Raw genomic sequence first — 81,971 nt, forward strand, 5'->3', positions numbered from 1 at the left:
AAGAGCCCCCCTCACCCTAACCCTCTCCCGGAGGGAGAGGGGACTGACCGAGTTGGTTTTCCGAGCTACACCGACCTGAAAGTCTTCAGTCGAACTCAGTTTTGAACACCTTGGAGATCTGCTCCCTTTCCCCCTCGCCCCCTTGGGGGAGAGGGCTGGGGTGAGGGGGTAAGCTCTTGATCTTCAGCAATCCCGAGTCAAACCCGAAACTGATCCATCAAACTCTGCTGCTGATTCGCCAGGCTATTGAGCGACTGACTCACCCGCGCCGATTCATTCGCCTGTCCCGAGAGCGACTCCGTCACATCACGAATCGTCGCCACGTTGTTGTTGATCTCCTCGGCCACCGCGCTCTGCTCTTCGGCAGCGCTGGCGATCTGCAGGTTCATGTCGCTGATCACCGTCACCGCATCGCCGATCTGGCGCAGCGCGGTCACGGCCTGGCCGACCTGTTCGACGCTGCCCTGGGCCTGACGATGGCTGTTGCCCATCGAGCCGACCACGTCCTGGGTGCCGTTCTGCAATTGCTCGATCACCTGACGGGTTTCTTCCACCGATTCCTGAGTGCGGCGGGCGAGGTTGCGCACTTCGTCGGCGACCACTGCAAAACCGCGTCCGGCTTCACCGGCGCGGGCGGCTTCGATGGCGGCGTTCAGGGCCAGCAGGTTGGTCTGTTCGGCGATGGCGCGGATGGTTTCCAGCACGGTGCCGATTTTCTCGCTGTTGGCGGCCAGGCCTTCGACCTGCACCATCGCTGCGCTCATGTCGGCGGCGAGGGTGTCGATGCTGGCGGTGGTGCGGTCGATCACGGTCAGGCCCTGACGGGTGGCGCGGTCGGCATCCTTGGCGGCTTCGGCGGCTTGCGCGGCGCTGCGGGCCACGTCCTGGGCGGTGGCGCTCATTTCGTGGGACGCGGTGGCGACCTGATCGACCTGACGGTATTGCTGCTCCATGCCGGCGCTGGTCTGAGTGGCGATGGCCGAAGACTGATCGGCAGTGTTGCGCGCGTCCTGCACCGAGCGTTTCACCTCGGCGATGATCGGTTGCAGCTTGTCGAGGAAGCGGTTGAACCAGCCAGCCAGTTGACCGAGCTCGTCCTTCTTGTCGTAGGCCAGACGGCGGGTCAGGTCGCCTTCGCCGCTGGCGATGTCTTCCAGCATATGGGCCACGCCGAGGATCGGTTTGGTCACGCTGCGGGCCATCAGCCACACCAGCAGCAGGCCGATCAGCGCGGCGAGCACGCCCAGGCTCAGTTCGATGAGGGTGCCCGAGGTGTTGCTGGCATCCAGTTGCTGCTTGAGCGCTTCGGCGCGGCTGACCAGCACTTTCTCCGGCACATCGAGCAGCACGCCCCACGACGGGCCGCCGGGAATCGGCTGGAACGGCGACAGCACTTTCAGTTGCGCATTGCTGTGCAGGCTGCTGACGGCGTTGCTCGAGGCGAGCAGGCGCAGCAGCTCGGCGCCGCTGGTGGTGTCCACGGCATCCAGGCGCTGGCTGAGTTTATTGGCGTCCGGGCTGTAACCGGCGAGCAGGCCGGCGGGGCTGACGATGCTCACGGCGGTCTGGCCGTCGTAGAGCTTTTTGCTGGCGCTCTGGCTGATCGCTTGCAGGCTGTTGAGGTTGATGTCGACCGACAGCGAGGCGATGACTTTGCCGTTGACCATCAGCGGGAACACGATGCTGGTCATCAGCACCTTTTGCCCGTCGATCACATAGAAGTAGGGTTCGATCACGCACGGCTTGAGCGTGGTGCGCGGGCAGGTGAACCAGGCGTTGGCGGCCTGGCCGCTGGGGCCGGTGCTGGTGTCGGTCATGTCGCTTTCCGGCAGGGCCATCGAGGTCACCTTGCCCGGGGTCGGCTGCGACCAGTACAGGGCGAAGCGGCCCTTGTCGTTGCTGCCCAGTTCAGCCTGACCGGCAAACAGTTCGTCCTTGCCGTCCAGCGCGTTGGCTTCGAACACCAGCGACAGGCCGAGCAGATCCGGATTGGCCTGCAGCGCCGATTTCACCTGACGAGTCATGTCTTCGCGCAGGTCGAAGGCATCGAGGAAGCGCTTCTCGGCCTGTTCGCGCAGGAACAGCACCTGACGCGAGAAACCGTGGCCATATTGATAGGCGTCCATGAACTGCTGGCGAATGCCCGCTGCTTGGACTTCGCCCTGGGATTCAATGCGGGCCTGGGCCGACTCGGTGAGCATTTCCATGCTCGAAGCTTTCACCAGTTCGGAACTGTGCTCCATGCGATACAGCGAAAGACCCACCAACAGGGTCACGATACCGGCCAGGCAGAGCCCGGCGAGCAGGGTGATTTTCCATTGGATGGAAAGTTGTCTGAGTGACATGGAAACGTCCTTATTCGATAAATATCTGAGACTTTGCACTGTAACGGCCGCGTTTCGGCTTTCTTTATGGCGTAAATGCAATAGGGCGAATTGACGCATGTTGTGGCGGATATGCCCTGTTCAGCGGATTGATCATGGAAAGTTACACAGTGTTGCGACCAGTCGCTTTGACACTGCGCCCGCGCTGCGGCACAGTGCGCGCCCTTCTAATAAGACCCTCTATGCAAATCCGCTGGCGACCCTCGTGGCTTGTCGGCCGGACTCATCCTGTCTGGCGGTGAATGGCTTTACCGTCGTGTTTTCGAGGTAGTGAAATGAATGCAGTGATTGCTGCGGTCGGCGTCATGCTGATCCTCAGCCTGTCCCGGGTGCATGTGGTGATCGCGTTGATCGTCGGTGCGCTGGTCGGTGGCCTGACCGGTGGTCTGGGCATCGACGCCACGCTCAAGGCCTTCAACAGTGGCCTGGGTGGCGGGGCGACGGTGGCGTTGTCCTACGCGTTGCTCGGCGCTTTCGCCGTGGCGATTGCCAAGTCCGGTCTGGCCCACGCGCTGGCCGACAAGGCTCTGGCGATGGTCGACCGCCAGCATGCGACCGGTGGCGGCAGCGTCAAATGGATGCTGATCGGCCTGCTGTGGGTGGTGGCGATCGCGTCGCAGAACATCCTGCCGATTCACATTGCGTTCATTCCGCTGCTGGTGCCGCCGCTTCTCTATGTACTGACCAAGCTGCAACTGGACCGTCGGCTGATCGCCTGCGTCATGACCTTCGGCCTGATTACGCCGTACATGTTCTTGCCGGTGGGCTTCGGCAATATTTTCCTAAACGAGATCCTGCTGGCCAACGTTGCCCGCAGTGGCGTTGACATCAGCGGTATCAACGTCACCCATGCCATGGGGATTCCGGCGCTGGGCATGCTGGTGGGGCTGGGCATCGCCTTTATCAGTTACCGCAAGAAGCGCGTATACGACCTGGGAAAAATCGAGCAGGTCGAGCAGGTGGCAGTGCAGTACAACCCCCGCAGTCTGTTGATCGCCGGTGTCGCCATTGCCGCAGCCTTCATTATTCAGTTGCTGCTGGATTCGATGATTATCGGGGCGCTGGCCGGTTTCCTGATCTTCTCGGCGTCGGGCATCGTCAAATGGCGCGAGACGGACGACCTGTTCACCGAAGGCATGAAGATGATGGCGATGATTGGGTTCATCATGATCGCCGCTTCCGGATTCGCCGAAGTGATGAAGGCCACCGGCGAGGTACAGACGCTGGTCGAGTCGTCGGCGTCGTGGATCAACCACAGCAAAGGCATCGGGGCCTTGCTGATGCTGCTGGTCGGGCTGCTGGTGACGATGGGCATCGGCTCGTCGTTTTCCACGGTGCCGATTCTGGCGGCGATTTTCGTGCCGCTGTGCGTGCAACTGGGCTTCAGCCCGATTGCCATTGTCTGCATCGTCGGCACGGCCGGTGCCTTGGGCGATGCCGGTTCGCCCGCGTCAGACTCGACCCTCGGCCCGACCTCCGGGCTGAACATCGACGGCCAGCATCACCACATCTGGGACACCGTGGTTCCGACCTTCCTGCACTACAACCTGCCGCTGCTGGCGTTTGGCTGGGTGGCTGCGATGGTCCTCTGACGTGATCGTTTGATCGTTCCCACGCTCTACGTGGGAATGCCTCTTGTGACGCTCTGCGTCACGCTTTGGGACGCGGAGCGTCCCGGGCTGCATTCCCACGCGGAGCGTGGGAACGATCTGCATCGGGGGGTCGAACTCAGGTCTAAGCTCAACTTTTGGTTTCGCGTGCCGTTAAAGCCTTTAACCACGCCAATAAAACCAAAAGAGTGAGCCCCCATGCGCCTGAGTCTCAAGGCTAAAGTCCTGTCCCTTGCCGTCCTTCCGGTGCTGCTCTTTGCGCTGGTGATCAGCCTGACCACGCTGTTCATCCTTCAGGAACAGGCGCGCAATGAAGTCCAGCAGACCCGCGAACGCCTGCTCGGTGACGCCAAAGCCACGCTGGCCAGTTACGTCGCCGTGGCCATGACCACCATCAAACCGTTGTACGACGCCGCCGCTCCCGGTGACGCCGAGGCGCGGGCGCAGGTGATCAAGCTGCTGTCGAGCATCAAGTACGGCAAGGACGGCTACTTCTTCGGCTACGACTCCGAGACCGTGCGCCTGTTCAAGGCCAACGACCCCGAAGGCGTGGGCAAAAGCTTCAAGGACAACCGCGACCCGAACGGCGTCTATGTCAACCGCGACCTGGTGAAAGTCGCGAAGGACGGCACTCACTACCTGCAATACAGCTCGCCGCTGCCGGGCAACGCGCAAGTGCTGGTGCCGAAACTTGGCTACACCGAATATCTGGCGAAGTGGGACATGGCGGTCGGTACGTCGGTCAACCTCGACGGCATCGAAGCGCAAGTGGCGGTGGTCGAGGCCAAGGTGCAGGAACGCATGCAGGGCGTGGTCTTGAGCATCGTCGGTGTGGCAGTGGTGGTGCTGCTGGTGATCGCGGCGGCGGGGATGCTGCTGGCCAACACCATTCTGCGACCGCTGACCCTGATGAAAGCCAACCTCGATGACATCGCGGCGGGCGAGGGTGACCTGACCCGGCGCCTGACCATCACCAGCCAGGACGAACTCGGCGAACTGGCCGGCTCGTTCAACCGTTTCGTCGACAAGATCCACGGCCTGGTGCGGCAGATCACCGAGATGACGTCGCAACTGACTGGCTTGGTGACGCAAGTGTCGGATCAGGCCCAGCGCTCCGATCAGGCCATGGAACGTCAGCGTCACGAAACCGATCAGGTCGCCACGGCGATCAACGAGATGTCCGCCGCCGCCCAGGAAGTCGCCAAGAGCGCGCAGAACGCCGCCGTCGCCGCGCAGCAGACCGACGAAGAGGGCCAGACCGCCAAGCGCGTGGTGGCCGGCAGCATCAAGCAGATTCATGCGCTGGTGGACGACATCCGCAGCAGCGGCGTGTCCCTCGACAGCCTGCAGCAGGACGTGTCGTCGATTGTCGGCGTGCTCGGGGTCATCCGTTCGATTGCCGAACAGACCAACCTGCTGGCGCTCAACGCCGCGATCGAAGCAGCCCGGGCCGGTGAGGCCGGGCGCGGTTTTGCGGTGGTGGCGGACGAGGTGCGGGCGCTGGCGTCGCGCACGCAGATCAGTACGCAGGAAATTCAGGGCATGATCGACCGCTTGCAGGCGGGTACGCAGTCGGCGGTGGAAGCGATGCGCCGTTCCAGCGAGGCGGGTGACGGTACTTCGGCTCAAGCCAATCAGGCGGGGGCGTCGCTGGATGCGATGGCGGATCTGATTGCGACCATCAACTCGATGAACGCGCAGATTGCCAGTGCCGCTGAAGAGCAGACGGCTGTGGCGGAAGAGATCAACCGCAGCGTGCACCAGATTGCGGTGGCGGTGGATAACGTGGCGGATGAGACACAGTTGGGGGCGCAGACCTCGCGCAGTCTCGCGGAGTTGGGGCAGCGGCTTGGGAAGTTGGTGGGGCAGTTCCGGATCTGACCCCCAAAGGCCCCCTCACCCTAACCCTCTCCCGGAGGGAGAGGGGACTGACCGCAGTGTCTTGCGTCATACATCGACCTGAAAAATCGTGTCGATTATGGATTCACAGCCGATCGCTCATGTCGGCGTATCTCTCGAATATCCCCCGTTCGGTTCCCTCTCCCTCCGGGAGAGGGCTAGGGTGAGGGCCGGCTTTTGACTTTGGCGAGCTCAGGGCCTGTCCCAGTAGGGGACTTCGCCAAAGCACTCGATAAAAAAGTCGATGACCGTCCGCACCTTCACCGACAACCGCCGGCTCCCCGGCCACAGCACCGAAATCTGCTGCGGCTCGACACTGTTCGACACCTGATAATCCCCCAACACCGGCACCAGCGTGCCCTCGCGCACCGCCTCGCCGATCAGCCATGACGGAAACATCACCAGCCCCAGCCCTTGCACAGCGGCCTGGGTCAACGTGTCCGCATGGTTGCCGGTGATCGGACCCTTGACTGCATACGGCGTCCACTCGCCCTGATCCTGCCGGAAGAACCAGCGCTGCAGGCCGGTCGCGCCCTTGTAGGCCAGGCACTGGTGGCGGGCGAGGTCTTCGGGATGCTGTGGCGTGCCGAAGCGCTTGAGATACGCGGGACTTGCCGCGACCTGAAACCGGTGCGGCGCGAGGATCCGCGCCTGCATGCTTGAGTCGTGCAGCGGGCCGATGCGGAACAGCAGGTCGGCGCCTTCCTGTAGCGGATCGATATAGTGGTCGGTCTGCTGGATGTCCAGTTGCAGCTTCGGATAGCGCTCACACAAATGGCCGAGCCATGGCGTCAGATGACGTTGGCCGAACACTACCGGGGCGTTGATCCGCACCAGGCCGGTCGGTTCGCTTTGCTGTTCCTGCAACGCCTGTTCGGCCTCTTCCAGTTGCACCAGTACCAGCCGCGCGTGGTGGCCGAGCATGCGCCCGGCTTCGGTCGGCGTGACCGCTCGGGTGTGGCGGTAGAGCAGCTGCTGGTTCAGCGCTTGCTCCATCAACTGGATCTGCCGGGAAATCGAGGAGGGCGCCACGCCCTCGCGGCGGGCGACTTCGGAAAAACTGCCGTGGTCGAGCACCGCCACAAACAGCCTTAGCGCCTTGAATCCCAGTTCGTTGAGCCCGTGCATGGTCTGTCCTGCTGTGCGATTTGCGCAAAAGTGTTGTCCGGATGCTCCCATTTATCGCACAGCTGCGCCAGCCGATAATCCGCGCCATCGTTTCCTTCAGAGGTTTTTCAGATGCAGTCGTTTGATGAAGTGAGTGCCGCGCCGGCGCCGGTAGCGCGGCCCGGTTTGCGTTTGTTGCTGTTGCCGCTGGTGATTCTGGCTGGCATGGGTTTGTCGGTGGAGGCGGGGTTGCTGGGGCCGTTGGGTGAGCAGGTCGGGCATTTGTGGGCGACCTTGAGCATCTTCGGGGTGGGCTCGGCGATTCTGTTTTTGTTGTTGCTGTTTGCGGGGCCGCAGAAGGGGCCGGCGCTGACCGATCTGCCGCGCTGGCAGTTGATCGGCGGGTTTCTGGGGCCGATGTATGTGGTGGTGTTGACGCTGGCGACGCCGCATATCGGGATTGCGATGACGATGATTGCGATTTTGTCGGGGCAGGTTGGCAAGAGTGTGTTGATTGACCATTTCGGGTGGTTTGGGGCTACGCGCAAGAAGGTCAATGCTGAGCGGTGGCTGGCGTTGGGGTTGATTGTGGCGGCTTTGGTTTTGATTGCGCGGGGGTGAGTGATGAGTCTGGTTATTTTGTTGGCGGTGGTGGTGTTGGCCGGTGCGGTGTTGAGTGTGCAGGCGGCGATCAATGGGCGGTTGGGGGAGACCGTTGGGGTGTTGCGCAGCAGTTTGTTGACGTTTGTCGTCGGCGCCGTTTCTACGGGGTTGTTGATTTTGTTTTTTGAGCCTGCTCAGGCGGTGAGTTTGCTGGAGGTGCCGAAGTGGCAGTTGAGCGGGGCGCTGTTTGGGGTGGTTTATATGATGGTGATGGTGGGGGCGGTGCCTCGGGTGGGGACGGCTGTGGCGACGGTGGCGGTGATTGTCGGGCAGTTGGGGATGGGGATGTTGATTGATAATTTTGGGTGGTTGGGGAATCCGGCGATTGAGCTGTCTTCTAGTCGAGTTTTGGCGATGGTTTGTCTCGGGTTGGCGCTGGTTTTCATGTATCGCAGTAGCGTGCGGCAGGCTGATTGATTGAGTGAATATCCGTTTCTTCGGGGGTGGCTGCTTATGGTTCCGCCCTTACGGCGGGTCACTTTTTCCAAACGCCGAAAAAGTAACCAAAAAGGCTTTACCCTGACGTACGGCCCTCGCTGTGGCTCGGGTTCCTTCGCTCCGGGATTGATCCGGGGGCATCGCCTACGGTTTGCTTCGCTGCACCTCCTCTCGATGCATGCGGCTGCGCCGCACGGTCGCTGCGCTCCCACCCCCGGATCAATCCCTCCACTCAGCCTGCCGACGGGCGTTGCGATCAAAAGCGGTACTCGAGCTAACGCTCATCGTGTTGAGTGGTGGAGGGGTAGGGGGACTAGGTGGTTAGGTGCTTTTCACCTTCTACACTGGTAGCACGGCTTGTTCTTTCGGCCTCAGACAACCACCACCGAAGGAGTCTGTTCCATGGCAGATAGAAAATGCGATTGTCCGGGATGTCGTTGCACGATCAAGGAGGGTGAGCATTCTTATGTGGCGCACGGGAAGCATTATTGCTGTGAGGCCTGTGCGCATCATCACAAGAGTGGTGAGGAGTGTTCTGGTAAGGGGTGTCAGTGTGCGCATCCCAAGTAATCTCGGGTATTGAAAAAAGTGGAGCCTAGTCGGGCTCCACTTCCAGTTTCAGGCTGTCATCGTCCAGGCGTTCGGTGTGGCGGACGTTGCCTTGCAGGCGGCGGCCTTCGACGTTGACGACGATGGTTTTGGCCTTTTCGAGGTCTTCCGGCAAGGGGGCCGGGACGCGCAGGGCGAAGCGGTAGGGGTCGTTTTCGACGGGTTCCAGGCCAACCGGGCAGTCGACGCTTTTGGTGATGCGGCCAAAGAGGGTGTCCAGGCCGTAGTCCAGGTGCGCGGGGCTGTTGATGGTTGTCATGTGTAATCCCCCGAAATAGTCCCCGCCTGCGCGCAAGCTTAGCTGGCCGGTCGCCATGTGACGTTTTCCACGCCGAATTTTTCTGCCATCGGCTTGCTGGTCTTTTGCACTTTCTCCCGGCCGAAACGCGGGATGCGGCCGACCCCTGCGTCGCAGCTTGCCCAGTGCCACGCCTCGGTGTTGTCCATTTTGTCCGAGCGGATAATGAACGACTTTGGCGCGCCGTGAAGGGTGTAATCGATGACGTACAGTTTTGCGTTGTTCATAAAGCCCATCTTCCTCCCTGTGGTAATAGAAGGATCGCTGGGCTCCGGAAAAATTCACTCGGATTGTCCGATGGTATCTATCAATGGCAAGGGACGAGGCGCACTGGTTACCATGGCGCTCTCACCAACCCCGATGAATGCTCGCCATGGCCCTCGCTGCACCCCCCGATCTGAGTGATACCGATGTGCCGGTGCAACCGCTGGCGCGTACGTATCCGCGTGGTCTGTTCATCGAGCCGCATGAGCATGTCTGGGGGCAGTTGCTGTATGCGATGAGCGGGGTGATGTGGGTCGAGACGCCCCACGAGGCGCTGGTGGTGCCGCCGCAGCGGGCGGTGTGGTTGCCGCCGGGGGTGCCGCACGGGATTCGGGTGGTGTCGGATTTGCAGATGCGCAATATCTACCTGCGCCCGGCGTTGGCGGCAACGCTGGATGAGACGGTGCAGGTGATCGAGGTCGGCGGGCTGCTGCGCGAGTTGATTGTCGGTCTGGTGGCGCAGGGCGACAGCGGTGATGCCGAGTATTACGAGGCATTGGTCGGGCTGGCGCTGCTGGAGCTGAAACGTGCAAGGCGTTCACAGCTGAAGATCCCGCTGCCGGACGATGCCGACCGGCGGCTGATGAGCCTGTGTCAGGCGGTGATGGCCGCGCCGTCGCTGGACATTCCTTTTGAGCAACATGCCGAAAACGCCGGGGCCAGCGTGCGCACCCTGGCGCGGTTGTTCAAGGAAGGGTTGGGCATGGGCTTCGCCGAGTGGCGGCGGCAGGTGCAGTTGGCGACGGCAGTGGCGGAGTTGATCCAGGGTGTGCCGGTCAGCGCGATTGCCCGTGAGCTGGGTTATTCGCCGAGCAGTTTCAGCGACATGTTCCGCCGGGAGCTGGGTGTCGCCCCTTCGCAATTCGATAGCGGGCCGCTTGCCGGCTGATTTGGCCGAAATTCAGAAGTCCTTGGCCGATGCCGGTCGCAGCCTTTCCCTAGACTTTGCCCATTCCCTTTGTGTGGCGGAGTGATCCCATGAATTACCTGATTTCACTGGGCGTCGGTCTGGGTGTCGGCCTGCTGTATGGCGCGCTGGATGTCCGTTCTCCGGCGCCGCCGACCATTGCGCTGGTGGGCCTGCTGGGCATGCTGGCGGGCGAGCAGTTGTGGCCGATGGGCCGGCAACTGGTCAGTGGCTGGCTGTCCTGAATCCTGTCTTTTTCCTTCGGTGGAGATTTCCATGAAAGCACTGCAATTCGATAAAACCGGCGACCTGTCGTCCCTGCGCTTCGTCGAGGTGCCGACGCCGGTGCCGGACGCTGACGAGGTGCTGGTGCAGATCAGGGCTGCCGGCCTCAATCCCAGCGACGTCAAGAACGTGCTCGGGCGTTTCCCGTACACCACGCTGCCGCGTATTCCCGGTCGGGACTTTGCCGGTGTGGTGGTCGAAGGGCCGCAAGGGTTGATCGGTCAGGAGGTCTGGGGCACCGGGCGTGAGCTGGGTTTTTTCGCCGATGGCTCCCACGCACAGTTCGTCAAACTGCCGGCCAATGGCGTGGCGCACAAGCCTTCGCATTTGAGTTTCACCCAGGCCGCCAGCCTCGGCGTGCCGTACACCACGGCGTGGGATGCGCTGGAGCGCAGTCTGGTCAGTGCCGAAACCCGTTTGCTGGTGATTGGCGGCGGGGCGGTGGCGACGGCGGCACTGGCGCTGGCCAAGGTGCGCGGCGCGCAGTTGCTGGCGGCGGCGCGGCGGCCGGAGCAGGTCAAGGACTTGCAGGCGCAGGGTTATCAGACGATTCAGCTGGATAAACCCGAGGATCTGGGTGCGCAGGTCAACGCCGTGTATCGCGGTGGTGCCGATGTGATCTTCGACACCACCGGGTTCTGGCTGCCAGCGTCGGTGCCGGCGTTGGCACCGTTCGGGCGGATCGCGATCATCGCTGCGCCAGTCGATGGGCATGTGCAGTTGCCGGCGCTGGCGCTGTATCGCAAGGGCGGTTCGGTGGTCGGCATCAACTCGTTGCTGTATGGCGTTGAGGCCTGCGCGGCGATGCTGGAACAGTTTGGCCGGTTCTTCGACGAAGACCTGCTGCCACTGCCGCAAGGGCTGGTGGAAGCCCCGCTGGCCGAAGGGCTGGCGCGGTATGCCGATGTGAATCAGGGCAGTGGCGACAAGGTCATCCTGATTCCCTGAGCGACACCAATGCATTAGATCGTTCCCACGCAGAGCGTGGGAACGATCAGTCGATCAATCGATCAGGCTGCAGCGGACGCCTCAGTCTTCACTTCCAGATTATCCAGCACCCGATTCACCGCCAGCTCACCCAGCATGATCAGTTGCGCAATCCCCAACAGCACATGCCGCTGCGGGCCATCCACCAGCCCGGCGAAGTCATTGGCCATCACCTTGGCCGAGGTCAGAGTTTCGCAGGCGTCGGCCAGCAGTTCTTCGTTGTCGATGCCGGGGGCGATGAGGTAGCGGGTGTTGTGTTTGAGCAGGGGTTTTCGGGGGAGCAGTGGATTGAGATAGTGATCGAGGGCGCGTTCGGCGGCTTCGTGGAATTTCTTGGAGTCGAGGGTTTCGTAGGGCGAGGTGGGGTCGGTTTCGGGTGGATTGGGTGTGGGTTTGATCATGGTGAAGCTCCTATAAGAGTGGAGCCGCCCGGAGCTGTCGCTAAACAGGAAGGTGGCGGCTGTACGCAGGTTAGCGAACCGGTTATAGGCACCCGGCAGACCCGAGGGTCTCCCGCATACAGCCACCATAGCGGAGTTGCAGACGATGAGCCTGCGACAAAGCATGGAGCGCTGATGCACCTATTTATGATTCGAGTCGCTAAACCCGATCGCTGTTTTTCAGCGACCGCCAAACAATAGAACCCGCCCCCAAGGCGCACAAGCCGGCGGATTCTGGCGGATGCGTAGGCAAAGGCGCAAGGTCGCGTGGCTTTGAGGACATAATCTTCAACACTCTTCAACACTGCGTTGATTTGTGCCCGAAACGACAAAACTCGCCGTCCCGATCAAACGGGGCGGCGGGTTTGTATACCTGATGCGCTGTATTGTTCTGTAGGCGTCAACGCGAGCAGTCTCGCCAGTATGTTCAGCCTTGAAAGGGGCGGGATCAGAACTGATACCCGACCCCCGCGTAATACCCCCAGCCATTGGAACGTGCACGGAAATTACCGTCGCCGAAGTTCAGCTCGCTGCCGTCCTCCCAGTTGCCGCCGTTGTGGAAGTAACGGCCGACCAAAGTGAAGCGCAAGTGGGTGAACGAGTACAGCAACACGTTGGTCGCCACCGTGGCATTGGCGGTGCGCGCCGGGTTGTCCTTGTGGATGTCCGAGCCGAAATCGAAGTTGGTGAAGCCGATGTAGGTCAGCGAGGCGCCGTTGCTGAATTTGTCGATCGGCACGATGTACTTGAGTTGCGCGCGGTAGCCGTCCCACGAATATTCGTTGCTGGCCCCGTAGTTTTCCCACTGGTAGCGCCCGTACAGGTTGGCCGACAGATTGACCCGTGAATGGGTGTCGATGTCGGTGCCGAAGCCGCTGTACAGCGTGTTGGCGCGGTTCTCTTTGCGGCTGCCGTGGTCGTAGATCCAGTCGAACGCCACGTACCATTCCTTGAACGGCCCGATGGCCAGGCTGCGGCCGGCGAGGTAGTCGATGGAGATGCGCGGCTCGTGCTCCATGAACACCGGCGAGCCGTGATCCCACACGCCTTTGTCGTGGCTGTTGCCGATGTTGAAGATCTTCGGAATGTCGATGTAGCCGTACAGTTCGAACGGCCCCTTGCGCCCGAAGTACTCGTATTCCAGGTAGATGTCGTCGGCCGGTTGCGGGCCGAAGCTGATGTCCTTGCTGCCGATCAGCATCAGGTCCTGGTTGTACCAGTCCGACAGGTACGCGCCTTTTTTCGGCGGGCTGGCTTCGGGGCTGAGGGCTTCGCCCTGGGCGGATTCATCGGGCAGGGCGGTTTGCGCCATCGCGGAGTGACTGAGAACTCCGGTAACGCCGGCCAGTAGCAGGGAAACAGCAAAGGTGCGCACACCGCGACGACGGTGGCAGGAGAAAACGTGCATTCAAAGTCCTTTTTGCGGATCAAGGCCCGGAACCATGGGGCCTGTACGGTTTTGTAACGAAAAGGCAGTCAACAGCGACTCGCAAACGTTTGCACAAGCCGTACCAGTTTCTCAAGTGGCTGAAAAATCGATTGATTCGCGGGTTTACCTGGCGGCTAGGTCAACTCCCCTCAAAAGCGTCTGAAATAGCCCTCAAGTCCTTGCTCAGAACGGCGGGAAGTATCGACGCGGGGCCTTATCGCACAAAAGTATTAACACTATTTAACCGGTGCCCCATCGCAGGGCATCAACTAGCGTGTGTCTGGAATGGGACGGTTTATCTGATGACCGTCATACGCTTGATACGCGTGTTGGATCTTGCCGCAGTTGCACGCCTTCAAGGACGAAATCGGCCACGAAAGGAGTAACCCGTGGAAGCAAGGTTTGGTGTCGCCCTCGTTTCGCGTTTTTCCCCACTGTCCCTTGCTGTGCATCTGAGCGTCGCCGGACTCTTGTTCGGTGGTGTCAGCGAGCAGGCGTTCGCCACCTGCTCGGCGGCGGGCTCCACGATTACCTGTTCGGGCGTCCCGACCCTGCCGCTGTTTCTCAATGACTACAGCAGTGCCACCAGCGGCCTGACGGTCAACGTCAACTCGGGCGCGCAGATGAATGCGACGCTGGGCGGCAAGGTCATCAACCTGACCGGGGCCAATATCACCCTGAACAACTCCGGCACCGTCGACCCGGCCTTGCTGGGCCTGGTGTCGATCCTCAGTGGCGGTGCATTCATCGGCACGGGCGCGACCAGCACGGTCAGCGTGGTCAACAATGCCAGCGGGATCATGCGTGGCACGGGGATGTTGCTCGGCCTCAACCTCACCAGCATTGACGGCCTGGCTATCGGCGTGAACAACGCGGCGGCGGGTACCACGACCATTACCAACAACGGCACCATTACGTCCACAGGGCTGTCGGTCGGCGGCATCACCCTGGCCGATACCCCGGTGGTCGGGGTGTATGGCGGCTCGCAAGTCAACATGACCAACAGTGCCAGCGGCACGATCAACGGCCGGATTGCGTTCGAGACGTCGGCAGCAGGCAACACCTTCACCAACGCCGGTAACATCACCGGCGGTGTGTCGATGGGCGCGGGCAGCACCAACACCTTCTACGCGATCACCGGTTCCAGCGTTAACGTCGGTGACGGTGTGCAAGTGTCCGTCGGCCTCGGTGGCCTGGTCGGCATCAACCTGACCTTCGCCCCGACCGGCACCATCGATGGCGGCGCGGGGGGCACCAACACGCTGATCCTGCAAAACCCGATCGGCGTCGGTGGTGGCGTCACCGGGACCGGCACTGCGTCCAGCGCGACCTACGTCAACTTCAACAACCTGACCCTCAACAGCGGCACCTGGACCTTGCAGGGGCCGTTGGTCAGCGGGGCGACCACACTCAATGGCGGTGTCGCGCAGTTCAACGACAACGCCGCGTTCGGCAGCGGTGTGCTGACGTCCAACGGCGGGATCCTCCAGGCCAGCAACGCGGGACTGTCGCTGGCCAACCAGATCAATCTGGGCGCGAGCGGCCTGACCCTGCAGGGCATCAACGGCACGACCCTCAACGGCGTGATTTCCGGTACTGGCGGCCTGACCAAGATCGGCAGCGGTCAGCTCAACCTCAACGGCATCAACACTTACACCGGCAACACTGTGCTCAACGGCGGCACAGTGCTAGTGGGTAATAACTCGGCATTCAGCACTGGCGGCATTACGGTCGGCGGCGCTTCGAGCATCTCGGCAACGACGCCGATTTCGCTGGCCAACGCGATCACGCTCAACAGCACCCTGACCGCAACCGGCACCGGAGCGCTGACCCTGGGCGGGGTGATCAGCGGTACCAGCAACCTGACCAAGACCGGCAGCGGCAGCCTGACCCTCAACGGCATCAACACCTACACCGGGAACACCAGCCTCAACGCCGGCACCTTGCGCGTCGGCAACAACAACGCCTTGGGCACCGGTGTCCTCAACACCAGCAACGGTACCAGTCTCGACAGCACCGGCAACGTGACGCTGGCCAACAACGTCGGCATCACCGGTGCGTTGAACGTGCTCGGCAGCAATGCCCTGACCCTGGCCGGCGTCGTGTCCGGCACCGGGGCGATCACCAAGAGCGGCAGCGCCAGCCTGACCCTGACCGGCAACAACACCAACAGCGGCACCACCGCGCTCAATGGTGGCAGCTTGCTCGTCGGCAGCAACACCGCCCTCGGCACGGGCGCGTTGAACGCAGCGGCCGGCACTACGCTGGATGCGACCACCGCCGTGACCCTGGCCAACGCGGTGGCGCTGGCGGCGGATCTGACCATCGGTGGTACTCAGGCACTGGGCTTGAGCGGGGTCATCAGCGGCGCCGGCAACCTGATCAAGAACGGCACCGCAAACCTGACCCTCAGCGGCAACAACACCTTCTCCGGCGGCACGGCACTGAATGCCGGGACGCTGATCGTCGGCTCCAACACCGCGCTGGGCACCGGCGCGCTGACCACTGCGGCGGGCACCACCCTCGATGCCAGCACCGCCGTGGCGCTGAGCAACGCGGTCGCCCTCGGCGGTAACCTGAACATTGGTGGCAGCGCCAACCTGACCCTCGGCGGCGTGGTCAGCGGCAGCGGCGGGCTGACCAAGAACGGCGCGGCGAACCTGATTCTCAACGGCACCAACACGTTTCTCGGTGCTATTGCGTTGAACGCAGGCACCATTACGGCGGGCGCCAACGCTGCGCTCGGCAGTGGCAATATCACTGTCGGCGGCGCGGCGACTCTCGACAGCAATACCGCGGTGACGCTGAACAACAACGTCATTCTCAACAACAATCTGGGGATCGGCGGCAGCAATGCACTGACCCTTGGCGGGGTGATCAGCGGCGCCAGTCAATTGATCAAGAACGGCACGGCCAACCTGACCCTCAACGGCGCCAACACCTTCACCGGCGGCACTGCACTCAACGCCGGCAGCCTGACCGTCGGCAACGGCGCGGCACTCGGCACCGGCACGCTGACCGTGGGCGGGTCGGGCGGCACGCTCAACAGCAGCGCCAACGTGACGCTGAACAACGCCATTGCCCTGAACGCCAACCTCACCACCGGTGGCGCTAACCCGCTGACCCTCGGCGGCGTGATCAGCGGCGGCAGCAACCTGATCAAGGCCGGTGCTTCGACCCTGACCCTGACCGGCAACAACACCTTCACCGGCGCTACGTCGCTGAACGCCGGGACGTTGGTCGTCGGCTCCAACACTGCCCTCGGCACTGGCGTACTCAACGCCGCCAACGGCACCACACTGGATGCCAGCACGGCGGCGAGCCTGGCCAACAACGTCAACCTTGGCGGTAACGTGACCATTGGTGGCAGCAACGCGCTGACCCTCGCGGGCGTGGTCTCCGGTGTCGGCGGCCTGACCAAAAGCGGCCCGGCCGATCTGATCCTCAACGGCGCCAACACCTACTTCGGCAACACCGCGCTGAACGTTGGCAAACTGATCGTCGGCAGCAATACCGCACTGGGCAGCGGTGCACTGAACGCAGCGGCCGGCACCACGCTGGATACCAACACCGCCGTCACTCTGGGCAATCAGGTCAATCTCGCCGGTGCGCTAAATGTGGGCGGCAGCGCGGACCTGACCCTCACCGGAACCGTCGCCGGTGCCGGCAGTCTGGTGAAAAACGGCGCGGCCAATCTGAATCTCAATGGCACCAACACCTACGCCGGCGGCACCACACTGAATGCTGGCACCCTGACCGTTGGCAACAGCTCGGCGCTCGGCACCGGTGCGTTGACGGTCGGCGGGGCGGCAACCCTCGACAGCAGTTCGCCGCTGGTCAGCTTGGCCAATGCGGTCGTGCTGAATGCGGCGCTGAGCGTCGGCGGCACGCAGAACCTGACCCTCGGCGGCGTGCTCAGTGGCACCGGCCAACTGGTCAAGAACGGCAGCGCCAACCTGACCGTAAACGGCACCAACACCTTCAGCGGCGGCACCACCCTCAACGCCGGCACCCTGACCCTCGGCGCGCCCGGCGCATTGGGCAGCGGCACGCTCACCGTCGGTGGCGCCGCGACGCTGGACAACAGCAGCGCTTTCACCCTCGGCAACAACATCACCCTCGATGCCGGGCTGACCCTGGCCGGCAACAACGGCCTGACCCTCAGCGGCGTGATCGACGGCGCCGGCAGCCTGACCAAAACCGGTCTGGACGACCTGGCCCTCAGCGGCAACAACACCTTTACCGGCGCGCTGAACATTGCTGCCGGCAGCGTCACCACCCTGAGCAGCGGGGCGCTGGGCAACACCTCCGGCGCCAACGTCAGCGCCGGCGCCAGTCTCAACCTCGGCAGCAACGCCAGCCTCAATGGCCTGAGCGGCAGCGGCAGCGTGCAGATCGGCGGCGGCAACACATTGACCGTGGGCGGGGTCAGCAGCACCAGCACCTTCGACGGCGACCTCAGCGGCAACGGCGGCCTGACCAAGGTCGGCACCGGCACCCTGAACCTGACCGGGATCAACGGCATCGTCGGCAACACCGCCGTCAACGGCGGCACCCTGAACCTCAGCGGTTCGCTGGCCAGTGCCCAGGTCAACGTCAATACCGGCGCCACCCTCACTGGTAACGGTTCGGCGCTCGGCGCGATGACCATCAACAGCGGCGGTCACCTGGCCCTGTCGTCGGGTAATACACTCTCGGCCGGATCATTGACGCTCGCAGCCGGCAGCAATGTCGATGCGGCGCTGGGGACGCCATCGACCACGTCACTGATGAACGTCGGCGGCAATCTCACCCTCGACGGTAATCTCAACGTCACCGATGCCGGTGGTTTCGGCGTCGGTGTGTATCGTCTGTTCAACTACACCGGTGCCCTGACCAATCTGGGCCTGGACGTTGCCAGCGTGCCGGTCGGTTATGGGCTGGGCGATCTGGTGGTGCAGACCGGGGTCGCCAATCAGATCAACATTCAGGTTTCGGCGCCGAATTCGGACATTCGTTACTGGGACGGCAGCCAGACCATCGCCAACGGTACTGTCGATGGCGGCAGCGGTACCTGGAACGGCGCCGGCACCAACTGGACCGACGCCAATGGTCTGGTCAATCAGACCTGGGCCGGCGACTTCGCGGTGTTCCAGGGCACGGCCGGCACGGTATCGGTCAATGGCACGCAACTGTTCACCGGCATGCAGTTCCTCACCGATGGCTATAACGTGGTCAACGGCACCTCGGGACTGCTGACCGCCGTCAACGGTGCCGGCGGCACCACGGCGATGCGCGTTGATCCCGGCGTGACCGCCACGGTCGGCGTGAACATCAACGGCAGCGGCATTCTCAATAAACTCGACAGCGGCACCCTGGTGCTCAATGGCGCCAACAGCTACACCGGCGGCACGCAACTCGATGGCGGCAAAATCGTGGTCGGCAACAACACCGCGCTGGGCAGCGGTGCGTTGATCGCCAACGCCGGCACGCAACTGGACAGCAACACCGCCGTGACCCTGGCCAACGCAACCACGCTCAACGGCAACCTGACGATCCTTGGCAGCAACGCGCTGACCCTCAACGGTGTGATCAACGGTACCGGCGGGCTGATCAAGAATGGCGCGGCCAACCTGACCCTTGGCGGCAACAACGCCTTCCTCGGGCCAGTGGCTTTGAACGCGGGCGGTCTGATTCTGGCGTCGAACAGCGCGCTGGGCTCGGCCACCCTGAACGCGGCGAACGGCACTACCCTGGATGCCAGCAGTGCTGTCACGGCGGGTAACGCGATCAACCTGGCGGGCAACCTCGGTATCGTCGGCAGCAACGATCTGACACTCAGCGGTGCGATCAACGGCGCCGGCAGCCTGACCAAGAACGGCGCGGCCAACCTGATCCTGAGCGGGGCCAACAACTTCCTCGGCGGCGTCACCCTCAACGCCGGCACCCTGACCGCCGGCAGCAACGGCGCTCTCGGTCTGGGCAACCTGACCGTGGCGGGCGCCTCGGCGCTGGACAGCAACACCTCGGTGTCGCTGGGCAACAACGTGGTGCTCAACGCCAACCTGACCAATACCGGCAACAGCGACGTAGCGCTCAGCGGTGTGGTCAGCGGCACTGGCGGTCTGATCAAGAACGGCGCCTCCAATCTGACCCTCAACGGCATCAACACCTATAGCGGCGGCACCACGCTGAACGCCGGCACCGTGACCCTCGGCACCTCGGCAGGCATGGGTTCCGGCGCGGTGACCGTGGCGGGCGCTTCGACCCTCGACACCACGGCGCCGCTGGTGCTGGCCAACAACCTCAACGTCAATGCCAACCTGAGCGTGGCCGGCAACAACAACCTGACCCTCGGAGGCGTGATCGCCGGGGCCGGCACCCTGACCAAGAACGGTCTGGCCGACCTGACGCTGTCCGGCAACAACACCTTCAGCGGCACCTTTGATGTGCAATCCGGCAGCCTGACCGCCCTGGGCAACTCGGCACTGGGCAGCAATGCCGGAGTCAATCTTGGCGCTGCGGCGACCCTCAATCTCGGCGGCTCCGGCAGCCTCGCCAGCCTGACCGGCAGCGGCACCGCGCTGATCGGCGGCGGCAACACGCTGAGCATCGGCGGCAACAACGCCAGCAGCATTTTTGACGGTGTGCTCACCGGTACCGGCGAGTTGAGCAAACTCGGCACCGGCACGCTGACCCTGACCGGCCTCAACAGCCTGACCGGCAACACCACGGTCAACGCCGGCACCTTGAACGTCAGCGGCTCGCTGGACAGCACCAGTGTGCTGGTCAACAGCGGCGGCACCCTGACCGGTGGCGGCTCGCTCGGCGGGGCGGTGACTGTGGCGGACGGCGGTCATTTGGCCGGCGCCACCGGCAGCACGCTGTCGGTGAATTCGCTGGTGTTCAACGCCAACTCCAACTTCGATGTCGGCCTCGGTACACCGGTCTCCGGTGGCGGCAACGCACTGGTCAACGTCGGCGGCAACCTGACCCTCGACGGCACCCTCAACGTCAGCGACATCGGCGGTTTCGGCAGCGGCGTGTACCGGTTGATCAACTACACCGGCGGCCTGACCGACAACGGCATGCTGATCGGCACCGTGCCGGGCAGCGTCACCCCGGGCGACCTGACCCTGCAAACCGCGCTGGCCAACCAGATCAACCTGCTGGTCACCGCACCGGGCGTTACCGTGCAGTTCTGGGACGGCAACCAACTGGTCGCCAACGGTTCGGTGGATGGCGGCAGCGGCACCTGGGGCACCGGCACCACCAACTGGACCGACGTCAACGGCACCACCAATCAGGCCTGGACCAACAACTTCGCGGTGTTCCAGGGCACGGCGGGCACCGTCACGGTGAACGGCGCGCAAACCATCACCGGCATGCAGTTCGTCACCGATGGCTACAGCCTGCAGAACGGCACGGCCGGTTCGCTGAATCTGGTCAACGGGTCGCTGGGCAATGCCACCGTGCGGGTCGATCCGAACGTCACCGCCACCGTGGGCGTGGCGCTCAACGGCGCCGGCACACTGGGCAAATACGACACCGGCACCCTGGTGCTCAACGCCGCCAACGGCTACACCGGCGGCACCGCGCTCAATGGCGGCAAAATCGTGGTCGGCAACAACTCAGCCCTCGGCACCGGCGTGTTGACCGCCGCCAACGGCACGGCGCTGGACAGCAACGCAGCGGTCAGTCTGGCCAACGCCGTGGTGCTCAACGGCGGACTCACCGTCGCCGGCTCCAACGCATTGACCCTCGACGGTGTCGTCAGCGGCAGCGGCAGTCTGATCAAGACCGGCGCCTCAAGCCTGACTCTCAACGGCAGCAACACTTACAGCGGCGGTACTCAACTGTCCGGCGGCTCGCTGATCCTGGGCAACAACAGCGCGATCAGCAGCGGCGCCCTCAGCGTGCTGGGTAATGGCACCCTCGACAGCACCTCTGCGCTGCAACTGGCCAACGCCATCAACCTGGGTGCGGAATTGACCCTGGCCGGCAACCAGAACACCACGCTGATCGGTGCAATCACCGGCAGCGGCAGTCTGGTGAAAAACGGCAGTGGCGACCTCGTCCTTAGCGGTGCCAATACCTACAGCGGCGGTACGACGCTGAACGGCGGCAGCACCCGTGGCGACACCAGCAGCCTGCAAGGCGCCATCGCCAACAACGCGACGCTGACCTTCGAGCAGAACAGCGACGGCAGCTACACCGGCAACCTGACGGGCGTCGGCACACTCAACAAAACCGGTACCGGCGCCTTGCTGCTGACCGGCAACAACACCTTTACCGGCAACACCGCGGTGCAGGCCGGTTCGCTGAACGTCAACGGTGTGTTCAACAGTGCCAGCGTCAACGTTGCCAGTGGGGCGGCGATCGGCGGCAGCGGCGTGTTCGCAGGCGCCGTGCAACTGGCCAACGGTGCGACGCTGACGGGCGGCGGCGCTGCAACGCCGTTGTCGGTCGGTTCGCTGGCGTTGTCGTCGGGCACCAACCTGGACTTCACCCTCGGCTCGGCCGCCAGTTCCACCACAGTGGTCAACGTCGCCGGCAACCTGACCCTCGACGGCACGCTGAATATCAGCAATGCCGGCGGCTTCGGCACCGGGGTCTATCAACTGTTCAGCTACGGCGGCAGCCTGACAGACAACGGTCTGGTCTACGGCAGCCTGCCGGTGTCGGCGGCCAACCTGACCCTGCAGACCGCGCTGGCCAATCAGGTCAACCTGCTGGTGCAGAACACCCCGGGTGAAGTGCAGTTCTGGAACGGCGGCACCACCAACCCGGACGGCAGCATCGGTGGCGGTAGCGGTGTGTGGGGGCCGGGCACCAACTGGACCGATCCGAGCGGTACTCAGGCGTTGGCGTCGAACGGTCAGTTCGCCGTGTTCGGCGGGCAGAGCGGCACGGTCACCGTGCAAGGCAACCAGAACTTCACCGGGTTGCAATTCCTCTCCAGCGGCTACAGCCTGGTTCCAGGTGCTGGCGGTACGCTGACACCGGTCAACGGCCCGGGCGGCAGCCTCGCGCCGGTGCGGGTGAATGCCGGTGGCAGCGCGGAAATTTCCGCACCGCTGGTGGGCAGTGGCGGTATCGAGAAACTGGATTCCGGCACTCTGGTCCTCAGCGGCGCCAACACCTACAGCGGCGGGACCACGGTCAGCGGCGGTACGCTGATCGGTAATACCACCAGCCTGCAGGGCAACATCCTCAACAACGCCTCGCTGGTGTTCCAGCAGAACGCCAACGGCCAGTTCAACGGACGCCTCAGCGGTGTCGGCGCCCTGGCCAAACGCGGTGCCGCGCGCTTGCTGCTGACCGGTGATCAACCCTTCAGCGGCACCGTGGCGGTGGATCAGGGCGTGCTGCAAGTCGGCAGCCGTGCGGCGCGGGCGTCCCTCGCCGGCCAGGTCACCGTGGCCAATGGCGCGGGCCTGAGCGGTAATGGTAGCGTCGGGTCGGTGGTCAACCATGGCGTGGTGGCTTCCGGTGGCGAGGACGGCACCTTGAGTGTCGCCGGCAACCTGACCAACGCCGCCGACGGTGTGCTGGCCCTGACTGTCAGCTCGCCGACCGCCACTCCGCTGGCCGTCGGTGGTACCGCGACTCTGAGCGGTGGTCTGCAGGTCAACAGCCTGGCACCGTTCACCGGCAATACCGTGTACTCGCTGATCACCGCCGGTGGCGGGGTGACCGGCACCTTCAGCGCCGCCGACCTGCCGCAATACGCGTTCCTCAATACTGCGCTGGTGTACGACGCTAACGCGGTGAACCTGGTGGTCAGCCGCAACGGCAACTCGTTCGTCGACGTTGCCGCCACCCGCAACCAGCGCAATACCGCTTCGGCGTTGATGCGCAACGGTGCGGCGGGCAGCGCGTTGCAGGCCGAAATCATCAACCTCAGCGTGGCGGGCGCACGTAACGCCTTCGACAGCCTGTCGGGGGAGATCCATGCCAGCACTGCCAGCGCAATCCTCGAGGATTCGCGCTACGTGCGGGACGCGGTGAACGACCGTATGCGCCAGCCGTCGTGCAGCGCGCCGGACGATCCACGTCGCGCCCTGGCTCCTAGCGAAAACCAGCTGAGCAGCAACGGCTGTCACGGCGAAATGGTCGGCTGGGCCCGCGCACTCGGCGCCTGGGGCGAGTCGGATGGCGACAGCAACAGTGCGAAGCTGGATCGCAACCTGAGCGGCTTCATGCTCGGCACCGACAAACAGATCGACGACCAATGGCGCGTCGGCATGGCCGCCGGTTACACCCGCAGCGATCTGGATGCTCATGATCGTCGCTCGAATGCCACGGTCGAGAGCTACCACCTGGCGGCGTACCTCAACTCGCAATTCGATGCCCTGGCAGTGCGCCTTGGCGCGGCGTACAGCTGGCACGATATCGAAACCAAGCGCGACGTCAGCGTCGGCGCCTACAATGATCGGTTGAAGGCCAATTACGACGCGCGCAGCGCCCAGGTGTTCGGTGAAGTCGGTTATGCCATCGAAGCGGCCGGGATTGCCCTGGAACCGTTCGCCGGCCTGGCGTACGTCAACTACGACAGCGACAAGGCCAAGGAGAAAGGCGGAGTAGGGCGTCTACGCGCCGAGTCCGATCAGGACATCACCTTCTCGACCCTGGGCGTGCGCGCCGGCAAGGTCATCACCCTGGCCAACGGCGGGCAGTTCACCCCGCGCGCGGCCCTCGGCTGGCGGCATGCCTTCGGCGACACCAAACCTGACGCCGACCTGACCTTCATCGACGGCGGCGCCTCGTTCAACACCCAGGGCGTGCCGATTGCCAAGGACAGCGCGGTGGTCGAAGCCGGCGTGGACTTCCAGATCAGCCCGACCGGCAAACTCGGTATCGGTTATTCGGGACAGCTGTCGAACGAGAGCAACGACCATGCGATGACCATCAGCTTCAGCCTCGGGTTCTGATTCAGGAGCGAAGCACTTCAGCCGCCCGTAAGGGCGGCTTTTTTTTGCCCGCCGACCCCTCTGCTAAAATCCCTCCCACTGCCTCCCGGAGACTGCCCCATGACCGAGCCAATCCGTCTGACCCAATACAGCCACGGCGCCGGCTGTGGCTGCAAGATTTCGCCCAAGGTGCTGGAGGTGATTCTGGCCGGCAGCGGGGCGCAGAACCTTGATCCGAAACTGTGGGTCGGCAACGCGTCGCGCGATGATGCGGCGGTGTATGAGATCGATGCCGAGCGGGGGGTGGTGTCGACCACGGATTTCTTCATGCCGATCGTCGACGACCCGTTCGACTTCGGTCGCATCGCCGCCACCAACGCCATCAGTGACATCTACGCCATGGGCGGCGATCCGTTGATGGCGATTGCGATCCTCGGCTGGCCGGTCAACGTGCTGGCGCCGGAAGTGGCGCGAGACGTGATTCGCGGCGGACGTGCGGTGTGCGATGCGGCGGGGATTCCGCTGGCCGGCGGGCATTCGATCGATGCACCGGAGCCGATCTTCGGTCTGGCCGTCACCGGGCTGGTGGAAAAGCGCTTCATCAAACGCAACGACACCGCCACCGCCGGTTGCCTGCTGTACCTGACCAAACCGTTGGGCATCGGCATCCTCACCACCGCCGAGAAGAAGGGCAAGCTGCGCCCCGACGACATCGGCGTGGCCCGGGACTGGATGTGTACGCTGAACAAGCCCGGCAGCCGTTTCGGCAAACTGGCCGGGGTCACTGCCATGACCGACGTCACCGGCTTCGGGCTGCTCGGGCATCTGGTGGAAATGGCCGACGGCAGTCACCTGACGGCGCGCATTTTTTATGACCGGGTACCGCGTCTGGCGAGTGTCGAGTATTACCTCGAGCAGGGCTGCGTACCGGGCGGCACCCTGCGTAATTTCGACAGTTATTCGGGCCGCGTCGGGCGGGTGCAGGAATTGCACAAGCGGGTGCTGTGCGACCCGCAGACCAGCGGCGGATTGCTGGTGGCCGTGACCCCCGAAGGCAATGCCGAATTCCTCGCCGTCGCTGCCGAACTCGGCCTCGCGCTTGAGCCGATCGGTGAGTTGATCGGGCGACAGAGCCACGCGGTCGAGGTGAATTGATGTCCATCGACGTCACCGACTACCGCGACATCTTCCTCAACGACCGGCCGCTGATGGACGCCCGTGCGCCGGTCGAGTTTCACAAGGGCGCGTTTCCCGGGGCGCTCAATCTGCCGCTGATGAACGACATCGAGCGGCAGCGGGTCGGCACTTGCTACAAGCATCACGGTCAGCAGGCCGCCATCGAGCTGGGCCATCAATTGGTGTCCGGCGCGGTCAAGGCCGAGCGTCTGCAAGCGTGGGCGGAATTTGCCCAGGCGCATCCCGACGGGTTTCTTTATTGCTTTCGTGGCGGCCTGCGCTCGCAGATCGTCCAGCAGTGGCTCAAGACAGAAGCCGGCATCGATTACCCGCGTATCGGCGGTGGCTACAAGGCGCTGCGGGGTTTTCTGATCGACACGCTCGAATCCGCCCAGGCCGACTGTGATTTCGTGTTGCTGGGCGGCATGACCGGCACCGGCAAGACCGAAGTGCTGGTGCAACTGCGCAACAGTGTGGATCTGGAAGGCCATGCCAATCACCGGGGCTCGAGTTTCGGCAAGCGCGCCACCGGTCAGCCGTCGAACATCGATTTCGAGAACCGGTTGGCCATCGACTTCCTGAAAAAACGTGCGGCCGGCATCGATCAGTTTGTGTTGGAGGATGAGAGCCGGGTGGTGGGCAGCTGCGCGCTGCCGCTGTCGCTGTATCAGGGCATGCAGCAATACCCGATGGTCTGGCTGGAAGATCGTTTCGAGCAGCGCGTCGAGCGGATCCTGCGCGATTACGTGGTGGATTTGTCCGCCGAATTTCAGGCAGTGCATGGGGACGAGGGGTTCGGGCGGTTTTCCGAGCGCTTGCTGGATAGCCTCGACAACGTGCACAAGCGCCTGGGCGGCGAACGGCATCGACGGATGCGGGTGTTGATGGAAGAGGCGCTGGCGGAGCAGAGCCGCAGCGGGGCGGTGGAATTGCACCGCGCGTGGATCGAAGGTTTGCTGCGCGAGTATTACGACCCGATGTATGTGTTCCAGCGCGAGAAGAAGGGCGGGCGGATCGAGTTTGCCGGGGAGCGGCAGGCCGTTATCGAGTACTTGCGTCAACGCGATAAACCCAAGGCCTGACGGGGCCCGAGCGGGCCCCGGGCAAACTCAGGTCGGACAGCTTTCCTGGCCGTTATCCAGCCCCTGTTTGTAGCTGTGGCTCTGCAGGCTGGCCTTGCCGTTGTGCCAGGTCAGGGTCAGCACGTACAGCGAGTCGTAATCGCTGGATTCCCAATCTTCGGTGATCTTCTGCTTCTCGCCGACGGCCTTGCCCGCGACCTTGTTGATCAGCTCCGGCAGGTAGCCGTGGGACCACGCGGTGTAAATGGTCGAGTTGTGGTACTTGTCGTCGGTCAGTTCCCGGGCCAGGTCGCTGGTGTCGTTGGCCGAGAACTCGATGTTCACCGGCAGGCCGAGCTTGATCGCCGCCGGGCTGATGGTCATCAGCGGGCGGATGTAGCTGTAGGAGTTGTCCAGTTCGCCTTCCTCGACATTGCGCGTCGGGTTGGCGGCGAACACATAGTCGGCCTTGCCGAATTTTTCCGGCAGCAGGGTCGACAGGTCGATGGCCCGGTTCAGACCCTGGCAGTTGAGCTGACCGAGACCGCCGGCCGGTTTCTCCGCGTGGCGCAGGAACACCAGGGTCTGGGTGCCATCCACTGGCTGCGCACGGCTTTCGCTGGCTTCCAGCGACAGGAACAGCGCGCTGACCGCCAGCAGGGTGGGCAGGGCCACATACGCGCGATGTTTGAAGCGTTTGGCGACTTTCATCAAGTTCGTCATGGGATAAGGATTCTTCAGTCTGTTCGGTTAAGGCTGACAAACCTCTGCCCCGGTGCAGGCGCGCCGGGTGTTTTCCCTGTCATCAATGGCTTGCTTGGAGCCCCCTGAGGCCCGTTTGGTTCGATCCGCGTGTGTGCGCCGCACTTTACCGTTCAGCCTGTGCGGTTGGAGGGAAGGTTAACCACAGGATGTTGCGGATTTAAGTAAGCCAGCGGGCGAGGGCGTAAAGAACCCGAGCCAGAGCGCTGATCGTGGATTATGCTCAGGCCTTTCATTTTGTGACTGGATGCTACACATGACCGATCTGTCCGCGTTCCCGATCACCCAGAAATGGCCGGCGCAGTACCCTGACTGGATTCAGCTCTATTCCCTGCCGACCCCCAACGGCGTCAAGGTCTCGATCATGCTCGAAGAGATCGGCCTGCCGTACGAGCCGCACCGCGTGGGCTTCGACACCAATGACCAGATGTCTCCGGAATTCCTCTCTCTGAACCCGAACAACAAGATCCCGGCGATCCTCGACCCCCACGGTCCCGAGGACAAACCGCTGCCGTTGTTCGAATCCGGCGCGATCCTGATCTACCTCGCCGACAAGAGCGGCCAGTTGCTGGCCCAGGAAGGCGCGCTGCGCTACGAAACCATCCAGTGGCTGATGTTCCAGATGGGCGGCATCGGCCCGATGTTCGGCCAGCTCGGTTTCTTCAACAAATTCGCCGGCAAGGACTACGAAGACAAGCGTCCCCGTGACCGCTACGTCGAAGAAAGCCGCCGCCTGCTCAGCGTCCTCAACACCCGCCTGGAAGGCCGCGACTGGATCATGGGCGAGCGCTACACCATCGCCGACATCGCCACGTTCCCGTGGGTGCGCAACCTGATCGGTTTCTACGAAGCCGGCGATCTGGTCGGCATCAACAACTTCCCGAACGTCACCCGGGTGCTGGAGCGCTTCCTGGCGCGGCCGGCCGTTGTGCGCGGCCTGACCATTCCTTCCTGACCCTGTTGCAGCCGGGTGCGCAGATTGTTGCGTGCCCGGTAACGCACTGTTGATTGATCCAGGTTTGTACCCCGTCCCCCGCAAGGCATAAGCTTCGCCCCCTACGACTTTCGTCTCATCCGCTGTTTTCAGGAAAGGCCCCATGTCCAGTCAGTTCCCCGAAGCACGTCCACGCCGTCTGCGCCGCAATGCGAGCCTGCGCAGCCTGTTCCAGGAAACCGAGTTTTCCCTCAACGATCTGGTGCTGCCGATCTTCGTCGAAGAAGAGATCGACGACTTCGTGCCGATCAAGAGCATGCCCGGCGTGATGCGTATTCCCGAGCGCAAACTGGCCGGCGAAATCGAGCGTTACGCCCGGGCCGGGATCAAGTCGGTGATGACGTTTGGCGTGTCTCATCACCTGGACGCCAACGGCAGCGACACCTGGCGTGAGAACGGTCTGGTGTCGCGCATGTCGCGGATCGCCAAGGACGCCGTGCCGGAAATGATCGTGATGTCCGACACCTGCTTCTGCGAGTACACCGATCACGGCCATTGCGGCGTGATGCACAACCATGAAGTGGACAACGACCAGACCCTGATCAACCTCGGCAAGCAAGCGGTAGCGGCAGCCCGTGCCGGTGCCGACGTGATCGCGCCGTCGGCGGCGATGGATGGCCAGGTGCGGGCGATTCGCCGGGCACTGGACGACGCCGGCTTCACGCAGATTCCGATCATGGCCTACTCGACCAAATTCGCCTCGGCGCTCTACGGCCCGTTCCGCGAGGCCGGCGGCAGCGCGCTGAAGGGCGATCGCAAAAGCTATCAGATGAACCCGATGAACCGCCGCGAAGCCCTGCGCGAATCGTTGCTTGACGAGCAGGAAGGCGCCGACGCGCTGATGGTCAAACCGGCCGGCGCGTACCTGGACATCATCCGCGACATCCGCGAAGCCTCGAACCTGCCGCTGGCGGCGTATCAGGTCAGCGGCGAGTACGCGATGATCAAGTTCGGCGCCCAGGCCGGGGCCATCGACGAAGATCGCGTGGTGCGCGAAAGCCTCGGTGCGATCAAGCGCGCGGGCGCGGATCTGATCTTCACCTACTTTGCGATGGACCTGGCCCTGGCCGGGATCTGATCCTTCAGGGACAACTGAAAAACGGCCGGATCCCGTGATCACGGAAATACCGTTCGATCACCTTCGGATCCGCGCTGTTGTCGGCAATCGCCACGTAGGTATCCGGGCGCAGCAGGTAAAAGCCGTTGCGCCCCAAGCCCGCCGTTTCAAATGCCGGGCGCCAGTCGAACACGTGCAGCGGCAAGTGATGTTCATTGCACCAGGCGATCATCTCGTCGCTGGTGTCGCCGTACACATGCACCTGCCAGCACGGGTGGCGCAACGGCTCGTAATTGTCCCCCTCGCCATCATGGGCCCACGGCAAGCGGTCACCGCCGTGGACATGCCCGGCCACGCCTTCACTCAACGTCATGCCCCGATAGTTGACGGTGATTTGCGACACCGTGCGAAACAGGAATTCGCGGCTGGTCTCGAACGAGGCCATTTTCGGAATCAGGAACGGTGCCAGTCGCGTGCGCAACAGATCGGCCATGCGGCCTTCGGCGGTGACGAAGCTGAAAACTTTGTCGGTGGTCGACACCAGTCGCCGGGCGAAGGCGATGCGTTCGGTTTCGTAGCTGTCGAGCAGTTTGGGCGTGGCCGCGCCGCCGAGCACTGCCGCGAGTTTCCACGCCAGATTGATCGCATCGCCGATGCCGGTGTTCATGCCCTGACCGCCGGCCGGGCTGTGCACATGCGCCGCGTCGCCGAGCAGAAACGCCCGGCCCTTGCGAAAGTGATCCGCCACCCGATGATGCACTCGGTAGGTGGAGAACCAGTTGACGTCCTCGATGTGCACGTTCAGATGTTCGATAGCGCGATTGCTGACATCGGAAAATTCCAGGGTTTCGGCACGCTCCGCACGCTCGTCGCGCACGGTGCCAATCAACCGCGCGCGGCCTTCGCCGGCCAGCGGGAACACCGCCAGAAAATCCGCTTCATCCAGATCCAGATGCAACTCGCCATTGAGCGCCGGACCGCTGGCCCGCACATCCGCGACATAGAAAATCTGCTGATAGGTACCGCCGGGAAAACCGGTGTCGAGGGTTTTGCGCACGACCGAACGGGCGCCGTCACACCCGGCCAGATAGCAGGCCTGGCAGATTTCCTGCTCGCCATCCGGCAGGCGCAAATGCGCGGTGAGGCCGTCGCCGTTTTCCGTGAAACTCTCCAGCGTCGTGTTGCGCTCGACGGTCACGTCGTAGTCTTCGAGGCGGTCGATCAACAGCCGCTCGTGTTCGTCCTGCGGGTACATTTCCAGAAAGGCATAGGGCGTCAGGCCTTCACCGATCCGGTTCAGCGGCAGCTGCGCCACGGGTTTGCCCTTGACCCAGAAATTCGCCGCCGCCACCCGGTGGCCATTGCGTACCACCGCATCGGCCAGATCCAGTTGCCGGTACAGCTCAAGGGTGCGCGCCTGCACCGCCAGCGCCCGCGACGTGGTACCCGGCGCGGAAGCCTTGTCGATGATGCGCGCGCGCACGCCCAGTTTGCTCAGCCACAGGGCCAGCACCAGTCCGGTGGGGCCTGCGCCGATGATCAGAACATCACTGCGGTTCATGGTCTGTCCTCCTCGCGTGTCCTGACCTGTGGCTTGCCACTGAGTGTGCAGCAGCAAGTATGGATCAGACGGCGAGGGCGGCCAGTCGGCCTGCCAGACGGGGCGATGGAACAGCGCCGCCGGCCCGCAGTCCTATCCTGCACCCTGCGATTGAGCGTAGGGTTAACCCGGCTCAACGGACTGGATGAAGCGTTATGCACACCCCTCGATTATTCGTCAGCCTCGCCGCGCTACTGGTACTGGCCGGTTGCGCCGGTCAACGCAGCGAAGAACCGGTGCCGCGCCCGCCCGCCGAGGTCAAGGCGCAGATCGTGCGCCTGCTGCCGGCAAAAACCGTCGACCGCCAGGGCTGGGCCACCGATATCTACGCCGCGTTCGCCGCCCAGGGCATCAGCCCGACCACGCAGAATCTGTGTTCGGTGCTGGCCGTCGCCGAGCAGGAATCCACTTTTCAGGTCGATCCGCCGGTGCCCGGTCTGGGCAAGATTGCCCGTGACGAAATTGACCGCCGCGCTGCCAAGGTGCATATCCCGAGCCTGTTGGTCAGCGGCGCCTTGCAGGTGCGTTCGCCCAACGGCAAGACCTACAGCGAACGCCTGAGCGCCGCCCGCAGCGAAAAGGAATTGAGCGCGATTTTCGATGACTTCATCGGTTCGGTGCCGATGGGCCGTACGCTGTTCAGCGGTTTCAACCCGGTGCACACCGGCGGGCCGATGCAGGTCAGCATCGAATTCGCCGAGCAGCACGCCAAGGATTATCCGTACCCGGTGGATGGCACCATTCGCCGCGAGGTATTCAGCCGTCGCGGCGGGATGTATTTCGGCATCGCCCATTTGCTCGGTTATCCGGTGAGTTACCGCGAGCCGTTGTACCGCTTCGCCGACTTCAATGCCGGCTGGTACGCCAGTCGCAACGCGGCGTTTCAGAACGCGGTCAGCCGGGCGTCGGGCATTCCGCTGGCGCTGGATGGCGACCTGATCCGCCCGGGCGCGATCATGCCGGGCAGTACCGAACTGGCGGTGCGCACCCTCGGCAAATCCCTGGGCATGCGCAATCCGGTGATCCGCGATCAACTGGAGAAGGGCGATAGCCTGGCCTTCGAGGAGACCAAACTGTATCAACGGGTCTTCGAGCTGGCGGAGCGTGCGGAAGGCAAGTCACTGCCACGTGCGGTGCTGCCGGGCATCGTGCTGCAGAGCCCGAAGATCACCCGCAAACTGACCACGGCGTGGTTTGCCAAACGGGTCGACGAGCGTTATCGGCGCTGCATGGCCAAGGGCTGAGGACGATCAAAAGGGAATAAAAAAACCCGGCTGACGGGAGCCGGGTTTTTTCTGGGTTGTTGCGATCAAGCCATTCATTCAGGCAACGCGGCGTTCGATCAGACGATCCGAACCACCTTCGGCAACGCGGCGTTCGATCAGACGATCCGAACCACCTTCGGCGACGCGACGTTCGATCAGACGATCCGAGCCACCTTCGGCAACGCGACGTTCGATCAGACGATCCGAACCACCTTCGGCAACGCGACGTTCGATCAGACGATCCGAACCGCCTTCGGCGATCATGGTGTGGGCCGGTTTGGCGGCAAATGCGTTGAAGGCCAGAACCGAGAGGGCAATGCTGAGGATGACTTGGCGTTTCATGATGGTGTGCTCCGGGGGTGTTGTTTGTTTGGTATGGAGCCGATGTTACGCCCGGGATTTTTTAAGAGAACTTCATTGACGTGATGGTGAACATCGACGCCGATGATGGTTTGTCACAGCACCTTCACTGCGCGGCCGATTGCCTGGATCGGCCCGGTAGGTTTGCCGATCGGCGAACCGGTGGCGCCTTCCAGCGTCAGCTCGAACAACTGGTTCGGTTGCAGCGGCGGCAGCTTGTCCAGCGGGATCGACAGCGCCTGGCCCGGTTTGACCAGCCCCAGCGACACCGGACCCTGCCAGCCATCGGCCTTGGTCCAGAACTCCAGCGCTTTGTCGGCCGGCACCTCGACCACGCCCAGCGGAATCAACTGGATCTCCCGTGGACTGCTGGCCTGTATCACCCAGCCCGGCGCCTTGTCCTGCGGGGCGACCAGCACCACCAGAAAGCTCGGTTTCGGTGTGGTCTGGGTCAACAGGATCGAACCCAGCAACAAAGTCGCGGCCAACCCGGCAGCGCTCAATCCGCGCCACAGCGACAGGCGGTTCCACCAGGAAATCTCGGGCGCCACTTTGTGGGTGAGTTGCCCGACACTGCGTTCGATGCGTTGCCACAGCTGCGACGAGGGCTGATGCGCCGGGGCGAGGTCGGTCAACTCCAGCAAGCGCCGCTCCCAGGCATCCACCGCCGCTTGCAGCTCGGGCTCGTTGGGCAAGCGCCGTTGCACCTCGGCGCGCGCTTCGGCCGAGAGGGTGCCAAGCACGTATTCGCTGGCCAGTTCATCGCGTTCCTGCGCCGATTCGGTGGTCATCCCATGCACTCCCGCAACGCATTGAGGCTGCGCTTGATCCAGGCTTTGACGGTGCCCAGCGGCGTGTCGAGGCGTTGGGCGATCTGTGCGTGGCTGTAACCGTCGACGTAGGCGTGAAGGATGCAGCGGCGGCGTTGCGGTTCCAGTTGATGCAGGCAGCGATGGATGCGGGTCGATTGCGCCAGCGCATCGAAGTCGTCATCAATCGCCGGAGATTCGTTGCTGTCGTTCAACGGCGTTTCCCGGTCGTGATTGCGCAACACATTCAACGCCAGATGCCGGGTCACGCTGAACATCCAGCCTCGGGCCGAACCGCGCGCCGGATCGAACCCCGCCGCGCCGGCCCAGATCTTGATGAATGCGTCGTGAACGATGTCTTCGGCCAGCGCCGTGTCGCGCACCAGACGTCGGGCCACACCGAGCAGCCGCGGGCTTTCCTGCACATACAATTCGCGCAGGGCCCCGCGCTCGCCGCGGGCACAGGCGGCGAGGCGGGCTTCGTAATCGAACGCGGTTTCGGGTAATGGCATGTCCTGCAATCTAGCAAGCATCGAGCAAACGTCCAGTCAGGCTCAGTTCGCGGCCCAGAAAATGTAGTCGGCCTGGTACTTCACCACTTCCTGTTTGCCCTTGTTCGCCGCCGTGCATTCGCTGCCCGGCGCCACGCCGCCCTTGAGCGCGACGCGCTGGATGTAGCTCACGCCGCTCATCGCGCCTTTGCCCTCGGCGGGGTTGGCCTTGACCAATTGATAGGGCAGGTTGCCCGGGCTCGACGGCGCGACGGCCAATTGCGTGCCGGTGACTTTCGAGCCGTCCTTTGCCTGCCAGGTGGCGGGCGGGCCGAAGTAGGTGCCGACCTGTTTGCCGCTGCGATCGTTGAGCACCGCTTTGGGGCCGACGAACACCCACTCGGTCTGGCCGGCGGCATTGGCCTTGTCCCGGCATTCGTAGGTGATCTCGCCGACCCCGGTGGTTTCCATCGCGATCTTGTGACCGTCCGGCACCTTGATCGCATCGGGATAACTGCTTTGGGCAAAGCTTGTCGAGGCGACGGCGAGCAAACCGGTGAAGCCGATCAGTTGGGTGATGTTCATCAGTGTTTCTCCGAAAAAGGGTAAACCGCTGACAGCCGAAAGGGGGCTGTTACAGGGACTACCCGTGACGGAGGCGTTTGGATGCAGTGGCCGGAAAATAAATCTGAAAGCACTGAAGGTCAGATTGCTGGAACCCGCTCACCCCCGGTTTTTGCCAATGCCAGGCCGGAGGCTTTCAGCAGTTCCTGGGTATAGACATGCTGCGGCGCCGCAAAAATCTGGCGCGACGCTCCCTGTTCCACCACCTTGCCGTCCTTGATCACCATCAAATCGTGCGCCAGTGCATGCACCACCGCCAGGTCATGGCTGATGAACAGGTACGTCAAGCCATGGCGGATCTGCAACTGCCGCAATAATTCCACCACCTGTTTCTGCACCGTGCGGTCCAGCGCCGAGGTCGGTTCGTCGAGCAGAATCAGCGCCGGTTCCAGCACCAGCGCCCGGGCGATGGAAATGCGCTGGCGCTGGCCACCGGAAAACTCGTGGGGATAGCGATGGCGGCTCTGCGGATCGAGGCCGACTTCCTCCAGCACGCGGATCACCGCCGCTTCGCGTTCTTCGGCCGTGCCGATGCCGTGGGTCAGCAGGCCTTCGGCGATGATCTGCTGCACCGACATCCGAGGGCTGAGGCTGCCGAACGGGTCCTGGAACACCACCTGGATCTGCCGGCGCAAGGGGCGCATCAGACGCTGATTGAGCAGGCTCAATTGCTTGTTGCCGAAGCGAATATCGCCCTCGGATTCCACCAGCCGCAGAATCGCCTGGCCCAGCGTCGACTTGCCCGAGCCGGACTCGCCGACAATGCCCAGAGTCTTGCCCCGTTGCAGCCGGAAACTCACGCCGTCCACGGCCTTGATGTATTCCTGGGTGCGGCTGAACAACGCCTTGGGCAGCGGGAACCAGACTTTCAGATCATCCACCTCCAGCAGATTGTGATCGTAGCGACTCGGCACCGGTGCGCCGGACGGTTCCGCCTCGATCAGCAGGCGGCTGTAAGGATGCTGCGGGGCGCGGAACAGCGTTGCGCAGTCGGCTTGTTCGACGATTTCCCCGTGGCGCATCACGCACACCCGTTGGGCGATGCGTCTCACCAGATTGAGGTCGTGACTGATCAGCAGCAGCGACATGCCGAGGCGTTGCTGCAACTCGATCAGCAGCTCGAGAATCTTCTGCTGCACGGTCACGTCCAGCGCCGTGGTCGGTTCGTCGGCGATCAGCAATTGCGGCTCGTTGGCCAGCGCCATGGCGATCATCACCCGTTGCCGCTGGCCACCGGAGAGCTGGTGCGGATAGGCCTTCAAGCGCTGCAACGGCTGGCGAATGCCCACCAATTCCAGCAGCTCCAGCGTGCGCTGGCGTGCGGCGCGACCCTTGAGCCCCTTGTGGATCTCCAGCACTTCGCTGATCTGCTTTTCCACCGTGTGCAGCGGGTTCAGCGAGGTCATCGGCTCCTGGAAAATCATCGCGATGCGGTTGCCGCGCAAGCCGCGCATCTGCTGCTCGCTGGCATGCAGCAAGTCCACGCCGTTGTAGCGGATGCTGCCCGTGCTGCTGACCGTTTTGCCCGGCAGCAAACGCAGAATCGAGTGGGCCGTCACCGACTTGCCCGAGCCGGATTCGCCGACCAGTGCCAGGCACTCGCCACGGCGGATGTCGAGGTTCACGCCGTGCACCACTTCGTGCCCGGCGAAGGCGACGCGCAGGTCGCGGATTTCAATCAGGTTGTCGGTCATTTCAGCTCCGGGGATCAGGATCGCGGATCGAACGCGTCACGGCAGGCTTCGCCGATAAACACCAGCAGGGACAGAATCAGCGCCAGGGCAAAAAACGCCGTCAGCCCCAACCACGGCGCTTGCAGATTGCGCTTGGCCTGGCCGATCAGTTCGCCCAGCGATGCGGTGCCGGCGGGCATGCCGAAGCCGAGAAAATCCAGCGCGGTGAGGGTGGCGATGGCGCCGGTCAGAATGAACGGCAGGTAGGTCAGGGTGGAGGTCATGGCGTTGGGCAGAATGTGCCGGCGCATCAGCTCGCTGTCCGTCAGGCCCAGCGCCCGCGCGGCCTTGACGTATTCCAGGCTGCGCCCGCGCAGGAACTCGGCGCGCACCACATCCACCAGTGCCAGCCAGGAAAACAGCGCCATGATCCCCAGCAGCCACCAGAAACTCGGCGAGACGAAACCCGACAAAATGATCAGCAGGTACAGCACCGGCAATCCCGACCAGATCTCCAGCACCCGCTGCCCGAGCAAGTCGACCCAGCCGCCGTAATAACCCTGCAACGCCCCGGCGACGATGCCGATCAGCGCACTGACGGCGGTGAGAATCAGCGCAAACAGGATCGAAATCCGCGTGCCGAAAATCACCCGCGCCAACACGTCCCGGGCCTGATCGTCGGTGCCCAGCCAGTTGCTGGAGGACGGCGGACTCGGCGCCGGTTCAGTTAGGTCGTAATTGACCGTGTCGTAGCTGAACGGGATCGGCGGGAACAGCATCCAGCCGCCCTGATCCTCGATCAGTTTGTGTACGTAATTGCTCGCGTAATCCGGCTGGAACGGCAGTTCCCCGCCGAAATCGGTTTCCAGATAATCGCTGAGGATCGGGAAGTAGAAGGCATGGTGGTAGCGGATCACCAGCGGCTTGTCGTTGGCGATCAGTTCGCCGCCGAGGCAGATCAGGCACAGCCCGATGAACAGCCACAGCGACCAGCGCCCGCGACGGTTGGCCTTGAATTGGGCGATGCGCCGCCGGCCCAGAGGGGAGAGTGTGAACATCAGGCAGTCCTCGCCGAGAAGTCGATGCGCGGGTCGAGCAGGGTGTAGCAGAGGTCGCCGATCAGCTTGATCAACAGGCCGAACAGGGTGAACAGGAACAGCGTGCCGAACACCACCGGGTAGTCCCGCGACACCGCCGCTTCGTAGCTCATGCGCCCGAGGCCGTCGAGGTTGAAGATGGTTTCGATCAGCAGGGAGCCGGCGAAAAACACCTCGATCAACGCCGACGGCACACCGGCGACCACCAGCAGCATCGCGTTGCGAAACACATGGCCGTAGAGCACGCGTCTTTCGGTCAGGCCCTTGGCGCGCGCGGTGATCACATACTGGCGGCTGATCTCGTTGAGGAAGCTGTTCTTGGTCAGGATCGTCAGCGTCGCAAAACCGCCGATCACCAGCGCCGTCACCGGCAACACCAGGTGCCAGAGGTAGTCGCCGACCTTGCCCCACAGGCTCAGGCTGTCGAAATTGTCCGAAACCAGCCCCTGCACCGGAAACCAGTTGACGTAGCTGCCCCCGGCGAACACCACGATCAACAGGATCGCGAACAGAAACGCCGGCATCGCGTAACCGACGATGATCGCCGTGCTGCTCCAGACATCGAATGCGCTGCCGTTTTTGATCGCCTTGCGAATGCCCAGCGGGATCGAAATCAGGTAGGTGATCAAGGTCGCCCACAGGCCGAGGGACAGCGACACCGGCAGCTTCTGCACGATCAGATCCGTCACTTTCGCACCGCGAAAGAAACTGCTGCCCAGGTCCAGTTGCGCGTAGTTTTTCAGCATCAGCCACAGGCGTTCGTGCATCGGTTTGTCGAAGCCGTAGTGGTGCTTGATCTCTTCGATCAGCGCCGGGTCCAGGCCTCGGCTGCTGCGCCCGGCACCGCCGATGGCGGTTACCTCGCTGGCGCCGCCCATGCTGTGCCCGCCGAAGCCTTGCAGGCGGGCGATGGCCTGTTCCACCGGGCCGCCGGGCGCGGCCTGCACGATGACGAAGTTGACCACCAGAATGCACAGCAGCGTCGGAATGATCAGCAACAGACGTCGACTCAGATAACGCCACATGTCACTGGCCCCCCGCGAGCTGGCGCAGGGCGCTCATCTGCTGATTGGTCAGCGGCTTGGCCGAGACCTCCCACCAGGTATCGAGGCCTTCGCTGTAAATCGGCTGCACCGACGGCATGCCGAAGCGGTTCTGAAACACCGTCGGCGTGCCTTTGGAGTAGTAGTTGGGAATCATGTAGTCACCCCATTGCAGCACCCGGTCTAGGGCGCGGGCGTAACGCACCATGGCGTCGCGGGTATTGGCCTGGACCAGGCCGTCGATCAGCCGGTCCACCGCCGGGTCCGCCAGCACCATCGAATTGGAACTGCCGACCTGCGTGGCGCTCTGCGAGGCATACAGGCTGTACAACTCGCGGCCCGGCGAGACGATCGGATCGCCGCTGCGCGGGAAACTGGTGACGATCATGTCGTAGTCCCGGGCGTTGAGCCGGTTGATGTATTGCGCCGAATCGATGCGCCGCAGATTGAGGGTGATGCCGATCTGCGCCAGGGTGCGTTTGTACGGCAGCAGCATGCGGTCGAAACCGCCCTGGCCGTCGAGGAAGGTGAATTCGAATGGCTCGCCGGCGGCGTTCACCAGCCGATTGTTTTTCGGTGTCCATCCGGCCTCGGCCAACAGCTTCAGGGCCTGCAGTTGCTTGTCGCGGATGTAGCCGCTGCCATCGGTTTTCGGCGCCTGATAGACCCGGCTGAAGACCTCGTCCGGGATCTGTCCGCGCAGCGGTTCGAGGATTGCCAGCTCGCCGGCGTCGGGCAGGGCGGTGGCGGCCATTTCACTCTTCGGCCAGTAGCTGTTCTGGCGCACGTAGAAGCCGCGCATCATCTGCTTGTTGGTCCACTCGAAATCCCACAACAGGCTCAGCGCCTGACGCACGCGGCGATCCTTGAACAACGGGTTCTGCAGGTTGAACACGAAACCCTGAGCGCTGGTCGGTTTGTCCGGGGCGAGAATCGCCTGTTGCAGGCGACCGTCACGCAGGGCCGGGCTGTCGTAGCCGACCACGTAACCGGACGAGGAAAACTCGCGGTTGTAGTCGAACGCCCCGGCCTGCAGCAGTTGTCGGGCGACGTCGGTGTCGCCATAGAAATTCACGGTCAGGCTGTCGAAGTTGTACATCCCGCGACTGACCGGCAGGTCTTTGCCCCACCACTGCGGGTCACGCTGGAAACTGATGCTGCGTCCCGCATCGACCTTGCTCACCCGATAAGGGCCGCTGCCCAATGGTGGTTCGAAACCGCCGCCGTTGGCGAAGTCGCGGGTTTTCCACCAGTGCTCGGGCACCGGTCGCAGCGACGCCAGATCCAGCGCCAGGGTGCGGTTGAGGTTGTTCTTGAAAGTGAAGCGAATCTGCCGCGGGCCTTCGATCAGCACGTTCTGCACGTCGGCGTATTGCTGGCGATAACTCAGGCTGCCCTTGGTCATCAACAGTTCGAAGGTGTAGCGCACGTCCTCGGCGGTGATCGGCGTGCCATCGGCGAAACGCGCCTCGGGATTCAGGTTGAAACGCACCCACAGACCGCCGGGATCGCGCTCCATGGATTGCGCCACCAGACCGTAGACGGTGTAGGGCTCGTCCAGCGAACGGAACCCCAGCGGCGAATATACCCAGTCGTTGACCTGCACCACGGAAATGCCCTGATCGGCATACGGGGTGATGTAGTTGTACTGACCGATCTCCATCGAAGCGCGGCTGAGCGAGCCACCCTTGGGGGCATCGGGATTGACGAAATCGAAGTGCTGGAAACCGGCGGGGTATTTCGGCGCCTCGCCGTACACCGTCATCGCGTAGCTGCCGCCGGCCAGCGCAGATGACGCGTTGCACAGCAGCGCGCTGCCGAGCAGCAGGCCGGCCATGTTGCGCATGAATGTCATGAAGTCGTTCCTCTGAGCCGGAAAAACCCGAAGCGGCGGCAGGCCGCTGCGGGATGCGAATTCGCAAGGGGAAGGGGCCGGCCGGAGTCTTGCGCGGCCCCGACCGGGACTCAGAAGTGGTACGTCATGCGCGCAAACAGCGTGCGGCCCAGCGGATCGGTGTAGCGCGGGTCATAACCGCTCTGGAAGTTGTAGGCCTGGTTGGAGAACGGCGGATCGCGGTCGAACAGGTTCTTCACCCCGGCATCGACGTCCAGCACCTTGTCGAAGGTGTAGCCGGCCGACAGGTCCCACACCGAATACGACGCGACCCGCGCGTTGGTCTCGCGGTCGTAGTCGTTGTAGCCGGTGGTGAAGCGGTTGGTCAGCGCCGCGCGGGCTGCACCGAAGGTCCAGGAACCGGTCAGGTTGTGTTTCCAGCGGGCAATCACACCGTCGCCCTTGAAGTCGCCGACCTTGTCGGTGAACGGGCCCTTGATGGTGCTCTGGAAGTCGTACTCGTCGACATAGGTGCCTTGCAGGCCCAGGCCGAATTGACCGTACGGCGTGTTGGGGAAGCGATAGTCCAGCGACACATCGACGCCGTTGGTTTCGACGATGCCGAGGTTGGCGTTGCCGGTGACGATGTAATTGAGCGTGCCGTCGGCGTTGCGCACGAAGCGGTCAGGGTAGCTGCCGGCCTGATCGAACACGGTGGATTCCGGGAACGGCTGGATCTGGTTGGAGATGTGAATCCACCAGAAATCCAGTCCCACGGACAGATTGCTGACCGGCTGATAGACAAAGCCCAGCGTGACGTTGCGCGCCTTCTCCGGGGCCAGGTCTTCGTTGCCGCCGATCTGGTTGAGGAACTGCTGACCGCAATCGCGCCCGCCGTTGCCGCCCGGTTGCACCACGCCGCCGGTACACAGCACCGGGTCGTTGTAGTAGCCCTGGGTGAAGGTGATGCTGCGCGGCGAATACAACTCATACAGCGACGGTGCGCGGAAGCCTTCGCTGTAGGCGCCGCGCACCACCAGCTCCTTGAGCGGCTGATAACGGAACGAATATTTCGGGTTGGTGGTGCTGCCGAAGTCGCTGTATTTGTCGTGACGCACAGCGGCGGACAGTTCCAGGCTGTCGAGCACCGGTACGTTGATTTCCGCGTAGGCGGCTTTCACGCTGCGGTCGCCCTCGACGCTGCCGGCCGGGTCGATGCCCAGGCTCTGGATGTCGCCGGCAAAGGCTTCGAAGTCCTGGTGGAATTTCTCTTTGCGGTACTCGCCGCCCAAGGCCAGGCCGGACGGACCGGCACCAAACCAGTCACCGATTTCGCGGCTGATCCGCCCGTCGAAACCGGCGACCCGACCGACCGCCGTGGAATAGGCGCCGTGGTACGCGGCCTGGTCGATGTATTGCTGACCGGCGCTGGTCTGCGGGCCGAACGGGTTGAGCAGGCCGCTGGCCAGACCGTCGATCATCGCCTGATCGCTGACGTAGCCGCTGGTAACGCTGGAGACGATCTTGTTCTGGTTGTACGAGGCGCCGACGTTGTAGTCCCAGCCGCCAACCAGACCGTCGAAGCTCAGCAAAAAGCGCTGGCTGGTGTTCTGGTCTTTCGATTCACGCGGGCCGGCGGCGGTTTCGCGCCAGTTCACGTCCACCGGTTGCGTCGGGTCGAGGGCGAAACCGGTGGGCGCCGGGGTGATGCCGTTGCCGGGGTAGTAGGGCGAGGACGAATCCAGGCTCAGGCCGGTCAATGGCGCTGGGCCAATAGCGGTGGCGTTGTTGTTGCGCGACCAGAAGTATTCGAGGTTGACGTTGTGGTCGTCGGCCAGTTTGCCGGTGGTCTTGCCGAAGAACGACGTTTTCTCGGTCTGCGGCACCAGGTCGATGTATTCGCGGGTGCTGAAGCGGCAGAGGCCGTCGCGGGCCACCAGGTTGGGGCCGTTGCAATTGCTGTTGGCCAGCGGGTTGGTGGCGTTGCCGTTCTGGCTGTAGTTGCCGGGGAACGCAGTGCCGGAGGTCTGGTCCAGGCCACGGCCGGGCACATAGTCGCGGGCGAAGGAGCGGTCGTTGGCGTCGAGGTTCTGCTGCTTGTTGTAGTTGAACACGCCGAGCACGTTGAAGCGGTCCTGCTCCAGATCGCCGTAGCCCCAACTGGCGCTCATGTCCTTGGTCGCACCGCCGCCACTGTGGGTCGGGGTTTCGCCGCCGAGGGTGAGTTGGCCGTCGGTCATGGATTTCTTGGTGATGAAGTTGATCACGCCGCCGATGGCGTCGGTACCGTACAGGGCCGAGGCGCCGTCGCGCAGCACTTCCACGCGCTCGATCGCGGCAAACGGGATCATGTTCAGATCCACCGCGCCGCCGGCTGAGTTGGTGCCCGACAGGGCGTTGTTGGCCAGTCGGCGACCGTTGAGCAGCACCAGCGTTTTGTTCGCGCCGATGCCGCGCATGTCGGCGAACGATGCACCGCCGGTGGCCGCGCCGACCGAGCCTGCACTGTTGTTGATCGACTGGCTGCCGGTGATGCGCTGCACCAGTTCGGCGGTGGTGGTCACGCCCTGTTTGCGCAGTTCATCGGCCTTGAGCACGGTGATCGGCACCGCCGTTTCCGCGTCGACCCGACGGATCGCCGAACCGGTCACTTCGACTCGTTGCAGTTGCGTGGTCGGCGCGACCACCGCAGCGGCGGCCGGGACGCTGTTGTCGTCCTCGGCAGCCTGAACCCCGGCGCCCATCCCCATGGCCACCAGGTACAACGGAACGAAACGGTGGCGGGAAATCGTCGCCACCAAGGGTTTGAGCGTGAAGCGTGGAGTGTTCATCAGCATGGTTGTTTCCGACTTTGTTAGACGTTTATCGAAATGGCCTTGCGAGCCCTCTTTGCACGGAGCACGGTGGTGCCGCGCCGCGAAAACCACTTTCTTCAAGCAAGCCGATCCCCTCCGAAGACGCGCTGCGTTTTTTCGGTCGGCCGATTGCGACGGGATTCAACGAACGGTGTCGGGCGCGTCCCTCACTGCGCGCCCGGCACCGCCGTCAGCGGGTGGTCATCACCGATATCTTGGTGATGCCCGAGCGCTCGATGGACGCCATGGCTTTGGCGACCTGGCCGTAATTCACGGCGGAGTCGGCCTGCAGCTGCACGCGTACGTCGGCATCTTTGGCCTTGACCTCCTTGAGGCTGGCCTCCAGTGATTCCGGCGCCAGCTCGGTCTTGGCCAGGAAGAACTTGCCGTCCTGATCGACGCTGACCACCACCGGATCCTTCTTTTCGGCGGGAGCGACGGCGTCGGTTTTTGGCAGGTTGACCTTGATCGCGTTGGTCATCAGCGGCGCGGTGACGATGAACACCACCAGCAGCACGAGCATCACGTCCACCAGCGGCGTGACGTTCATTTCGCTGAGCACTTCATCGCTGTCTTGAGTGGAAAAGGACATCAGCTGGCCTCCCGCACGGCGGCCGTGGTTTTGGCGATGGCCTGGCGGCTGATGGAGAAAGCGCTGCGCGAGGCGAGGGCGTCGAAGTCATGGGCGAAGTCATCCATGTCCGCCGAGGCCAGTTTCAGGCGTCGCAGGAAGAAGTTGTAAATCAGCACTGCCGGCACCGCGACGGCAATCCCCACGCCGGTGGCGATCAGCGCGTGGCCGATCGGCCCGGCCACGGTTTCCAGGCTGGCCGACCCGCTGGCGCCGATGCTTTGCAGGGCTTCCATGATTCCCCACACGGTGCCGAACAGACCAATGAACGGCGCGGTGCTGCCGATGCTGGCGAGGATCGCCTGGCCGTTTTCCAGCGAGCGGCGTTCCTTCTGGATCTGCTGGCGCAGGTTGCGCTCCAGTCGGTCAGAACGGTTGATGGTGTGCGCCAGTTGCTGGGTGGTGCGCGGGGATTCTTCCACCAGAAGGGCTTCAAAACCGCTGCTGGCGATTCGCGCCAGTGAGCCCGGGTATTGGCTGGCGTGTTCGGCGGCGGTCAGCAGATCCGGCGCACCCCAGAAGGCTTTGCTGAACTGCCGGTTCTGGGTTTTCTGGCGCAAGTATTGCGCCGACTTGACCAGCAGGATCGCCCAGCTGACCACGGAAAACAGCACCAGCCCCCAGAGCACGCCGGGGACAATCATCGAAGACAGAGAATCGTTCATGGCTACACCTCGCTTGCGTTAATCGATTGTGAGTTCGGTTGTCGCGCCGTCATTGCGGCAATTTGAAATCGATGGTCTGGGTGGCGAAGCCGTCTATCGGTGTGTCGCCGCGCTTGGCCGGGATGAACTTCCAGGCCTTCACCGCCGCGACCGCCGCGTCATCCAGTTGCGGCTTGCCGCTGGATTTGGTCACCGTCACCGAACCGGCGCGACCGTTGGCCAGCACCTGAATCCGCAGCACCACGCTGCCTTCCCAGTTGCGCCGCAGGGCCAGCGACGGGTATTCCGGCGGCGGGTTGCCGAGGCTGGCGAGGCCGGAAATCGCCGCTGACTCTTTCACTGGCCCCGGTGCCGCAGCAGGTGCCGGCGGCGCGCTCGGGGTGGCCGGGGCGGCAGGCGCTGCCGGTTGCGCAGGGGCGGGCGGCGCTTTCGGCGGCTCGGCCTTTTTCACCGGTTTGGGTTTCTCGACCGGTTTCGGTTTTTCGATCGGCTTGGGTTTCTCCACCGGTTTGGGCGGGGGCTTGACCGCGTCCTCGTCTTCCACCGGTTGTTCCGGTTCGGGCGGTGGCGGTGGTGGGGGCGGCGGCTCCGGTGTCGGCGGGGCTGGCGGTGTCGGGCTGGTGAGCTCGACGGTCATTTCCGGAATTTCCGGTGGCGTGGGCAGCGGCTCGGCCCGCGCCTGCTGGAAAAACCACCAGGCGCCGCCGTGTATCAACGCCGACACCGCCACCAGCAACAGCATCTGTTGTTTGTTCAGGCCGCCGGGCTGCGAAGTGTTGGCCTTAAACACGGGCCGGCCCGCAACCGACGGGAGCGGCGCTTCCCGCAAGGGCCCCGGCGGACTTCTGTGCTTTACCGCATCGTTCATTAAAGCTCCCTCGGGTGGATGAAGGGCAATAAGGTGCCGTTCGAACAACACAGCGTTGTTCGAGTGATTGGTCGCAACTTTCATACAGGTGTGCAGAAGCCGATAGTTGAACTATCTATTGAACAGGGCTTGTGCAGCTTATTGCTTCAGTAACGTCGACTTCGATGGTTCATTGATCCGGTCCGTGGCTGTTCTTTTATAAGTGAGTGTGCAATTGAGTGGCGAACATCGTTCTTGCCCTCATGGTTGATGCAATAGCAACCGCTGTGCCAAACAGTAAACAAATGTGTAGCGGTTATTTCACGGATGATACGTATGTCGCATTTATATAAGTTTCATCAGGCACGCCGGTTTTCATGGGCGCATAACCTCCCGACGGCCCTGTTTGCAGGGCTTTTTCAAAGGCGAGACAGGCCTGGCGCGGTATCGCGCTGTTCAGCGAGATAGAGCGGCTGTTCTCGTGTCGGCCAGGACGCGTGATGGTGCGTGGCGGACTGATTTGGTGCGGGTCAGTGTTTTAGCGGGTCACAGGCGCTGTTCCTTGTTTTTGTCTAAATGAAGTCGGGCTCGGTGTAATGATTGAAAGTACAGTTTTGGTGCGCTTTGGACATTAACTTCGAACAGCAAAAGTTGTACGGATGTGCTGCCCGAAAGTTATTGTCGAACAATCTGTTCTGGCATTCATTAATTCGGCGCGCACGCAATGACTGCTTGCGTGCTATTTAAAAAATAAATAGTGCAATTGTTCAGGTAATAAAAGGAATGCACGGACTGTTCGGCGGGCGAACGCGACGCAGGTAAACGGGCATGGAGAGAAGAGTGTGGCGCAGCAGATGAAGATTCACGCGGTGAACTCCTTGTTGCCAGCTCGGATACGCGAACTTTTGGTTCGGTATCGCACCTTACAAGAACGCGGATAGCGTTCGCTGATTGCTCTTGGTGCGGGATGGGCACCGCCAGCGCTGTTTTGCGAGATCAGGGATTCGCAAGCTGGCGATGAATGCGCAATCCGTGCCAAATTCGATACAACAGCTATAAATAGAGCCAGGCAGGACGCCTTTCGCAGTGGAGGAGGGGTTATGTATCAGCTCTACGGACATCGCAACTCAGGGGCAGCGGCCATCGAGGCGGCGCTCGAGCTGTGCCAGGTGGCTTACCGCTTCATTGATATCGAGGCCAGTGCGGAAGCGGCGCAGGAGCTGGCGCGGCTCAATCCGCTCAAACAGATCCCGACTCTGCAACTGCCGGACGGCAGTGTCATCACCGAAAGTGCGGCAATTCTGATTCATCTGGGGCAACGCTTTGCGCAATCCGGCCTGCTGCCGGCCAACGGCGCTGACCGCGATCAGGCGATTCGGGGCCTGGTGTACATCGTCAGCAATTGCTATGCGGCCATCGGGATTATTGATTACCCGGAACGCTGGCTGGTGATGCCGGACGAGGCCTCGCGGCAGAATTTGATGGCGGGGGCGCGGGAACGACTGCACTGGAGCTGGGAGGTGTTTGCCGATCAGTTCTCGGCCGAGCTGTACCTGGACGATGAAACACCGGGCGCACTGGATGTGCTGGCGGCGGTGGTCACGCGCTGGGCCGGTGCCCGCGAACACCTGCGCCAGGCCCGACCCGGTTTCCATGCGTGGCTGCAGCGCATCGACCGACACCCGGTGCTGGCGCCGGTCTTTGCGCGGCATTGGCCCGGCTGATCACTCCCCGCGAATGTACTGCTCCAGCTGTTTGATCAGCTCGGCCTGTTCGGCAATCGCTTCCTTGACCAGGTCGCCGATCGACAGCAGGCCGATCAGCTTGCCGTTCTCCACCACCGGCAAGTGACGCAGGCGTTTGTCGGACATGATGCCCAGGCAAGTGTCGACGGTCTGGTGGGTGTCCACCGTGATCACGTTCGCCACCATGATGTCGCGCACCGGCGTGCCCACCGAGGAGCGCCCGTGCAGCACCAGTTTGCGCGCGTAATCGCGCTCGCTGATGATGCCCACCACTTTGTCGTCTTCCACCACGAGCAAGGCGCCGACGTTCTTCTCGGCCATTTTCATCAGCGCTTCGAGCACCATGTGATCGGGTTTGATCTGGTGCACTTCCTGATTTTTCGGATCTTTGAGCTTGAGCAGCTGGGCGACGGTTTTCATGGCGGTTACTCAGGTGTTGTCGTTGTTCTCCAAGCATCGTAGACGCAGGCGCGCAGGGCAAGGCCGCAAAACGGCAGATAACACGCAAAAAACGTCATTTGACCGGGTTTTTCATGGCGAGGCCTTTGTCACGGGTGGCGGCAATGCCGCGTAGAATGCCCGTCTGAATCAATTCTTGAGGTCGCAGTGGTGGATTTACAGCAGGGCTTCGTCCTGACCCGGCATTGGCGCGACACCCCGGCCGGCACCGAAGTCGAGTTCTGGCTGGCGACCGACGCCGGGCCGCGCCGTGTGCGCCTGCCGCATCAGCCGTCGGTGGCGTTCATCCCGGCGGCGCAGCGCGAGCAGGCCGAACGGGTGCTGGCGGACGAAAAGAACGTCGAGCTGCGCCCCCTGGCCTTGCAGGATTTCGAGCATCGCCCGGTGCTCGGTCTGTATTGCCAGCAGCACGGTCAGTTGATGCGTCTGGAGACCGCGCTCAACCGCCACAGTGTCGATGTCTTCGAAGCCGACGTGCGACCACCCGAGCGCTACCTGATGGAGCGTTTCATCACCGCACCGGTCTGGTTCAGCGGCACGCCCGATGCCGACGGTGTGCTGCTCGACGCCCACCTCAAGCCAGCGCCCGACTATCGTCCGCAACTGCGGCTGGTCTCGCTGGACATCGAAACCACCGAGCAGGGCGAGCTGTATTCCATCGCGCTGGAAGGCTGCGGCGAACGGCAGGTGTACATGCTCGGCGCACCAAACGGCGATGACAGCCTTGTCGACTTCGACCTCGAGTACTGTGAATCGCGCACCCTGATCCTCAAGAAGCTTAATGACTGGTTTGCCCGCCACGACCCCGACGCCATCATCGGCTGGAATCTTGTGCAGTTCGACCTGCGCATCCTTCACGAACACGCCCGGCGTCTCGGCGTGCCGCTCAAGCTCGGGCGTGGCGGCGAGGAAATGCAGTGGCGCGAACACGGCAGCCGCAATCACTACTTCGCTGCAGCGGCGGGACGGTTGATCATCGACGGCATCGAATCCCTGCGTTCGGCGACCTGGAGCTTTCCCTCGTTCAGCCTGGAAAACGTCGCCCAGACTTTGCTTGGCGAAGGCAAATCCATCGACAATCCGTACCAGCGCATGGACGAGATCAACCGCATGTTCGCCGAGGACAAACCGGCGCTCGCCAAGTACAACCTCAAGGACTGCGAGCTGGTCACGCGGATCTTCGCCAAGACCGAACTGCTGAAATTTTTGCTCGAGCGCGCCAGCGTCACCGGCCTGCCGGCGGATCGCAGCGGCGGCTCGGTGGCGGCGTTCACGCATTTGTACATGCCGCTGATGCACCGCCAGGGTTTTGTGGCGCCGAACCTCGGCACCAATCCACCGCAGGCCAGTCCCGGCGGGTTTGTCATGGACTCGCAACCGGGGCTGTACGAATCGGTGCTGGTGCTCGACTACAAGAGCCTTTATCCGTCGATCATCCGTACCTTTCTGATCGACCCGGTGGGCTTGATCGAAGGCTTGCAGCATCCTGACGACAGCGACTCGGTGGCAGGTTTTCGCGGCGCTCGTTTCTCTCGCACCCGGCATTGCCTGCCGTCCATCGTCGCCCGGGTCGCCGAGGGTCGCGAGACCGCCAAGCGCGAACACAACGCGCCGTTGTCCCAGGCGCTGAAGATCATCATGAACGCCTTCTACGGTGTGCTCGGTTCCAGCGGTTGCCGGTTTTTCGATACGCGGCTGGCTTCATCGATCACCCTGCGCGGCCACGAAATCATGCTGCGCACCCGACAGCTGATCGAGGCTCAGGGGCATGCGGTGATTTATGGCGATACCGACTCGACCTTCGTCTGGCTGCGTCGCCCCCACGGTCAGGAAGAAGCGGCGACCATTGGCCGGGCGCTGGTTGCGCACGTCAACGACTGGTGGCGCGAGCATGTGCGTGAGCAATACGGACTGGAAAGCGTCCTCGAATTGCAGTTCGAAACCCACTACAAGCGCTTCCTGATGCCGACCATCCGTGGCGCGGAAGAGGGCAGCAAAAAGCGCTACGCCGGTCTGGTGACCCGCGCCGACGGCAGCGAAGAAATGGTCTACAAAGGCCTGGAAACCGTGCGCACCGACTGGTCTCTGCTGGCCCGGCAATTTCAGCAGGAACTGTACGAGCGGATCTTCCAGCGCAAGCCGTATCAGGATTACGTGCGCGAGTACGTGCGCAAGACGTTGGCCGGCGCGTTCGACGAACGACTGGTTTACCGCAAGCGCCTGCGCCGCACCCTCGACGACTACGAACGCAACGTGCCGCCCCACGTGCGCGCCGCACGGCTGGCGGACGATTACAACGCGCAGCACGGTCGCCCGCGCCAGTACCAGAACGGCGGCTGGATCAGCTACGTCATCACCCTGGCCGGGCCCGAACCGCTGGAAGTGCGCCGCGCGGCCATCGACTACGACCACTACATCACCCGCCAGCTGCAACCGGTGGCGGATGCGATCCTGCCGTTTGTCGACGACGATTTCTCAACCCTGATCGGGGGACAACTGGGCCTGTTTTGAGTCCAGCAGTTGCAGGGTCCATTCGTCCTGAATGCCGTGGAAGTAACGCTCCAGCGCCTGATGCCAGAGGCTGTCGTCGTCGGCGAACTGGGCGAACAGGGTCATCGATGAGTGGAATTTCAGGTCGTCCGGATGGCCGAAGATCTCGGCAATCGAACGCTGCCGCACATTCAGTACAAGCTGCGCACACGTGCGCAGCCGGGCGCCGAGCAGCTCATGGGCCAGATAGGCCTTGGCCTCACCGGCCGAGCCGATGGCGAACCGCCGCGACATCTCGCTGCCCCCGAGCCCGGCGAACTGGGGGAACACAAACCACATCCAGTGGCTGCGCTTGTGGCCCTCGCCGAGCTCGCGCTGGACCCGTTCGAACACCGGATCCTGAGCGAGCACGAAGCGTTGCAGGTTGAATGGATCGTCCTGATCAGTGCTTCTCATGGCGAAGCCCTCTGTCAGTCGGCGGTGGCTCAGACCATGGCCAGCCGCTGCTTGCGTTGTGGCGCGTGAAACGCCTGGTCCAGCGCCGCCAGATCCCCGGCATCAAGTTGAAGCTGCGCCGCTTGTGCATTGAGCTGCACGTGTTCCGGGCGCACGGCCTTGGGAATCGCAATCACCCCATCCTGACGCAGAATCCACGCCAGCGAAACCTGTGCCGGGGTCACGCCGTGACGAGCGGCAATCTGTTTCAGCACCGGCTCGGCAAGCATGGCGCCGCCCTGGCCGATCGGGCAGTACGCCATTAGCGGCATGCGCTGTTGCTGGCACCACGGCAGCAGGTCGAATTCGATGCCGCGTTCTTCCAGGTTGTACAGCACCTGATTGGTCGCGCAGACCGAACTCGACAGTTCCTCAAGATCATCGACATCGAAGTTCGACACGCCCCAGCGACCGATCTTGCCGTCCTCGCGCAGACGCTCGAAGGCTTCGACGGTTTCTTCCAGCGGATACTGGCCGCGCCAATGCAGCAAATAGAGGTCGATGTAATCGGTGTCGAGCCGGCGCAGACTGCGCTCGCAAGCCTGGGGAATGCCTTTGCGGCTGGCGTTGTGCGGGTAGACCTTGCTCACCAGAAACACTTGATCGCGCAGGCCGGCGATGGCTTCGCCGACCACGCTTTCGGCACCGCCCTCGGCGTACATTTCGGCGGTGTCGATCAGGGTCATGCCCAGCTCGATGCCGCTGCGCAGGGCCGCGACTTCACGCTTGTGCGCCGAGCGGTCTTCGCCCATGCGCCAGGTGCCCTGGCCAATCACCGGAACCTGCACGCCAGCCAATTCGAGGGTACGCATTCAAACCTCCTTTCTGAAACGGTCGATACCTTGGGTGGGCAGCAGGATAGCCCACGGGTTCCGTCCGGTTCCAGAAAGGAGGCCAGGTGCTTACTTGGCGGAGAACTTCAACACCACACTCTGGGTGTAGGTCTGGCCGGGATCGAGGCGGGTACTCGGGAAGTTCGGCTGGTTCGGCGAATCCGGATAGTGCTGAGTCTCCAGGGTGAACGCGCCCCAGTGCGGATAGACCTTGCCACCTTTGCCCTTGACCGTGCCGTCGAGGAAGTTGCTGGTGTAGAACTGCACGCCCGGTTCGTTGGTGAACAGCTGCAAGTGGCGACCGGATTGTGGGTCGCTGACTTCGGCGGCGAGTTTATTGACGTCACCCTTGGTGTCCAGCGCCCAGTTGAAATCGAAACCGCCCTGTTTTTCTTCGGCGAATTTCAACTGCGGATGGTCGGCCTTGATGTGCTGGCCGATGGCGGTCGGTTTGGTGAAGTCCATCGGTGTGCCGGCCACGGGCGCCAGTTCGCCGGTCGGGATCAGCTTGGCGGTGACCGGGGTGTAGTGACTGGCGTGCAGGGTGGCGACTTGCTTGAGGATGTCGCCATTGCCGGCGCCGGCAAGGTTGAAGTAGCTGTGGTTGGTCAGGTTGAGCACAGTGGGTTTGTCGGTGCTGGCCTTGTAGTCGATGCGCAGCTCGTTGCTGTCGGTGAGGCTGTAGGTCACTTCAGTGGTGAGGTTGCCGGGAAAACCCATTTCGCCATCCGCCGACAGGTAGGTCAGGGTCACGCCGACCGAATCCTTGTCCTTGGTTTCCTTCGCCTTCCAGACCTTTTTGTCGAAGCCCTGAGTGCCGCCATGCAAGGCGTTGGTCTTGTCGTTCTGCGGCACTTGATAGCGCTTGCCGTCGAGTTCGAAGGCGCCGTCGGCCAGGCGATTGCCGAAGCGGCCGATGGTCGCGCCGAAGTACGCGGTGCCTTTCTGGTAACCCTGCACATCGTCGAAACCGAGGACGATGTCGTCGAGCTTGCCGTGTTTGTCCGGCACCTGCAGCGCCTGCAAGGTCGCGCCGTAGGTGATGACGGTGGCTTGCATGCCGTGGCTGTTGCGCAGGATGTATTGTTCGACCGGCGTGCCGTCATTGGTTTTGCCGAAGGCTTTGTGTTCGCTGGACAGACCGGCGGCCTGGGCGGTGAGGGTGGCGATCATCAGGGACAGTCCGAGGCCGCAGAGTGAGTGTCGGGATTGAAGCATAGGTTGACCTTCCTTTTTGTTGTTGTTTTGAAAATCTTTAAATAGTCATGCTAATTAATGGATGAATGGGAATTTATAGCGGATTAAACGATTAATGCAAAAATAAAGTCGGACTTAATGCCTTAAGCAGTTAGCGCCGAAGGTCGGGAATCCACGCCGGCACTGCACTTTTGCGAAATCCCCGGCTCTATCCATGGCCAAGGTGCGGTGACTTCCGCCGCACAGGAACGTGTCCGTCAAAGAATTCATGCCGAGAGTTTTGCACCCCATCACTGCATTCATTCATCGCCCGTGCCTGCTGCTGGCCTGCCTGTCGACGCTGTTGCTCGGCGCTTGCAGCCATCAGGATGGCAACGATTTCATCACCCAGATGCGCGAGGGCAGGCCTCAGGAATTCCTCCAGACCAGCGTCGACCGCATGGCTACGCTGGCGATGCGCGACAACCTCGACAGCCTCTATCGCTTGATGGGCAAGTTGTACCTGCGCAACCCGGACGAGCTGCGCAAATCCGGCTTCCTCGACATCCGCACGGCGGTCAAGCAGGTGCGGCTGGCCATTGAGCAGCAACAACCGCTGCCGACCCTCGGCGGCAAAAAAGACCTGGCGGCGCTGAGCTATGCCATGAGCCCGGAGTTTCTCGGTGACCGGGTCGGCGCATTCATCTATGCGATCGGCAGCATGCTGGTCACCGCTCACGGCAATCGCACCGAGTTTTACATGACCGATGCGATCAACCCGACCTTCGTCAACAACGCCGCGCGCAACATCGAAAAAGCCACGTGGATCCTCGCCCAGCGGCAGAACAAAGAAGGCCAGCCGCTGCTGTTTTCCAACGAAATTTCCGAGGAGGGCAGCAACCTGAGTTTCGCCACGGAGTTCGGCAAAGTCGTGGCGCGTCTGGATCTGCTGACCCAAATGCTCGACGAGCGCTACCGGCGCATTGGCCTGAATTATGCCCAGAGCCTGCTGTTTTTGAATTTTTTGCCAGTGCAGTGAGCCAAGTCGGTTAGAGTGGCGGACGATCGTGTTTGTATACAATCTGTCGTCCGATTTGACTCAAAGGGAGCTGCACCTGTCATGACCGACCCCGCAAGCGCCGATTACACGAGCCTGGAACGTGCCACCCGCACCGACAAAATGCCTTACGCCGCGTTGCTGGCGTTTGCCATGACCGGCTTCATCGCCATCCTCACCGAAACCCTGCCGGCCGGTCTGTTGCCACAGATCGGCGCCGGTCTGAACGTCAGCGAAGTGCTGGCCGGGCAACTGGTGACGCTGTATGCGCTGGGCTCGATTGTCGCGGCGATTCCGCTGACGGTCGCCACCCGAGGTTGGGGGCGCAAACGGGTGCTGTTGATGACGGTCGGCGGATTTCTGCTGTTCAACACCATCACCACGTTTTCCAGTCATTACGGACTGACCCTGGCGTCGCGGTTTCTGGCCGGGATGGCGGCGGGGCTGTCGTGGGGGATCATGGCCGGCTACGCGCGCGGGATCGTGCCGGTGCATCAGCAGGGTCGGGCGCTGGCGATTGCCATGCTCGGCACCCCGGTGGCGTTGTCGCTGGGCACGCCGGCCGGTACCTGGCTGGGCAATGTGATCGGCTGGCGCGCCTCGTTCGGGATCATGTCGGCGCTGGCGCTGGTGTTGGCGGCGTGGATCGTCATCGCGGTGCCGGATCGCCCGGGTCAGGCCCGCGCCGAGCGTTTGCCGTTGATGCAGTCGCTGCGCTTGCCCGGCGTGCGCCCGGTGCTGTTCGTGGTGCTGACCTGGATGCTTGGCCACAATATTCTCTACACCTACATCGCGCCGTTCCTGACGCAGGCCGGTCTCGGCGAGCGGGTCGATCTGGTACTGCTGGTCTTCGGTCTGTGCTCGCTGCTGGGGATCTGGATTATCGGCCTGCTGGTGGATCGCTGGCTGCGCGGGCTGGCGCTGATCAGCCTCGCGGTGTTTGCCGTGACCGCACTGGTGCTGGCACTGGTCGCGCCGTCGCCTTGGCTGATTTATGCATGCATGGCGGTGTGGGGCCTGTCGTTCGGTGGCTCGGCGACGTTGCTGCTGACGGCTGCAGCGGACTCCGCCGGAGAACATGTGGATGTGGTGCAAGCGATGCTCACCACTTCGTGGAACGTGGCGATTGCCGGCGGCGGATTGTTCGGTGGTTTGCTGCTGGACCGGGCAGGGGCGATGTCGTTTCCGTGGGCGTTGCTGATCCTGTCGCTGATCGCACTGGCCACGGTCTGGCTGAACAGCACTCACAGTTTCAAACCGGGCCGACGACAGCACTGATGCTGAAGAAATGGCATAACGATAGATCCTATCGATATAGGGCGTTATAAGAAAACTGGTTATCCTGCGGGCCGGATTTTTCCTGTGGTTTGTCTGGACGTCTTAATGGAATTGGCAAATTTCGGCCTGGTGATTGCCGGGCTGGTCGTGGGGTTCATCGTCGGTATGACCGGTGTCGGCGGCGGTTCGTTGATGACGCCGATCCTGCTGTGGTTCGGTATCAATCCGGCCACGGCGGTGGGCACGGATCTGCTGTACGCAGCCATCACCAAATCCAGCGGCGTGCTGGTCCACAGGAAGAACAAGAACATCGACTGGGCCATCACCGGCTGGCTGACCCTGGGCAGTGTCCCGGCGGTGGCGATGACCTTGTGGTTCCTCAGCACCCTGCACACCGCACCGGACGCGATGAACGCCATCATCAAGCAAGCGCTCGGTTTTGTGCTGTTCGCCACGGCGCTGGCGATTCTGTTCAAGAAGCGCCTGCTGGAATTCGCCCACAAACGTGCCGGCGGCAACTACAACCCGAGCGGCGCGCGCCTGAATGTCATGACCGTGATCACCGGTCTGATCCTCGGCACCATGGTTGCCCTGACCTCCATCGGCGCCGGCGCCCTCGGCACCGTCGCGCTGTTCATCCTTTATCCGTTGCTGCCGACCCGCCGCCTGGTCGGCACCGAAATCGCCCACGCCGTACCGCTGACCCTGGTCGCCGGCCTCGGCCACGCGAGCATGGGCAACATGGACTGGGGCGTGCTGGGCTTTCTGCTGGTCGGCTCGCTGCCGGGCATCTGGCTCGGCAGCCACCTGACCGGCCGGGTCTCCGATGAACTGCTGCGCCCGTGCCTGGCGACGATGCTGGTGTTGATCGGTTACAAGCTGGCGTTCTGATCGGCAGGCAGCCATGAGCGAAACCACATTCCATTGCAATGGCCGACTCGCCATCACGGTCGAGCCCCGGGAAATGCGCATGAGCCACTGGCTCTACGCACCGCGGGTGGTCGATCAGCAACGCCAACACACGCTGCTGGACCTGAGCGATAGCCAGTGGGACCTGATTTCCACTACTAATGAAACCGCTGGTGGTATTGATCTCCTGCTGCGCAAATATCCGGGCGACAAGCCAACTGTGACCTTGAGCGTCAGCCTTGATGACGGAATACTTTGCCTTGACGGCCGATGCGTTGATCCATCGGGGCTGGAAGCGGCGCTCGATTTGGCGCTGAACTAAGTGCTTATTGGCCGAGCGAGCGCTTCATCACCGTCACCGGCAACCCGTCATATTCCATCTCTTCCAGCACCTCCCAACCCAGCCGCGCATACAGCGATTGCGCTGCATCGGTGTACAGGTACAACTGCGGCACACCCAGTGCGGCGGCCTCTTCGACGATGCGGTTGACCAGTTGCGAGGCGATCCCACGGCCACGCTGTTCGGCCTTCACGTAGACCCCGGCCTGCCACGGCGTCAATTGCGGACGGGCATCCATGTCGCTGTCGATCAGCAGCGCACCGCCGAGCAGTTTTCCGTCTTCGATCGCCACCACCACGCTGGGGATCGCGCCTTTACCGCAGGCGGCGCGCATGCGTTCGGTGCGGCTGGCGAGGGTGTCTTCGGGTTTGTACTGGCCCCATTCCTTGAAGTTGAGTTCGGCCAGTTCCTCGATCAGTTGCGGGTGATGGCAGAGGTAGTCGATGTGCATGTGCGTTGAACTCCATTTCACAGGTTGAACAGCCACCCTAATGCGGTCATAAAAGGTAATCAAATGCGCGAGAGGATCGCGCGTATCCGGTTGCGCAAAATCGGTGCTGACCTAAGCTTTGGGCAAGGCGAAACACTTTTGCCGGGCACCCCCCGGAACAATCGCCGCGATGCGCAATCATTAGAGCGTGGATATCAAAAGGAGATGCGCATGCTCATCAGGTCACTGACCCTGACACTCTTGCTGGCGATTGCCGGCCCCCTGTTCGCCGCCGACGGCGATTCCCCTCTGGACGTCGACAAGGGCATCAACCGCCCGGTGATCGTGATCGCTTCCAGTACGGTCGATTCTTATTGGGTCAGCCTGAAAAAAGCGCTGGACGACCCGGCCAACAAACAAGGCATCGCCGACCGCAAGATCAAGGTTTATACCATCCTGAGCATGAGTGGTCAGGTCGATGGCAAAAGTCTGGAGCAGCAGCAAACCATGGCGTTGCTGCGCTCGCTGAAGCTGGGCGCCGGGGCGTATCCGAAAGTCTTCCTGGTGGGCAAGGATGGAGAGACCAAACTGACGGCTTCGGGGGATGAAGCGGCGGCGGTCGATTTGAAGAAGATTTTCGACACCATTGATGCGCTGCCTGCCGCCGAGAAAGAAACTACTTCCACCGTGGTGACGGCCCCGGCTGCTGCAGAACCGGCGCCGGCCAAAGGCGCGAAAGGAACTAAACCGGCGAAGCCGACCAAACCGGCCAAGCCGCCGGAAATGCCAGATGACTGATTGAGGTTGGCTCTGAATAAAAATGGCGAACGTTATAAAGCGTTCGCCATTTTTTTTGCCCGCCGGAATGACCCCGATGCTTTGAATATCAGGGCAGGAGCTGACGGATGACATTGACCAGAACCGGAGAAAAAGCCGCGAGCTGGCCATTCTTGGGAGTCAACATGTCATCAAGGAGAATGCCCAGTAGCTCTTCATCTTCAAGGTCATCGGGTTGCATGCCTCCTGTAAAGATCAGATGATCAACCAGCTGTTTCCGCGCCCCTATGAGTCCGCGATTGCTTTCTTCGGTATGACCGAGATTCAAAATTTCCAGAGCTGAATTTGCGCGGTCAGTTTTGCCGGTCACTCTACCGGACAGATAAAACTTCAATTCCGCCTCGCATTCCTCCATCAAAGGCGTCAGATCTAGTGGGCGGGTGCCTCGATGATGTCCACATTGATTCTGGCGCTGGCAACTGGCGACGATGTTGGTGAACTCCAATGTGCGATTGGGGGCTTTATCTTGGGCTTCAACGTGCTCGTTATGTGAGTTGTCGCCTGCAATGGTTTGGCAGCAATAGGCGCAAAGGCTGAACTGTTCCGCTATACAGGCCGTGCGCACGCTCACACGTTCTTCGCTGGGCAGGTCCCGGTAACGCGATGTGGTGTTGGCTCGCTTCCACCTGATGAGTTGGTCCGGCTCGGGTCCCTTAGTGATCTTACGCACGGCGCAACTCCAGCTTGCGCAGCAACAGCGCTGCTTTCGCCAGTTCGATATGACCGTCTGGAAGTTCTTCTGCCAGTTCGGCGAATAGCTTCTGTGCGGTTTCCAGATCACCGTCCTGCAAGCGTTCGAGCAGTGCGTTCAAGCGTTTTTGAACGTCGCTGTTGCGGATATCGGTGTCCATGACTTCCAGCAGCACCTGATTGGCATCGAGTCCGTACAGGCCGTTGTGTTCGTGGAGTTCTCCGTCATTGAGCACGTAAACCAGCACATCCTTGGCGTCGCTGATGACCAGTGGCGAGTGAGTGGTCAGCACGAACTGGCAGTTGGGGAAGGTTTCGCTCAGTTGGCGGATCAGACTGCGCTGCCATTTCGGGTGCAAGTGCAGATCCACTTCGTCGATCAGCACAATTCCGTCGCCGTGGAGTGGGTTGTCCAGGGACTGGTTCATCATTGCCAGGCGGCGGGCGATATCGCCGACCAGCGCCATCATCGACTTTTCACCTTGGGAGAGCTGGGCGACGTTGAGGGTGACGCCGTCCTTGTCGATGGCCATGTGCAGGCGTGGTTTTCGTTGCACGCGCAGGTTGGTGAAGCCGGGCATGAAAGCGGCGATGGCTGAGCGGACGGCTGTTAGTTGACGGTCGCGGGAGGAGGCTTTCAGTTTGGACAGGGTTTGCCAGACCTCGCTGTTCGGGCCAAATTTTTCTGAAATTTCAGCCAGCGCCGAATCGGAAATGCCGGTTTCGTTTTCGCTGTCTTCGCGCTCGCGGAACCACTCGAAGAAGCGGCGAAAGTCGACACCTCGGTTTAGTGCGTTGTCGTAGCCGTCTAGTTGGTCAAAGGTGTGTTTGGTTTTTATTTTTAGCGGGATTTCTAGAACCGAGCGTTCTACTGGATAGTAGGCAACTAACGGTAACGATGCCCTTTCATTAGTGGTTAGTTGATTGCGGTAATGATCTGCCAGTAGGCTCGCTTCCAGCAGTGAGCTATGAAGATTAGCTTTTCGTCCACGACGAACACGTACAAGGCCCCAAATGAACAGAGAGGCTTCAGAATCAGCATTAGGAAGTTTTGTGCGCGGATGAGAAGTATCGGCAATCTGAATGAGGACAATGCTGCCATTGGTACCCATCCGAATGTCTTCGTCGGAAATGTGGTTTCCGTTGCCTTTCTCATTACGAATTCTGGCGATAAACCAACTTAAAGAAGTAGCTAGTGACTTCAGCAGGGTGGTTTTTCCGGCGCCGTTGTTTCCTACGAGGACCGTGACATTTGATGGGTGCGCGTTCGTTGGTGCTAGCTGAATCTCCAACTCGGCAAACCTGCCGATATTTTCGATAAAAAATTTGTTAATTTCCATTACAACGCCCTTCGAGGGTCAGTCGGTTTAAAAGCTTTGGCGCGCATTATGTCATCCCCGGCCACGGATTGATTCGATGGAGTGTAGATACTCCATCTCACCCGGTCACTCATGAAAATAGTTGCCGCATATTCCAGCTTGATGAGCTGCGCAACACCCTTCAATCCCGTCGGACATTTCCTTCAAAACGCGGCGGCGTTGGTGAACTGGTGGCTTGAGTCGTACGCCGATAACCTCATTGGGCCGCTGCAAAATCAGCGGTCGGATGTGGAAGTCCGGTTTTCAGACTCATTCACCAAGCACCGTAAAGCGCATGGCGACATCTTTTATGTCAACATCGCGGCCTTATGGTGGCTGTACGCGGGAGCGCTTTCGAGTGCACCGGGTTCGGGTGATTGGCTCGGTCTTCCACACCTGCGTACAGCTGCCACCCTCATGTGGAAGTGAGATGGGTAGCGTTTTTTACAATCCCATCGGAGTTACACCCGTGAAGAAAACGGATTTCGAATCACCTGACATTTCCACCGAATCAACCAAACCCCGCTACATCCCTATCACCGGCATCGACTGCCACTTCCCCTGCCTCCTGATCGACCGCGAAGCCCCGGTAGATGTACTCCACGGCACCGCCGCCTACCGCTTGCGCAGCGTGACCCAGTTGCTGGAAACACTTTCGTTAGGCGACGGCATTGGCCATGACGCCTTGCTGCTGCAGGACTTCGCCCGGGTATTGGCAATCCCTCTACGCGACAGCTGCGACCTGATGGATGTGCTGGGCTGGAAGCTACAGGCGTAGTTTCAAACCCTCAAACCAAAACGGGCGACCTTCTCAGGTCGCCCGTTTTTTTATGGCGTGATTACCGGGTCAATTCACCCAGAATCCTGTGCGCAATCTTCACTCGCTCTCCATTCGGATAATTGCGGTTCGCCAGAATCACGATACCGACTTTCTTCGACGGCACGAACGCGACATACGCGCCGTAGCCAGCGGTGGAGCCAGTCTTGTTCAGCAGTACGTTCGCCGGTTCAGGCTGTGGCGGATTCAGCCATTTGACCTTGTGCGCCTCCATGGCCATTGGCGTCGAATTGCCGTCCAGCAGGCGGTCGAGGCTGATGGGGTAGGCGTAGCGTTCCCAACCCAGGCCCTGGGTCATGTCGCCGACGGTGTAGTAGCCGGTGTGGGTGAGGGCGATGGCTTTCTGCAGCGGGGTTTCGAGTTTGGCGGTGTCGAGGTTGGCCTCGACGTATTGCAGCAGGTCGGCTGCGCTGGTTTTCACGCCGTAGGCTTCGGAATCGAGGGCGCCGGGGCTGACACGAACCGGTTTGTTGTTCTTGTCATAGCCTTGGGCGTAGAGCTTCTCTTCAGAGGCCGGCACCGACAGGAAGGTGTGCTTGAGCCCGAGTTTCGGCAGCAGGGTTTCGGTCATGGCCTGATTGAACGGCTGGCCGAGGCTTTTTGCGGCCAGGTAGCCGAACAGGCCGATGCTCGGGTTGGAATACAGGCGATGGCTGCCGGCCGGATACGTCGGTTTCCACTGTTGGTAATAGCCGAGCATTTTGTCGGCGGAATCCGCGGCGTCCGGGAATTGCAGCGGCAGGCCGCCGGCGCTGTAGGTGCCCAGTTGCAGCAGGCTGATGTGGTCGAAGGCGCTGCCTTTCAGTTCGGGCCAGTGCTGGCTGGCCTTGTCGGAGAACTCCAGTTTGCCGCTGGCCTGGGCGTAGGCGGCGAGGGTTGCGGTGAAGGTTTTGCTCACCGAGCCGATTTCGAACAGGGTGTTTTCATTCACCGCTTGCCCGGTGCTTTTGTCAGCGACACCGTAGTTAAAGTAATGTGCCTTGCCGTCGACGGTCACGGCCACGGCCAGCCCCGCAATGTCCTGTTGTTGCATGACCGGGGTCACGGTGGCCTTGACCAGCGCCTGCAGCTGATCGTCGGTTTGCGGGGCGGCCAGGCAGGTCGCGGCGCTGAAGAAAAGTCCGAAAGCGCTGTAGGACTTGAGTTTGTTCAGGTTGATCGAAGACATGCGTGAACCACTCTCCATGAGTGTTGATGGTTTATCCCGCTACACTGCGAGCGTTTTCCGTCGGGCCGGCTGATCGGCGCCGCCAAATCTAGGCAGTCCGGCGTCTTTCGACAAACGATGAAAACTCGGATGAGCCATTAGAAAAATTTGGGATTTGGCATGATTCGACCTCAATTGCCCTTGAATGCATTACGCGCCTTTGAAGCCTCTGCGCGCCACCTGAGCTTCACTCGTGCGGCCGTGGAGTTGTGCGTAACCCAGGCGGCCGTCAGCCATCAGGTCAAAAGCCTGGAAGCGCAACTCGGCGTGATCCTGTTCAAACGCCTGCCCCGTGGGCTGATGCTGACCGGCGAGGGCGAAACCCTGCTGCCGGTGCTGACCACGTCGTTCGATCATATCGCGCAGATGCTCGAGCGTCTGGCGGGCGGGCAATATCGGGAAATGCTCACGGTCGGTGCGGTAGGCACCTTCGCGGTGGGTTGGTTGTTGCCGAGGCTGGCGGACTTTCAGGCGAAACATCCGCTCATAGATTTGCGGCTGTCGACCAACAACAACCGGGTGGACGTGGCCGCCGAAGGGCTGGATTACGCGATCCGGTTTGGCGCCGGGGCGTGGCACGGCATCGAGGCGACCCGTTTGCTGGAGGCGCCGTTGTCGGTGCTGTGCGTGCCGGAAATCGCCCGACAGTTGCACGCGCCGGGGGATCTTTTGCAGCAGCGTTTGCTGCGTTCCTATCGCACCGATGAGTGGCCGGAGTGGTTTCACGCAGCCGGTCTGGCGACCCATGCCGCGCCGCCCCAGAGCATCGTGTTCGACTCGTCGCTGGCGATGATGGAGGCGGCGTTGCAGGGCGGCGGGGTGGCACTGGCGCCGCCGTTGATGTTTGCCCGGCAACTGGCGGCGGATCTGATCCGCCAACCCTTTGCCATCGAAATCACCACCGGCAGCTACTGGCTGACGCGCTTGCAGTCACGGCCTGAGACGTCGGCGATGGCGGCGTTCAGGCACTGGTTGCTGGAGGCTGCGCAGGCCTAGCGCACCAGGCACGGCTTCTTGTTATCGAACGTCCACCCCGGAATCAGAAACTGCATCGCCACGCTGTCATCCCGCGCACCCAGGCCCATGCCTTTATAGAGTTCGTGGGCCTTGGCCATTTGATCCATGTCCAGTTCCACGCCCAGCCCCGGTTTCTTCGGCACTTGCACGCAGCCGTCGACGATTTGCAGCGGCGCCTTGGTCAGGCGCTGGCCGTCCTGCCAGATCCAGTGGGTGTCGATGGCGGTGATGTCGCCCGGCGCGGCGGCCGCGACGTGGGTGAACATCGCCAGGGAAATGTCGAAGTGGTTGTTGGAGTGCGAGCCCCAGGTCAGGCCCCATTCGTGGCACATCTGCGCCACGCGCACCGAACCCTGCATGGTCCAGAAATGCGGGTCGGCCAGCGGAATGTCGACCGACTGCAACTGGATCGCATGGCCCATTTCACGCCAGTCGGTGGCGATCATGTTGGTGGCGGTTTTCAGCCCGGTGGCCCGACGGAATTCAGCCATCACTTCACGGCCCGAGTAACCGTTTTCTGCACCGCACGGGTCTTCGGCGTAGGCCAGCACATGATGCTGGTCGCGGCACAGACGGATCGCTTCTTTCAATGACCACGCGCCGTTCGGATCGAGGGTAATGCGGGCGTCGGGGAAGCGCTCGGCCAGTGCGGTCACCGCTTCGATTTCGGCATCACCGCTGAGTACGCCGCCCTTGAGCTTGAAGTCCTTGAAGCCATAACGCGCGTGGGCAGCCTCGGCCAGGCGCACCACGGCGTCGGCGGTCATGGCTTTCTCGTGACGCACGCGGAACCAGTCATTGTCGGCATCCGGTTCGCTGCGGTAGGCGAGGTCGGTTTCCCGACGATCGCCCACGTAGAACAGGTAACCGAGCATCTTCACTTCATCACGCTGCTGGCCTTCGCCGAGCAATGCCGCCACCGGCACGTCGAGATGCTGGCCGAGCAGGTCGAGCAGGGCGGCTTCCAGCCCGGTGACCGCGTGAATGGTGATGCGCAGGTCGAAGGTTTGCAGGCCACGGCCACCGGCATCGCGGTCGGCAAAGGTCTGGCGCACTTGGTTGAGGATCTTCTGATACGTGCCGATCGGGCTGCCGACCACCAGACTGCGCGCGTCTTCAAGAGTCTGGCGGATACGTTCGCCGCCGGGCACTTCACCGACCCCGGTGTGGCCGGCGTTGTCCTTGAGGATGACGATGTTGCGGGTGAAAAACGGCCCGTGGGCGCCGCTCAGGTTGAGCAGCATGCCGTCGTGGCCGGCTACCGGGATGACTTGCATCTCGGTGATGATCGGGGCTTTGGCGATGTCGTGTGCGGTCATTTGGGATTGTCCTTTCAAGCGTGTTTTGGCGCGGCATCGGCCACGGCGACTTCAGGTGCGGATTTGGGTGTCATACGAGCGGCGAACACGATGATCGCGGCGATGATCGAGGTCGCGGCCAGACCATAGAGGCCGCCCTGGATCGAGCCGGTGTGTTGTTCCAGCAAACCGAAAGTGGTGGGGGCGACGAAGCCGCCGAGGTTGCCCACCGAGTTGATCAGCGCGATCACGGCAGCGGCGATCCGCGCATCGAGATAGGCCTGCGGGATCGGCCAGAACAGTGACGAGGCGGATTTGAAACCCAGTGCGGCAAAGCAGATCGCGACGAAGGCAAAAATCGGCCCACCGGTGGTGGACATGAACATCCCCGCGGCGGCGATCAGCAATGCAGTGGCGACCCACGCTTGCTGGTGTTTCCACTTCGCCGAGAATGAGGCGAACGCATACATGCCGATGATCGACAGCAGCCACGGAATCGAGTTGAACAGGCCGACCTGGAAGTCGCTCATCTCGCCCATCTTCTTGATGATGCTCGGCAGCCAGAACGTCGCGGCGTAGATGGTCAATTGAATGAAGAAGTAGATCAGGCAGAACAGGATGATCTGGCGATCCTTGAGCAGTTTGCCCAGCGACGGCCGGATCGGGGTCGCGGCTTCACGGGCTTTCTGTTCATCGTCGATCGCTTTGACCAGCGCATCCTGCTCGGCGCGGGTCAGCCATTTCGCATCGTGGGGTTTGGCGTCGAGCCAGAACCAGACGAATACGCACAGGCCAACCGAGAACATCCCTTCAATGAAATACATCCACTGCCAGCCGTGCATGCCCAGACCTTCGATCTGCAACAGCAGACCGGACAACGGGCCGGAAATCAGCGAGGCCACGGCCGAACCGCTGAGGAAGATTGCAATCGCCTTGCCGCGCTCGGCCCCCGGCAACCAGCGGGTGAAGTAGTAGATCACCCCGGGAAAGAATCCGGCCTCGGCCACGCCCAACAGAAATCGCAGGATGTAGAAGTGGGTTTCGTTCTGGATGAACGCCATGCCGGCGGCCACCAGGCCCCAAGTGAGCATGATGCGGGTCAGCCAGATTCGTGCGCCGACCTTTTGCAGCAGCATGTTGGAGGGGACTTCGAACAGCGCGTAACCGATGAAGAACAGTCCGGCACCGAAACCGTAGGCCGCGGCACCGATGCCGAGGTCGTGTTCCATGTGGGTGCGGACGAAGCCGATGTTCACCCGGTCAATGTAATTGACGATGAACATGATGACGAACAGCGGCAGGACGTGGCGTTTGACTTTGGCAATGGCGGAGGACAGCACGGAATCGGCGCCCTCGTTCATCCCGGCAATGGATGATTTCACTTGGTTTTCTCCCACTCGTTATTTTTATGCGGGGTGTGGCTGGGTGCTGCGTTGTTGATAGACATCATACAACTAGATTTTTTTGTCCTACAAGCGGGAGTGCTCAATCAAATTCGTCTACGGAGAGCGGTTTTTATGCTTTTCCAGATTTTAAGTGCTGATTTTGTTGGCTTTGGTAAGATTTGTTTGAGATATGGCAGAGCATCCCATGCCAGGGATCGTGGGCCGATTGCTCGGCGCAGTGAGAGGTTTTCTAGCTAAAATCGAGTGTTGTCATACAAGTTAAGTCCCGGAATTCATAGGAGCTCATACAAGTCATCGCCTCCAGTGCTACGATCGGTTTGCCCCGATTACCGGAACCGACCATGCAAGACGACTTCGACGCCCCCGCCCGTAAACGTGCGCACAACCTGGCCCACGACCTGGTGGAAAAACTGACCCAGAGCATCCTGCTCGGTCAGATGCTGCCCGGTGACAAGTTGCCGTCGGAAAACTCGATCGTTCAGGAACACGGCGTCAGTCGCACCGTGGTGCGCGAGGCTATTTCCAAGTTGCAGGCGTCGGGGCTGGTGGAGACGCGGCACGGGATCGGCACCTTCGTGATCGAGCGCGCGCCGGAGCAGGGGCTGCGACTGAATGTCGACACCGCGCTGGGCGTGCGCAGCATTCTCGAATTGCGCATGGGGCTGGAGACGCAAGCAGCGGCACTGGCTGCGCAGCGCCGAACCGAGCAACAGCTGGTGCAGATGCGTCAGGCACTCGATGACTATCAGCGTCTATTGGCCAACAACGACAGTTGTGTCGAGGCCGACCGGCGCTTCCACCTGTTGATTGCCGAAGCCACCGGCAATGTCTGCTTCACCGAAATCATGCAGCACCTGGGCAGCGCAATGATCCCGCGCACCAGGGTCAATGCCGCCGAACGCGGTGCGGTGGATTTGAGCAAGCTCGGGCAACTGGCGAATCTTGAGCATGAAGCGATCCTCAACGCGATCAAGCGTCAGGATCCGGATGCGGCGCGTGCGGCGATGTGGCTGCACCTGACCAACAGTCGCGACCGGTTTTCAGCCACGAACTGAAGCCGCTGGTCCGTTCGATAGCACGGGCCTAAACAGCGCCGATATCGCGCATCAACAAGCCGAAGCGCAAATCCACCGCATCCGGAATCGGCAGGTACACCGTGTGCCCGTCCCCCGGCGCCACGTCGATGGCTTCACCTTTCAGGTTCTGCAGTTCATGCAGATCAAAATGGAAGTTGCCCTTGGGCGTCATCAGTTCCAGATGATCGCCCAGTGCGAAGCGGTTTTTCACCTTGACCTCGGCCAGTCGATCCCGGCGCTCGCCGGTCAGTTCACCCACAAACTGCTGACGCTCCGACACTGAGCTGCCGTTCTGATAGTTCTGGTATTCGTCATGCACATGGCGGCGCAGGAAACCTTCGGTGTAGCCGCGCTGGGCGAGGGATTCCAGATCGGTCATCAGGCTGCGGTTGAATTCGCGGCCGGCCACCGCATCGTCGATGGCCCGGCGATAGACCTGGGTGGTGCGTGCGCAATAGAAGTGCGATTTGGTCCGGCCTTCGATCTTCAGTGAGTGCACGCCCATGCGGGTCAGGCGTTCGACGTGCTGTACCGCGCGCAGGTCCTTGGCGTTCATGATGTAGGTGCCGTGTTCGTCTTCGAAGGCCGGCATCAGTTCGCCGGGACGGTTGGCTTCCTGCAACAGGAACACCTGATCGGTGGGGGCGCCGAGGCCGAGGGTCGGTTGCGGTTCGAAGGTCTGCACGATCTCGCCGAGCTGGTTTTCAGTGGCCTCCTGCGCCGAGTATTTCCAGCGGCAGGCGTTGGTGCAGGTGCCCTGATTGGCGTCGCGCTTGTTCATGTAACCCGAGAGCAGGCAGCGGCCGGAGTAGGCCATGCACAGTGCGCCGTGGACGAACACTTCCAGCTCCATGCCCGGCACTTGTTCGCGGATTTCGCCGATCTCTTCGAGCGACAGTTCACGGGACAGGATGATTCGGCTCAGCCCTTGTTGCTGCCAGAACTCGACACTCGCCCAGTTCACCGTGTTGGCCTGCACCGACAGGTGGATTGGCATGTGCGGAAAGTGTCGGCGTACCAGCATGATCAGTCCGGGGTCGGACATGATCAGCGCATCCGGCGCCATCTCGATCACTGGTGCAAGATCCTTGAGGAAGGTCTTCAGCTTGGCGTTGTGCGGCGCGATGTTGACCACCACGTAGAAGCGCTTGCCCTGGGCCTGGGCTTCACGGATGCCGAGCGCGAGATTGGCGTGATCGAACTCGTTGTTGCGCACCCGCAGGCTGTAGCGCGGCTGGCCGGCATACACTGCATCGGCCCCGTAGGCGAAGGCGTAGCGCATATTTTTCAGGGTGCCGGCGGGGGCGAGCAGTTCGGGGGTGAAGGAGGTCGTCATGGCGGCGTCGGTCGCAAAAGCGCGGCAGGGTAGAGCAGTTGTGCCGAGGGTTTATTGATCTGGATCTATGCTCCATGAAGAAACAGGGCACTCGTGCTGACGCTGGTTGACTAAACGGGACGGGCGCGGGTGGCGCCTGACTGACCTGGACCGGACATGAACCAAAAGAGTCTGCAATTCAAATCCCTCACCGTGCTGCTGTTTCTGGTGACGGTCGCTTTTATCTGGATCCTGCTGCCGTTCTACGGCGCGGTGTTCTGGGCGGTGATCCTCGGCATCCTGTTCGCACCGATGCAGCGCCAGTTGCAACTGAAATTCGGCTGGCAACGCAACCTCACATCCTTGTGTACCTTGAGCATCTGCCTGGTGATCGCAATCTTGCCGGTGATCATCCTCAGTGTGCTGCTGGTGCAGGAAGGGGCCACGCTCTACGACAATATCGAAAGCGGCAAGCTCGATATCGGCGCCTATCTGGCGCAGTTCAAGCACAGCCTGCCACCGTACTTTCAGCATCTGCTCGACCGTTTCGGCATGGGCGAGCTCAATGCCCTGCGCGAAAAGATCGTCAAGGCCGCCATGCAGGGCAGTCAGGTGCTGGCGAGCCAAGCCTTCAGTTTCGGCCAAGGCACGTTCGAATTCGTGGTGAGTTTTTTCATCATGTTGTACCTGTTGTTTTTCTTCCTGCGCGACGGCGCCGAACTGGCGCGCAAGGTGCGCACCGCGATCCCGCTGGAGGAGCATCACAAGCGTCGTTTGCAGCTGAAATTCAACCGCGTGGTGCGCGCCACGGTGAAGGGCAATCTGCTGGTGGCGATCACGCAGGGTGCGCTGGGCGGGGCGATTTTCTGGTTTCTCGACATTCCCAGCTCATTGCTCTGGGCGGTGCTGATGGCGTTTCTGTCGTTGCTGCCGGCGGTGGGGGCGGGAATTGTCTGGGTACCGGTCGCGGCGTACTTTCTGCTCAGCGGGATGATCTGGCAGGGGGTGGTGCTGGGGTTGTTCGGGGTATTCGTGATCGGTCTGGTGGATAACCTGTTGCGCCCGATCCTGGTGGGCAAGGACACCCGGATGCCGGACTACATGATCCTGATCTCGACCCTGGGCGGATTGGCCGTCTTCGGGCTCAACGGCTTTGTGATCGGGCCGCTGATCGCGGCCCTGTTCATGTCGAGCTGGGCGCTGTTCATCGAGAGCAAACCGAAAGTGCAGCTGCCTTAGGCCTTGAACGGATCGTTGACCAGTTGCTGCGACAGTGCCTGGGCGGCCGGCAAGGATGTGAGCGGGCCGCTGACCGGCTCGCCGTCGCGAACCAGATACCAGCAGGCGAGCAAGCCCAGCTCTCTGAGCGATGCGGGAACGGCGCTGCCGATAACGGACATGATTTGAACCTGAGCCATGAGAAGTACCTCCATCAATCTATGGAGCTACCTTAGGGAATTGGCCTTTTCAGGAACAATCAACGCTTTCGATAGTGGTCATTGACGCCAGTGAGGACTGGCTCAATCCACCACTTGATCGAGCATGTGCACAATCTCGTGTTCGTTGATAAAACCCTTGCGCACCAGGTTTTCCGCCAGTAGCGAGAGAAACTTCGCCGTGCGGTGGCCTTCCAGGTGCTTGAGCTCGGTCAGGGCGTTGTAGACCTTGCTCGAGGTGCATAAACCGACGATGCGGTGTGGATTCTGTGTAGGCATTCAAGTCGTCCTTGTTGTTATCAACCTGTTGTATGCGGACGGATTCAGAGTGCGGTTCCGTCATGACAAATAGATGACCGTTTGTGTTTTGCCCCCGACGGTCGAGTCCATCATGCCGACTTTAACGGTTCAAACTGTCCCCACAGCGACCTTGGCGAGATTTTTTCAGACCTTGGCCGACGGACGGTTGGCTTTTCCGTGGGCATAATCTGCGAGCAATAAAAAGCCCCGCTCTCAAGCGGGGCTTTGTGTTTCGGTTACCAGCGCGGGCCACCGTAATAGTGTGGCCGGCCGTAATAACCGCGCGGCGGGCCGTAATAGACCGGGGCCGGTTGGACGTAGACCGGTTGCTGCACATAAACCGGGGCCGGCTGATAGTAGACCGGTGGCGGCGGTTGCTGCACGTAGACCGGTGCCGGTTGAGCGTAAACAGGCTGTTGGACGTACACCGGCCGATCCTGGTTGATGAGCGCCGAGCCGATGATGGCCGAGCCGACGATCGCACCAAATACCGCCGGGCCCTGCCAGCCACCGCCGTGGGCTTCTGCCTGACCCGTGATCGCGAATGCACCAATCAACAAGGCCACGATGGGGAGTTTACGAATCATGATAATTCCTCGGTTCTTCGACCCGGCGTCCGAACCTGCAACAGGCTCGGGATGGCGCGGGGATACTTCTAAGACAGCAACATTTTGAAAAACAGCACGGCCGCTAGGTAAATTTTGTGTAAGGTCTGTACCGGTTTGTTTACCGGATTTCCGGCATCGGCTGTGATGCCCGGAACAGACCGCCTTATGATCGTTCAGAACCCGATGGCCTGGCTAATCCCGTCCATCCGAAAGTGCATTCGAAGGAGCCTCCCATGCAGATGAACCCCAACAAAGACACCCAATTGTGCATGTCCCTGTCTGGGCGTCCCGGGAATTTCGGTCTGCGTTTTCATAACCATTTGTATGAACAACTGGGTCTGAATTTCTACTACAAGGCGTTCAGCAGCCAAGACCTTCCCGGTGCGGTCGGCGGGATCCGCGCGCTGGGGATTCGCGGTTGCGGGGTGTCGATGCCGTTCAAGGAAGCCTGCATTGCGCTGGTCGATGAACTGGATGCTTCGGCGGCGGCGATCCAGTCGATCAACACCATCGTCAACACTAACGGCCATCTCAAGGCCTACAACACCGATTACATCGCCATCGCTCAGTTGCTGGAAACCCACGCGGTGCCGAAGGGCTCGACCTTTGCCCTGCGTGGCAGCGGCGGCATGGCCAAGGCTGTGGCGAGTGCCTTGCGCGATGGCGGTTACAAAAACGGTTTGATCGTGGCCCGCAACGAGCGCGCCGGCCGTGCGCTGGCGGATTCACTCGGGTATCGCTGGCAGGCGAAACTGGGTGACGAGCGCCCGCAGATGTTGATCAACGTGACTCCGGTCGGGATGGATGGCGGTCCGGAAGCGGGTCAGCTTTCTTTTGAGGTGGATGTGATCAAGTCTGCCGACACCGTGTTCGATGTGGTGGCGATCCCCTCGGAAACCCCGCTGATCGTGCGTGGTCGTGCCGAAGGCAAAAAAGTGATCACCGGGCTGGAAGTGATAGCGATCCAGGCGCTGGAGCAGTTCGTGCTGTACACCGGCGTGCGGCCGACTGTCGAGCAGTTCGATGCGGCGGTGGCGTTTGCCCGTAGCTGATGGAGCCTGAGCAACGGCATATCCGCCCGGATTTGCCGTTGCCTATACTGCCGGATCAGCAAGCACAGACTTGCCCATCACAAAAGCCGAGGTTTGCATGCATCCGCCCATTCTCAACCTGAATGACGTCGAACTCGAACCGCTTCCCGAAGCCCTGTCTCCCGAGGGCGAAACCGCCGGGCGTTATCAGCAACGGTTCGCCCGGGTCGGCCAGCAATTGGGCGCGCAAAAGCTCGGATATCGCCTTTATGCGCTGCCGCCGGGCATGCGCGGCAGTCCGTTTCACAGTCATCGGGTCAATGAGGAAATGTTTTACGTGGTGGCCGGGGAAGGGGAGGTGCGCCTCGGCGCCGAACGTTTCCCGATCCGCGCCGGTGACGTGATCGCCTGTCCGCCGGGCGGCCCGGAAGCCGCGCATCAGATCATCAATACCAGTGCTGCGGAGCTGCGCTATCTGGCGGTCAGCACCCAGCAGCAACCGGAAATCTGCGAGTACCCGGATTCGAACAAATACGCGGTGATGGACAACTTCAGCGTCGATGCCGAAGGCAATGCCTCGGGATTCGTCGCGGTGGCGCGGCAGGCGGACGGGGTGAATTACTGGGACGGCGAATAACGCCGCCCCGGTGCGCTTATTCTTCGAGACGGGCCAGACGCTCTTCCAGTGCTGCAATCCGCGCTTCCAACTCTTCGATGCGCTCCACTGACACGCCGCTGGCAGCCCCGCGATCACTCGGGTTCTGGCGCGCCGCGATAATCGCCTCGATGTCCGCCGGATCGCCCAGCGCGTGAGTGTAACGATCTTCACGCTGACCGGCCTGACGCGGAATCAACACCGCCAGCTCCCGGGCGATCAGGCGTTCCAGCTGATGCACCACTTGTTCTGAATCTTCGAACTCATGCATGCGACCGCTGCGGGTCAGCAGTTCGTTGACGGTCTGCGGGCCGCGCAGGAACATCAATCCGGTCAGAATCAATTGCGCCGGCACCAGCTCCAGCGCCTTGTCGACCTTGTGCTCCCAGCGGTCGGCGCGACTGCCCATCACCAGTTTGGCGAAACCGCGGCTTTCGAGAGCGCGCAGGCTCTGGCCGACCTGGCCCTGGGTCAGGTTCATCACCGGTTCCCGGCTGGTTTTCTGGTTGCAGGCCAGCACCAGCGCGTTGAGGGTCAACGGGTAGGTTTCCGGGCTGGTGGCCTGTTTCTCGATCAACGAGCCCAGAATGCGGATTTCCGTGGCGTTGAGCCGTGGTTCGTCGGAGCGGGTTTCAAATTCGGTGGTCATCGCGCGTTCCCTCTGCAGTCGAAGGCGCCTAGCCTAATCCTTGCTGGATAAAAGACAAGCCGCGCCGCCCTGCGAGCATGGCTATAATCGCCCCCACGATTCAACCAGCCACCACGTGAGACTGCCATGACCATTTCCCTGTACGCCGCATCCGTCCCGGTTTTCCAACAAATGCTCAACGCCGTGAGCGATGTGCTGAAAAAGGCTGAAGCCCACGCCACCGAGAAAAACATCGACCCGAACGCCTTCCTGCAAGCGCGTCTGTACCCGGACATGTTCCCGCTGGTGCGTCAGGTGCAGATCGCCGTGGACTTCGCCAAAGGTGTGTCCTCGCGTCTGGCCGAAATCGAAATCCCGAAATATGACGACACCGAAACCACCTTCGCCGAGCTGCAAGCGCTGATCGCCAAGGTTCTGGCCTTCATCGGCGAGATCAAGCCAGAGCAGATCAATGGCAAGGAAGGCATCGAGATTGTGACTCGTCCGGGCACCCCGAAAGAGAAGCGCTTCAGTGGCCAGGCTTACCTGCTGAGCTACGGCCTGCCGCAGTTCTTCTTCCACGTCACCACCACCTACGCACTGCTGCGTCACAACGGTGTGGAAGTGGGCAAGCGCGATTACATGGGCGCGTTCTAAAACGCTGCGCAATAAAAAGCCCGCCAAGGTTTGCGCCTTGGCGGGCTTTTTGTTGCGTCGGTTTTTTATGCCGGGCGCTGGGTTTTCTGCTCTTCGCCCAGGCACGCGGCGGCGGTGAACAGCACGTCGGTGGAGGAGTTCAGCGCCGTCTCGGCCGAATCCTGCAGCACGCCGATGATGAAACCGACGGCCACCACCTGCATGGCGATTTCGCTCGGGATGCCGAACAGGCTGCACGCCAGCGGGATCAGCAGCAGCGAACCACCGGCCACGCCCGAGGCACCGCAGGCGCAGATCGCAGCGACGACGCTGAGCAGGATCGCGGTCGGGATGTCCACGGCGATACCCAAGGTGTGCACGGCGGCGAGGGTCAGCACGGTGATGGTGATCGCCGCACCCGCCATGTTGATGGTGGCGCCGAGCGGGATCGACACCGAGTAGGTGTCTTCATGCAGGCCCAAGCGCTTGCTCAGTTCCAGGTTGACCGGAATGTTCGCCGCCGAGCTGCGGGTGAAAAACGCAGTGATGCCGCTTTCACGCAGGCACTGGAGCGTCAGCGGGTACGGATTGCGACGCAGCTTCCAGAACACGATCAACGGGTTCATCACCAGCGCCACGAACAGCATGCAGCCCAGCAATACCGCCAGCAGGTGCGCGTAACCGATCAATGCACCAAATCCGGAGGTGGCCAGGGTCGATGCCACCAGGCCGAAAATACCCAGTGGCGCAAAACGGATCACGACCCGGACAATCACTGTAACGCCATTGGACAGATCGCCCAGCACTTCGCGTGTAGTGTCACCGGCGTGCCGGATCGCCACGCCCATGCCGATGGCCCAGGCCAGAATGCCGATGAAGTTGGCGTTCATCAGTGCGCTCACCGGATTGTCGACCACGCTCAGCAACAGGCTTTGCAGCACTTCACTGATGCCGCCCGGCGCACTTACCGCGATGTTGTCGGTGGACAGCACCAGATGCGACGGGAACATCATGCTGGCGATCACCGCGACCACGGCGGCGGCGAAGGTGCCCAGCAGATACAGGAACAGAATCGGCCGGATGTGGGTTTCCTGGCCGTGCTTGTGGTTGGCGATCGAGGCCATGACCAGCACGAACACCAGGATCGGCGCCACGGCTTTCAGGGCCGAGACGAACACCTTGCCGATGAAGGCCGTGCCTTTGGCCGCTTCCGGCGCGAACAGCGCGAGGGTGATGCCGGCAATCAGGCCGATCAGGATCTGGGTGACCAAGCTGAGGCTTTTAAGACGTTGCAATAGAGAAGGGGATGAAGCGGTCATAACGGCATCTCTGTTTTTATAGGGTGCAAGGTTACGTGATCCGGGCGATTGATCGGGGGCAGGCCACGGACACAAACCGAAAGGACTGACGCGCCAGCCACACCGTTAAACGGGTGGTTGAACAGGGTGTACGTTTTGCAGGGCGCGGACTTTATCACAGCGTCGTCCGGATCCTTCAGACCTGTGACGATCTGCCACCGGATCCCTCTGCAACTTAGACAGGTTTGTGCAAGTCACTCGGGAAACACTCTGTTAAGATTGCGCATCCTTATTTTCAAGTTCTGCCAGCGGGCCCTCGGGTCAACGCTGGTGTCGTCGTTTTGCTGGAGTTCCTCATGCTGTTGCCCATCCTTCTGTTGTCCGCCGCCGGGTTCACGGTGCTGACCACGGAGTTCGTCATCGTCGGCCTGCTGCCGGCGATTGCTCGCGACCTGGCCGTCACCATCCCGCAGGCCGGGCTGCTGGTGACTCTATTCGCTTTCACCGTGGCGATGTTCGGTCCTTTCTTGACCGCATATTTCGCCCGCTTCGAGCGCCGCAAACTGTTCATCACCATCCTGATCATGTTCGGTCTGGCCAATACCGTCGCGGCATTGGCGCCGAACATCTGGGTCATGGCGATTGCCCGACTGATCCCGGCGCTGGGGCTGCCGGTGTTCTGGGCGCTGGCCAGTGAAACGGCGGTGGACATCGTCGGCCCGGACTTCGCCGGTCGCGCCATCGCCAAGATCGGCTTCGGCATCGTCTGCGCCACCGTGTTCGGCATTCCGGTCGGCACGCTGATTTCCGATGCGTTCGGCTGGCGCAGTGCGTTCGCCATTCTGGCGGTGATCGCGTTCGCCAAGGCGCTGCTGCTGTTTGTCTATCTGCCGAAAACCAGCCTGCACCAGCATCAGGTCAGTTTCGCTTCGCAGTTCAAGATCCTGCGCAGCCCGCTGATGCTGGGCCATGTGCTGCTGTCGATCCTGGTGTTCAGCGGCATGTTCACCGCCTACACCTATCTGGCGGACATCCTTGAACGTCTGGCCGGCTTCAATGGCACCGTGGTCGGCTGGTGCCTGATGGGCTTTGGCGCGGTGGGTCTGATCGGCAACTCGCTGGGTGGTCGCGCGGTGGATCGTCATCCGCTGATGGCCTCGGTGATGTTCTGCGCGTTCATGATCCCGGGGATGGTGGCGCTGGTGCCGAACATCAATTCGTCGCTGGGTCTGGCGGCGGCGATGGGCATCTGGGGCGTGACGCAGGCGGCGCTGTTTCTGGTCAGCCACGTGCGCTTGATGAAAGCTGCACCTGAGGCGCCGGCCTTCGCCGCGTCGTTGAACATTGCAGGGGCCAACCTCGGGATTGGTCTGGGCGCGATCATTGGCGGTCGAGTGATCGACAGCGCCGGCCTCGGCTTTGTGGGCTTTGCCGCGGCCGGGTTCATTTTGCTGTCAATTTTCCTCGCCATGGTGCTGATGGTGCTCAAGCCGCGCGACGTCTGCGCGCCGGCTTAAAAGGCTGTAAACAGCTCGCGTCGGGCACCTTCGGTAATCGCTTTGATGCCGGGGTGCTTGACCTTGCGTTCCACCGAGATCGCGTAGAACGACTCGCTCACCGCATCGGTCTGGCCGATCAACTCGACGCCGTACTGGCGCTTCACCTCATCGGCAATCACGCTCGGGCCAATGAAAATCCCGCTGCCGGACTGGCCGAACGCCTGCATCAAAGCGCTGTCATCGAACTCCCCGACAATCCTTGGCTGAATCTGCTGCTCGGCGAACCAGCGCTGTAACCGGCTGCGCACCACGGTTTCCGCGCCGGGGATCAACAGCGGCGCACCGTGCAGGCTGCGCGGGAAATCCTGACCGTATTGCGCTGCCAGTTCGGCGGTGGCGAAAAAACTGATCCCGCATTCCCCAAGCTTCTGGCTGTAGCCCTTGATGTCCAGGTGCGAGGGCATCGGGCTGTCGGAGATCACCAGGTCCAGGCGCTGGATCGCCAGGTCCGCCAGTAACCGCTCGAGTTTGTCTTCGCGGCAGGTGATGCGCAGTGGCTCGCTCAACTCCATGGTCGGCGCGATCAGGCGATAGACGATGGATTTCGGCACCACGTCCGCCACGCCGACCCGGAACAGGATCTGCTGTTCATTGGGCTGGGCGCGCAGCATCAGCTCCAGTTCGCCGCCGAGCTGGAACATTTGCTCGGCGTAGGGCAGGGCCTGGCGCCCGGCCTCGGTGAGCTCTAATTGCCGGCCGACCCGTTGAAACAACTCGATGCCATAGGTCTGTTCGAGCAGGGAAATCTGCCCGCTGATGGTCTGCGGCGTCAGGTTCAGTTGCTCGCAGGCGCGCACGATGCTGCCGGTCTTGGCCACCACCCAGAAGTAATGCAGTTGTCGGTAATTGAGCATGGGGTTCGGTCCGTCAAATACAGTTCGTATAAATCGAAGTATAGCCGCTAAAAATACGAATTTTCCTGAAGTGTTTGTCTCCCTAGAATGCCCAGCCATCGACGGCCGGTCTGTGCGGCGCTGTCTGTTCTATCGAGGGAAGCATCATGAAACTAAAAACTACGGCGTTGTTGATCGCGTCTTTACTGGTACTGGCCGGTTGCGACCAGGCCGAAAAGAGCGCCCAGCAACTGATGGGGCAGGCGGCCGAAGCGGCCAAGCAAGCCATCGACGACACGCATAAAGCTGCCGAAGAGGCGCTCAGCGATGCCACCGGCAATCTGATCAGCAAGAAAGAACCGAAAGACGACGAAGAAAAATCCGAATCGTCCTCCCAGGAAATCTAAACCGTCTTACACAGAGTCAGGACTGACCCATGGAATATCTGTTAGAACTCGCCGCCAGCCCGACTGCCTGGATTGCCTTGGCCACGCTGGTGGTGATGGAGATCGTGCTTGGCATCGATAACCTGATCTTTATCTCGATCCTGACCAACAAGCTGCCTGAGCAGTACCGGCAGAAGGCTCGCCGTCTGGGGATCGGCATGGCGCTGATCATGCGTCTGGCCCTGTTGAGCACCATCGCTTTCATCGTTCAGCTGACCGCGCCGGTCATCGAGATTCTCGGCCACGCGTTCTCCTGGAAGGACATGATCCTGATCGCCGGCGGCCTGTTCCTGTTGTGGAAAGCCACCACGGAAATCCATCACAGCATGGACCCGGCACCGGAAGATCCGAAGACCGCGACGTCGAAGGTGACTCTGGGCTTCGCCGCCGCCATCGGGCAGATCCTGATGCTGGACATGGTGTTCTCGATCGACAGCATCATTACCGCTGTCGGCATGACCGAACACTTGCCGATCATGGTGATTGCAGTTGTTGTCTCGGTGCTGGTGATGCTGTTCGCAGCTGACCCGCTGGCCAAGTTCATCAACGACAACCCGACGGTGGTGATGCTGGCTCTGGGCTTCCTGATCATGATCGGCATGACGCTGATCGCCGAAGGCTTCGGCGCCCACGTACCAAAAGGTTATGTGTATGCCGCCATGGCGTTCTCGGCTGCGATTGAAGTGCTGAACATGATGTCGCGCCGCGCCAAGCAGAAGAAACTGACTGCCGAAGCGTAATCGTTGGAAAAGCAAAGGCCGCCTGAACTCGCGAGAGTCCAGGCGGCCTTTTTGTTTGTATCGGTTACGGAAAGTCAGTGCGCGGTGGCGTGACGGGCGTCGTGTTTCTCGATCTTCCGGGTCGGTGCGGGTTGTACCGGGTGGTGATGGCGGCGGGAAATCCGCAACACGCCCCACAGCATGGCGGCGGCAACGGCCAGCCAGCCGGCAATCAGCATTACGATGGTCATGGTCAGGCTCATCTGTGCCTCCTCTTTGCCCTGCGTCGGGCGCTCGCTCTTTGGCTCTTGTCTGAAAGACAGTCTAGTCGCTGGCGTGTTTCAAGCTATTGACCAAAGGTCGGTGGTGACCAATCAGTTCGCTCTTGCAGCCGATGCATCTGCCGCTTTGGGCTATACCGCAGCGTGGCGCCGTCCTATGATCCTCGACCAAGCCGGAACACGATGACCGGTAACTGATCAAGAGAGTGATGATGGTGCAGCTATTTTCCCGGATCCGCACGGCGCTGCTGGTGGCCGGTTGCGTGACAGCATTGGTGGGGTGTGCGGGCAGTGTGGCGCCGGAGGTCAAGCGCCTGCCTGAACGGGTCGAGCTCAGTGGCACCTTCTATCGCGGTGAGGCCTATCAAAGCGGGCCGCAAGTGCTGGCCAGTCTGCTGTCGCAGCAGGGCATCGTGATCACGCCGGGTCTGCTGGAAAAGCCGCTGCATTTGCCGGGCGCCGAGGACAAGCTGCAACAGAATCTGCAGAACCTTGCCCGTGAATACGGCATGGTCGTGTATCCGCTGGACAGCAATCTGCCGGCGCTGCTGACTCAGGTGGCGGCCGGGTATCCGGTGATGGTGCGTTTCAGCGAGGGTTCGGCGTTTTGGGCGGAGCCGCGCTACGCGATCCTCTCCGGCTACGATCGCTTGAAGCAGAAGGTGCTGCTGCGCGCCGGGATGAATCGCCGTGAATTGATGAGCTTCAGCTCGTTCGAGTCGGCCCTGGAAAAATCCGGCGGCTGGGCAGTGTTGATCCAGAAGCCGACGCAGATTCCGGCGGCGGTCGATCAACAGCGCTGGCTCAAGGCTGCCGACGCACTGGCGCAAGCCGGGCAGGAGCGGGAAGCGGCGCAGGCGAGGAAGGCGCTGGCGGCGCATTGAGGTTCCGTTCGTCGCCTGTCGGGCACCCTGATGGAGGATGCGCTTCTGAACTGTAGCGTCCCGTGTTTTACGGGCCTGGTATCAGGAGATGAACATGGCAATTCCAAATTCACCCAGTGGGCCGCATTCTTCAGAACATGGCAGTGGCGACGACCTGGGTTTCGATCCGGACTCGCCTGACCTGGACGATCCGCAAGTCGATCCCATTGGCCCGGCGAAGGCGCCGAAGGATGTGCAACCGGGCGATGATCCCAAGCGTCCGGCCAAGCCTTACGATCCCTTGGCTGATCTCAAGCCTTGAAGCGAGGTGCGTATGAGTACCGATTCGAGTTTCGACGACCACAAACCTGACAGTGTGCCCACCACCCCTGAGCCGGAAGTTGATCCGGTGCTGGATCCGGACAGCCCCATGCGCGATCCGCTGGCGCGTCCGGCGGTGGTCACGCCAGAGCATTCCCGCGACTCGAGTGCCGGTGACGGCATTCCCGATGACGACAAGATGCCGTTGCCCAACGACTGAGTGCATAAATGAAAAAGCCCCGACGATTCGGGGCTTTTTCATGGGTGACGGATTACTTGGAGGCTTCGATCACGCCGCTCTGGCGACTCTTGAGGTTTTTGTCGGCCTTGTATTGCTGAGCCACGGCCGGGACGTTGGCACTCTTGCCGGTTTCCACCCAGCTGCGGATGCGGCTGGCATCGGCGAAATGGGTGTATTTGCCGAACGCGTCGAGAATCACCAGGGCGACTGGACGGTTGGCCATGCGGGTCACCAGTACCAGGCAATGACCAGCGGGGTTGGTGAAACCGGTCTTGGTGATGCGGATATCCCAGTCGGCCTTGTTGACCAAGTGATCGGTGTTACGGAAACCCAAGGTGTAATTGGGTTTGCGGAACGAGACGGTCTTTTCCTTGGTGGTGGTCAGCTCGATGAGCAGCGGCTGTTTGTGCGCAGCCACCAGCAGCTTGCTCAGGTCGCGAGCGGTGGAAACGTTGCGCTCGGACAGGCCGGTAGGTTCCACAAAGTGCGTGCTGGTCATACCCAGCGCCTTGGCCTTGGCGTTCATCGCGGCGATGAATGCAGCGTAACCGCCCGGGTAGTGGTGAGCCAGGCTTGCAGCGGCGCGATTTTCCGAGGACATCAAAGCAATCAGCAGCATCTCGCGGCGGGGCAGTTCGCTGCGCAGCTTGACGCGGGAAAACACGCCTTTCATTTCCGGCGTGTGGCTGATGTCGACGTCAATCCATTCGTCCATGTTCTGGTGCGCTTCGACCACTACCAAACCGGTCATCAACTTGCTCACGGAAGCGATGGGCACTACCACGTCCGGGTTGCTGGAATAAATGACTTTGTTGGTCTGCAGATCCATCAGCAGGGCGCTGCCGGAGGCAATCTTCAATTGCGAAGCGTCTCGAGGGGCAGCGGTAGTTTCGGCGGCGTTGACCGTTGGCGTGAGGAGCGTGCCTGAAAATGCAAAAACCAGGCTCAGGATGGACAGACGAATATTCACGCGGGCGAACTCATGAAGGTTGGAAATGCCGTATTTTGTAACGGCCTGTGTCGTAAAAACGACGCATTTTAGGAGTATGGCTGAAGAACTGTCGATGGTTGTTTGAAGGGCATGAAAAAGTCGTGAAAAGCCCTGTAAAAATAGGGGTTTCCGGCGAACGGTAAAGGTTTTTTCGAGGGCATGAAAAACCCCGCACAAGGCGGGGTTCTCGGAGTGCGGAAAACGCGACTCAGGCGTGCAGGGTTTCTGCCGCGTAGAGGGTGTTTTCCAGCAGGCAGGCGCGGGTCATCGGACCGACGCCGCCCGGGACCGGAGTGATCCAGCCAGCGCGGGGCAGGGCGGTTTCATACACGACGTCACCGACCAGTTTGCCGTCGTCCTGACGGTTGATGCCGACGTCGATCACGATCGCGCCTTCCTTGATCCACTCGCCCTTGACCAGGCCCGGCTTGCCGGCGGCCACGACCACCAGATCGGCGCGGCCGACGTGGCCGGCCAGATCCTTGGTGAAGCGGTGGGTGACGGTCACGGTGCAACCGGCCAGCAGCAGTTCCATCGCCATCGGGCGACCGACGATGTTGGAAGCGCCGACAACGACTGCGTCCATCCCGTACAGATCGGCACCGGTGCTTTCCAGCAGGGTCATGATGCCCTTCGGGGTGCACGGGCGCAGCAGCGGAATGCGCTGGGCCAGACGGCCGACGTTATAAGGATGGAAACCGTCGACGTCCTTGTCCGGGCGGATGCGCTCCAGCAGTTTGGAGGCATCCAGGTGCTCCGGCAGGGGAAGTTGAAGCAGAACGCCGTCGATTGCCGGGTCGTCGTTCAGTCGATCGATCAGATCGGTCAGCGCTTCTTGAGTGGTTTCGGAAGGCAGGTCGTAGGCTTGAGAGAGGAAGCCGACCTCTTCACAGTCTTTACGCTTGTGCGAGACATAAACCTGAGAGGCAGGATCGCTGCCGACCAGGATCACCGCGAGGCCGGGAGTGCGCAAGCCTTGCTCGCGACGTTCGGCTACCCGTTGGGCGATCTGCTGGCGCAGGCTGGCGGCGATTGATTTGCCGTCGATTAGTTGTGCAGTCATTGCGCGTGATTAACCATCGAGAGGGGAAAAAAAGAGAACGCATTCTCGCATGTCAAACGGTGAGGGCAAAGGCGCTTGGTCAGCAAATTCCCCTAAGCCCTTTAATTAAATGAATTTTTTTCAAAAAGGATTTGACGACCTTCAGGTCGCTCTATACTATTCGTCGCACTTGTCGGGCACAGCCTAGCACTGGTTAAGAAGGTCGAACGAAATCAAGGTTTCGAACGACTGGAAAGCACTTAGTTTGTAGTCCTCCAAGGGTACAGCTAACAAGGCGCCCGTAGCTCAGCTGGATAGAGCATCCGCCTTCTAAGCGGATGGTCGCAGGTTCGAGTCCTGCCGGGTGCGCCATTAGGCAGCATTGGCACAAGTAACGCGATATGGTGGGCGTAGCTCAGTTGGTAGAGCACGGGATTGTGACTCCCGTTGTCGTGGGTTCGATCCCCATCGTCCACCCCATATTTCGAAAGGCGCCAGATGTAACAGTCTGGCGCCTTTGCTTTAAAAAGCTTCATCCGCGGATGTGGTGGAATTGGTAGACACACTGGATTTAGGTTCCAGCGCCGCGAGGCGTAAGAGTTCGAGTCTCTTCATCCGCACCAATCAAAGCTTCATTCATGCCGTTGGCCGGGTGAAGTTCTACAAAGAAGTTGTTTGGCTTCTTTGGCACGCAATATGGTGGGCGTAGCTCAGTTGGTAGAGCACGGGATTGTGACTCCCGTTGTCGTGGGTTCGATCCCCATCGTCCACCC

The 81,971-nt window shown here is 61.8% G+C and carries 74 protein-coding genes, 4 tRNA genes and 2 pseudogenes; 39 read left to right on the forward strand and 41 right to left on the reverse strand.

Features of this window, described 5'->3' with window-relative positions:
* Positions 1-197: 197 nt before the first annotated feature.
* Positions 198-953, reverse strand: a complete 756-nt coding sequence (locus AC07XZ_RS19575; RefSeq protein WP_371807414.1) for a methyl-accepting chemotaxis protein — start codon at positions 951-953, stop codon at positions 198-200.
* A gap of 102 nt (positions 954-1,055) precedes the next feature.
* Positions 1,056-2,444 (reverse strand): annotated as a pseudogene (locus AC07XZ_RS19580) (methyl-accepting chemotaxis protein); the annotation flags it as partial.
* Between the two features lie 215 nt (positions 2,445-2,659).
* Between AC07XZ_RS19580 and AC07XZ_RS19585 the strand changes: the two are divergent.
* Entirely contained in the window at positions 2,660-3,976 is a 1,317-nt protein-coding gene (locus tag AC07XZ_RS19585) for a Na+/H+ antiporter family protein (RefSeq protein WP_102687106.1), read from the forward strand.
* A 216-nt stretch (positions 3,977-4,192) separates the two neighbouring features.
* Positions 4,193-5,875, forward strand: coding sequence for a methyl-accepting chemotaxis protein CtpM (gene ctpM / locus AC07XZ_RS19590; RefSeq protein ID WP_064380901.1), 1,683 nt, complete (start codon positions 4,193-4,195; stop codon positions 5,873-5,875).
* 210 nt (positions 5,876-6,085) lie between these two features.
* Here the strand turns inward: ctpM and AC07XZ_RS19595 are convergent, their stop codons facing one another.
* Positions 6,086-7,021 carry a LysR family transcriptional regulator gene (locus AC07XZ_RS19595; RefSeq protein ID WP_085745873.1) on the reverse strand — a complete coding sequence of 312 codons (936 nt, stop codon included), beginning with the start codon at positions 7,019-7,021 and terminating at the stop codon, positions 6,086-6,088.
* A gap of 111 nt (positions 7,022-7,132) precedes the next feature.
* Between AC07XZ_RS19595 and AC07XZ_RS19600 the strand changes: the two genes are divergently transcribed.
* From AC07XZ_RS19600 to AC07XZ_RS19610, 3 genes are all read left to right on the forward strand, one after another.
* Positions 7,133-7,621, forward strand: a complete 489-nt coding sequence (locus AC07XZ_RS19600) for a DMT family transporter (protein WP_039770247.1) — start codon at positions 7,133-7,135, stop codon at positions 7,619-7,621.
* A gap of 3 nt (positions 7,622-7,624) precedes the next feature.
* A complete protein-coding gene (locus tag AC07XZ_RS19605) occupies positions 7,625-8,080 on the forward strand; it encodes a DMT family transporter (protein WP_085686889.1) in 456 nt (151 codons plus the stop codon).
* A gap of 423 nt (positions 8,081-8,503) precedes the next feature.
* Positions 8,504-8,671, forward strand: coding sequence for a metallothionein (locus AC07XZ_RS19610; protein WP_074689145.1), 168 nt, complete (start codon positions 8,504-8,506; stop codon positions 8,669-8,671).
* A gap of 25 nt (positions 8,672-8,696) precedes the next feature.
* Here AC07XZ_RS19610 and AC07XZ_RS19615 read toward each other — a convergent pair whose 3' ends face one another.
* Positions 8,697-8,969: a hypothetical protein gene (locus tag AC07XZ_RS19615; RefSeq protein WP_085745874.1), complete on the reverse strand. Its 273-nt coding sequence runs from the start codon at positions 8,967-8,969 to the stop codon at positions 8,697-8,699.
* 38 nt (positions 8,970-9,007) lie between these two features.
* Positions 9,008-9,235 (reverse strand): DUF6555 family protein, encoded by a 228-nt coding sequence (locus AC07XZ_RS19620; RefSeq protein ID WP_011335095.1) that lies wholly within the window; start codon positions 9,233-9,235, stop codon positions 9,008-9,010.
* Positions 9,236-9,372: 137 nt separating this feature from the next.
* Between AC07XZ_RS19620 and AC07XZ_RS19625 the strand changes: the two genes are divergently transcribed.
* The 3 genes from AC07XZ_RS19625 (at position 9,373) to AC07XZ_RS19635 (ending at position 11,412) form a co-directional block, all read left to right on the forward strand.
* A complete protein-coding gene (locus tag AC07XZ_RS19625) occupies positions 9,373-10,161 on the forward strand; it encodes an AraC family transcriptional regulator (protein ID WP_085745875.1) in 789 nt (262 codons plus the stop codon).
* Positions 10,162-10,250: 89 nt separating this feature from the next.
* Entirely contained in the window at positions 10,251-10,424 is a 174-nt protein-coding gene (locus AC07XZ_RS19630) for a DUF1427 family protein (protein ID WP_007958996.1), read from the forward strand.
* A 31-nt stretch (positions 10,425-10,455) separates the two neighbouring features.
* On the forward strand, positions 10,456-11,412 hold the full coding sequence (locus AC07XZ_RS19635; protein ID WP_085745876.1) for a quinone oxidoreductase family protein: 957 nt from the start codon (positions 10,456-10,458) through the stop codon (positions 11,410-11,412).
* A gap of 62 nt (positions 11,413-11,474) precedes the next feature.
* Here the strand turns inward: AC07XZ_RS19635 and AC07XZ_RS19640 are convergent, their stop codons facing one another.
* Positions 11,475-11,852 carry a DUF6124 family protein gene (locus AC07XZ_RS19640; RefSeq protein WP_039770242.1) on the reverse strand — a complete coding sequence of 126 codons (378 nt, stop codon included), beginning with the start codon at positions 11,850-11,852 and terminating at the stop codon, positions 11,475-11,477.
* A 487-nt stretch (positions 11,853-12,339) separates the two neighbouring features.
* A complete protein-coding gene (locus AC07XZ_RS19645) occupies positions 12,340-13,299 on the reverse strand; it encodes a nucleoside-specific channel-forming protein Tsx (RefSeq protein WP_085745877.1) in 960 nt (319 codons plus the stop codon).
* Between the two features lie 410 nt (positions 13,300-13,709).
* Here AC07XZ_RS19645 and AC07XZ_RS19650 point away from each other — a divergent pair, with 410 nt between their 5' ends.
* From AC07XZ_RS19650 to mnmH, 3 genes are all read left to right on the forward strand, one after another.
* Positions 13,710-24,233, forward strand: a complete 10,524-nt coding sequence (locus AC07XZ_RS19650) for an autotransporter-associated beta strand repeat-containing protein (protein WP_102687107.1) — start codon at positions 13,710-13,712, stop codon at positions 24,231-24,233.
* Between the two features lie 99 nt (positions 24,234-24,332).
* Complete coding sequence (gene selD, locus AC07XZ_RS19655) at positions 24,333-25,367, forward strand: selenide, water dikinase SelD (RefSeq protein ID WP_102687108.1); 1,035 nt, start codon at positions 24,333-24,335, stop codon at positions 25,365-25,367.
* Positions 25,367-26,470, forward strand: a complete 1,104-nt coding sequence (gene mnmH / locus AC07XZ_RS19660; protein WP_102687109.1) for a tRNA 2-selenouridine(34) synthase MnmH — start codon at positions 25,367-25,369, stop codon at positions 26,468-26,470. The genes selD and mnmH overlap by 1 nt, the downstream gene beginning before the upstream one ends.
* Before the next feature lie 27 nt (positions 26,471-26,497).
* Here mnmH and AC07XZ_RS19665 read toward each other — a convergent pair whose 3' ends face one another.
* The gene (locus AC07XZ_RS19665) at positions 26,498-27,172 is read right to left on the reverse strand and encodes a histidine phosphatase family protein (protein WP_102687110.1); all 675 of its coding nucleotides are present in this window, start codon (positions 27,170-27,172) and stop codon (positions 26,498-26,500) included.
* Positions 27,173-27,467: 295 nt separating this feature from the next.
* Here AC07XZ_RS19665 and AC07XZ_RS19670 point away from each other — a divergent pair, with 295 nt between their 5' ends.
* The gene (locus AC07XZ_RS19670; RefSeq protein ID WP_039770231.1) at positions 27,468-28,166 is read left to right on the forward strand and encodes a glutathione S-transferase family protein; all 699 of its coding nucleotides are present in this window, start codon (positions 27,468-27,470) and stop codon (positions 28,164-28,166) included.
* Between the two features lie 142 nt (positions 28,167-28,308).
* Positions 28,309-29,283, forward strand: coding sequence for a porphobilinogen synthase (gene hemB / locus AC07XZ_RS19675; protein WP_085648205.1), 975 nt, complete (start codon positions 28,309-28,311; stop codon positions 29,281-29,283).
* A gap of 4 nt (positions 29,284-29,287) precedes the next feature.
* On the opposite strand, the gene AC07XZ_RS19680 is transcribed toward hemB, so the two are convergent.
* Positions 29,288-30,823 carry an FAD-dependent monooxygenase gene (locus tag AC07XZ_RS19680; protein ID WP_102687111.1) on the reverse strand — a complete coding sequence of 512 codons (1,536 nt, stop codon included), beginning with the start codon at positions 30,821-30,823 and terminating at the stop codon, positions 29,288-29,290.
* 194 nt (positions 30,824-31,017) lie between these two features.
* On the opposite strand from AC07XZ_RS19680, the gene AC07XZ_RS19685 reads away from it, so the two are divergent.
* Positions 31,018-32,106, forward strand: coding sequence for a DUF1615 domain-containing protein (locus AC07XZ_RS19685; RefSeq protein ID WP_102687112.1), 1,089 nt, complete (start codon positions 31,018-31,020; stop codon positions 32,104-32,106).
* An 81-nt stretch (positions 32,107-32,187) separates the two neighbouring features.
* On the opposite strand, the pseudogene AC07XZ_RS19690 reads toward AC07XZ_RS19685, so the two are convergent.
* The 12 genes and pseudogenes from AC07XZ_RS19690 to AC07XZ_RS19745 all read right to left on the reverse strand — a co-directional run.
* A pseudogene (locus AC07XZ_RS19690) lies at positions 32,188-32,469 on the reverse strand (phage infection protein); the annotation flags it as partial.
* A gap of 113 nt (positions 32,470-32,582) precedes the next feature.
* Positions 32,583-33,278: an anti-sigma factor gene (locus AC07XZ_RS19695; RefSeq protein ID WP_085745884.1), complete on the reverse strand. Its 696-nt coding sequence runs from the start codon at positions 33,276-33,278 to the stop codon at positions 32,583-32,585.
* Positions 33,275-33,808 (reverse strand): sigma-70 family RNA polymerase sigma factor, encoded by a 534-nt coding sequence (locus AC07XZ_RS19700; RefSeq protein WP_170928941.1) that lies wholly within the window; start codon positions 33,806-33,808, stop codon positions 33,275-33,277. The genes AC07XZ_RS19695 and AC07XZ_RS19700 overlap by 4 nt, the downstream gene beginning before the upstream one ends.
* A gap of 42 nt (positions 33,809-33,850) precedes the next feature.
* Positions 33,851-34,372 carry a DUF3455 domain-containing protein gene (locus AC07XZ_RS19705; protein ID WP_064597927.1) on the reverse strand — a complete coding sequence of 174 codons (522 nt, stop codon included), beginning with the start codon at positions 34,370-34,372 and terminating at the stop codon, positions 33,851-33,853.
* Positions 34,373-34,491: 119 nt separating this feature from the next.
* A complete protein-coding gene (locus AC07XZ_RS19710) occupies positions 34,492-36,105 on the reverse strand; it encodes an ABC transporter ATP-binding protein (protein WP_102687113.1) in 1,614 nt (537 codons plus the stop codon).
* A gap of 14 nt (positions 36,106-36,119) precedes the next feature.
* Complete coding sequence (locus AC07XZ_RS19715; RefSeq protein ID WP_085648212.1) at positions 36,120-37,142, reverse strand: ABC transporter permease; 1,023 nt, start codon at positions 37,140-37,142, stop codon at positions 36,120-36,122.
* Positions 37,142-38,206, reverse strand: coding sequence for a microcin C ABC transporter permease YejB (locus AC07XZ_RS19720; RefSeq protein ID WP_011335075.1), 1,065 nt, complete (start codon positions 38,204-38,206; stop codon positions 37,142-37,144). Before AC07XZ_RS19720 ends, AC07XZ_RS19715 begins: the two co-directional genes overlap by 1 nt.
* Before the next feature lies 1 nt (position 38,207).
* Entirely contained in the window at positions 38,208-40,079 is a 1,872-nt protein-coding gene (locus AC07XZ_RS19725) for an extracellular solute-binding protein (protein ID WP_102687114.1), read from the reverse strand.
* A 110-nt stretch (positions 40,080-40,189) separates the two neighbouring features.
* Positions 40,190-42,895, reverse strand: a complete 2,706-nt coding sequence (locus tag AC07XZ_RS19730; RefSeq protein WP_173892847.1) for a TonB-dependent receptor — start codon at positions 42,893-42,895, stop codon at positions 40,190-40,192.
* Positions 42,896-43,103: 208 nt separating this feature from the next.
* The gene (locus tag AC07XZ_RS19735) at positions 43,104-43,505 is read right to left on the reverse strand and encodes an ExbD/TolR family protein (protein WP_011335072.1); all 402 of its coding nucleotides are present in this window, start codon (positions 43,503-43,505) and stop codon (positions 43,104-43,106) included.
* A complete protein-coding gene (locus AC07XZ_RS19740; protein WP_102687115.1) occupies positions 43,505-44,209 on the reverse strand; it encodes a MotA/TolQ/ExbB proton channel family protein in 705 nt (234 codons plus the stop codon). The genes AC07XZ_RS19735 and AC07XZ_RS19740 overlap by 1 nt, the downstream gene beginning before the upstream one ends.
* Positions 44,210-44,258: 49 nt before the next feature.
* Positions 44,259-45,077 (reverse strand): TonB family protein, encoded by an 819-nt coding sequence (locus AC07XZ_RS19745; protein ID WP_064597914.1) that lies wholly within the window; start codon positions 45,075-45,077, stop codon positions 44,259-44,261.
* Between the two features lie 1,079 nt (positions 45,078-46,156).
* On the opposite strand from AC07XZ_RS19745, the gene AC07XZ_RS19750 reads away from it, so the two are divergent.
* Complete coding sequence (locus AC07XZ_RS19750) at positions 46,157-46,780, forward strand: glutathione S-transferase (protein WP_085745888.1); 624 nt, start codon at positions 46,157-46,159, stop codon at positions 46,778-46,780.
* On the opposite strand, the gene AC07XZ_RS19755 is transcribed toward AC07XZ_RS19750, so the two are convergent.
* On the reverse strand, positions 46,781-47,221 hold the full coding sequence (locus tag AC07XZ_RS19755) for a CBS domain-containing protein (protein WP_064380861.1): 441 nt from the start codon (positions 47,219-47,221) through the stop codon (positions 46,781-46,783).
* Between the two features lie 189 nt (positions 47,222-47,410).
* On the opposite strand from AC07XZ_RS19755, the gene AC07XZ_RS19760 reads away from it, so the two are divergent.
* Complete coding sequence (locus AC07XZ_RS19760; RefSeq protein WP_173892806.1) at positions 47,411-49,771, forward strand: DNA polymerase II; 2,361 nt, start codon at positions 47,411-47,413, stop codon at positions 49,769-49,771.
* Here AC07XZ_RS19760 and AC07XZ_RS19765 read toward each other — a convergent pair.
* The 3 genes from AC07XZ_RS19765 to AC07XZ_RS19775 all read right to left on the reverse strand — a co-directional run bounded on the left by AC07XZ_RS19765 (position 49,736) and on the right by AC07XZ_RS19775 (position 52,296).
* Complete coding sequence (locus AC07XZ_RS19765) at positions 49,736-50,206, reverse strand: DUF1810 domain-containing protein (RefSeq protein ID WP_102687117.1); 471 nt, start codon at positions 50,204-50,206, stop codon at positions 49,736-49,738. The genes AC07XZ_RS19760 and AC07XZ_RS19765 overlap by 36 nt on opposite strands.
* Before the next feature lie 29 nt (positions 50,207-50,235).
* Positions 50,236-51,057, reverse strand: a complete 822-nt coding sequence (locus AC07XZ_RS19770) for an aldo/keto reductase (RefSeq protein WP_102687118.1) — start codon at positions 51,055-51,057, stop codon at positions 50,236-50,238.
* Between the two features lie 90 nt (positions 51,058-51,147).
* Positions 51,148-52,296 (reverse strand): aldose epimerase family protein, encoded by a 1,149-nt coding sequence (locus tag AC07XZ_RS19775; protein WP_102687119.1) that lies wholly within the window; start codon positions 52,294-52,296, stop codon positions 51,148-51,150.
* Positions 52,297-52,543: 247 nt separating this feature from the next.
* Between AC07XZ_RS19775 and AC07XZ_RS19780 the strand changes: the two genes are divergently transcribed.
* From AC07XZ_RS19780 to AC07XZ_RS19795, 4 genes are all read left to right on the forward strand, one after another.
* Positions 52,544-53,293, forward strand: a complete 750-nt coding sequence (locus AC07XZ_RS19780) for a hypothetical protein (RefSeq protein WP_102687177.1) — start codon at positions 52,544-52,546, stop codon at positions 53,291-53,293.
* Between the two features lie 81 nt (positions 53,294-53,374).
* Positions 53,375-54,589: an MFS transporter gene (locus AC07XZ_RS19785; protein WP_102687120.1), complete on the forward strand. Its 1,215-nt coding sequence runs from the start codon at positions 53,375-53,377 to the stop codon at positions 54,587-54,589.
* Between the two features lie 105 nt (positions 54,590-54,694).
* The gene (locus AC07XZ_RS19790) at positions 54,695-55,480 is read left to right on the forward strand and encodes a sulfite exporter TauE/SafE family protein (protein WP_011335062.1); all 786 of its coding nucleotides are present in this window, start codon (positions 54,695-54,697) and stop codon (positions 55,478-55,480) included.
* 13 nt (positions 55,481-55,493) lie between these two features.
* Positions 55,494-55,820: a hypothetical protein gene (locus AC07XZ_RS19795; protein ID WP_102687121.1), complete on the forward strand. Its 327-nt coding sequence runs from the start codon at positions 55,494-55,496 to the stop codon at positions 55,818-55,820.
* A 4-nt stretch (positions 55,821-55,824) separates the two neighbouring features.
* Here the strand turns inward: AC07XZ_RS19795 and AC07XZ_RS19800 are convergent, their stop codons facing one another.
* A complete protein-coding gene (locus AC07XZ_RS19800) occupies positions 55,825-56,289 on the reverse strand; it encodes a GNAT family N-acetyltransferase (RefSeq protein ID WP_102687122.1) in 465 nt (154 codons plus the stop codon).
* A gap of 210 nt (positions 56,290-56,499) precedes the next feature.
* On the opposite strand from AC07XZ_RS19800, the gene AC07XZ_RS19805 reads away from it, so the two are divergent.
* Positions 56,500-57,066, forward strand: coding sequence for a DUF4174 domain-containing protein (locus tag AC07XZ_RS19805; protein ID WP_007951594.1), 567 nt, complete (start codon positions 56,500-56,502; stop codon positions 57,064-57,066).
* Between the two features lie 88 nt (positions 57,067-57,154).
* On the opposite strand, the gene AC07XZ_RS19810 is transcribed toward AC07XZ_RS19805, so the two are convergent.
* Both AC07XZ_RS19810 and AC07XZ_RS19815 read right to left on the reverse strand, forming a co-directional pair.
* Positions 57,155-57,775 carry a retron system putative HNH endonuclease gene (locus AC07XZ_RS19810; protein WP_102687123.1) on the reverse strand — a complete coding sequence of 207 codons (621 nt, stop codon included), beginning with the start codon at positions 57,773-57,775 and terminating at the stop codon, positions 57,155-57,157.
* Positions 57,768-59,135 carry an AAA family ATPase gene (locus AC07XZ_RS19815; protein WP_102687124.1) on the reverse strand — a complete coding sequence of 456 codons (1,368 nt, stop codon included), beginning with the start codon at positions 59,133-59,135 and terminating at the stop codon, positions 57,768-57,770. The genes AC07XZ_RS19810 and AC07XZ_RS19815 overlap by 8 nt, the downstream gene beginning before the upstream one ends.
* 111 nt (positions 59,136-59,246) lie before the next feature.
* On the opposite strand from AC07XZ_RS19815, the gene AC07XZ_RS19820 reads away from it, so the two are divergent.
* On the forward strand, positions 59,247-59,582 hold the full coding sequence (locus AC07XZ_RS19820) for a hypothetical protein (RefSeq protein WP_102687125.1): 336 nt from the start codon (positions 59,247-59,249) through the stop codon (positions 59,580-59,582).
* A gap of 40 nt (positions 59,583-59,622) precedes the next feature.
* Positions 59,623-59,931, forward strand: coding sequence for a hypothetical protein (locus AC07XZ_RS19825; RefSeq protein WP_256590553.1), 309 nt, complete (start codon positions 59,623-59,625; stop codon positions 59,929-59,931).
* Positions 59,932-59,992: 61 nt separating this feature from the next.
* Here the strand turns inward: AC07XZ_RS19825 and ampC are convergent, their stop codons facing one another.
* Positions 59,993-61,159, reverse strand: coding sequence for a class C beta-lactamase (gene ampC, locus AC07XZ_RS19830; protein WP_102687126.1), 1,167 nt, complete (start codon positions 61,157-61,159; stop codon positions 59,993-59,995).
* Between the two features lie 159 nt (positions 61,160-61,318).
* Between ampC and AC07XZ_RS19835 the strand changes: the two genes are divergently transcribed.
* Positions 61,319-62,194 carry a LysR family transcriptional regulator gene (locus AC07XZ_RS19835; protein WP_096822360.1) on the forward strand — a complete coding sequence of 292 codons (876 nt, stop codon included), beginning with the start codon at positions 61,319-61,321 and terminating at the stop codon, positions 62,192-62,194.
* Here the strand turns inward: AC07XZ_RS19835 and gudD are convergent.
* Positions 62,191-63,534, reverse strand: a complete 1,344-nt coding sequence (gudD, locus tag AC07XZ_RS19840) for a glucarate dehydratase (protein ID WP_102687127.1) — start codon at positions 63,532-63,534, stop codon at positions 62,191-62,193. The two genes, AC07XZ_RS19835 and gudD, sit on opposite strands and share 4 nt — an antisense overlap.
* 14 nt (positions 63,535-63,548) lie before the next feature.
* Complete coding sequence (locus AC07XZ_RS19845; RefSeq protein WP_102687128.1) at positions 63,549-64,895, reverse strand: MFS transporter; 1,347 nt, start codon at positions 64,893-64,895, stop codon at positions 63,549-63,551.
* Positions 64,896-65,260: 365 nt separating this feature from the next.
* Here AC07XZ_RS19845 and AC07XZ_RS19850 point away from each other — a divergent pair, with 365 nt between their 5' ends.
* Complete coding sequence (locus AC07XZ_RS19850; protein WP_102687129.1) at positions 65,261-65,974, forward strand: FadR/GntR family transcriptional regulator; 714 nt, start codon at positions 65,261-65,263, stop codon at positions 65,972-65,974.
* Positions 65,975-66,002: 28 nt separating this feature from the next.
* Here the strand turns inward: AC07XZ_RS19850 and trhP are convergent, their stop codons facing one another.
* Positions 66,003-67,331, reverse strand: a complete 1,329-nt coding sequence (trhP, locus tag AC07XZ_RS19855; RefSeq protein WP_085745901.1) for a prephenate-dependent tRNA uridine(34) hydroxylase TrhP — start codon at positions 67,329-67,331, stop codon at positions 66,003-66,005.
* Between the two features lie 156 nt (positions 67,332-67,487).
* Here trhP and AC07XZ_RS19860 point away from each other — a divergent pair, with 156 nt between their 5' ends.
* Positions 67,488-68,549 (forward strand): AI-2E family transporter, encoded by a 1,062-nt coding sequence (locus tag AC07XZ_RS19860; protein WP_102687130.1) that lies wholly within the window; start codon positions 67,488-67,490, stop codon positions 68,547-68,549.
* Here AC07XZ_RS19860 and AC07XZ_RS19865 read toward each other — a convergent pair.
* The 3 genes from AC07XZ_RS19865 to AC07XZ_RS19875 all read right to left on the reverse strand — a co-directional run bounded on the left by AC07XZ_RS19865 (position 68,546) and on the right by AC07XZ_RS19875 (position 69,633).
* Positions 68,546-68,728 carry a hypothetical protein gene (locus tag AC07XZ_RS19865; protein ID WP_085745903.1) on the reverse strand — a complete coding sequence of 61 codons (183 nt, stop codon included), beginning with the start codon at positions 68,726-68,728 and terminating at the stop codon, positions 68,546-68,548. The two genes, AC07XZ_RS19860 and AC07XZ_RS19865, sit on opposite strands and share 4 nt — an antisense overlap.
* Before the next feature lie 102 nt (positions 68,729-68,830).
* On the reverse strand, positions 68,831-69,025 hold the full coding sequence (locus AC07XZ_RS19870; RefSeq protein ID WP_085745904.1) for a hypothetical protein: 195 nt from the start codon (positions 69,023-69,025) through the stop codon (positions 68,831-68,833).
* Between the two features lie 257 nt (positions 69,026-69,282).
* Positions 69,283-69,633 (reverse strand): hypothetical protein, encoded by a 351-nt coding sequence (locus tag AC07XZ_RS19875; protein WP_007951578.1) that lies wholly within the window; start codon positions 69,631-69,633, stop codon positions 69,283-69,285.
* Between the two features lie 254 nt (positions 69,634-69,887).
* Between AC07XZ_RS19875 and AC07XZ_RS19880 the strand changes: the two genes are divergently transcribed.
* Together AC07XZ_RS19880 and AC07XZ_RS19885 are read left to right on the forward strand one after the other, a co-directional pair.
* Positions 69,888-70,706, forward strand: a complete 819-nt coding sequence (locus tag AC07XZ_RS19880; protein ID WP_102687131.1) for a shikimate 5-dehydrogenase — start codon at positions 69,888-69,890, stop codon at positions 70,704-70,706.
* A gap of 97 nt (positions 70,707-70,803) precedes the next feature.
* Entirely contained in the window at positions 70,804-71,322 is a 519-nt protein-coding gene (locus tag AC07XZ_RS19885) for a cupin domain-containing protein (RefSeq protein ID WP_102687132.1), read from the forward strand.
* A 16-nt stretch (positions 71,323-71,338) separates the two neighbouring features.
* Here the strand turns inward: AC07XZ_RS19885 and AC07XZ_RS19890 are convergent, their stop codons facing one another.
* Positions 71,339-71,989, reverse strand: coding sequence for a YceH family protein (locus AC07XZ_RS19890; RefSeq protein WP_085745907.1), 651 nt, complete (start codon positions 71,987-71,989; stop codon positions 71,339-71,341).
* 126 nt (positions 71,990-72,115) lie between these two features.
* Here AC07XZ_RS19890 and AC07XZ_RS19895 point away from each other — a divergent pair, with 126 nt between their 5' ends.
* Positions 72,116-72,625, forward strand: coding sequence for a DUF1993 domain-containing protein (locus AC07XZ_RS19895; protein ID WP_007951572.1), 510 nt, complete (start codon positions 72,116-72,118; stop codon positions 72,623-72,625).
* 65 nt (positions 72,626-72,690) lie between these two features.
* Here the strand turns inward: AC07XZ_RS19895 and sstT are convergent, their stop codons facing one another.
* Entirely contained in the window at positions 72,691-73,923 is a 1,233-nt protein-coding gene (gene sstT / locus AC07XZ_RS19900; RefSeq protein ID WP_102687133.1) for a serine/threonine transporter SstT, read from the reverse strand.
* Between the two features lie 335 nt (positions 73,924-74,258).
* Between sstT and AC07XZ_RS19905 the strand changes: the two genes are divergently transcribed.
* Positions 74,259-75,419 carry an MFS transporter gene (locus tag AC07XZ_RS19905; protein WP_007951570.1) on the forward strand — a complete coding sequence of 387 codons (1,161 nt, stop codon included), beginning with the start codon at positions 74,259-74,261 and terminating at the stop codon, positions 75,417-75,419.
* Here AC07XZ_RS19905 and nhaR read toward each other — a convergent pair.
* A complete protein-coding gene (nhaR, locus tag AC07XZ_RS19910) occupies positions 75,416-76,315 on the reverse strand; it encodes a transcriptional activator NhaR (protein ID WP_007951569.1) in 900 nt (299 codons plus the stop codon). The two genes, AC07XZ_RS19905 and nhaR, sit on opposite strands and share 4 nt — an antisense overlap.
* Positions 76,316-76,461: 146 nt before the next feature.
* On the opposite strand from nhaR, the gene AC07XZ_RS19915 reads away from it, so the two are divergent.
* Together AC07XZ_RS19915 and AC07XZ_RS19920 are read left to right on the forward strand one after the other, a co-directional pair.
* Positions 76,462-76,701: a hypothetical protein gene (locus AC07XZ_RS19915; RefSeq protein WP_007951568.1), complete on the forward strand. Its 240-nt coding sequence runs from the start codon at positions 76,462-76,464 to the stop codon at positions 76,699-76,701.
* 29 nt (positions 76,702-76,730) lie between these two features.
* Positions 76,731-77,480 (forward strand): TerC family protein, encoded by a 750-nt coding sequence (locus AC07XZ_RS19920; protein ID WP_085745910.1) that lies wholly within the window; start codon positions 76,731-76,733, stop codon positions 77,478-77,480.
* A 74-nt stretch (positions 77,481-77,554) separates the two neighbouring features.
* Here the strand turns inward: AC07XZ_RS19920 and AC07XZ_RS19925 are convergent, their stop codons facing one another.
* The gene (locus AC07XZ_RS19925) at positions 77,555-77,722 is read right to left on the reverse strand and encodes a hypothetical protein (protein WP_007951566.1); all 168 of its coding nucleotides are present in this window, start codon (positions 77,720-77,722) and stop codon (positions 77,555-77,557) included.
* A 230-nt stretch (positions 77,723-77,952) separates the two neighbouring features.
* Between AC07XZ_RS19925 and AC07XZ_RS19930 the strand changes: the two genes are divergently transcribed.
* From AC07XZ_RS19930 to AC07XZ_RS19940, 3 genes are all read left to right on the forward strand, one after another.
* Positions 77,953-78,624, forward strand: coding sequence for a peptidase C39 family protein (locus tag AC07XZ_RS19930; protein WP_102687134.1), 672 nt, complete (start codon positions 77,953-77,955; stop codon positions 78,622-78,624).
* 94 nt (positions 78,625-78,718) lie between these two features.
* Positions 78,719-78,925 carry a DUF6021 family protein gene (locus tag AC07XZ_RS19935; protein WP_064380821.1) on the forward strand — a complete coding sequence of 69 codons (207 nt, stop codon included), beginning with the start codon at positions 78,719-78,721 and terminating at the stop codon, positions 78,923-78,925.
* A 12-nt stretch (positions 78,926-78,937) separates the two neighbouring features.
* Positions 78,938-79,144, forward strand: coding sequence for a hypothetical protein (locus AC07XZ_RS19940; RefSeq protein ID WP_085745912.1), 207 nt, complete (start codon positions 78,938-78,940; stop codon positions 79,142-79,144).
* Positions 79,145-79,196: 52 nt separating this feature from the next.
* Here the strand turns inward: AC07XZ_RS19940 and pbpG are convergent, their stop codons facing one another.
* Positions 79,197-80,135 carry a D-alanyl-D-alanine endopeptidase gene (pbpG, locus tag AC07XZ_RS19945; RefSeq protein ID WP_011335039.1) on the reverse strand — a complete coding sequence of 313 codons (939 nt, stop codon included), beginning with the start codon at positions 80,133-80,135 and terminating at the stop codon, positions 79,197-79,199.
* A 229-nt stretch (positions 80,136-80,364) separates the two neighbouring features.
* Entirely contained in the window at positions 80,365-81,219 is an 855-nt protein-coding gene (gene folD / locus AC07XZ_RS19950; protein WP_085608325.1) for a bifunctional methylenetetrahydrofolate dehydrogenase/methenyltetrahydrofolate cyclohydrolase FolD, read from the reverse strand.
* A gap of 274 nt (positions 81,220-81,493) precedes the next feature.
* Between folD and AC07XZ_RS19955 the strand changes: the two genes are divergently transcribed.
* The 4 genes from AC07XZ_RS19955 to AC07XZ_RS19970 all read left to right on the forward strand — a co-directional run bounded on the left by AC07XZ_RS19955 (position 81,494) and on the right by AC07XZ_RS19970 (position 81,970).
* Positions 81,494-81,570 (forward strand) — tRNA-Arg (locus AC07XZ_RS19955).
* Positions 81,571-81,602: 32 nt separating this feature from the next.
* Positions 81,603-81,678 (forward strand) — tRNA-His (locus AC07XZ_RS19960).
* Positions 81,679-81,736: 58 nt separating this feature from the next.
* A tRNA-Leu gene (locus tag AC07XZ_RS19965) sits at positions 81,737-81,821 on the forward strand.
* 76 nt (positions 81,822-81,897) lie between these two features.
* Positions 81,898-81,970, forward strand: a tRNA-His gene (locus tag AC07XZ_RS19970).
* Position 81,971 lies beyond the last annotated feature (1 nt).

The organism is Pseudomonas sp. GW458-11-26-14-LB4 (assembly GCF_059423925.1).

Bases quoted from the DNA above. Each gene is read 5' to 3' on its own strand.
- AC07XZ_RS19575 (WP_371807414.1), bottom strand. From the start codon at position 953: ATGGAGCAGCAATACCGTCAGGTCGATCAGGTCGCCACCGCGTCCCAC.
- AC07XZ_RS19585 (WP_102687106.1), top strand. From the start codon at position 2,660: ATGAATGCAGTGATTGCTGCGGTCGGCGTCATGCTGATCCTCAGCCTG.
- ctpM (WP_064380901.1), top strand. From the start codon at position 4,193: ATGCGCCTGAGTCTCAAGGCTAAAGTCCTGTCCCTTGCCGTCCTTCCG.
- AC07XZ_RS19595 (WP_085745873.1), bottom strand. From the start codon at position 7,021: ATGCACGGGCTCAACGAACTGGGATTCAAGGCGCTAAGGCTGTTTGTG.
- AC07XZ_RS19600 (WP_039770247.1), top strand. From the start codon at position 7,133: ATGCAGTCGTTTGATGAAGTGAGTGCCGCGCCGGCGCCGGTAGCGCGG.
- AC07XZ_RS19605 (WP_085686889.1), top strand. From the start codon at position 7,625: ATGAGTCTGGTTATTTTGTTGGCGGTGGTGGTGTTGGCCGGTGCGGTG.
- AC07XZ_RS19610 (WP_074689145.1), top strand. From the start codon at position 8,504: ATGGCAGATAGAAAATGCGATTGTCCGGGATGTCGTTGCACGATCAAG.
- AC07XZ_RS19615 (WP_085745874.1), bottom strand. From the start codon at position 8,969: ATGACAACCATCAACAGCCCCGCGCACCTGGACTACGGCCTGGACACC.
- AC07XZ_RS19620 (WP_011335095.1), bottom strand. From the start codon at position 9,235: ATGAACAACGCAAAACTGTACGTCATCGATTACACCCTTCACGGCGCG.
- AC07XZ_RS19625 (WP_085745875.1), top strand. From the start codon at position 9,373: ATGCTCGCCATGGCCCTCGCTGCACCCCCCGATCTGAGTGATACCGAT.
- AC07XZ_RS19630 (WP_007958996.1), top strand. From the start codon at position 10,251: ATGAATTACCTGATTTCACTGGGCGTCGGTCTGGGTGTCGGCCTGCTG.
- AC07XZ_RS19635 (WP_085745876.1), top strand. From the start codon at position 10,456: ATGAAAGCACTGCAATTCGATAAAACCGGCGACCTGTCGTCCCTGCGC.
- AC07XZ_RS19640 (WP_039770242.1), bottom strand. From the start codon at position 11,852: ATGATCAAACCCACACCCAATCCACCCGAAACCGACCCCACCTCGCCC.
- AC07XZ_RS19645 (WP_085745877.1), bottom strand. From the start codon at position 13,299: ATGCACGTTTTCTCCTGCCACCGTCGTCGCGGTGTGCGCACCTTTGCT.
- selD (WP_102687108.1), top strand. From the start codon at position 24,333: ATGACCGAGCCAATCCGTCTGACCCAATACAGCCACGGCGCCGGCTGT.
- mnmH (WP_102687109.1), top strand. From the start codon at position 25,367: ATGTCCATCGACGTCACCGACTACCGCGACATCTTCCTCAACGACCGG.
- AC07XZ_RS19665 (WP_102687110.1), bottom strand. From the start codon at position 27,172: ATGACGAACTTGATGAAAGTCGCCAAACGCTTCAAACATCGCGCGTAT.
- AC07XZ_RS19670 (WP_039770231.1), top strand. From the start codon at position 27,468: ATGACCGATCTGTCCGCGTTCCCGATCACCCAGAAATGGCCGGCGCAG.
- hemB (WP_085648205.1), top strand. From the start codon at position 28,309: ATGTCCAGTCAGTTCCCCGAAGCACGTCCACGCCGTCTGCGCCGCAAT.
- AC07XZ_RS19680 (WP_102687111.1), bottom strand. From the start codon at position 30,823: ATGAACCGCAGTGATGTTCTGATCATCGGCGCAGGCCCCACCGGACTG.
- AC07XZ_RS19685 (WP_102687112.1), top strand. From the start codon at position 31,018: ATGCACACCCCTCGATTATTCGTCAGCCTCGCCGCGCTACTGGTACTG.
- AC07XZ_RS19695 (WP_085745884.1), bottom strand. From the start codon at position 33,278: ATGACCACCGAATCGGCGCAGGAACGCGATGAACTGGCCAGCGAATAC.
- AC07XZ_RS19700 (WP_170928941.1), bottom strand. From the start codon at position 33,808: ATGCCATTACCCGAAACCGCGTTCGATTACGAAGCCCGCCTCGCCGCC.
- AC07XZ_RS19705 (WP_064597927.1), bottom strand. From the start codon at position 34,372: ATGAACATCACCCAACTGATCGGCTTCACCGGTTTGCTCGCCGTCGCC.
- AC07XZ_RS19710 (WP_102687113.1), bottom strand. From the start codon at position 36,105: ATGACCGACAACCTGATTGAAATCCGCGACCTGCGCGTCGCCTTCGCC.
- AC07XZ_RS19715 (WP_085648212.1), bottom strand. From the start codon at position 37,142: ATGTTCACACTCTCCCCTCTGGGCCGGCGGCGCATCGCCCAATTCAAG.
- AC07XZ_RS19720 (WP_011335075.1), bottom strand. From the start codon at position 38,206: ATGTGGCGTTATCTGAGTCGACGTCTGTTGCTGATCATTCCGACGCTG.
- AC07XZ_RS19725 (WP_102687114.1), bottom strand. From the start codon at position 40,079: ATGACATTCATGCGCAACATGGCCGGCCTGCTGCTCGGCAGCGCGCTG.
- AC07XZ_RS19730 (WP_173892847.1), bottom strand. From the start codon at position 42,895: ATGCTGATGAACACTCCACGCTTCACGCTCAAACCCTTGGTGGCGACG.
- AC07XZ_RS19735 (WP_011335072.1), bottom strand. From the start codon at position 43,505: ATGTCCTTTTCCACTCAAGACAGCGATGAAGTGCTCAGCGAAATGAAC.
- AC07XZ_RS19740 (WP_102687115.1), bottom strand. From the start codon at position 44,209: ATGAACGATTCTCTGTCTTCGATGATTGTCCCCGGCGTGCTCTGGGGG.
- AC07XZ_RS19745 (WP_064597914.1), bottom strand. From the start codon at position 45,077: ATGAACGATGCGGTAAAGCACAGAAGTCCGCCGGGGCCCTTGCGGGAA.
- AC07XZ_RS19750 (WP_085745888.1), top strand. From the start codon at position 46,157: ATGTATCAGCTCTACGGACATCGCAACTCAGGGGCAGCGGCCATCGAG.
- AC07XZ_RS19755 (WP_064380861.1), bottom strand. From the start codon at position 47,221: ATGAAAACCGTCGCCCAGCTGCTCAAGCTCAAAGATCCGAAAAATCAG.
- AC07XZ_RS19765 (WP_102687117.1), bottom strand. From the start codon at position 50,206: ATGAGAAGCACTGATCAGGACGATCCATTCAACCTGCAACGCTTCGTG.
- AC07XZ_RS19770 (WP_102687118.1), bottom strand. From the start codon at position 51,057: ATGCGTACCCTCGAATTGGCTGGCGTGCAGGTTCCGGTGATTGGCCAG.
- AC07XZ_RS19775 (WP_102687119.1), bottom strand. From the start codon at position 52,296: ATGCTTCAATCCCGACACTCACTCTGCGGCCTCGGACTGTCCCTGATG.
- AC07XZ_RS19780 (WP_102687177.1), top strand. From the start codon at position 52,544: ATGCCGAGAGTTTTGCACCCCATCACTGCATTCATTCATCGCCCGTGC.
- AC07XZ_RS19785 (WP_102687120.1), top strand. From the start codon at position 53,375: ATGACCGACCCCGCAAGCGCCGATTACACGAGCCTGGAACGTGCCACC.
- AC07XZ_RS19790 (WP_011335062.1), top strand. From the start codon at position 54,695: ATGGAATTGGCAAATTTCGGCCTGGTGATTGCCGGGCTGGTCGTGGGG.
- AC07XZ_RS19795 (WP_102687121.1), top strand. From the start codon at position 55,494: ATGAGCGAAACCACATTCCATTGCAATGGCCGACTCGCCATCACGGTC.
- AC07XZ_RS19800 (WP_102687122.1), bottom strand. From the start codon at position 56,289: ATGCACATCGACTACCTCTGCCATCACCCGCAACTGATCGAGGAACTG.
- AC07XZ_RS19805 (WP_007951594.1), top strand. From the start codon at position 56,500: ATGCTCATCAGGTCACTGACCCTGACACTCTTGCTGGCGATTGCCGGC.
- AC07XZ_RS19815 (WP_102687124.1), bottom strand. From the start codon at position 59,135: ATGGAAATTAACAAATTTTTTATCGAAAATATCGGCAGGTTTGCCGAG.
- AC07XZ_RS19820 (WP_102687125.1), top strand. From the start codon at position 59,247: ATGAAAATAGTTGCCGCATATTCCAGCTTGATGAGCTGCGCAACACCC.
- ampC (WP_102687126.1), bottom strand. From the start codon at position 61,159: ATGTCTTCGATCAACCTGAACAAACTCAAGTCCTACAGCGCTTTCGGA.
- AC07XZ_RS19835 (WP_096822360.1), top strand. From the start codon at position 61,319: ATGATTCGACCTCAATTGCCCTTGAATGCATTACGCGCCTTTGAAGCC.
- gudD (WP_102687127.1), bottom strand. From the start codon at position 63,534: ATGACCGCACACGACATCGCCAAAGCCCCGATCATCACCGAGATGCAA.
- AC07XZ_RS19850 (WP_102687129.1), top strand. From the start codon at position 65,261: ATGCAAGACGACTTCGACGCCCCCGCCCGTAAACGTGCGCACAACCTG.
- trhP (WP_085745901.1), bottom strand. From the start codon at position 67,331: ATGACGACCTCCTTCACCCCCGAACTGCTCGCCCCCGCCGGCACCCTG.
- AC07XZ_RS19860 (WP_102687130.1), top strand. From the start codon at position 67,488: ATGAACCAAAAGAGTCTGCAATTCAAATCCCTCACCGTGCTGCTGTTT.
- AC07XZ_RS19865 (WP_085745903.1), bottom strand. From the start codon at position 68,728: ATGGCTCAGGTTCAAATCATGTCCGTTATCGGCAGCGCCGTTCCCGCA.
- AC07XZ_RS19870 (WP_085745904.1), bottom strand. From the start codon at position 69,025: ATGCCTACACAGAATCCACACCGCATCGTCGGTTTATGCACCTCGAGC.
- AC07XZ_RS19875 (WP_007951578.1), bottom strand. From the start codon at position 69,633: ATGATTCGTAAACTCCCCATCGTGGCCTTGTTGATTGGTGCATTCGCG.
- AC07XZ_RS19880 (WP_102687131.1), top strand. From the start codon at position 69,888: ATGCAGATGAACCCCAACAAAGACACCCAATTGTGCATGTCCCTGTCT.
- AC07XZ_RS19885 (WP_102687132.1), top strand. From the start codon at position 70,804: ATGCATCCGCCCATTCTCAACCTGAATGACGTCGAACTCGAACCGCTT.
- AC07XZ_RS19890 (WP_085745907.1), bottom strand. From the start codon at position 71,989: ATGACCACCGAATTTGAAACCCGCTCCGACGAACCACGGCTCAACGCC.
- AC07XZ_RS19895 (WP_007951572.1), top strand. From the start codon at position 72,116: ATGACCATTTCCCTGTACGCCGCATCCGTCCCGGTTTTCCAACAAATG.
- sstT (WP_102687133.1), bottom strand. From the start codon at position 73,923: ATGACCGCTTCATCCCCTTCTCTATTGCAACGTCTTAAAAGCCTCAGC.
- AC07XZ_RS19905 (WP_007951570.1), top strand. From the start codon at position 74,259: ATGCTGTTGCCCATCCTTCTGTTGTCCGCCGCCGGGTTCACGGTGCTG.
- nhaR (WP_007951569.1), bottom strand. From the start codon at position 76,315: ATGCTCAATTACCGACAACTGCATTACTTCTGGGTGGTGGCCAAGACC.
- AC07XZ_RS19915 (WP_007951568.1), top strand. From the start codon at position 76,462: ATGAAACTAAAAACTACGGCGTTGTTGATCGCGTCTTTACTGGTACTG.
- AC07XZ_RS19920 (WP_085745910.1), top strand. From the start codon at position 76,731: ATGGAATATCTGTTAGAACTCGCCGCCAGCCCGACTGCCTGGATTGCC.
- AC07XZ_RS19925 (WP_007951566.1), bottom strand. From the start codon at position 77,722: ATGAGCCTGACCATGACCATCGTAATGCTGATTGCCGGCTGGCTGGCC.
- AC07XZ_RS19930 (WP_102687134.1), top strand. From the start codon at position 77,953: ATGGTGCAGCTATTTTCCCGGATCCGCACGGCGCTGCTGGTGGCCGGT.
- AC07XZ_RS19935 (WP_064380821.1), top strand. From the start codon at position 78,719: ATGGCAATTCCAAATTCACCCAGTGGGCCGCATTCTTCAGAACATGGC.
- AC07XZ_RS19940 (WP_085745912.1), top strand. From the start codon at position 78,938: ATGAGTACCGATTCGAGTTTCGACGACCACAAACCTGACAGTGTGCCC.
- folD (WP_085608325.1), bottom strand. From the start codon at position 81,219: ATGACTGCACAACTAATCGACGGCAAATCAATCGCCGCCAGCCTGCGC.